This window comes from Metapseudomonas boanensis (genome assembly GCF_018704125.1).
Taxonomy (GTDB): Bacteria; Pseudomonadota; Gammaproteobacteria; order Pseudomonadales; family Pseudomonadaceae; genus Metapseudomonas; species Metapseudomonas boanensis.
The window spans coordinates 113,850-217,607 of record NZ_JAGTIS010000009.1; the positions used below are offsets into that span (position 1 = coordinate 113,850).

Consider the following 103,758-nt stretch of genomic DNA (forward strand, 5'->3'; position numbering starts at 1 on the left):
GTTGAACAGGGTCGCTGGCACGGAGTCCAGTTCGTGATCGCCATTCCAGCTTGCCAGCTGCTCGACCAGCTGCTGCTCGCGTTCGCCGGTAGCTGCCGTGCGCAGCTCATCGAGGATGGGGGCGAGCAGACGCGGGGCGTAGCCGGTGCCAGGGTCCAGCTGCAGCGCCTGGCTGTTGTTCAGGTCCCACTTCACATCGGCCTGGGCCAGCTTCTGGTTCAGGCGCTGGCCGCGGTCCGGCAGGTTGTAATAGCCGGGTATCGCGACGCCGGTGGGCGATTGCGGCTGGTAGTTGGCGGAGACGATGTAGCCGCGCTCGGGGTTCTCCTCTTGCGGGTTGGCGCTGAAGGGCAGGAAGCCGGGTTTGTCCGCCGCTGCAGAACTGCCATCGAGGATGAAGTAGGGGTTTACACCATCGGGACGCTGCGCAAGCTTGGCGGCAGCCCACCAGCCGATGTCCCCGTCGGCATTGGCCCAGATCACGTTCAGCCCGGGTGCGTGGATCTTTTCGGCAGCAGTGCGGGCCTTGTCCAGGGTGTTGGCGCGGTTGAGCTGATAGAAGGCGTCGAGGATAGGGTTCTCGGTTTCGAGGAAGGCCCACCACATGGCGATCGGCGTCTTTCCGGCGGCGGCGCCGAGGGCGTCGTTGATGATCGGACCGTGGGCAGAGCGGCGCAGGGTCAGCGTGATCGGCTCGCCATCCTTGACCCGGATGGTCTCCTCACGTTGCTCGAGGTCGACCCAGCGGCCCTGGTACCAGACTTGCTGCGGGTTGTCCGGGTTGCTCTTCTCGGCAATCAGGTCGAGGTCGTCGTTCTGGAACATCGTCAGGCTCCAGGCGAACCGCTCGTTATGCCCCAGCGATGCCGTGGGATTGAGTGCCTGGTGATGGCCGTAGAGGTTGAAACCGGGGTAGCTCAGTTGTGCTTCGTACCAGACGGCGGGCACCGCGAAGCGGATGTGCGGGTCGCCAGCCAGCAGCGGCTTGCCACTGGCGGTACGACGGCCGGAGACGGCCCAGGCGTTACTGCCTTCGAACTGTGGCAGGCCGGCTTCTACCAGGGCTTGCTGGCTGAGGCGGGCGAGGCGGCTGAGGTCGTTCCAGTCATTGGTGGCCAGCGTTTGGCCGACCACGCCCTCGGGGTGCCATTCGAGGTCGAAAGCTTTCAGGTAGTCGGCGCCCAGCTCATCGCGCACATAGGTCAGCACCGGCTCGGTGCGGAAGGCAGCGGCAAAGCTGTAGGCCATGTAACCGGCCACGGAAAGGGTGTCTTCGACGGTGAATGGGCGTTTCTCGATGCCCAGCAGGTCGAATTCCACCGGCGCCGGGCGGCTGCCCTGGAACTGGTTGATGCCGTCGAGATAGGCCAGCAGCGCCTTGGCTGCCGGGCTGTTCATGTCCATCTTGCGCGCGTAGTCGTCGGCATGGGCCCGAATGCCGAGGGTGCGGAACAGACGGTCGGTGTCGACCAGCCTGGCACCCAAGGCTTCGGCCAACTCGCCCCGGGCCAGGCGGCGCAGCATCTCCATCTGGAACAACCGGTCCTGGGCATGGACGAAGCCGAGGGCGCGGTACATGTCGGCCTCGTTGGCGGCCTGGATATGCGGGACGCCGCGCTCGTCGTAGCGCACCGTGACTGGCGCATCGAGATGGGCGAGGGTCAGTTCGCCGCTGCGCTGCGGCTTGCTGCTTTCGCTGTACCAAGCGGCGCCAGCGGCCGTGGCGGCGATGATGACACCCAGGGTGGTCAACGTACGTTTCATGAACGGTTCTCCTTGTTCTGGTGTCAGCATTGTCCTTGGCTGGCAGTGCCAGGGCATTGACCGGCGACTCGCGGGCTGGAAGTCTTTGGTCAATCCAAGGAGTGCCCATGTCCCACGACGACGCTGATGCCTGGCCCATTTCGCCTTTGACCCATTCCGCCACCCTCAGGCGCCTGCTCTACGAGGCGCTGACCGAGCTCGGCCTGGACCCGACTCGCGTCTACCAGGGCATCAACCAGCATCGGCGCCTGCGGCCTCCGCCAACGGACGGGCGTCTGTGCCATGACGAGGCGCCGTTGTTCTGGATGGCCGCTGATGCGCTGACCGGCGATCCCGACATCGGCCTGCACCTTGGCGAAGTGATGAAGCCGCGCCTGCTGGATGTGGTCGGTTATCTGTTGCTGGCCAGTCGGGATCTGGAGCAAGCGCTGGAAAGCTTCCTGCGTTTCCAGCACATTCTTTCCGGCGGCTTCGTCGCCCACCTTCAGGTGGACGGCCGGCACGCACGCCTGGTGCTCGACCTCAACTACTTCGGCTTCCCTTCGCTGCGCCAGCAAATGGAGTGCCTGGCCCTGCTGTTCACCAAGCTGCTCAAGTTCATCACGGACGATGAGTTCTGCCTCGACGGCGTGGAGTTTCGCCACCCCAGACCGCGGCGCGTCGGCGAACATTTCCGCCTGTTCGGTGTGTCGCCGAGTTTTGCCGGCGAGCACGATGCCCTGGTATTTCCTGCTGCGCTGCTCAAACGGCCATCGCGCACCGCCAATCCAACCATGCACCGCCTGCTCTGGCAGCATGCCGAAGCACAGTTGGCTGCGCTGGCGGAGAACGACCTGCTCAATCGTCTGAGTTATCTGTTGGGAGTGCGTCTGGGGCGGGCAGATTGTTCGATGGCGGCGTGCGCAACCGAGTTGGGGCTATCCGCGGGTGCCCTGCAGCGGGCCCTGGCCGACCAGGGTAGCAACCTGCGGCGGGTGCGCGAATCAGTGCAGCAGGCGCGGGCTCAGGCCCTGCTACGGGAAGGCCAAGCAATCCGCGAAGTAGCTCGCGCCTGTGGTTTCACCGAGCTGTCGCCTTTCTACCGGGCGTTCCGCCGCTGGTACGGCATGCCACCGGAAGCCTATCGGGAGCGGCTCTTGGTCAAGGTTCCGTAGTTGTCCTCCAGCTGCAGAAACAGCCGGAGGCCAGGGTTCCTGCGGCGGCGACGGGGCGGTTGGCGATCAGGGCTTCGAGGACGGGCTCGATGAAGCTGTTGGCGGAATTGCATACAGCACCTTCGCTGTAGGGGCCGAAGTAAGCCAGGTGACCGTCCTTGTCCCAGATGCCCACCGCTGGTACGGCGGGCACCTGGTCGGCCCCCGGCACCTCTTTCAGCGGCTGCAAGGCTTGCAGGGTGGGCGGCAGGTGGCCCGAGCTGCCGGGCTTCTGCACGGCATAGAACTCGACGCCTTGGGCCACGAAGCGCTCGATCAGTTCAGCCAAGTGTTGCTGGTTGCCGGCATTGCATGGGCAGGCCGGATCCCAGAAGTGCACCAGGCGGATCGGCCCCGGCCCGGCCAGGTTCACCGGAAGCTGCAGGTTCTCCCCGGAGAACACCGTCGCCTGTGGATTGAAGGGGCGGATATAGCGTGTCTCGTACCAGCGATAGGCGGCGAAGGTTGCGGCGATACAGGCGACTACGAGCAGACAGCTGAGCAGGGTCTTGGGGCTGGACGAACGCATGCGGAGTTGGCCATACAAAGGGCGTGTAGCTTGCCACGTCGCGATGCGCAGCAGAATATCGTCAGCCAATCAGGGCGCCAGGATGCCCTGTGGATATCGTTACTTAGCCGATGGAACCCCCAATGCTCGAGACCTTCCAACCCGACCTGCTGCGTTCGATGCTGCGCCCATTGGCCGCAGGGCCTGCCAACTTGCGGCAGGCCAAGGTCTACCAGGCCTACTACGGGTTGGATTTCGCCCAGAAGCATCTGGGGCTGCGGACGAGTCTCGGCTGCCTCCAGGTCGGCGGCTACTCGGTGGTCACCCAGTTGTGGTGGCCGGCAGGGGCCCACGCCAGCTTGGTGCTGCTGCACGGCTATTACGACCACATGGGCCTCTACCGCCACCTGATCGACTGGGCCTTGGGCATGGGTTTCGCAGTGCTGTCCTGCGACCTGCCCGGGCACGGTTTGTCCAGCGGCGCGCGGGCCAGCATCGGAGACTTCGCTGAGTATCAGGCCACTTTGGCGGCCCTGCTGGGCGAAGCCGAGGCGCTGCAGCTGCCGCAGCCCTGGCACCTGGCCGGACAGAGCACGGGCGGCGCTATCCTGCTCGATTACCTGCTGACCGGCTCGCCGCGCGAGGAGCTCGGCGAGACCCTGCTGTTCGCCCCCCTGGTGCGGCCACGGGCCTGGGGCTGGTCAAAGCTCAGCTATCACCTGATGCGCCCCTTCGTCGAGGGCATTCCCCGGCGTTTCAGCGTCAACTCCAGCGACCCCGAGTTCATCGACTTCGTCCATCACCGCGACCCGCTACAGCCGCAAACACTGCCTACCGCCTGGGTCGGCGCGCTGGCCCGTTGGGTCCCGCGTATCGAGGCGGCGTCCCGTTCGAGTCGGCGCCCCTTGGTGGTCCAGGGGGAAGGTGACATGACGGTGGACTGGCAGCACAACCTTGAGGTGCTGGAAGACAAGTTCGATCATCCTGATGTGCTGATGCTGCCGGGGGCCGGTCACCATCTGGTGAACGAGTCTCCTGCCTATCGCCAGCGCTACTTCCAGTTCCTCCGGGAACGGCTCGGCCGATAGCTCGGGCACTGCGGCGATTACGCGACCCCGCGCTGCTCAGTAGCCTTGCTGCACCGGCGTCAGGCTTGATGCGTCCTGGCCGACCGCCAAGCCTGCGCGGACTGCGGCCAGGGCGGCCTGATAATAGGCCTTGCCATCGGGCGACTCGGCGAAGGTGACGAATTCCTCCAGCTCCAGGTCGGACAGGTCGCGGTAAACGTAGAGCAGTGTGTTATCCAGATCGTTGCCGATCTGCTCCATCAGCCGCTGGCGCTGACCATCGATCATGCCTTGGGTCTGGTCGCCACCGAGCAGGCCGGGGAGCATCTGGCTCAGACTGTCGGCGGCGACGCCGGCGAGGGCCAGGCTGACCTCGGCCCCAGCCTCGCGGGCGGGCAAGGCCTGGGCCAGGTGGCGGACCAGCAAGCGCCGGGTGGCGCTGGCCTCGATGCGCGGCAGGCCGCCGGTATGCATGGCTAGCTGGTCGCGACGCGTGGCCAGGACCTCGGCGGCGATGATCTTGCGTCCCAGGGGTGACTGGAAGAACGTCAGGGCCGGACGTGGATCGTTCAACTGGTTGCGCAGGGCTGTCTGCGCGCGCTGGTCGATGGCTTGGGGTTGGAAGCGGCGATTGCTGTTGTCCACCAGCGCCTGGTAAACGGCCGGCGGCAGCGTCTGCTGATAGCGCTGCTGGGCCGCTGCCAGGGCATCGTTGAAATGCGCGCGTTGGTCTGCCCAACCGGCGGCCTGGTAGAGGCTGGCATGATCGTCAGCCAGGGCGGGAAGGCCAAGCAGCAGCAGGGCAACAGTGAAAAGCAGGCGCATGGAGTCTCCTTGATGGCGCAATCCACAATACCCATGGGACTCGGGCAGGATAGCCTCGGTTCGGTAGAGGGCGGGTCTATCGGACGGACGATAAGCGGCTGTCAGGCCCAGGCGGAACGAGCGGCTATTTTCAGCGGACTCGAGCCTTATTGTCGATACGACAGAACGCTCCTCGAGCTATGTCGGACAAGTCCTACGCACTGGTAGAATGGCGCCATCATGACGCCCCCCTTCGACACTTCGATCTTCACCCAAATCAGCGGTGATCTGGCCCGATGCGGCTGGTCGCACCACGCTGCTGTGTTGCCTGCCGAGTTGGTCGTCGCCCTGGCTGCCGAATGCCGCACTCGGGCAGCCGAAGGCGACCTCACCCCCGCAGCGGTTGGCCGCGCCGATGGTCAGCAGGTACGCGAAGGCATCCGTGGCGACCGGATCGACTGGCTCGACGCCGGGCAGTCCATGGCGAGCGACGCCTACCTGAGTCTGATGGACGAACTGCGGCGGGTGCTCAACCGTGAGCTGTTCCTTGGCCTGGAGGATTTCGAGTGCCATTTCGCCCTCTATCCTCCAGGCGCGTATTACCAGAAGCACCTGGACCGTTTCCGCGACGACGATCGCCGCGCGGTCTCTGTGGTGGCCTACCTCAATGCCGACTGGCACGAGGAGCACGGCGGAGCCCTGCGCCTGTACCTGGGCGAGGGTGAGTGTGATGTACCTCCGTTGGGTGGCAGCCTGGTGGTGTTCCTGTCCGCAGAACTGCCACATGAGGTGTTGCCGGCCACGCGCGATCGACTCTCGTTGACCGGCTGGTTCCGCCGACGTGGCGGCGGGCCGTTCTGATGGCGATCATTGCCCCCAGACCCGGAAGGTACTGCGCAGGTCGGTGATGTGTTATCCGGCCGAGTGGACCCTTGAGGAGTTGAGAATGCAGAAGATCCTGGTCAGTCGTTGCCTGCTCGGGCAGCGGGTGCGTTATGACGGCGGCACCCACGGCCCGTTCGGCCCGCTGGAGCGCTGGCAAGCCGAGGGGCGCATCGTGCCGCTTTGCCCCGAAGTCGCGGGCGGCTTGCCGACGCCGCGTGCGCCGGCAGAAATCCCCAGCGGCCAGGGTGCTCGTGTGCTTGAGGGCGAGCTGCCGGTCATGACCGATGACGGCCAGGATGTCACCGCCGAGTTCGTCGCTGGGGCGCGGATCGCCCTTGATCTGGTGGCCACCCACGGCATCCGCATGGCGGTGCTCAAGGCGCGGAGCCCGTCGTGCGGTAATCGTGAGAACTATGACGGCAGCTTCAGCGGGACCCGAGTGGCGGGCGAGGGCGTTACCGCAGCCGCCTTGCGCAGCGCCGGAGTCGAAGTATTCAGCGAGGAAGAGCTGGACGAGGCAGTGGCCCGCCTCGCGGAGCTGGACAAATCTTGATACCGCTGCATCGGCATCGGGGCTGAACCATGCGGGGAGAGAACGGTCTGGAATGGGGCTCATACAACATGGAGAACGTTATGAGAACTTTGCCTTACCTGGGCCTTGCGACTCTGCTGGTCGGGACTTCAGCGACTGTCCTTGCGGCCATTCCGCGAACGCCTGCACCCGAGGGGGCGCAGGTGTACTTCATCGAGACGCAAGATGGTGCGACCGTGGGCCAGACCTTCACCGTCAAGTTCGGCCTCAAAGGTATGGGCGTGGCGCCTGCTGCCGTCGATGCGCCCGCTACGGGCCACCATCACCTGCTTATCGACCTGAATGATGAACCCGCGATGGATATGCCGCTGCCGATGACCGACAACATCCGTCATTTCGGCAAGGGCCAGACGGAAACCCAGTTGACGCTGCCGCCCGGCAAGCACAGCCTGCAACTGCTGGTCGGTGACAAGAACCACGTCCCGCTGGATCCGCCGGTGATCTCCGAGAAGATCACAGTGATCGTGCAATAAAGACACTCATCACTGGCAAGCCCGGAAACGGGTTGTCGTGTGAATTCATTCGCAATGAACCGCTCGGCAGTTCTGGGCAGGCCTTCGGCTTGTTTCGCGAATGAATTCGCACCTGCAAGGCGACAAAGCAAAGAAAAAGGGAGGCCTAGGCCTCCCTTTTTCAATCACGAAGGGTGCTTAGAACAGCACGCGGCTGCGGATGGTGCCGTTGACGTGTTGCAACTTCTCCAGCGCGAGGTCGGAGTACTCGGCATCGACGTCGATCACCACGTAGCCCACTTTCTCGTCGGTCTGCAGGTACTGGCCGGAGATGTTGATGCCGTTGTCGGCGAACACCTTGTTGATCTCGCTCATCACGCCCGGCACGTTCTGGTGGATGTGCAACAGGCGATGCTTGCCCGGGTGCGACGGCAGCGCCACCTCCGGGAAGTTGACCGAGGACACCGAGGTACCGTTGTCGCTGTACTTGACCAGTTTCTCGGCCACTTCCAGCCCGATGTTGGCCTGGGCTTCGGCGGTGGAACCACCGATGTGCGGAGTCAGGATCACGCGGTCCAGGCCACGCAGCGGGCTCTCGAACTCTTCATCGTTGGACTTGGGCTCGACCGGGAACACGTCGATGGCGGCGCCGATCAGGTGTTCGTCCTTGATGGCCTCGGCCAGGGCGTCCAGCTTCACCACGGTACCGCGGGCGGCGTTGATCAGGATGCCGCCCTTCTTGATCGCGCGGATTTCCTTCTCGCCGATCATCCACTGGGTGGAAGGCAGCTCAGGCACGTGGAGCGAGACGATGTCGGACATGCCGAGCAGCTCGTGCAGGTTGCCCACCTGGGTGGCGTTGCCCAGCGGCAGCTTGGTCACGGTGTCGTAGAAGAACACCTGCATGCCCAGCGCTTCGGCCAGGACGGACAGCTGGGTACCGATGGAGCCGTAGCCAACGATGCCGAGCTTCTTGCCGCGGATCTCGAAGGAGTTGGCAGCAGACTTGATCCAGCCGCCGCGGTGGCAGGAGGCGTTCTTCTCCGGAATACCGCGCAGCAGCAGGATGGCCTCGGCCAGCACCAGTTCGGCAACGGAGCGGGTATTGGAGTACGGGGCGTTGAACACCGCGATGCCGCGTTCGCGGGCGGCAGAAAGGTTGACCTGGTTGGTGCCGATGCAGAAGCAGCCCACCGCGATGAGCTTCTTGGCGCAGTCGAACACCTCGTCGGTGAGCTGGGTGCGCGAGCGGATGCCGATGAAGTGTGCGTCGGCGATCTTTTCCTTCAGTTCTTCACCCGAGAGGGCGCCCTTCAGGTACTCGATGTTGGTGTAGCCGGCGGCCTTCAGGGTGTCCACGGCGTTCTGGTGGACGCCTTCGAGGAGAAGGAACTTGATCTTGCTCTTTTCGAGAGAGGTCTTGCTCATCTGCGTACCTATGTATCCCGGTAAAAATGACGAAGCGGGCCGTGGGGCGGCTACCCGGAAAATCGGCTGAAGCGCACGATTCGCGGGGTGCGTATGCTAGCATGAACTCCTTTTTCCTTGCTCGGTTGCGACCTGAATCGTTCTCAGGGCGACCATGAATGATTTGAGAGTTCCGCTGATGACCAACACTGCCCTGATCGAAGAGCTGAAGACCCTGGTTGAACCCGGAAAGGTCCTGACCGACGCCGAATCCCTGGATGCCTACGGCAAGGACTGGACCAAGCATTTCGCCCCAGCGCCGCTGGCTATTGCCTTCCCCAAGACCGTCGAGCAGGTGCAGGCCATCGTGCGCTGGGCCAACCAGCACAAGGTCGCGCTGGTGCCTTCGGGCGGTCGTACCGGCCTCTCCGCGGCTGCGGTTGCGGCCAATGGCGAGGTGGTCGTGGCGTTCGACTACATGAACCAGATCCTCGGCTTCAATGAGTTCGACCGCACTGTGGTCTGCCAGCCGGGCGTGGTTACCGAGCAGCTGCAGAACTTCGCCGAAGACAAGGGCCTCTACTATCCGGTGGACTTCGCCTCCGCCGGTTCCAGTCAGATTGGTGGCAACATCGGGACCAATGCCGGCGGGATCAAGGTGATCCGTTATGGCATGACCCGTAACTGGGTGGCTGGCATGAAGGTCGTCACCGGTGCTGGCGAACTGCTGGAGCTGAATCGCGACCTGATCAAGAACGCTACCGGCTATGACCTGCGCCAGCTGTACATCGGCGCTGAGGGCACGCTGGGTTTCGTGGTTGAAGCGACCATGCGTCTGGACCGTGCGCCGAAGAATCTCACCGCCATGGTGCTGGGTTCGCCCGACCTCGACTCGATCATGCCGGTGCTGCACGCCTTCCAGAGCAAGCTGGACCTGACTGCCTTCGAGTTCTTCTCCGATAAGGCCATGGCCAAGGTGCTGGCCCGTGGCGACGTGCCGGCCCCATTCGAGACCGAGTGCCCCTTCTATGCGCTGCTGGAGTTCGAGGCTGCTTCCGAGGAGATCGCCAACGATGCCCTGGCTACTTTCGAGCACTGCGTGGAGCAGGGCTGGGTGCTGGACGGCGTGATGAGCCAGAGCGAGCAGCAGCTGCAGAACCTGTGGAAGCTGCGCGAGTACATCTCCGAGACCATCTCGCACTGGACGCCATACAAGAACGACATCTCGGTGACCGTTTCCAAGGTCCCGGCCTTCCTGCATGACATCGACGCCATCGTCGAAGCCAACTACCCGGACTTCGAAGTGGTCTGGTTCGGCCACATCGGCGACGGCAACCTGCACCTGAACATCCTCAAGCCGGACAATCTCACCAAGGACGAGTTCTTCGCCAAGTGCGCGACCGTCAACCAGTGGGTATTCGAGACCGTGCAGAAGTACAACGGCTCGATCTCCGCCGAGCATGGTGTGGGCATGACCAAGCGCGACTACCTCGGCTACAGCCGCTCGGAGGCCGAGATCGCGGTGATGAAGGCGATCAAGGCGGTGTTCGATCCCAACGGCATCATGAACCCCGGCAAGATTTTCAACTGAAAGCTACTGCGCTCGGCCAGGTGTTGTTGAAAACAGGCTCGGACAGCAGGCTCGCCTGCTGAAGCCCGAAAGGGCGGCCCGAACGAACGGAGTGAGCACTGCTCATACAGCTCGTAAACGCCGCTTCCTCGCCAGCTTTACTCGCTGGCGCTCGTCCTTCGGGCCCGCTTACGGCTGTTACTTCCGATGGTCGTTTCGCCTAGCCTGGCCTTCGCTCGTCACGCTTTCAGATTTGCGTCCAACAGGAGTCGGTCAATGAGCTACCAGCATCACTACGTCGATGGCACCCCGATCCACTACTCCCTGGGCAAGGTGGTGTGCGTCGGCCGCAATTACGCGGAGCACGCCAAGGAGCTGAACAACCCGGTACCCACCGAGCCGCTGCTGTTCATCAAACCGGGCTCCTGCGTGGTGCCGCTGGCCGGCGGCTTCAGCATCCCAGAAGACCGCGGTGCCGTGCACTATGAGGCGGAAATCGCCGTACTGATCGGCAAGCCGCTGTCGCGCCGCCCGGATGCCGAGGAAGTGCGCGATGCCATCTCCGGTTTCGCTCCGGCACTGGACCTGACACTGCGTGACGTCCAGGCCAAGCTGAAGGAAAAGGGCCTGCCCTGGGAAATCTCCAAGTCCTTCGATGGTGCGTGTGTGCTTGCGCCCTTCATCCCGGGAGACGCCATGGAGGATCTCGGCGACATCGGCATTCGCCTCAGCATCAATGGCCAAGTGCGCCAGGACGGCAACAGCCGCGACATGCTCAACCCCATTCTGCCGCTGATCCAGCACATGGCCGGGCATTTCAGCCTGCAGCCAGGCGATGTGATCCTGACGGGCACGCCGGTCGGTGTCGGGCCACTGGAAAAAGGCGACACGCTGGTGCTGGAGCTGGTCGGCCACACTGCCTTTGAAAGCCAGGTCATCTGAAGCAGATTCGGACCGGTGGGAAGTGCCTTCACGGAACTTTCACAAGGCTCGGGTTATCTCTTGCCGACTTATTGATCGAGTAATAGCCGATGGCCCTCACTCTCCCGCAGTTCAATCGCCGTAGTCGACTGCTTCTCGCGCTGGCGGGCGCTTTCATCGGCTGCGTCGCCCTGACGCGCTACATGCATTGGGATGACCGTGCGCTGGTCTGGCTCGGCGAACAGCAGCTGACGCCGCAGCAGAGGGCCGCCAGCATCTGGCTGCCGGGCTACAAGGCGGTGTTGCAGGGCAAGCCGCTGGCAGGCCTGGAAGAGGACGAGACCTCCGACCTGGCCTACAACCCGGTCACCGGCACTCTGTTCACCGTGACGGGCAAATCGCCAACGCTGGTGGAAATCAGCCGTGAGGGCGAGGTACTGCGGCGCATTCCACTCAAGGGCTTCTCCAACCCCGAGGGGGTGGCGGTGCTGGAGGGCGGCCATGTGGCGGTGACCGACGAGCGTCGGCGCACCCTGACCATTTTCGAGCTGGACCCGCAAACCCGTGAGCTGGCTGTCGGACAGGCACCGGATTTTGACCTGGGCTTCCCTGATTCGGGCAACAAGGGTTTCGAAGGCATTGCCTGGGACCCGGCCCAAGGTCGTCTGCTGCTGGGTAAGGAGCGTGGCCCTACGGCGATGTTCAGCCTGGGCAGCGACGGTAGTCGGGCCTTGGGCGAAGCGCTGCGCCCGCTGCCCAGTTACGGGTTGGGGATGCGCAACCTCTCGGCCCTGAGCATCGATCCGCGTACCGGCCACATCCTGGTGCTCTCCGCGCAATCCAACCTGCTGCTGGAACTGGATGAACAAGGTCAGCCTGTCAGCTTCATCAGCCTGCTGGGTGGTTTCAACGGCCTCGACAAAGGCATTCCGCGTGCGGAAGGCGTAGCCATGGATGAAAGTGGCGATATCTACGTCGTCAGCGAGCCGAACCTGTTCTACGTCTTCCGCAAGCAGCTGGTGGCGAGTGTCGATTCGCATCTTGCGCCCAATTAAGGTTGGGTTAAGGCGCCTTTAAGCCTGAATTCAGTGAGGCGCCATAGCCTGATCCCGTCTTCCAAACGAAACGGGATCAATCCTATGAAAGCTCGATACCTTGCTCTGTTGACCGCTCCGCTGTTCTCCACTGCCGTCCTGGCGTCCAGCTATACCGGGCCGGGCGCCGCCGCCCAGATTTCCACTGTAGCCGCAGCCCTGGAGGCTGCCGACGATGCGCCTGTGGTGCTGCAGGGCCAGATCGTCCGCCGCCTGAAAGGCGATATCTACGAATTCAAGGATGTCAGCGGCACCATCAAGGTCGAGATCGATGACGAGGATTGGCCGCCGCAGGCCATCGACGACAAGGCTACCGTCAAGCTGACCGGTGAAGTGGACCGCGATCTGATGGGGCGCGAGGTGGATGTCGAGTTCGTCGAACGGGTGAACTGAGCCGCGCCGTCGTTACCAGGAATGGTGGAGGAGCGAGCTTCGCTCGCGAATGACCCTGGCAGAGGGCTTCGCGAGCAGAGCTCGCTCCTACGATGGCTGTTCCGGAGAAGGATGCAGCGCCGCTGCCCCCTCGGGTGCCTTTCTCAAGCCACGCTCTCGAACCCCTGCAGCACATTGATCGCGTTGATGCCGATTTCCTCCACCGCATATCCCCCTTCCATCACGAAGAGCGTCTGCAGGCCCAGCTTGCCGATGATCTCGCCCATGCGCAGGTAATCCGGGCTGTCCAGCTTGAACTGCGAAATCGGGTCTTCCTTGAACGTATCCACGCCCAGCGACACCACCAGCGCGTCCGGGCCGTACTCGGCGATGCGCCGGCAGGCGTCGTGCAATGCCAGGCTCCAGACTGACCAGTCGCTGCCTTCGGCCAGCGGGTAGTTGGTGTTGAAGCCTTCGCCTGCGCCCAAGCCTTTTTCGTCGGCGAAACCGAGGAAGTAGGGGTACTCGAAGCGCGGGTCGCCGTGGATCGAAGTGAAGAGCACGTCGGCGCGGTCGTAGAAGATGTCCTGGGTGCCATTGCCGTGGTGGTAATCCACGTCCAGCACTGCGATTCGCTTGGCGCCGGCGTCCAGCATGGCCTGGACGGCGATGGCGGCGTTGTTCAGGTAGCAGTAGCCGCCCATGTAGTCGGCGGCGGCATGGTGGCCCGGAGGGCGGCACAGCGAGAAGACCCCGCGTACGCCCTTGCGCAGCTCGACCTGGCCGCTGAGGGCCACGTTCGCCGAGCTGGTGATGGCCTGCCAGGTACCGGCAGTGATGGGGGCGCCGGCATCGAAGGAGTAGTAGCCCAGGCGCCCGTCGATGTCGGTGGGCTCCAGCTGGCGCAGACGCCTGGTCGGCCAGGCGATGGGCAGCATGTCGTGGCTACGGCCCTTGGCCTGCCAGTCGCTCCAGGCGTGCTGCAGGAAGTTGACGAACCCTTCGCTGTGCACCCGCAGGATCGGTGACAGACCGAAGTCTTGCGGCGCCTGGATGGCGCCCAGATTCACCGCGCGGGCCCGGTCCAGCACCATGTCGGCGCGGCTGGGCTTTTCGAAGCAGGGGGTGAACTGGCCGCCGATCAGCTCATGTTTGCCGTGGTGCAGGTGGTGGTCGTCGGAATAGATCGTCAGCATCGGCATCTCCTCGGGGTGTGTAGGGACTCAATCGACTTCGGAGAACTGCACTTCAGGGGCCTTGCGCCGAAAGCCGCGGGTCTGGATCGCCAGGTAGGCGAAGCCTAGAGCAAACCAGGCGAGGCCAATGACCAGGGTCAGGCCGGCCAGGCTGGTCCAGAGCCAGGCGATCAGGCTGAAGCCGAGCAGCGGCAGCAGGCCGTAGCGCAGCAGGTCGCCGGGCTGACGCTGGCGGTCACTGAAAAGGTAGCTGCGAATCACCGCCAGGTTGACCGCCGAGAAGGCGACCAGGGCGCCGAAGCTGATCATCGAGGCAAGGGTCGTGAGGTCGGTGACGATGGCCAGCAGCGAGATGGCCGAGACGATCAGGATGGCCGTGGTCGGCGTGTGGAAGCGCTGCGACAGGCGGCCAAATACACGCTCGGGCAGGATGCCGTCGCGACCCATGCTGAACAGGATGCGTGATACCGAGGCCTGCGAGGCCAAAGCAGAGCCCGCAGCACCGGCCACGTAGATCGCGGTGAAGAAGGCCTCGAGGAACTGGCCGCCGGTCGTCAGCATTACTTCGGTGGCTGCGGCGTCGGCGTCCTTGAAGGTGCTACCCGGGAAAACCAGCTGGCTAACCATGGCCAGGATGACGAACAGCGCACCGGCGCCGACCGTGGTGATGACGATGGCTCGGGGAATGTCGCGCTTCGGGTCGCGAGCTTCCTCCGCCAGGGTGGATACCGCATCGAAGCCCAGGAACGACAGGCACAGCACCGCAGCGCCAGCCATCAGCGGCGCGAGCCCTGGCTGGCTGCCGTCGCCCAGGAAGGGCGTCATCAGGTCGATTGGCTGGCCGGCCAGGGTCTTGCCGGCCAGCGCCAGGAATACCACCACGAACACCGCCTGGGCGGCGACGATCAGGTTGCTCATGCTGGACACCGAGCTGATGCCTAGAACGTTCAATGCGGTCACCAGGCCGATGGCGCTGAGTACGAACACCCAGGCCGGTACCTCGGGGAAGGCAATGTTGAGGAACAGGCCGATCACCAGGTAATTGATCATCGGCAGGAACAGGTAATCCAGCAGCAGCGACCAGCCGGCGAGAAAACCGACGGCAGGGCCGAAGCTTTTGCTGGTATAGGAGTAGGCCGAGCCGGCAATGGGGTAGCGGCGGACCATGAAGCCATAGGACAAGGCGGTGAAGATCATTGCCAGCAGCGTCACTACGTAGGCTGCTGCAGTGCGCCCACCAGTCATCTCGGTGACTACGCCATAGGTAGTGAAGAGAGTCAGCGGCACCATGTAGACGAGGCCGAAGAACACCAGGGCGGACAGGCCGAGTACGCGGCGCAGGGCTGTACCCTGGGCGCTGTGGGTAAGGGGGGCGGGTTGGCTGAAATCAGTGCTGAGACGGGCGGATTGGGTCGCCATGGTTCTCTCTCCGAAGCTGAACTGCGCGCCATGGTTGGGCGCCTGGGTCGCGGTACGCGCGATCCCTGCGGGGTGCGGTGGTGCCGGTTCCGAGCGCATCCGGCAGTGCGCGGGCAGTCAGTAAGGGGGTGGCGTCTCGTGGGCGACGGAGGAGAAGGGCAGGAGCTGGGTGGGGCGGGGATGCGCTTGGGACATCGTTATCTCTTCTCTAGCGATTGTTCTTGTTTGAAAGGCATCGTTCGAGCGGTGCCTGCTAGTCGCTTGCGATTCGATTCTGTCAGCGCAGCCCTGGGTGCAGAACCCCGCAAAGGGTCAAAAAGGGATTAATGTGGCCAATCTTGATGGCCGGCTGTTTCTATTCACTCCAGGCTGCCGCCAATTGCCCCTCTCCCTTTTGGAGAGAGGCAGGTCGGGATCGCACGGAGTCATTTGCAGGTCAGGAAGGGGGAGGCCGTGTTGCTTATTTCTTCAGCTTGGTCCACACCTTGCTGCGCAGGGACAGGGCCTTGGGCGAGCAGAGCTTGAAGGTCTTCAGGCGGTCCAACTTGTCCTGCGGGGTGTTGATGGCCGGGTCGTCGAACAGTTCCTTCTCCATGAACTTGTCCGAGCCTTCAATGGCGTTGTTGTACTTGGCGAAGTTGGAGGCGGCGGCGATGTTCTCCGGCAGCATCATCCAGTTGATGAAGGTGTGGGCCTCTTCGACGTTCACTGCATCCTTGGGGATGACCAGGTTGTCGATGAAGACGTGGATGCCTTCCTTCGGATAGACATAGACCAGGCTGTCGCGCTGGGCGTGGGCGCGGTGGAAGGCGCCGTTCCACTGTTGGTGCATGGCTACTTCGCCTGCGGCCATGCGCTCGATCGTGCCATCGCTGTTGTACATCGCCAGCAGCGGTTTCTGCGCCAGCAGCAGGTCCTGGATCTTCTTGGCTTCCTTCGGGTCTTCGGTGCACTGGTCGATGGCCAGGTAGTGCGAAGCAGCGATGTACAGGTCCTCGATAGAGTTCAGCGCGACCACCTTGCCTTTCAGCTCGGCTGGCGGCTCGAAGAAGGGTTTCCAGCTTTCATCCAGTTTGCCGCCGGGCACCTGCTTGCTGTCGTAGCTGTAGCCGGTGGTGCCCCAGAGGTAAGGCACGCTGTAGTCGTGGCCGGGGTCGAAGCCGAGGGTCTGGAAGTTGGGTTTGAGGTTCTTCAGGTTGGGCAGCTTGCTCTTGTCCAGTTTTTGCAGCAGGCCGTCGCCGGCCATGATCTGGATGAAGCTGTCCGATGGCACCACCACGTCGTAGGCGCCACCGCCGGCCTTGAGTTTGGCCAGCAGGGTCTCGTTGCTATCGTAGGCATCCAGGGTGGCCTTGATGCCCGTGTCCTTCTCGAATTTCTTCAACAGTTCCGGCGGGTAGTAGTCGGACCAGTTGGCGAAGTGCAGGGCGCCGGCGGCCTGGGCCGTGCCGGTGAGGGCGGTGGCGAGCAGGATGGCAAGCGCAAGCGGGGTTCGGCGGGTCATGGTCAAGCTCCTTGCTGGTCTTGGTGGGTCAGCGCTTGCGCTGCCCGATGTAGTAGGACAACGCAACGAACGCGATAGAAATCACCAGGATAATGGAGGATATTGCGTTGATCTTCGGGGATATTCCCATCCTGATCGAGCTGAAAATGTACACCGGCAGCGTGGTGGCACCGGCCCCGGCAACGAAGTAGGTGATGACGAAATCATCCATCGAAATGATGAAGGCCAGCATGGCGCCGGAGAGGATGCCGGGCATCAGCAGCGGGAAGGTCACCTTCCAGAAAGCCCGCCAGGGCGAGGCATAGAGGTCGGCGGCAGCCTCGGCCAGGCGCGGGTCCATGCCCTCCAGCCGCGCACGGATCGGCAGGTAGGCAAAGGGAATGCAGAACACCACGTGGGCAATCAGGATGGTGAACAGCGACAGCTTCAGGCCGATGAAGGCAAAGAACATCAGCGTGGCCACTGCCGTGACGATCTCCGGCACCAACAGCGGCAGGCCGAGCACTCCGCTCATCAGCGTCTGTCCACGGAAGGCGTGGCCGCGCATGCCGAGGGCCGCGAGGGTGGCCAGGGTGGTTGCGATGAGGGTGGCGAACGTGGCGACGATCAGCGAGTTCTTCGCCGCACGGACGATTTCAGGGTCGTTGGCCACCACCGAATACCACTTGAGGCTGAAGCCTTCCCAAATGGTCGCCGACTGGCCGCCGTTGAAGCTCAGCACCACCAGCACGATTATCGGCACGTAAAGGAAGGCGAAGAACAGCCAGGCGGTCGGCCGGACGCCCGTGAAGCGCCAGAGCGGATTCTGCATGGTCATGGGTGTCCTCCGGCGGTGGGCTGCTTGAAGCGCAGGTTGTACAGCAGCATTGCCAGCAGGACGAAACCGAGCAGGGCGAAGGACAGCGCTGCACCCAGCGGCCAGTTGTGCGAGGCACCGAACTGCAGCTGGATCAGGTTGCCGATCATCAACGACTTACCGCCCCCCAGCAGCTCCGGGATGATGTAGTTGCCCAGCGACGGGATGAACACCAGGATCGCGCCGGCGACGATGCCCGGCATGGCCAGCGGCACGATGACCCGTTTCAGCGCCTGGAAGCGGTTGGCGCCAAGGTCGAAGGCAGCTTCTACCAGGCGCCAGTCGAGCTTTTCCAGGCTGGTGTAGATCGGCAGTACCATGAACGGCAAGAAGGTGTAGAGCAGGCCGATGACTACGGCCACGTCGGTATAGAGCAGGCCCAGCGCGCCGTCGGATAGCCCGAATACGCCCAGGCCGCTGTCGATCAGGCCGCCGTTGCGCAACAGCAGGATCCAGGCATAGACGCGTACCAACAGGTTGGTCCAGAACGGCACCGTGACCAGGAACAGCAGCAGGTTGCGCCGGCGCTCGCTCTGCAATGCCAGGTAAAGGGCGGTGGGGAAGCCGATCAGCAGGCAGCCGACGGTGGTCAGCACCGAGAGCCAGAACGAGCGCTGGAAGATCTGCAGGTAGTCGGTGTTGAACACCAGGCTGTCGTCCAGGTCCCGCTCGTAGAGGAAGTTGACGTAGGCCTCCAGGGAATACTGGTCCCACTTCACGCCGCCGTAGTCACCGGGGGCGAGCACCGAAACCAGGAACATGATGCCTAGCGGCACTACCAGGAAAACCAGCAAGGCCAGCATCGCCGGGCTGGTCAACAACAGGCGCCGGTGCAGCTGGCGGACTGCGGCCTGTTCGCGCAGCGTGCTCATTCGGGCAATACCCGAATGGCTTCGCTGGGCACTCGCACCCGCACTTGTTCGCCAGCGGCATAAACGGTCAGTGCACCGTTGCGGTTCTGGTGGCGCACGCGAAAGCCGCTCTGCCCGGCCACTTTGAGGTGATAGACCGTGTCGGTGCCAACGTAGACAACGTTCTCCACCTCGCCCTGCAGGTTGCCCTGCTCGTCGAGGCTGGTGCGTTCGGGACGGATGGCCAGGGTCACGGTGCCGCGCGTCGGGCTGAAGGCGCTGAGCAATTGCCCGTCAGCCAGCATCACGCCGCGCTCCAGGGCCTCACCTTCGAGAAAATTGGTCTCGCCGATGAAGTCGGCCACCGTTCGGTTGAGTGGCGCTTCGTAGATTTCCGTCGGGGTGCCCACCTGGAGAATGCGGCCTTTGCTCATGACTGCAATGCGGTCGGACATGGTCAGGGCTTCTTCCTGGTCGTGGGTGACGAATATGAAGGTGATGCCGGTCTCGTGCTGCAAGCGCTTGAGCTCGATCTGCATCTCCTTGCGCAGCTTCTGGTCCAGCGCCGAGAGGGACTCGTCGAGCAGCAGCACCTTGGGCTGGTTCGCCAGGGCACGGGCCAGGGCGATACGCTGCTGCTGGCCGCCGGAAAGCTGGTCGGCGCGGCGCCGGCCGACGTCCGGCAGCTTCACTAAGTCCAGCATGCGCTGCACGGTCTGGTCGATCTTGCTGCGCGAAAGGCCGCGCATCTCCAGGCCGAAGGCGATGTTCTGGGCCACGGTCATGTGCGGGAACAGCGCATAGCTCTGGAACACGGTGTTGACCGGTCGGCGGAAGGGCGGCAGGCCTTGCATGGGCTCGTCGTAGAGGCGGATTTCACCTGAGCTCGGTTGCTCGAAGCCGGCGATCAATCGCAGAAGGGTGGTCTTGCCGCAGCCGGAAGGGCCGAGGAGGGTGAAGAACTCGTTGGCGCGGATATCCAGAGAAACATCGTCGAGGGCGCGCACGCCCTGGCCAGGATCACCGAACTCCATGTATACACGGTCGATGCTGATCGCGCTGGTCATGCTGATCACAAGCTCTGAGGTTTGTTCTTATTGGGCTCTTTGAATGGTGATGAAGCGGCCCTTGTTTCGTCCGATTCTGTCAGCAGGTTAGATGGCAAAAAACGATAGTTCAGGTCAAAAGGGGATAAATTCGGCCAAGTTGCGAACTTTGATGGCGGCGCAATAGAGGCCGTTCTCCGGGGCAGGTCCTGTATTGTGGGGGGTGAACTCATTCGCTAAGGGCGAAGCCGCCGCTTGGGCTACCGCAGGCCAGACCTGTGGCCTGCAAAGCGATTGAAATCGCCCCACAGTCTTGTCCCCTCCCTCAGAAGAGCGCTTGGCTACCGGCGATAAAGACTTGGCGACTGGCCGCTCCAGCGCTGGAAGGCATGACGGAAGCTGGCCGTCTCGCTATAGCCGAGCTGCTCGGCAATCAGGTAGATCGGTAGGTCGGTCTGGATCAGCAGCTGGCGCGCCTTGTCATAGCGCACCTCATCCAGCAGGCGCTGGAAGCTGGTGTTCAGCCGCTGCAGGTGGCGTCGCAGGGTCCGCTCGGAGCGGTGCATCTGCCGCGCCACGCTATCCAGGTCGCAGGCGTCGCGGAGGTTGCCGGCCAGGTGTTGGCGAATCTGCTCAAGTACGTCATGCCGGCTGTTCAGCTGGGCGTCCAGTTTCAGGCATTGCTGCAGGCCGTAATGGCTGGTGACCGGGTCGGCAAGGGGCAACGGCTGCGCCAACAGGGCCGCATCGAAGCAGAGAGCGGTGTGCGAGGCGCAGAACTCGACCGGACAGCCAAGCTTCTCTGCATAGCTCGCGGCATGCAGTGGTGGGCGATACGACAGGCAAACCCGCCGTGGCTGGACCACCTTGCCGAGCAGGTCCTGCAGCACGGTGAGCAGCGAAGTCAGGCACAGTTCGCTGTTGAACACAGTCAGCTCTGGGGCGTAGCGGTACCCGCTGGCGACCAGGCGTGCTTCATCGCCTTCCGCTTCCAGGCTGAGCTTGAAATAGGTGCCGAGCAATGCGGAGTGGTCAAGTGCGAGGTTCAGGGCATCGCGCAGGGTGCGGCTGGCGAGCATGGTGTAGCCCAGCATGCCGTAAGCGGAAACATGCATGCGCAGACCCAGGAACAGACCGAGCGCCGGGTCGCGGGTGCAGGCCAGGGCATTGGCAAACACCCGCAGCTCCTGGGCGTGGCTAATCAGCTTGTCCGGGGTGTCGAGGTCGCAGCTTGCCACTCCGCTGCCTTCCAGGAGTCGCGGTGGAGAGATGCCACTATTGGCGAGGGTGTCGATTGCCAGTGCGATGGTGTGCAGGGTGGTCAGTGCCCGCTCTTCCGGTAGCAATGAAACAACCATCGATCGTCCCCTTTGATAACGCATTTCTCACGCTGTACTGATGCAGGGCGTTAAGCTTTGGTTCAGGTATAGCCGCAGCGCAGTCTGTATCCTCGTCGCGCTCTGAATAGCCGAGTCTCAAGCTGATGCGCTCATTTCTGACCCCCAGGCAGCTGGCCGCTGCGTTCTCTCTTCTCATCCTCGGGCTGCTGGTCACCGCCGCCCAGCAGTTCCGCCTGTTCGAGCGAGGCTGGTTCGTGCTGCAAGAGTGGCGCCATGCTGCCGAGTGGCGGGACCGCTCGATCTGGCTGCCGGATTACCGCGTGGCAATCGAGGCGCGCCCGATCGAGGGACTCGACGACGTTTCCGCTCTAACCTACGATCCCGATCGCCACAGCCTGTTCACCGTGACCAACCAGCATTCTGAGCTCATCGAACTATCGCTCGATGGCCATATCATTCGCCGCATCACGCTGGTTGGCTTCGGCGATCCGGAGGCTATCGAATACATCAGCCCCGGCATGTACGTGATCACCGACGAGCGTCTGCAGCGCCTGATCAAGGTGAAGCTGGACGAGAACACCCGCTCCATCGATGCCAGCCAGGCGCAGCAGCTTTCCCTGGGGATTGGTCTTTCCGGCAACAAGGGCTTCGAGGGTCTGGCCTACGACACCGCCGGGCAGCGCCTGTTCGTGGCCAAGGAGCGCGATCCGATGCGCATCTATGAGATTCACGGCTTCCCCCACACCAACCCGGAAAAGCCCATTGCCGTGCATGTGGTGGATGATCCCAAGCGCGATGCGCGGCTTTTCCTCCGCGACCTGTCCAGCCTGCAATATGACGATCGCAGTGGGCATTTGTTGGCGCTTTCTGACGAATCGCGGCTGGTGCTGGAGCTGAACGCTGAAGGCCGGCCGATCAGTAGCCTGTCGCTGTTGCGTGGCATGCAGGGCTTGCGCAAGTCCGTGCCGCAGGCGGAAGGGGTTGCCATGGACAACGACGGCAACCTCTACCTGGTCAGCGAGCCGAACCTGTTCTACGTGTTCCGTAAACAGACAGACTAACTTTCGTCGGTCAGAGTGGCGCCCGGCGCACTGCTGATCACCGATTGGATGCCTTGGCTGGCACTGGCTTCGCTGGTGTACTGCTGACTCTGGCCGATCACCTGGCCGTTGGTGGCCTTGAGCACGAAGTAGTGTTTGCCATTGCTTGCTGCCTTGGTTTCGAAGGCGCCTTCGCGGAGTGCGTTCTTGCGCACCGACTCGATGCCGTTGAGGGCGGAGTCCTTGGCCTTGTACAGCTCGCTGGTGAGGACGATTTCGCCGTTTCCGGCCCTCAGGTTGAAGTGAAACTGGCCATCGCTGGCTTTTTTCAGGTGGAATTTTCCGGCCATCGGGCACCTCCAGATTGTGTGGCAGGTAAACGGCGCGAAGAGGCGCCGTAGCCTGTAAATCTAGACGGTTTCCGGAAAGCCGGAATCAGCGCGTGAGGGTCTTCACGCCGTCCTTGGTGCCGAGCAGCAGCAGGTCGGCCGAACGCACGGCGAACAGGCCGTTGGTGACCACGCCGACAATGTTGTTGATCTGCTCTTCCAGTTGGCTGGGGCTATCGATGCGCAGGTTGTACACATCGAGGATGATGTTGCCGTTGTCGGTCAGCAGGCCTTCGCGGTAGACCGGGTCGCCGCCCAGCTTCACCAGTTGACGGGCCACATGGCTGCGGGCCATCGGGATTACCTCGACAGGCAGCGGGAAGCTGCCGAGCAGCGGTACCAGCTTGCTCTCGTCGGCGATGCAGATGAAGGTCTTGGCCACGGCCGCGACGATCTTCTCGCGGGTCAGCGCAGCGCCGCCGCCCTTGATCAGCTCCAGGCGCTCGTTGCTTTCGTCGGCGCCGTCCACGTAGAACTCCAGATCGCTCACGCTGTTCAGGTCATACACCGGGATGCCGTGGCCTTTCAGGCGCTGGGCGGTCGCTTCGGAGCTGGCCACCGCGCCGTCGAATTCCATCTTGTGCTTGGCCAGCAGGTCGATGAAGAAGTTCGCGGTGGAGCCGGTGCCAACGCCGATGACGCTCTTCTCATCGAGCTTGGGGCGGATATGGTCGATGGCGGCCTGGGCAACGGCTTGCTTGAGCTGGTCCTGGGTCATTCTGGGGTCCAAGTGAAAAGGGGGGAATCGAGGGGGCGCATTATAGCTGCTAAACCCCGCATTCCATGTGGTCGGCCGACGAATCCCTGCGGTAGACTCGCCCATCCCCGTAGTGCCCGCCCAGTGAAGCCACGATGCTTGAAGAATACGTCAAGAAGATCCTCACCTCGCGCGTCTACGACGTTGCGGTGGAAACCCCGTTGCAGACGGCCCGCCAGCTGACCGAGCGTCTGGGTAACCAGATCCTGCTCAAGCGGGAGGACCTGCAGCCGGTCTATTCCTTCAAGATTCGCGGCGCCTACAACAAGCTCGCCCAGCTTTCCAAGGAAGAGCTGGCGCGCGGCGTGGTCACCGCTTCCGCCGGTAATCATGCCCAGGGCGTCGCCCTGGCGGCCAAGGAACTGGGCATCAAGGCGACTATCGTGATGCCGCGCACCACGCCGGAATTGAAAGTCCAGGGCGTGCGCGCCCGTGGCGGCAAGGTCGTGCTGCACGGCGACGCCTTCCCTGAGGCCCTGGCCTATTCCCTGAAACTGGTGGACGAGAAGGGTTACGTCTACATCCACCCGTACGATGATCCCGAAGTAATCGCCGGCCAGGGCACGGTCGCCATGGAAATCCTGCGCCAACACCCGGGGCGCCTGGACGCCATTTTCGTGCCGGTAGGCGGTGGCGGCCTGGTCGCCGGGATCGCCGCCTATGTGAAGTACCTGCGTCCGGAAACCAAGGTGATCGGCGTCGAGCCGGACGATTCCAACTGTCTGCAGGCCGCCATGGCCGCTGGCGAGCGCGTGGTACTTGGCCAGGTCGGTCTGTTCGCCGACGGCGTGGCGGTGGCGCAAATCGGTCAGCATACCTTCGACGTCTGCAAGCAGCATGTCGATGAGGTGATCACCGTCAGTACCGACGAAATCTGCGCAGCCATCAAGGATATCTACGACGATACCCGCTCGATCACCGAACCTGCCGGCGCTCTCGCCGTGGCGGGCATCAAGAAGTACGTCGAGCGCGACGGTGTGCGCGGCCAGACCCTGGTGGCCATCGACTCGGGCGCCAACATCAATTTCGACCGCTTGCGCCACGTGGCCGAGCGCGCCGAGTTAGGCGAGAAACGCGAAGCCATCATCGCCGTCACCATTCCGGAGCGGCCGGGCAGCTTCAAGGCGTTCTGCGAGGCTATCGGCAAGCGCCAGATCACCGAATTCAATTATCGTTATCACACCGACAAAGAAGCGCATATCTTCGTCGGCGTGCAGACCCACCCGGAAAACGACCCGCGCGCAGCATTGGTAGAAAACCTGCGCGGCCAGGGCTTCCCGGTGCTGGACCTGACCGATAACGAACTGGCCAAGCTACACATCCGCCACATGGTCGGCGGCCACACCACGCGGATCAGTGACGAGTTGGTGTTCCGTTTCGAGTTCCCCGAGCGGCCCGGGGCGTTGTTCAACTTCCTCAACAAGCTCGGCGGGCGCTGGAACATCACCCTGTTCCACTACCGCAATCACGGAGCTGCCGACGGCCGTGTGGTGGCGGGCCTGCAAGTGCCAACGGAAGAGCGCCATCTGGTGCATGCGGCGCTGGACGAGATCGGCTATCCCTATTGGGACGAAAGCGACAACCCGGCCTATAAGCTGTTCCTCGGCTGAAAGGCGGGTTCAGCAACCGCTCTCCAGGCTGCCGGTCAAACGGTTTGCCGCCAGGTGCTAGGCTTGCGGCATGCCGACAGCGGCGCATACAAGGATGCAATCGATGGATAACTACCTGCTGCTGAAGATCATCCACGGCGCTTCTACCCTGGCCTTTTTTACCGGTCTCGGAGGCTTTGCCTGGTATGGCTGGCGCGCCTGGCGTGGAGGAAGCGCCGAGCAGCTCGGCAGCAGCCTGCGGCGAATTCTGCTGCTGGGCGTACCCCTGCTGATTCTCAGCGCCGTGGCCCTGCCCGTGAGCGGTTGGTGGCTGGTCGACCTGGTCGGTTGGCCCCTGGGCCAGATGTGGTTGCTGGGTAGCGCCGTGCTTTACCTGTTCGGCTGCATTGCCTGGCTGTTGTTGTTCGGGCGCCTGTCGCGTCTGCGGGAGCAGGCGCTGGCCGAAGGTGGGCCGGCTTCTGCGCAGGCCCGGCGTAGCCTGAAGTTCAGTGCGGCCTATGCCACGGTGGGTCTCGTGCTGTTTGGCGCAGTGCTGGCGTTGATGATTGCCAAACCGCTATGAGGCGCCTGCTCCCACGCCAATGAAATGACCCTTTATCTGCTCCTCAAGACCCTGCACACCCTGCTTGCCGCCGTACTCTTCGGCGCGGCTCTGGCTGGCGTCTGCCTCGCCTGGCGAGCATCGCATAGCCGTGAACCGCAGGTGGTCGAGGTGCTGTTCAGCAATCTGGTCCGTCTGGACGTGTGGTTGATCGCCCCGGCTGCCTTGCTGCTGCCGCTGGGCGGCCTGGTCTTGGCAAAGGTCGCCGGCTGGCCCCTGGACCAGCGCTGGCTGTTATGGAGTGTCGGCCTGTACGTGCTGGCTGGGCTGTGTTGGCTGCCCTTGCTTTGGCTGCAGGTGCGCATCCGCAACCAGGCACGCCGGGCCTTGCACGAAGGGGCACTGCTGGCGCCAGAGACCGTCGGTCAGCTGGCGCTGAGGCTGAAACTCTCGGGCCTGGCGCTGGTCATCCTGCTCGCCATCTTCGCCCTGATGGTGGTGAAACCGCTCTGACTCAGCGCAGCGAGATCACTGGCCAGCCGCGTTTCTCGGCTTCGGCGCGCAGCTTGGTGTCGGGGTCGACAGCGACCGGGCGAGCGACACATTCCAGCAGCGGCAGATCATTCAGCGAGTCGCTGTAGAAACTGCTGCCATCCAGCGTCAGACCGTTCTCGCTGAGCCAGCGATTAAGCCGGGTCACCTTGCCTTCGCGGAAGCAGGGGACGTCGGTGGAACGGCCGGTATAGCGGCCATCCTGCATCTCGCATTCGGTGGCGAGCAGGTCATCGACCCCAAGGCGCTCGGCGATCGGGCCGGTGATGAAGCGGTTGGTGGCGGTGATGATCACCAGCTTGTCGCCTGCGGCGCGGTGCTCGGCGAGCAAGTCTTCGCCCTTGGTCAGGAGAATCGGCTCGATACGGTCGCGCATGAACTCCTGGTGCCATTGCTGGAGCTGCTCCATCTCGCAGCGGCCAAGGATTTCCTGGCAGAAATCCTGGTAGGCCTGGACGTCCAGCGTGCCTGCCAGGTAGTCCTGGTAGAAGGCATCGTTGCGTGCCCGATAGACGGAACTGTCGACAATGCCGCGCTCGCACAAGTAGTCGCCCCAGGCATGGTCGCTGTCGCCGGCCAGCAGGGTATTATCCAGATCGAAGAGAGCCAAACGCACGTCGCACACCTTGCATCAAAACTTCGGAAGGCCGCCAGAATAACGGCTTTTGCCGGGTCTGCCCATTGTGCGAGATGCCCGCATTGCCGCATTTATGGCCTTTATGGAACAATGCCAAAACATGCGTTTGCGAGGTTGTGTGCCGTGATCGACTCCGATGGTTTCCGCCCGAATGTCGGCATCATTCTCGCCAATGATGTCGGGCAGGTGCTTTGGGCCCGGCGTATCAATCAGGACGCCTGGCAGTTTCCGCAAGGTGGCATCAATCTGCGGGAGACGCCGGAAGAAGCGTTATTCCGTGAATTGAATGAAGAAGTCGGTCTCGAAGAGCAGGACGTGAAGATTCTTGCCTGCACTCGGGGCTGGTTGCGCTATCGTCTGCCGCAGCGTCTGGTGCGTACGAACAGCCAGCCGTTGTGCATCGGCCAGAAACAGAAGTGGTTCCTGCTGCGTTTGCAGTCGGATGAGAACAAGGTACGGATGGACCTGACCGGCAAGCCTGAATTCGACGGGTGGCGCTGGGTCAGCTATTGGTACCCGCTGGGCCAGGTGGTGACTTTCAAACGCGAAGTCTACCGTCGGGCCCTAAAGGAACTAGCCCCGCGCCTGTTGGCGCAAGACTGACTCGGAGAAAGGCTCCCTAGCCATGCTCAACACCCTGCGCAAGATCGTCCAGGAAGTGAACGCCGCCAAGGATCTGAAGGCGGCGTTGGCGATCATCGTGCAGCGGGTCAAGGAGGCCATGGGCAGCCAGGTCTGCTCGGTCTACCTGCTGGACCCCGAGTCCAATCGCTTCGTGCTGATGGCCACCGAAGGCCTGAACAAACGCTCCATCGGCAAAGTCAGCATGGCGCCCAACGAAGGCCTGGTGGGCCTCGTGGGCACCCGCGAGGAACCGCTCAACCTCGAACACGCCGCTGATCACCCGCGGTACCGCTACTTTGCCGAGACTGGCGAGGAGCGTTTCGCATCATTCCTCGGCGCGCCGATCATCCACCACCGGCGGGTGATGGGCGTTCTGGTGGTGCAGCAAAAGGAGCGCCGCCAGTTCGATGAGGGTGAGGAGGCTTTCCTCGTCACCATGAGCGCCCAGCTTGCCGGCGTTATCGCCCATGCCGAGGCCACCGGCTCGATCCGGGGTCTGGGACGCCAGGGCAAGGGTACCCAGGAGGCCAAGTTCGTCGGCGTACCGGGAGCGCCAGGGGCGGCCGTTGGCACCGCAGTCGTGGTGCTGCCTCCCGCGGATCTCGATGTGGTGCCGGACCGCACGGTGGATGACATCGAGGCCGAGGTCGAGCGCTTCAAGCAGGCGCTGGAATCCGTCCGCGCGGATATGCGCCGGCTGTCGAGCAAGCTCGAGACCCAACTCCGCCCAGAAGAGCGGGCCCTGTTCGACGTTTACCTGATGATGCTCGACGATGCGTCGATCGGCATGGAGGTCAAACGGGTCATCCGCACCGGCCAGTGGGCCCAGGGGGCCCTGCGCCAGATCGTGTTGGAGCACGTCACCCGCTTCGAGCTGATGGATGATGCCTACCTGCGCGAGCGCGCCTCCGACGTCAAGGACTTGGGGCGCCGTCTGCTCGCCTACCTGCAGGAAGAGCGCAAGCAGAACCTGGTCTACCAGGAAAACACCATCCTCGTGAGCGAGGAGCTGTCCCCAGCCATGCTCGGCGAGGTGCCGGAGGGCAAGCTGGTCGGCCTGGTCTCGGTATTGGGTTCCGGCAACTCGCACGTGGCCATCCTGGCTCGCGCCATGGGCATCCCCACGGTGATGGGCGTGGTCGACCTGCCGTACTCCAAGGTCGACGGCATCGAGTTGATCGTCGATGGCTACCACGGCGAAGTTTTCACCAACCCGTCGGCCGAGCTGCGCAAGCAGTACCGTGAAGTGGTCGAGGAGGAGCGCCAGCTGGTCAAGGGCCTCGACGCCCTGCGCAGCCTGCCTTGCGAGACGCTCGACGGCCACCGCATGCCGCTGTGGGTCAATACTGGCCTGCTGGCCGACGTGACCCGTGCCCAGGAACGTGGCGCCGAGGGTGTTGGCCTGTACCGCACCGAAGTGCCGTTCATGATCAACGAGCGCTTCCCCAGCGAAAAGGAGCAACTCGCCATTTACCGCGAGCAGCTCGCGGCGTTCCACCCGCTGCCCGTGACCATGCGTACCCTGGACATTGGCGGCGACAAGGAGCTGTCCTATTTCCCTATCAAGGAAAGCAACCCGTTCCTTGGTTGGCGTGGTATCCGCGTCACCCTCGACCACCCGGAAATCTTCCTGGTGCAGGTTCGCGCCATGCTCAAGGCCAGCGAAGGCCTGGACAACCTGCGCATCCTGCTGCCGATGATCTCCGGCACCCATGAACTGGAAGAAGCACTGCACCTGATCCACCGCGCCTGGGGTGAAGTGCGTGACGAAGGTGTGGATATCCCCATGCCGCCAGTTGGCGTGATGATCGAGATTCCCGCTGCCGTCTACCAGACCAAGGAGTTGGTGCGCCAGGTCGACTTCCTCTCGGTAGGCTCCAACGACCTGACCCAATACCTGCTGGCGGTCGATCGCAACAACCCGCGCGTGGCCGACCTCTACGACTACCTGCATCCCGCGGTGCTGCAGGCGCTCAGGAAAGTGGTCGATGATGCCCACGCCGAAGGCAAGCCTGTCAGCATCTGCGGCGAGATGGCCGGTGACCCGGCAGCGGCCGTGCTGCTGCTGGCAATGGGTTTCGACAGCCTGTCGATGAACGCCACCAACCTGCCCAAGGTGAAGTGGCTGTTGCGGCAGGTCACCCTCAGCAAGGCCAAGGAACTACTCGAGCAACTGATGCGCATCGACAATCCCCAGGTCATCCACAGCTCGCTGCACCTGGCCCTGCGCAACCTCGGCCTGGGCCGCGTGATCAATCCGGCGGCAACCATCCAGGCCTGAACTCAGGCCTGGCGGTATCCTTGCTCGCTAAAACTCCACTCGCACCTCGCCCAGCCTGGCGCCGTAAGGTCCGTAGCTGCGTTCGACCAGTTCCCGGCGACCATCGGCCCGGATGATCAAGGCCGAGCTCGCGCGGGTGCCGTAGGTGCGCGTGGCGATGAAGACGCTGGACAGCATGCGCTCGGTGTTCAGTCCGACACCCGTCTCCGGCAGGATGTGGTCCGGCGCCTGCTCCGGGTCGTGCAGCAGATTGAGCAGGCTCTCGGTGGATTCCGGGGCCAGGCACTCGGCCAGCGCTGCCTTGCCGCGCTCGACCTTGGGCCAGGGCGTATCCAGGTCGGCGTTCGACACACCGTAGATCCCCGCAGACAGCGGTCGCGGACCGCCACTGCGCGGATTGAGGAACCACAGCTCCTCGACCGTGCCGACCACCAGGTTGAAGCCCGAGTAGTCATTGGCGCGGCGAGCAGCATCGGCGAGAAATTCACCGGGGCTGAGGTTGCCACGCAGGAACTGCACGCACAGTTCGCCGCGTGTGCGCCCGACTGGTGGCTGGCGCGGATCACGGATATTGGTCAGGGCTGCGAAGCGCCCGTCGGGGCCGACCCCTAGCCAGGTTCCACCCGCTTCAAGGTCTCGCCCCGCCAGGACGCCGGGCACGTCTTCCCAGCGCCCGAGTGGCAAGGCGGGGCGGGCATAGAATTCATCTCGATTGGCTGCGAGCACGAGCGGGACGTCGTGTCCGGGGCGCCATGCGAATACGACCAAGCACATGGTGTCATCTCCCTTTTCTTATGTTGCGGAGTCTAGCAGGCGCCGGGCGGACATCCATCAAGCGAATTGGAGTGGCGGACGTGCTTCCGTTACCATGCCGCTTTGTTTTTGGGGGTGTCGATGGAATTCCTGCTGTATATCGTGCTCGGCGCTTGCGCCGGCGTACTGGCCGGGCTGTTCGGCGTCGGTGGTGGCATGATCATCGTGCCGGTGCTGGTGTTCAGCTTCACGGCGCAGGGATTCGATCCCAGTGTGCTGACCCACCTGGCGGTAGGCACATCGCTGGCGACCATCATCTTCACCTCTGTCAACTCGGTGCTGGAGCACAATCGCAAAGGCGCGGTGCGCTGGCCTGTTTTCGCCTGGATGGCGCTGGGCATCCTGCTGGGGGCTGGTCTCGGCTCGCTGACCGCTGCTTCGATCCAGGGGCCGATGTTGCAGAAGATCATCGGCGTCTTCGCCATCCTGGTGGCCCTGCAGATGGGCCTCGACCTGAAACCCAAGGCCAGTCGCGATGTCCCAGGTAAACCGGGCCTGACCCTGGCGGGTGGGGTAATCGGTTGGGCGTCGGCGATCTTCGGCATCGGCGGTGGTTCGCTGACAGTGCCCTTCCTGACCTGGCGCAGCGTGCCCATCCAGCAAGCGGTGGCGACCTCCGCAGCCTGCGGATTGCCGATCGCCCTGGCCGGAGCCCTGTCGTTCATGGTCGTCGGCTGGCATGACGCGCACCTGCCGCAATGGAGCCTGGGCTTCGTCTACCTTCCGGCGCTGGTGGGCATTGCCCTGACCAGCATGTTCTTCGCCCGTTTCGGTGCGCGCCTCGCGCACAAACTGTCGCCGCGTTTGTTGAAGCGACTGTTCGCCCTGCTGCTGCTGACAGTCGGGCTGAACTTTCTGATCTAAGGAGCTGTGATGCTGGCTTATCCCCAGATCGACCCCGTGGCCATTGCACTTGGCCCGCTGAAAATCCACTGGTATGGCCTGATGTACCTGATTGGCATTGGCGGCGCTTGGTGGCTGGCATCCCGGCGCCTGAAGGCGTTCGACCCGACCTGGAGCAAGGAGAAACTCTCCGACCTGGTGTTCTGGGTAGCGCTCGGCGTCATCGCCGGCGGCCGACTGGGCTATGTGCTGTTCTATGACCTGTCCGCCTATATCGCCAACCCGCTGCTGATCTTCGAGGTCTGGAAGGGCGGCATGTCCTTCCACGGCGGCTTGATCGGTGTGATGCTGGCGACCCTCTGGTTCGGCCAGCGCAACGGCAAGAGCTTCTTCCAGCTGATGGACTTCATCGCACCGCTGGTGCCGATCGGCCTGGGCGCCGGGCGTATCGGCAACTTCATCAACGCCGAGCTATGGGGCAAGGCCACCGACCTGCCTTGGGCGATGATCTTCCCCACTGACCCTGCGCAACTGCCCCGGCATCCGTCGCAGCTCTATCAGTTTGCCCTGGAAGGCGTGGCGCTCTTCGCGATCCTGTGGTTCTACTCGCGCAAGCCGCGCCCAACGATGGCCGTCTCCGGCATGTTCGCCCTGTGCTACGGCATCTTCCGCTTCGTCGTCGAGTTCGTCCGCGTCCCGGACGCCCAGCTCGGCTACCTCGCCTTCAACTGGCTGACCATGGGCCAGGTCCTCTGCCTGCCGATGATCGTCGGTGGCATCGCATTGATCGTCTGGGCCTATCGCCGCCGGGCCGCCCAAGGAGTTGCCTGATGAAACAGTACCTCGACCTGATGCGCCGCGTGCGCGAGACCGGCACCTTCAAGAGCGACCGCACCGGCACCGGTACCTACAGCGTGTTCGGCCACCAGATGCGCTTCGACCTGGCGGAAGGTTTTCCGCTGGTCACTACCAAGAAGTGCCACCTGAAGTCGATCATCCACGAGCTGCTGTGGTTCCTGCAGGGCGACACCAACATCAAGTACCTGAAGGACAACGGCGTCTCTATCTGGGACGAGTGGGCGGACGAAGAGGGCAACCTCGGCCCTGTCTATGGTTACCAGTGGCGCTCCTGGCCGACACCGGACGGCGAGTCCATCGACCAGATCACCAAGCTGATCGAAATGATCAAGAAGAACCCGGATTCACGTCGTCTGATCGTTTCCGCCTGGAACCCCGCCCTGGTGGACCAGATGGCCCTGCCACCGTGCCACGCCCTGTTCCAGTTCTACGTGGCTGACGGCAAGCTGAGCTGCCAGCTCTACCAGCGCTCGGCGGACATTTTCCTCGGCGTGCCCTTCAACATCGCCAGCTACGCCCTGCTAACGCTGATGGTGGCCCAGGTCTGCGACCTGCAGCCGGGCGAGTTCATCTGGACTGGCGGCGACTGCCACCTCTACGCCAACCACATCGAGCAGACCGATCTGCAGCTCACCCGGGAGCCTCTGCCGCTGCCGACCATGAAGCTCAACCCGGAGGTGAAGGACCTGTTCGCCTTCAAGTTCGAGGATTTCGAGCTGGTGGGCTACCAGTCCCACCCGCACATCAAGGCCCCGGTCGCCGTCTGACCTGCTGTGCCGGGGCCTCACGCCCCGGCCACTCGCTGACAGGAGTCACCATGAAAGCCCCCCTCGTGGCCCTGTTCGCGGGTCTTGTCGGCCTCTCGCCATTCTTCGCCACCGCCGAGCCCGCCCAGGGCAGCTTCGTCGCCAGCCAGCGCTGCGAGGCCTTCCAGTCCATCCGCAAACAGAGCAATCCGGACGACCTCGCTGTCCAGCCGGGCCAGCGCTACGACGTGGTGGAGGTGAACAAGCGCGAGTACGACTGGCTGCGCATCCGCATGCCGGGCAGCGCTACACCGCTGCGCTGGGTGTCCGCCAGTTGCGGGACGGTCGAAGGGCTGGCGTTCAACACTGGAAAGGACGCTCAGCGTGCGGGTGGCGGCGACATCTGCAGCCGGCCGGACCAGCACGACGGCTATGTGCTGGCGGCCACCTGGCAGCCGGGCTTCTGCGAGCACTCGTCCTACAAGGGTAGCAAGCCCGAATGCGAGGGCTTGGAGTCCGGCGAGTTGCAGATCTCCCACCTGACCCTGCACGGCCTCTGGCCCAATCGCCAGTCCTGCGGCAAGCGCTACGGTCATTGCGACGGCCCCGAACTGAAACTCAGCGCCGATACCCTGGCCTACGTCCGCCCCTGGATGCCGAACTTCCAGTACGGCACCCGCTTCGGTCGCTACCAGTGGAACAAGCACGGGGTCTGCCAGACGCAGATGGACGACGATGCCTACTTCCGCCGCGCGGTGGACCTGGTGCGGCAACTGGATGAGTCGAAGGCCGGGCAATACATCGTCGCCAATATCGGCGGCGCCATCTCCCGGCGCGCCTTATACCAGAAGGTGGAAGACGAGTTCGGCAGTGCTTCGGCCGCCAACAACTTCCTGCTCATCTGCAGTGGCAAGTACCTCCAGGAAATCCGTGTTTCCCTGCCCCGCGAACTGAAACCAGCGGACAGCCTGGTGGGCGTCGTGGACGGCCAGTTCGCCGCCAGCCGCTCGCAGGATCGCAGCGAGTGCAGTGCCGATCGCATCCTGATCGAAGCGGGCGGCCGCTGATCCTGAGGAGCTGAGCTGCTCCGGAACACCCCGTCGCAGCTCGGCTTGTGCAGGTCTTCGGCTAGCTCAGGGTGACGGCCAATTCGTCGAGATCGACGACCGCACGGCTGAGGTAGAACTCGGCGCCTCCATGAGTGCGATCGCCGCCTTGCTGGAGTTGGGCACGAACGAAGCGGTAGTTGGTCCTGGCCTTGCCCAGCACATCGGCGTGATCCGGGTGGTCAGCAAGCAACTGGTCGAAACGCTGCTCGATGTCGGCATCCAGGCGCGAGGCCTGCGCTTCGGGCAGGGCGAAGTCCAGCTTGTTCGGCAGGGGGTAGGCGCGGAGTTGATAGTCCAGCAGCAGGCTGGCCAGCGCCTGGCTCTGGGCATTGAACGGCGCTCCCGGGTCACCGGCCGGGTCCTGTTTCATGCCTGCGGAGAGCGTTTGGGCGGCTTGTTCCAGTCTCCGTTCCTGCTCCAACAACTGGCCGACCAGTTCCGGGGAGCGGGGTGCCTGATCGTGTGGCAGGCCGTCGAGCGTCTTGAACAGCCTTTCCATGGTCTGCACCGGACTCTGCAGCGCTTCAGGATTGCCGAGCTGGACGACGAGCCGGCTCAGGGTGTTGAGGTGGTAGAAGGTGGCGCTCAGGGCGCAGCGGGCGGATTCGCGCTCTTGAGGATTGAAATAGACCATGGCGCTGGCGCAGAGCAGCCGGCTATGGCTACTCAGCTCGCCCAGACTCCGGGCGTCCTGCTCATTACCCCAGGTCAGCGGGCTCAGCAGGCAGAGCAGCAACAACAACTTGCGCATCATCCATCTCTCCCTGTTCTTGTTTTTGTGTCGGGCGTGCTGGGGGCGGGGGCAACTGGCCCCTTGCTGGCGCCCTGCATTCAGAGGGTCTGCCCTGTTGGAGCGGCGCGCCAATCCTGCGGGAGCCGAGGGCTTTCGGTAAGCCCTCGCAGCGGGCGCTTCGTCAGGGCATCAGGCCCGTGGCCAGCACCGCCACCTGCCCCTGGCGCTCGGCCTGTTCCAGATCCGCGCCGGCGTTCAGCGACGACCACTCCGGGTGAGCCCGGGCCTTGGCCAGTACGGGTGGCAGCTTGCCTTCCCGCCACTGCTTTTCTTCCGGGGTATCGATGCGAACCGCCTCGAATGCCGCATGGCCACGGGCGTCCAGTGCTGCCAGTAATTGCCGCTGGCGTAGGGCGAGCAGGCGCAGGATGGCATCGTCCACGGTGAGTTCCCGCTGCCCCTTGAGCTTGCCCAGCAAGCGTTCGCCGTAATGGCCGAAGGTCTGCCAGGCGCCACCAGCGATGGCGCCGAGGGCCGCTGCGGCGCCGAGGGTGACCCCGCCCACCAGCAGGTCGACGCCGGCGCCGGCTGCCGCGCCCGCGGCCATGCCGCCGCCCAGGCGTATCCCCAGTTGTTTCAGGGTCTCCGGGTTGAACAAGTCATCGCCCCAGCGGCCATTCAGCAGAGGCAGGTCGCTGGCGGCGGCATCCTCCTGGCTGAAGGCGTAGAGGCGCAGCAGGGCTTCCACGCAGCGCTGTTCACGTTCCCGCACCTGCTGGCGCAGGGTGCCCGTTGCGGCCTGCAGAGCGGCTTCCTGGGCCGGTACGCTGCGGCGACAGGCGGCCACATCCAGCAGGAGTTCGGCGATCAGCCGGCTGCCGGTGTCCAGACGCAGGCGCCGCTGGGCCTGATGGTCCTCCGCCAGTCGCTGTAATTGCGGCCGGGCACGTTCCAGCAGCAGGGCCAGGCTGTCGTAGAGGCGCTGCTCGCCGTCCAGTGGCGGTGCCACGCTGTCGAAGCGCACCAGGGCGTGCAGGCCGAGACGGGCCAGGGCTTCGCGCCAGTCCGCTTCGCGATGGCCTTCGCTGGCGACGAAGTTCAGCACCGGCAAGAGCGGACGGCCGCACATCGCCAGCACCGCCAGCTCGTCCCGGTACTTGGCCAGCACCGGCTCGCGGGCATCGATCACATAGAGTCCGGCGTCTGACACCAGCAGCTGGCGCAGCACTTTGGCTTCCTGTTCGAAACGCTGGCGCGCTTCGCTACCGTCGAGGAAGCGGGCCAGACGGGCCGGGCCGTCCAGGCGTTCACCGGGGCGGTCCAGACGCTCCAGATGGTCGAGCAGGGCGATGGCGTCTTCCAGGCCGGGCGTGTCGTAAAGCTCCAGCAGCGGCTGGCCCTCCACCGAGAGCCGCGCGCCCTCCACATGGCGGGTGGTGCTGGGGCGGTGGGAGACCTCGCCAAAGTCTCGATCCCGCAGCAGGGTACGCAGCAGGGAGGTCTTGCCCACATTGGTGTGGCCTACCACGGCCAGCTTCAGCGGCTTAGTCATGGCCGGTCTCCAGCCAGTTCATGGGGGCACCCTGGGCGTGGGGTAGGTCCAGCCGTGCCAAGGCCTGATGCCAATCGTCCAGGCGCTGGCTGTCCAGGGCTTCGCCGGGCGGGGCGGGCAGCAGCCAGACACGGGTTTGGGCTGCGCTGCGGGCCAGTTCGCCGATCAGCGCGAGGGTGCCGCGGTCCGGCGAGCGGCGTGGGTCGCAGGCCACCGCCAGGCGGGCCGGCGGAAAGCGGCCGAGCTGATCCAGCAGGCGCAGGCGCTGTTCGCGGCTGTCCAGCACCCCAGCGTCGCCCACGCCCTTGGGCAGGGCCGGGGGCCAGGGGCGGCGGTCGTCCAGTTCGATAGCCACCAGCAGGGCGCCCTGACCCTCGTCGGTGAGGCTGCCGCCCTGGGACTGCACCAACTCGACGGGGGCGGCATCGCAGACCCCGAGGCGCTCGCTGGTCGGCTGCAGGCGTTCCCGCAGCAGGCTGTAGCCGGGCAGGCCGAGGTCCAGGCCAAGGCGCGACTGCCCTTGCAGCCAGCGCCAGAGGCAGAGCAGACCCAGCAGCAGGCGTGGTAGCAGGCCATAGGTAAAGGTGACCCCCAGCAGCCAGCCGGACCAGGCCTGGCGCGCGCCTTCTTCTGCCAGCACGCTGCTGCTGGTGCGGATGGTCTCGGCATCCGGCAGGCTGAAGCCGAGCAGGGCGGGCAGGGCGCCCAGGGCCTGGGTCAGGAAGACGAAGGCGTCGCTGCCAAGAATGGTGGTTTCCCAGACGAAGCCGTAGCGGCGGGTGGCGAGCAGCAGGAGCAGGACCACAAGGGCGCTGCCCAGGGCCAGCAGCCAGGCGCCGTGGACTATTACGCCCAGGCCCCAGCGGGTCAGCCCCCGCCGTTGCAGCATCAGCAGCAGCGCGGGCGCCAGGTGCGCGGCCTGGGCGTCACGGGCGAGCTTGCCGCTGAGCCAGAGCCACAAGCGCCCGACCACACTAGCGCTGCCGCCAAGGCTGAACGACAGGGCCCAGCCCAGCAGCGTCAGCAGGTGCAGGCCGAGCAGGCTGCCCAGGGCCCAGAACAGATTGACCGGGCGCTGGCCGTCGCCGAGGGCGGCAAAGGCCAGGCCGGCACCGCTGACCAGTGCCAGCAACACCAGCAGCAGGCCGGCGAGCCGCGCGCCCTGGCGCCAGTGCTGCAGGGCCTGGACCTGGCCGTCGCGCTGGGCCAGCCAGAGGGCGCGAGCCTGGATGCGTTGCGCCAGGTCGCCACCGGCGGCGTTGGCGCGGCGGTTGGCTTCGGTGTCTTCCAGGGGGCCTGCGTGTTCTTCGCGCAGGCGGATGGCCTCGGTCAGCCAAAGCCGGTCGAGGCGGGAAAGGGGAGTGGTGGGGGCAGGATTGGTTTCGCTCACGAAGGGCCTCTTGGCCAAGGGTGAGCCCAGAGGATAACCGCTGCGGCGAGGCCCATCGATACAAGAAGGCCGGCGCATTGCGCCGGCCTTCTTGTCAGTGGCTGTGGGAGCTGGCCGCCACCTTGACCCGTGGCGCTGCGGCCTCGTGGTGGTCGTCCTCGTCGGTGACCTTCACTTCCTTGCCGTCGCAGTCATACAGCTTGCCGTCGCGGAAATAGTCGCCCTCGTGCAGGGCGGCGATGTCCTGGTAGCGCAGGGTGCGCTCGTTGGCGGCGACGAACACCGACTGCTGGTCCGAGTTACCGGCCTTCAAGTGGTTGAAGATGAGGTTCAGCAGGATGGCCATGATGGCGGCCGAGCTGATGCCGGAGTGGAAGATGGTTTCGAACCAGGCGGGGAAGTGGTGGTAGAAGGTCGGAGCCGCGATCGGGATCATGCCGAAGCCGATGGAGGTAGCGACGATGATCAGGTTCATGTTGTTGCGGTAGTCCACCTGCGCCAGGGTACGGATACCCGAGGCGGCCACGGTGCCGAACAGCACGATACCGGCGCCACCCAGCACAGAAGTGGGGACGGCGGCGATCAGGCGGCCCATCACCGGCAGCAGGCCGAGGGTCACCAGGATCAGGCCAGCGGTGGCCACCACGTAGCGGCTCTTCACGCCGGTCACGGCGACCAGGCCGACGTTCTGGGCGAACGCGCTCTGGGTAAAGGAACCGAACAGCGGGGCCAGGGAGCTGGAGATCATGTCAGCGCGCAGGCCGTTGCCCAGGCGCTTGGAGTCGACCTTGGTGCCGATGATTTCACCCACCGCGAGGATGTCTGCCGAGGTTTCCACCAGGGTGACGATGATCACGATCAGCATCGACAGGATTGCCGCGATATGGAATTCCGGCATGCCGAAGTGCAGCGGCGTGGGCAGGGCCACCAGCGGGCCTTCCAGCACCTTGGAGAAATCGGCCATGCCGGAGAACACCGCGACCAGGGTGCCGATCACCATCGCCAGCAGTATCGACAGGCGCGAGATGCTGGCGCTGCCCAGCTTGCTCAGCAGCAGCACGGTGCCCAGAGTGAAGGCGGCCAGGCCGATGTTGGACACGCTGCCGAATTCCGGCGACTGGCTGTTACCGCCCATCGCCCAGCGCGCGGCTACCGGCATCAGGGTGAGGCCGATGGTGGTGATGACGATGCCGGTCACGAGCGGTGGGAAGAACTTGGTGATCCGCGAGAACACCGGGGTGATCAGCAGGCCGATCAGCGAGGCCGCGATCACCGCGCCCAGTACGGCGGGAATACCGCCAGCGCCGTCGCTGCCAATGATGGCGATCATGGTCGCCACGCCGGCGAAGGAGACGCCCTGAACCAGCGGCAGTTGGCAGCCGAAGAACGGCAGGCCGATGGTCTGCAGCAGGGTTGCCAGGCCGCCGGCGAACAACGAGGCAGCGATCAGCAGGCCGATGTCCGCCGGCGACAGCCCGGCGGCCTGGCCGATGATCAGAGGGACCGCGACGATGCCGCCGTACATGGTCAGGACATGCTGCAAACCGTAAGCGAGGTTTGCGCCAATGCCGAGGTTTTCGTCTTCCGGGCGTTGCGTTGGTGATGGATGTGCGGATGGAGCGGTCATGATGGGCTCTCGCTTTTGTTTTTGTTCGGCGACTGTAGACAATTAATCGGAGTATTGGCTAGTGGTTTGTATACATTTTTATTCGCGCGTTAATTCGCCGAATTCCATTAATTCACCGCCAGATGCGTGGATTTTCCTGGAACAGGTATCTGATCTATTGGTCAGAAAGCGCTAAGTAGACGAATGGCAGCGCAAAAAGCGCCTGGACCTTCCCTGGGTGTAGCCTGTGCGTCACCGACCGGCTGGCCCGGCGCCGGACGGTCAGGTCCAGCGGGCCGCGCCCCATCGTCCGTTGGCTTTCTCTCCTTTGCGGCAGCCGGTATCCTCGCCGCCATGAACAAGACCCTCCCTCTCTGCCTCATCGCCGCCCTTGCGCAGAACCGCGTAATCGGCCGCGACAACCAACTGCCCTGGCACCTGCCGGCGGACCTCAAACATTTCAAGGCGATGACCCTCGGCAAGCCGATCATCATGGGGCGCAAGACCTGGGACTCCCTGGGTCGCCCGTTGCCGGGCCGGCTCAACCTGGTGGTCAGCCGCCAGCCGGGCCTGATGCTGGAGGGCGCTGAAGTCTTCCCCAATCTCGCGTCCGCCGTCGAACGTGCTGAAGCCTGGGCGCGTGAGGAAGACGTCGAGGAAGTGATGTTGATCGGCGGCGCCCAGCTCTATACCCAAGGCCTGCCCCAGGCCGACCGGCTCTATCTGACCCGTGTGGAACTGGCGCCGGAGGGGGATGCCTGGTTCCCCGAAGTGCCCGAGCAGGACTGGCGCCTCGCCTCCAGCATCGAGCATGAAGCCACGACCGAGACGCCGGCCTATGCCTTCGAGGTGTGGGAGCGGCGCTGAGCTTCTGCACCGTCTGCTCTTGTTGTGGGGGCGAATTCATTCGCTATGCAGGCCGAAGGCCTGCCTGATGAACACAAGGGACTGCTGCTCAGTCCTTAGCGAATGAATTCGCCCCCACAGGAAAGCTTGTCCCTGCGCTGTATCAGACTTGCAACTCCATCAGCTCCGCCCGCACCTGACACCCCTCGATCACCAGCATTCCCACCGATACCGGCAGCTTGAAGCGCCTTGGCCCTGCACTGCCGGGGTTAATGTGCAGCAGGCCGTTGCGTTCGGCTATCAGTGGTTTGTGGGAATGGCCAGTGACCACCACCTTGATCCCACGTGCAGCCAAATCGGCGGGAATGTCGGCCTGGTCGTGCACCAGGTAGATTTGCACTTCGTCCAGGTGAAGGACCTCCACTTCGCTGACCGCTTCGGCCCAGTCGTCCCTGTCATTGTTGCCGCGCACCGCGGTCAAAGGCGCCAGGTCGCGCAAGGTGTCGAGGATCTCAGGCTTGCCGATGTCGCCGGCATGGAGGATGTGATCGCAGCCCCGCAACGCGGCCAGGGCCTCGGGGCGGAGCAGGCTGTGGGTGTCGGCGATCAGGCCGATGCGAAGGGACGCCATGGGATGGGCCTCATCAGTGGATGAGGCCCATTCTGCCACTCAGCGAGGCTGCGCCGGGGTTTCCGGCAGGAACCAGTTCAGCAGCAGGGCGCAGAGACCGCCTGTCGCCACGCCGGACTCCAGCACGTTGCGCAGGGCCGCCGGCATGTGGGCGAGGAATTCCGGCACCTGGGACACACCCAGGCCCAGCGCCAGCGACACGGCGATGATCAGCAGCGCGCGGCGATCCAGGGTGGTACCGGCGAGAATGTTGATGCCCGAGGCGGCCACGGCACCGAACATCACCATGGCCGCGCCGCCCAGCACCGGCTCGGGAATGGCCTGGAGCACGCCGGCTACCGCCGGGAACAGGCCCAGCAGCACCAGCATCAGGGCGATCCACAGGCCGATATGGCGGCTGGCGATGCCGGTCAGCTGAATCACGCCGTTGTTCTGCGCGAACACCGAGCTGGGGAAGGTGTTGAAGATGCCCGCCAGCAGCGAGTTGGCGCCATTCACCAGCACCCCACCCTTGATCCGTTGCATCCACAGCGGGCCTTCCACCGGCTGGCGCGAGACCTTACTGGTGGCGGTGACGTCGCCGATGGCTTCCAGTGAGGTGACCAGATAGATCACCAGCATCGGCACGAACAGCGACCAGGAAAAGCCGAACCCGAAGTGCAGCGGCACCGGGACTTGGAGCAACGGCGCTTCATGCATGCCGCTGAAGTCCAGGCGGCCGAGGGAACCGGCCAGCACATAACCGACCACCAGGGCGATGACGATGGCACAGCTGCGCATCCACACCAGTGGGATGCGATTGAGCAGCAGGATCACCGCCAGCACGGTGCCGGACAGCAGTAGATTCTCGCCGTTGGCGAAGGTGCCGTTGCCCATGGCGGCAAAGCCGCCACCCATGCTGATCAGGCCGACCTTGATCAGGGTGAGGCCGATCATCAGCACCACGATGCCGGTTACCAGTGGAGTGATCAGGCGTTTGACGAACGGCAGGATGCGCGAGATGCCCATCTCGATGAAGGCGCCAGCCATCACCACGCCGAAGATCGCGGCCATGACGCCTTCGACCGGCGCGCCCTGCTTGACCATCAGCGCACCGCCGGCAATCAGCGGGCCGACGAAGTTGAAGCTGGTGCCCTGGACGATCAGCAAGCCGGCGCCGAACGGGCCGAAGCGGCGGCACTGGACGTAGGTGGCGATACCCGAAACCACCAGCGACATGGAAACGATCAGGTTGGTGTCGCGCGCCGAGACCCCGAGCGCCTGGCAGATCAGCAGGCCCGGCGTGACGATCGGGACGATGATCGCCAGCAGATGCTGCAGCGCGGCCAGCAAGGCGGCCAGTGGGCGGGGGCGGTCTTCCAGGCCGTACAGCAGCTCGTTGCTGGCCTCGAGGACGGGGGGCTTTTCCAGTGAACTCATGGCGATAGTCCGCAAAAAAAAGCAGCGATTCTATCTGAATGGTCAGGTTCGGCGGGTATGGATCTGGGGCCAGGGGACTCAGTACCAGGCTCAGCGCCCACCTACGGGCGCGTTGCGGTCCTTTCGCGAATGATTTGCCTCGCACACAAAAAAGCCCGGCGCGGCGCCGGGCTTTTCAGGGCAGCGGTGATCAGTCGCCGAGCATCGCCTTGTTGCGCACCGCGCCCTTGTCGGCGCTGGTCGCCAGCAGGGCGTAGGCCTTGAGGGCGGTGGACACCTTGCGCGCGCGCGGTGCGGCGGGCTTCCAGCCTTTCTTGTCCTGCGCGTGGCGGCGGTGCGCTAGCTCTTCATCGCTGACCAGCAACTGGATGGTGCGGTTGTGGATGTCGATATGGATCTTGTCGCCGTCTTCCACCAGCCCGATGGCGCCGCCCGCGGCGGCTTCCGGCGAGGCATGGCCAATGGACAGGCCTGACGTACCACCGGAGAAACGGCCGTCGGTGAGCAGGGCGCACTGCTTGCCCAGGCCCTTGGACTTCAGGTAGCTGGTGGGGTAGAGCATTTCCTGCATGCCCGGGCCACCTTTCGGGCCTTCGTAGCGAATGATCACCACGTCGCCGGCCTTCACTTCATCGGCGAGGATGCCCTTCACCGCGGCGTCCTGGCTTTCGAAGATCTTTGCCGTGCCTTCGAAGACGTGGATCGACTCGTCCACGCCCGCAGTCTTCACCACACAACCGTCGAGGGCGATGTTGCCGTAGAGCACGGCCAGGCCGCCCTCCTGGGAGTAGGCGTGCTCGACGCTGCGGATGCAGCCTTCAGCGCGGTCGGCGTCCAGGGTCGCCCAGCGGGTGCTCTGGCTGAATGCGGTCTGGGTCGGGATGCCTGCCGGGCCAGCCTTGAAGAAGGTATGCACGGCTTCGTCATTGGTCTGGGTGATATCCCACTGGGCAATGGCGTCGGCCATGCTCGGGCTGTGCACGGTCGGAACGTCGGTGTGCAGCAGGCCGCCCCGGGCCAGCTCGCCGAGGATGCTGAAGATGCCGCCGGCGCGGTGCACGTCTTCCATGTGGTACTTCTGGATGTTCGGCGCCACCTTGCACAGCTGCGGCACCTTGCGCGACAGGCGATCGATGTCGCGCAGGTCGAAGTCGATCTCCGCCTCCTGGGCGGCGGCCAGCAGGTGCAGGATGGTGTTGGTCGAGCCGCCCATGGCGATGTCCAGGGTCATGGCGTTCTCGAACGCCTTGAAGCTGGCAACGTTGCGCGGCAGCACGCTGTCGTCGCCTTCGCCGTAGTAGCGCTGGCAGAGCTCCACGGCCAGGCGGCCGGCGCGCAGGAACAGCTGCTCGCGGTCGCTGTGGGTGGCCAGGGTGGAGCCGTTGCCCGGCAGTGCCAGGCCGAGGGCCTCAGTCAGGCAGTTCATCGAGTTGGCGGTGAACATGCCGGAGCAGGAACCGCAGGTGGGGCAGGCGCTGCGCTCGTACTCGGCGACCTTCTCGTCGGAGCAGGAGTCGTCGGCAGCGGCGACCATGGCGTCCACCAGGTCGAGGCCGTGGTTGGCCAGCTTGGTCTTGCCGGCTTCCATCGGACCGCCGGAGACGAACACGACCGGGATGTTCAGGCGCAGGGCGGCCATCAGCATGCCGGGGGTGATCTTGTCGCAGTTGGAGATGCAGACGATGGCGTCGGCGCAGTGGGCGTTGACCATGTACTCGACGGAGTCGGCAATGATCTCCCGGCTCGGCAGCGAATAGAGCATGCCGTCATGGCCCATGGCGATGCCGTCGTCGACGGCGATGGTGTTGAATTCCTTGGCCACGCCACCGGCTTTCTCGATCTCGCGGGCGACCAGCTGACCCAGGTCCTTCAGGTGCACGTGGCCGGGCACGAACTGGGTGAAGGAGTTGGCGATGGCGATGATCGGCTTCTTGAAGTCTTCGTCCTTCATCCCGGTGGCGCGCCACAGGGCGCGGGCGCCGGCCATGTTGCGGCCGTGGGTGGAGGTTTTCGAGCGATAGTCGGGCATGGGGATTCCTGCGGCTGAATACGGTTGCGAGTCCTGCACGACCCGCTGGTTTGAGTCATGTGCGTGTCGAGCCGGATGCACTTGCAGACACGAGGATGGTCGCGTCTGCAGCGTGGCGGGGATGGCGGGGTCTCCGCGTCCCCAGCAATGGGCTCGTTCGGCCTGCCGAAGGGTAGCTGGCGAGGGATGCCCGATTCTAACCCCGCCCGCTTTGCACTGGAAAGGCGCCAGTGCCAGCCGGTCAGAGACCGGCCAGGGCGCGTAGCTTGGCCAGTTCGCCGGCGGGCAGGGCGATGCCTTCCACTTCGGCGCGGGCGCGTTGGCGATAGCGGCGATCACCCGGCTGGCGGTCCTGGCCGGCTTCGGCCATGCGGGCGATCAAGGTTTCGCAGCGTTCGGCAAAGGAGCGGCTGGCGCCGCGGTCGGGATCGATGAGGATAAGCAGCTGCCCCGTCCAGGGCGTTTGCGCACCAGGGTGCCCGGACCAGTCGAACTCGAAGGAGAAGTTGCCACCGGTCAAAGCTGCGGCGAGCAGCTCCACCATCATCGACAGGGCCGAGCCCTTGTAGCCGCCGAATGGCAGCAGCGCGCCGCCGTCGAGAATTGCCTTCGGGTCGCGGGTCGGCTGGCCCTGGGCATCCACACCAAAACCTTCCGGCAGCTGCTTGCCCTCACGAGCGGCGATCTGCACGTCGCCGTTGGCAATGGCGCTGGTGGCCAGGTCGAACACCAGCGGGTCGCCCTGGCCGCGCGGTGCGGCGAAGGCGATGGGGTTGGTGCCGAACAGGGCGCTATGGCCGCCGTGGGGGACCACACTGGTCATGCTGTTGACGAAGCTCAGTGCCACCAGGCCTTCACGGGCGAAGGGCTCGACATCCGGCCAGAGCGCGGCGAAGTGGTGCGAGTTGCGAATGGCCAGCAGGGCGATGCCGGACTCGCGCACCTTGGCGAGCAGCAGTTCGCGGGCGGCTGCCAGGGCCGGCTGAGCGAAGCCGCCGCCGGCGTCGACACGGACGAAGGACGGTGCGACGTCCTCCACCTTGGGTTCGGCTCGGCCATTCACCCACCCGCTGCCCAATGAGGACAGATAGCCGGGGATGCGGAACACGCCGTGGCTGTCGGAGCCGTCGCGCTGCGCGGCGGCGCAGTTGTCGGCCAGGGTGGCGGCGACCTGCGCGGATGTCCCGTGGCGTTCGAAGATGCTGGCGAGCAAGTCGCGCAGCTCGTTGAAGGACAGGTGGATCGGGTCGCTATGGCTGGCCTGCATCGTCTTGTTCTCGTTAGGTGGGGTGGTTCCGCATCATAAAGTTTGCAAGTTATCTGTCAAATGTTGACTTGATGACAGAAAACAATCATTTTTTCTCCGCAACCGGAGGTCCCCATGAATCGATCCCTCAAGCAACGCCTCGAAGACGGCCAGTCCGCCAGGACGGCCTCTTCACGGGCGATTGCCAACTACATGCTGGCCAACTTGCAGGAGTTGCCGTTCGAGACCTCCGCGGCAATCGCCGAGAAGCTTGGCCTCAGCGAGTCGACGGTCGGGCGCTTTTGCCGTGCCCTCGGTTACGCCCATTTCAAGGCCATGAAGGCGGACCTGAAGGGCGACCTGGGCGATAGTCCTTGGCTGATCGGCGACCGGCTGAAGGAGTTTCGTCAGCAGGCAGTGGCGGGGGATGAAGCGCTTTCCACCAGCCTGGAGCGCGAGATGGCGGCACTGATGCGTGTCTATGAACACACCCGCACACCGCAGTGGCGCGCCGTGTGCGAGCGCCTGGCGACAGTGCCGCGCGTGTACGCCGCGGGTTTCCAGACCGAGCGCGGCATCTCCGTATCGTTCGTCCACCTGCTGCAATACCTGCGCGATGGCGTGCACCTGGTCGATGGTTCGTCCGGTTACTACGGCGACGTGCTGCTGAGTGCGCCCGGGCAAGCGGCGCTGGTGGTCTTCGAGGCCCGGCGCTACTCCCAGCACGCCCTGATCCTCTGCCGCCGTGCGCGCGAGGCGGGCATTCCGGTGACCCTGGTCACTGACGACTACTGCGATTGGGCGGAACAGAACGCGGATGAAGTGTTCCGTGTGCCGACCGATCTGAACCTGTTCTGGGAATCCACGGGGCCGATGCTGTCGCTGGTCAACCTGCTGCTCAACGACGTCTTCAAGTGCCTCGGGCCTGATGTCGAGCAGCGATTGGAGTCCGTCGCTGCCCTGCACAACGAGTTTGTTGGCTACACCTCCTCACCCGCTCTTGCAGATAGAACAAACCCAAAAAAGAGGGAGCACAGATGAAACGACTCACCCGTTTGGCAATGGCCACCTTGGCACTTTGCGGCGCAGTGGCGACGGCGCAGGCCGAAACCGTACGCATCGCGACAGAAGGCGCCTACCCGCCCTTCAACTACGTGGATTCGAATAACCAGCTGCACGGCTTCGACGTCGACATCGCCAACGCCCTGTGCGCGAAGATGAAGGTCGAGTGCGAGCTGGTCGCCCAGGACTGGGACGGCATCATTCCCGCTTTGCTGGCGAAGAAATACGACGCCGTGGTCGCCTCGATGGTGATAACCGAGGAGCGCCAGAAGAAGGTGGCCTTCACCGACCGTTACTACCGCACCAAGCTGGCGGTGGCCGTGGCCAAGGGTGCGACCGTGCAGGACACTCGCCCCGAGAGCTTCAAGGGCCTGGTGGTCGGCGCCCAGTCGTCCACAACCCAGGGCATGTACGCCGAGGACGTGTTCGGCGCGGCGGGCGCGGAGGTCAAGCTGTACCCCTCGCAGGACGAGGCCAATGCCGACCTGAACAACGGCCGCCTGGACGCGCTGGTGCACGACAAATTCCCGCTGCTCGACTGGCTGGCGAAGGACGGCAAGGATTGCTGCAAGCTGCTCGGTGACATCCAGGAGACCGACGACGACGTGGCCATCGCCGTACGTCAGGACGACAACGCCCTGCGCGAGCGCCTGAACAAAGCCCTGGCCGAGATCATCGCCGACGGCACCTACAAGCAGATCGCCAGCCGTTACTTCCCCTTCGACATCTATTGATCGTCCGCTGCGTGCCCGGCTCCGGCCGGGCACCTCGATGCGAGGCCTGAACCATGTTCGAGCAGTTGGCTCTTCTCTCCCTCGGCGAGGGCGGCTGGGGCATGGCCCTGCTGGCCGGCGCCCTGGTCACGATTTCACTGGCGCTCGCCTGCCTGCCCCTCGGTTTGTCGCTGGGGCTGGGTGTCGCCCTCGGGGCGCGCTCGCAGCGGCGCTTCGTCCGCAGTCTCGCTTCAGCATTCGCCACGGTGTTCCGTGGGCTGCCGGAGCTGCTCACGCTCCTGATCGTCTACTACGGCTGCCAGATTGGCGCGCAGAAGCTGCTGGCGCACTTCGGCCACCAGACCGAGGTGACCATCAACGCCTTCTTCGCTGCGATGATCGCTTTCAGCCTGGTGTTCGCCGCCTTCTCCAGCCAAGTCTGGCTGGCCGCCTTCAAGGTGGTCGGCAAGGGCCAGTACGAGGCGGCCAAGGTCCTCGGGTTGTCGCGGCGCGCCACTTTCTTCAAGGTGATTCTGCCGCAGTTGCTGCGGGTTGCCCTGCCGGGCCTGTCGAATAACTGGCTGAGCCTGCTCAAGGACACTTCGCTGGTTTCCACCATCTCCCTGGTGGATGTGATGCGCCAGACCAACCTGGCGGTCAGCGCCACCAAGGAACCGATGCTCTTCTACATCTGCGCCTGCTTGATCTACCTGTTCTTCTCCTCGCTGTCCGGGCGGGTCTTCAGCTATGCCGAGAAGCGCTATAGCCTCGGTCACAGGAGCCAGCGTGCATGAGCGAATTCCTGCATTTCTTCGTCGACCCTGAACTGTTTGAGCGCTACGGCCTACGTCTCTTCGACGGCCTGTTGGTGACCGCCAAGCTGGTAGCGATCTCCTTCAGCCTGGGAATGGTCCTGGGCTTGTTGCTGGCGCTGGCGCGCACCTCCGGCAACCGTGTGCTGCGCGGTTTCAGCAGCGGTTATATCTACCTGTTCCGTGGCTCGCCGTTGCTGGCGCAATTGTTCCTGCTCTATTACGGCGTGGGCTCGTTCCGCGAGTTCTGGCAGGACGTGGGCCTCTGGTGGTTCTTCCGCGACGCCTGGTACTGCGCGCTGCTGGCCTTCACCCTGAACACCGCCGCCTACCAGGCGGAGATCTTCCGCGGCAGCCTGCTGGCGATCGCCCCCGGCCAGTACGAGGCAGCCTCGGCGCTTGGGCTCAGTCGCACCACGACCTTCTTCAAGGTGGTGTTGCCGCAATCGATGCTGGTCGCCATCGGGCCGCTGGGCAACGAGCTGATCCTGATGATCAAGGCCAGCGCCATCGCCTCGCTGGTCACCATCCACGACCTGATGGGCGTGGCCAAGGCCGGCTTCTCGCGCACATTCGACTTCCAGATCTACCTCTGGGCGGCGGTGCTTTACCTGGCGGTCGTCGAGCTGCTGCGACGTGCCCTGGTGTTCGCCGAAGCGCGCCTGGGTCGGCACCTGAACTAGGCACTTTCCAATCTCAGCTCCACCAAGAGAGCTCACCGAAGGACTTTCCATGGACTGCGACATCATCGTCCTCGGCGCCGGCATCGTCGGCGTTTCCACTGCCCTCCACCTGCAGGCGCGCGGTCGCGACGTCTGCCTGGTCGACCGCGCCGAGCCCGGTTCGGGTACCAGCCACGGCAACGCCGGCCTGATCGAGCGTTCCAGTGTGATGCCCTATGCCTTTCCGCGCAGCTTCGCGGCGCTGCTGCGCTATGGCCTGAACCGCCAGCCTGACGTGCGCTACAGCCCGTCCTTCCTGCCCAGGATCGCCCCCTGGCTGGCATCCTATTGGCACCACTCCTCGGCACGCCTGCTGGAGCAGGCCGCGCAGGCCATGCTGCCGCTGGTGGAACGTTGCGTCGACGAGCATGACCACCTGGTTGAAGAGGCTGGGCTCGGTCACCTGATCCGCGCGCGTGGTTGGATGGATGTCTACCGCAGCCCCCAAGCCCTGGCCCAGGCCGGGGACGAGGCACGGGCGCTGGATCGCTTCGGCTTGCGTTACGAAGTGCTCGGTGCCGCGGAGTTGCACAAGCGCGAGCCGCATCTGGGGAATGTCGTGGCCGGCGGCATCCACTGGCACGACCCCAAGACTGTCCTCGATCCGGGCGCATTGGTGCGCGGCTACTCCGACCTGTTCGTGCGCCGCGGCGGTCGTCTGCTCAAGGGCAACGCCTCGACCCTGCGTCAGCAGGTCGGGGGTTGGTGCGTAACGGCCGAGGGACGCGAGATCCAGGGCCGCGAGGCGGTCGTGGCGCTGGGCCCGCAGTCGGCCACGGTGTTCCGTGAGCTGGGCTACCGGATTCCGCTGGCGATCAAGCGCGGCTACCACATGCATTACGCGGCCCAGTCGGGCGCGGTGCTGGAGCATTCGGTCTGCGACAGCCTGGGCGGCTACGTGCTGGCGCCCATGGCGCGTGGTATTCGCCTGACCACTGGCATCGAGTTTGCCGCTCCTGAAGCGCCGGGCAACGAAATCCAGCTGCGCCGTGCCGAACGCCTGGCCCGCGAACTGTTCCCCCTTGGCGAGCGCTTGGATGCCGAGCCCTGGCTTGGCCGCCGCCCCTGCCTGCCGGACATGCGCCCGGTGATCGGCCCGGCGCCCGGCCACCCTGGCTTGTGGTTCAACTTCGGCCACGCCCATCACGGCCTGACCCTGGGACCGGTCAGCGGTCGCTTGCTGGCGGAGATGATCACCGGCGCCAAGACCTTCACCAATCCGGCGCCCTTTGGCGCGCAACGCTTCGCCTAGGAGCCCGATCCTGATCTGAACGCTCCGCCACCGCGCTCTGCGCGGTGGCTTCAGCGCCGGCGCCTTGCCGGCCTACAACTGCCGATACCTGACAAAGAGGACAAGAAAATGTTATCGAGCATGAAAACCGCCAGTACCCCGCAACCCCATCTGGCCAGCGTGGCGAAGCCAGCTGCCGTAGTGATCGAGGGGCTGCAGAAAAGCTATGGCGACTTCCAGGTGCTCAAGGGCATCGACCTGGTCGTGCGACAGGGGGAGCGCATTGTGCTGTGCGGGCCGTCCGGCTCCGGCAAGTCCACCTTGATCCGCTGTATCAACCGCCTGGAAAGTGCCAGTGGCGGCCGCATCGTCGTCAACGGCTGCGACCTGATGAATGAGTCGTCGCGCAGTAGCGAGGTGTTGCGTGACGTCGGCATGGTGTTCCAGCACTTCAACCTGTTCCCGCACATGAGCGTGCTGGATAACTGCATTCTTGCACCCATGTCCGTTCGCGGCCTGTCCCGCGCCCAGGCCGAGGAGAGAGCCCGCGAATTCCTGCGCAAGGTCGGCATCGAAAGCCAGGCGCACAAGTACCCCAGCCAGCTCTCCGGCGGTCAGCAGCAACGCGTTGCGATTGCCCGGGCGCTGTGCATGGAGCCGAAGATCATGCTGTTCGACGAGCCCACCTCCGCGCTGGACCCGGAAATGGTCGGCGAGGTGCTGGATGTGATGGTGAAGCTGGCCGGCAGCGGCATGACCATGCTCTGCGTGACCCACGAGATGGGCTTTGCCCGGCAGGTGGCCGAGCGGGTGTTGTTTCTGGAAGGCGGCAGCATCGTCGAAGACAGCCCGCCGGAATCCTTCTTCAATGCGCCGAAAAGCGAGCGGGCCAGGGCCTTCCTTGCGCAGATCCTGCATTGATCGGTGGATACGCGCGCAATAGAGTCAAACCCCGTAGGAACGAACTCAATCGCCAAGCAGGCCGAAGGCCTGCCGTGGGTTGGTGCGGGTCACGCTGGTCTGAGCCTGCGAAGCCCAACGCTGGATCTAGCCGGGATCGTTGGGCTTCGCTTCGCTCAACACAACCTACGAGCGCTTGGCGGTCAGCTGTTTGGTAGCAGGCGGCAGGTCAGGCTCTTGATGTAGCGGGTCTCGGCAATGGCCGGGTGCACCGGGTGGTCGGGGCCCTGGCCGCCGCGTTCCAGCAGTTGCATGTTGCGGTCCAGGTGGCGGGCGCTGGAGAGCAGGATATTCTGCAGGTCGTCTTCCGGCAGGTGCATCGAGCAGGAGGCGCTGACCAGGATGCCATCCTTGTTCAGCAGGCGCATGGCTTGCTCGTTCAGGCGGCGGTAGGCGGCTTCCCCGTTCTTCAGGTCCTTCTTGCGCTTGATGAACGCGGGCGGGTCGGCGATGACCACGTCGAAACGTTCTTCAGCTGCTTTCAACTCCTTGAGGGCTTCGAACACGTCGCCTTCGACGCACGCGACCTGCTCGGACAGGCCGTTCAGCGCAGCGTTGCGCTCGACGCCATCAAGGGCGAAGCCTGAGGCATCCACACACATCACCTCGGTTGCACCGAAGGCTGCGGCTTGCACGCCCCAGCCGCCGATGTAGCTGAACAGGTCGAGTACGCGCTTGCCCTTCACGTAGGGCGCCAGGCGTGCACGGTTCATGCGGTGGTCGTAGAACCAGCCGGTCTTCTGGCCTTCCAGCACCGGGGCTTCGAACTTCACGCCATTCTCTTCCAGCGCGACCCACTCCGGCACCACGCCGAAGGCGGTGTCGACGTAGCGCTCCAGGCCCTCGGCATCGCGGGCGCTGGAGTCGTTCTTCCAGAGCACGCCGCGCGGCGTGAGGACCTGCACCAGGGCTTCGAGGACGGCGTCCTTGTTGCGCTCCATGGCGGCGGAGGCGAGTTGCACCACGAGGATGTCACCGAAGCGGTCCACCACAAGGCCCGGCAGCAGGTCGGAGTCGCCGTAGACCAGACGGTAGAAGGGCTTGTCGAACAGGCGCTCGCGCAGGCTGAGGGCGACGTTGATGCGATGCACCAGCAGCGACTTGTCGAGCGTGTGCTTGACGTCGCGGGACATCAGGCGGGCGCAGATCAGGTTGTTCGGGCTGATCGCGACGATGCCCAGCGGCTTGCCGCCAGCGGCTTCGAGCACGGCCTGGTCACCTGGAGCGAAGGCGTTCAGCGGTGTGGCGACCACGTCGACTTCGTTGCTGTAGACCCACAGGTGGCCGGCGCGCAGGCGTCGATCGGCATTGGCTTTGAGGCGCAGGCTGGGCAGGGACATGTGTCGCTCTCCGGAAAAAAGGCCGGGATTATACCTCAGCAGGCCCCTGCACCGGAGCCCGCCCGGCGGCCTTGGAGGAGGCGTTCGGGGCTGGAAAATTCCGTGGTTACCCGCGCCATGGCCGCGGGCAACCAGTTAGACTGTGGCCTCGGTCATCCTTTCGCACATCCCAATGGCTCAAGAACTTTCCGCGGAACAGATTCTTCAGGTCCTGCAAGGCATCAGCGTGCCGCCGCAACCGCAGATCATGGTCGACTTGCAGATGGAGCAGGTCATGCCCCATCCCGACCTGAAGACCATCGCTCGCTTGATCGGCCAGGACCCGGGCCTGTCCGGCGCGTTGCTGAAGATCGTCAACTCGCCGTTCTTCGGCCTGACCAACCGCATCGCCTCGATCCAGCAGGCGGTCAACCTGCTCGGCTGCAACACCGTGGTCAACCTGATCAACGCGCAGTCGATCAAGGGCGAGATGAGCGACGAAACCATCGTCACCCTGAACCGCTTCTGGGACACCGCACAGGACGTGGCCATGACCAGCCTGACCCTGGCCAAGCGTATCGGCTACCAGTCGCCGGACGAGGCCTACGCATTGGGCCTATTCCACAACTGTGGCATCCCGCTGATGCTCAAGCGCTTCCCCGACTACATGATGGTGCTGGAAGAGGCCTACGCATGCGCCGGCCCTGAGCGCCGCGTGGTCGACACCGAAAATCGTCTGCTGAACACCAATCACGCGGTGGTGGGCTATTTCACCGCGCGTTCCTGGCGCCTGCCCGAGCACCTTTGCGAGGCTATCGCCAACCATCACAATGCGCTGTCGATCTTCAACGACGACACGGGCAGTGAGGCACAGTTGAAGACGCTGCTGGCGATCCTGAAGATGGCGGAGCATGTCTGCGCGTCGCACCTGGTGCTGGGCAACCAGGCCGAAGATTACGAATGGCAGAGCATCAGCACCCTGGTGCTGGACTACGTCGGCCTTTCCGAGTACGACTTCGAGAACCTCAAGGAAAGTATCCGCGAATTGGGCGTGAGCTGAACTGGACCGGCCCCGCTGCAGCTGATGTAGGAGCGAGGGGGACGCCGAGTTCTTGCTCGCGAAGAGGCTCGGCGCGAAGCGGTTCGTGAGCCAGCTTGCTCCTACAAGGTCATCCACGTATGCCTCTACTGAACCCCGAGATTCCTGATGCCTGAATTGCCCGAAGTCGAGACGACCCGCCGCGGTATCGCACCCTTCCTGGAAGGGCAGCGCGTCAGCCGCGTGATCATCCGCGAGCGTCGCCTGCGCTGGCCGATCCCCGAGGACCTGGATGTGCGCCTCTCCGGCCAGCTCATCCTGCATGTCGAGCGGCGTGCCAAGTACCTTCTGCTGGAAGCCGAGGTGGGCACCCTGATCAGCCACCTGGGCATGTCCGGGAGCCTCAGGCTGGTGGAGGCCGGGCTGCCGGCGGCCAAGCACGAGCATGTGGATATCGAACTGGAGTCGGGCCTGGCGTTGCGCTACACCGATCCACGCCGCTTCGGCGCGCTGCTCTGGAGCGACGATCCGCTCAATCACGAGCTGCTCCGCCATCTGGGGCCGGAACCTTTGACTGGCCTGTTCGACGGTGAGCGCCTGTATCAGCTGTCGCGTGGGCGCAGCATGGCGGTCAAGCCGTTCATCATGGATAACGCCGTAGTGGTCGGGGTAGGCAACATCTACGCTAGCGAGGCATTGTTCGCTGCAGGCATCGACCCGCGCCGCGAGGCTGGTTCGATTTCCCGTGCGCGTTATCTGAAGCTCGCCGACGAGATCAAACGCATCCTCGCCCAAGCCATCGAATGTGGTGGCACCACCCTGCGCGACTTCGTCGGCGGTGACGGCAAGCCTGGGTACTTCCAGCAGGAGCTGTTCGTCTACGGCCGTGGTGGCGAGTTCTGCAAGCAGTGCGGTTCGACCCTGCGCGAAGTGCGTCTGGGCCAGCGTGCCAGCGTCTATTGCCCTCGCTGCCAGCGCTGATTCCTGACCAGGCCTCTAGTCTGGAGGCCTGCGATATCCAATAACAACAAGCAAGCAGATCTGAAATGAATGGGAACTACCTGCCGCGCAATCGCTTCGCCGAAGCGGTTGGCCATGGCGTGCTAAGGCTCATGGGCTGGCGGATCGAGGGACAGCTGCCGGCCCTCGACAAATTCGTGGTGATCGGCGCCCACCACACCTCCAACTGGGATTTTGTGATTTTCCTCGCCGTTAAGTTCGTCCTGCGCCTGAATGCGCGCTGGTTCGGCAAGCACACCATTTTCCGCTGGCCCTTCGCCCATCTGCTGCAGAGTTGGGGCGGCGTGCCGATTCGGCGTCACCTCAAGCTGAACATGGTGGAGCAGGCCATCGATGGATTCAGGCAGCACCCGCAGTTCATGCTGGTGATTTCTCCGGAAGGCACCCGCAAGCGCGTGGAGCGCTGGAAGATGGGGTTCTACCACATCGCCCGCGGTGCCGGAGTGCCCATAATCCCGGCAGCGCTGGACTACGCCAACCGGCGGGTGGTGATCGGCGAGCCGTTCTGGCCCAGCGGCGACGAACAGGAGGACTTGCGGCGGCTGCTGGCGTTCTATCGCCCCTACGTGCCGAAGAAACCCGGCTACGCTTTTCATGGTGATTGACGGCCTTCACGCTGTTCGTCATCCCGGCGCTGATATAGTTCTGTCCATACCCAATTGCTGAAGGATCGCCCGCATGAACCTGTTTCGCACTTCCGCTGCTGTCCTGGCGCTGACCACTGGCCTGCTGGCGCTGCCGGCTCACGCGGAAGTGGTGCAGGAAAACGTCAGCGGCGACCCGATGTATACCGCCAACGCGCCCGCGGGTTACCGCATGGTCGGCGACATCCTGATCGCCCGTCCCATGCTGCTCGCTGCGACCGTCATTGGCACCGGCCTGTTCATCATCAGCCTGCCGTTCTCCGCGCTGGGCGGGAATGTGGGTGAGGCTGCACAGGAACTGGTGGTGGTGCCGGCCAAGGAAACCTTCGTCCGTTGTCTGGGCTGCGCAGTCAGCGGCTACAGGGCAGACTGACCCCGGACTCGGGTCCATGACGACGGCCCCCGGCCCCATCGGGGCGGGGGCCGTCGGCGTTTCGGTGCGTCATCCTCCTTGCCGTACCGGCCTTGCGTGGAGTAATAGCAAGGGCTCGGTTTCGTGAGGGACATTTCACCGGTGAAGGACTATCCGCGCATCATCTTGCTGGTGCTGGCCTCTGTCGCCATGGCCAGCAGCTTCTGGTTCAGCTCCGGCTGGCTGCAGCTCTGCGCCGGCCTGGCGCTGTTCCTGTTCGGCATGCAGTGCCTGGAGGAGGGGCTGCGGCAACTGGCAGGCAGCAAGCTCGAGCGGTTGCTTGCCCGCAGCACGGCCACGCCGTTCAAGGGCCTGATGTTTGGCATCTGCGGCACGCTGTTGCTGCAGTCCAGCACGCTGGTATCGCTGCTGACCATTGCCTTCATCAGCACCGGGCTGATCCAGCTTGCCGGGGGCATCGCCATCCTCTTCGGCGCCAACCTCGGCGCCACCAGCGGCATCTGGCTGCTGGCCCTGGCCGGGCAGAATCTCAGTCTCAGTCCCTTGGCATTGCCTCTGCTGGTGTTCGGCGTAATGGGTGGCTTCGTGGGTGAGAAAAGCAAGGCTGCCGGGCGCATCGTGCTGGGAATAGCCTTCATCTTCCTCGGTATCGACCAGATCAAGGATGGCTTCTCCAGTTTCGGCGAAGGCTTGGACATGACCGCGTACCAGGCGGATGGGCTGCTCGGTAACCTGTTGTTCGCGCTGGTCGGCCTGCTGGTGACCGTGGTGCTGCAATCCAGCCATGCGGCCCTGATGCTGACCCTTGCAGCGCTGGCCGGCGGACAGTTGGAACTGGGCCAGGCCCTGGCCATTGCCATCGGTTCGAACATCGGCAGCAGTGTCACCACGGCCTTCGTCGGTTCGCTCGGTGGCAACCGCAGCGGCCAGCGCCTGGCCCTGGCTCATGTGTTATTCAACGTGGTGACCTGCAGCCTGGCCTTTGCTCTGCTTTCACCGCTGGCCTGGCTGGTTGGCTACCTGGCTGCACTGACGCGGCTGGCCGGCAACGAACTGATCCAGCTGGCCATGTTCCACAGTCTGATCAATGCCATGGGCGTGGTGCTGTTCTGGCCCCTGCAGGAGCGCCTTGCGCTTTGGCTGGTGCGCTGGCTGCCAGAGCGCGAAGAGCCCCGGGTGCTGATCACCGAGTTGGCCGTGGGCACAGAAGAGCCCGAACGCACGCGCGCGCGTTACCTGAACGAGCGGGCGCTGGATTCGGTGGACGCCGCGGCCAGCGCAGTGGTCCGCGAGCTGCAGCACCTTAGCCGGCTGAGCGTGGAGGTGATCTGCCACGCCTTGTACCTGCCCGTGGACCAGTTGACGCATGCTCATCCTGACGAGCACCTGCTTCAGGCAAGGCCCGAGCGCCATCACCTGGATGCTGAATCCCTCTATCAACGCCACATCAAGGGCGTCTACGGCGACCTGCTGAGCTTCATGGGGCGTCTCGACCTGCCGATGGATGAGGCCCACCAGCAGTTCTGGGTCGGCTGCCAGGTCGCAGCCCTGCAGTTGGTAGATGCGGTAAAGGATGCCAAGCACCTGCAGAAGAATCTTGGGCGCTATCTGGACGCGGAGCCTTCGGCTGCCCGCGATGCCTATGTGGATCTGCGTCGCAACTTGCTGGCATTGCTCCACGAACTGCGGGAACTGGCGCGCACTGAGCTGCCTGAGGAGCTGTGGCAGTCACGCCTGGCCGCCCTGGACGAGAAGGCCGCGCACTTCGATGGCGGGTTCCGTACCCGGCTGTTCGCCGCCGTGCGTCGCCAGGAACTGGATGGCTTCCAGACCAGCTCATTGATGAACGACCTGGGCTATGCCAGTCGGATCTTCCAGAGCCTGCGCAATGTGCTGATGCTGAGCGAGGGGCAGGAACTGTTCCGCGAGCTGCGCAGGGTCGGCCAGGATGAGGAGTCGTTGATCGTGTTGTAGGGGCGCGCGACGGCCCGCCCTGCGGACGTGAGATCACTCCGCCGTTATGGGCGTCATGAGCACCTCGGAAAGGCCCAGGCCGCGCGGGTCGCTGGCGGCCTCGAGGGTGCGCTTGGCCTTGTTCCAGAACAACACCTGCTGGTTGCCATAGTTGCGTTCCAGCGGCTTGAGGCTGTAGCCGCGGGCTCGCAGTTCGGCGCTTTCGCTGGCGCTGAAGGCACCGGGCTCATGCTCGATCTGGTCGGGCAGGTACTGGTGGTGATAGCGCGCTACGGCAGGCCAGCGGGCTACCGGCTGGCCACTCAGGTATTCCAGGACCGATAGCAGCACCATGCTGGGAATTCGGCTGCCGCCGGGGGTGCCGAACGCGGCGAATTCCTGCTCGCTCTCGATGAACGTGGGGCTCATGCTCGAAAGCGGGCGCTTTCCGGCGGCGATGGCATTGGCCTGACTGCCGGCCAGCCCGTAGGCATTGGCACCGCCTGGGTCTGCGGCGAAGTCGTCCATCTCGTCATTCAGCAGCACGCCGGTTTCGGGCACCGTGAAAGCCGCACCGAAGGGCAGGTTGATCGATAGGGTGGCGGCCACGGCGTTGCCGTCCTTGTCGATCACCGTGAAGTGGGTGGTGTGATCGCCCTCGCTCCAGGGCGGGGAGGGCGGCAGGCTGCTGCTCGGGGTGGCGCGGCGGGAGTCGATGCCCGCTGCCAGGGCTTTCAGGTATCCGGCGTCGAGCAGCTTGTTCGTGGGGATGCGGACAAAGTCCGGGTCGCCAAGCAAGCCCCGGTCGCGGTAGGCGCGGCGCAGCACTTCAACAACGTAATGGGTGCGCTGAATGCGGTCGGCTTTCTGCCAGGGCAGTTGTTGCAGCATTGCCAGGCTCTGCGCCAAGGCAATGCCGCCTGCCGAGGGTGGCGGTGCGCTGATCAGTTCGCGGCCTTCGGCAAGGCTGAAACGGATCGGCTGTCGCTCTACCGTCCGGTAGTCGGCGAGGTCGGTCAGGGTCCAGATTCCGCCGGCGGCGCGCACACTTTGCACCATCTTCTCGGCGGTGTGTCCGGCATAGAAGCCGGCCTTGCCATAGCGGGCGATGTGCTCAAGGGTGTCGGCCAGGTCCGGTTGGCGCAGCAGGCTGAATTCTTCCGGGATCTCGCCGCGGTGGTCGAGGAACAGGCGAGCGCTTTCCGGGTCATCGCGCAGGGCTGCGAGACGCCAACTGGCGCGCTCACGGTAGATGCGATCGACGGAGATGCCGTCACGCGCCAGGCGGATGGCCGGGGTCAGGCTGTCATTGAGGGGCAGGCGCCCGTAGTGTCCGGCCAGGTCCACCAGCGCGGCGGGCAGGCCGGGGATGGCTGCTGCCAGTGGCCCGTCGAGGGAGAGGCCGTCCTGGATCCTGCCATCACGCTTGTAGAGCTTGGCATGGGCGGCGCGCGGTGCACGTTCGCGCGCATCGAGAAAGCGATAGACGGTTTTGGCACCGGCCTGGCGCAGGAGGAAGAAGCCGCCACCGCCCAGGCCTGACCCATAGGGCTCGGCTACGGCCAGCGCCGCGCTGATGGCAACCGCAGCGTCGAAGGCGTTGCCGCCCTGGTTCAGCGTCTCCATGCCGGCCACTGTGGCGGCGGGATTGGGCGTGGCGACCGCAGCGCGGCCCGGCTCGGCAGCCTGGAGCGCGCCCGCGAGGAGGAGGAGCGTAACGAGCAGCGCGCTACGCCAGTTCAAGCCGCGTTCCAGGCGGCCCATGGGCTCAGGCCTTTCCGGTGAGCTTCAGGTATTTCTCCATCAGCTCGTCCTTGCTTTCGACATGGGTTTCGTCCAGCGGGATGCAATCCACCGGGCAGACCTGCTGGCATTGCGGCTCGTCGTAATGGCCGACGCACTCCGTGCACAGGTTGGGATCGATCACGTAGATCTCTTCGCCTTGGGAGATCGCGCCGTTCGGGCACTCGGGTTCGCAGACGTCGCAGTTGATGCAGTCGTCGGTGATTTTCAGGGACATCGGGACAACTCCTGCCGTCGCAAGGCAGCGGCGGCCATGAACAGAAATTAGCGGAATTGTGCCGGATTGCCGTGATCGGCGCATCTGTTGCGCGCGCCGACCAGGGCAGACGGTCCGTCAGCGCTTGAAGCGTTCGGCCAGGGCTTGCGCCACGGCAGGGTGGACGAACTTGCTGATATCGCCGCCCAGGGCGGCTATCTCACGCACCAGGGTGGAGGAAATGTAGGAATACTTTTCCGACGGCGTGAGGAACATGCTCTCCACGTCCGGCGCCAGTTGGCGGTTCATGTTGGCCAGCTGGAACTCGTACTCGAAGTCGGACACTGCGCGTAGACCGCGCAGGAAGACATTCGCGTTCTGCTCCTTGACGAAATGCGCCAGCAGGCTGGAAAAGCCCACTACTTCGACGTTCGGCAAGTGCTTGGTGACCTCGCGGGCCAGTTCCACACGCTGTTCCAGGCTGAACAGCGGATTCTTCTTGGGGCTGGCGGCTACCGCGATGATCACGGTATCGAACAGGCGCGATGCGCGCTCGATCAGGTCGCCATGGCCCTTGGTGATAGGGTCGAAGGTGCCCGGGTACAACACTCGGTTCATCGCGACGTCCTGGCAGGGGTCCGTAAGGGACTCGGATGTTAGCGCAGCAGGCCCCTGCGGCCAAGATTAGGCCGCATACGGGGACATGTGGCAGGTGCTATCAGGCTTTGCCGAGCCTCTCGGCAAGGGCGCTGGCGAGCTTGGCGGTTAGTCCATAGACCGACAGCTGCGGGTTGGCGCCGATACTGGTTGGAAATAGCGAGCCATCATGGACCGACAGGTTGGCCAGCTGGTGGTGGCGGCCCAGGCTGTCGGTGACGGCCAGTCTGGGGTCTTCACCCATGGCGCAACCGCCCATTACGTGGGCGCTGCCCAGGCGGGTGCGGTACAGCCTCAGGGGCAGGCTGTCGATCAAGCTGCGGGCGTCGGCAAGGGTCTTCACGTAGTCGGCGTCACTGTGCAGCGGCAGCACCGCACGGGCCCCGGCGGCGAACTGGATTTCCGCCATCACATGGAAGGCCCGGCGGATGCCGTCCCAGGTGTAGTCGGTCATCCGGTAGTCGAGCACGGGGCTGCCGTCGCCACGCAGTTCCACCGTGCCTTCGGCGCTATCCGGGTGGAAGCCATCACGCATCAGCGCCAGCATCACGTTGGTGTGGGGTAGCTGCTCCATGCGCAGGGCATTGTCGACGCCGAAGCGGCCGAGCAGGGTGGCAGTGAGGGAGGGCTGCAGCGGCGGCACCTCCAGCTTGTAGGACATGCGCCCGGTGGTGCCGTCGTCCCACTGGAAATGGTCGGAGTAGATCGATTGCGGCGCGCCGTAGAACGGGTTGATCAGCCGGTCGAACTGCGCGGCGGAGAAGTTCACCACATGCAGGAAGGTGCGCTTGCCGGTGCGGCCATGCGGGTTGGGCGCATCCGAGCGTAGCAGCAAGCCGGGTGTGTTGATGCCGCCGCCAGCCAGTACATAGTGGCGTGCCTTGACGGTGATCCTGCGACCGGTCGGGGCGACGCAACGGTCGTCCAGGGCCAGGCATTCGATACCGGAAACCTGATCACCGTCGATCAGCAGCCGCTCGGCGCGGGCCAGGTAGAGCAGCTCTCCGCCCTTCTCGAGAGTGGCGGGAATGGTGGTGACCAGCATCGATTGTTTGGCGTTGGTCGGGCAGCCCACCCCGCAGTAGCCGAGATTCCAGCAGCCGCGCACGTTTCGCGGGATGACTTTCCAGTGGTAGCCGAGCTTCTCGCAGCCAGCACGGATCACGTCGTTGTTGGCGTTCGGCGGTAGCGACCAGGGGGCGACGCCCAGTCGCTGTTCCATCTTCTCGAACCAGGGGGTCATGTGGGCCACGCCCAGCCCTTTGACTCCGTGCTCCTTGGCCCAGTGCTCCAGGGTCGGCTCCGGGGTGCGAAAGCTGGAGGTCCAGTTGACCAGGGTGGTGCCACCGACGGCACGGCCCTGCAGTACGGTGATCGCGCCGTCCTTGGTCATGCGGCCGATGCCTTCCTGATACAGGGCCGGGTACGCCTCGGCTTCCTGCATCTTGAAGTCGGTACTGGTCTTGAGTGGGCCCTCTTCGATCAGCAGCACCTTGAAACCGGCCGCACTGAGGATTTCCGCGGTGGTGCCGCCGCCCGCACCGCTGCCGACGATGGCGACGTCGGCCTCCAGGGTCAGGTCCTGCTCCAGGCGCGAGCCATTGTGGGTTTTCCAGCCGCGGGCCAGGCCTTCGGTGAACAGATCGGGTACGGGCATGTCGGGTCTCAGGTCTTATTGTTTTGGGCAGGGCTCAAACAGCCGGCGGGCCGGGATAGCCGCAATGGGCCCAGGATTCCGGGCGGCTGTACCAGGCCATCATCACCAGCTGCAGCAGCGAGGCGTGGCCCATTTGCAACAAACCGATGGAGCTGTTTTGCCAGCGGTCGAGAAACTGGCGGACATCCTTGGCGCTGGCCTTCTCCCAGTTGCCCCAGACCCCGGTCAGCGGCCCGCGGGTCAGTGGCAGCGCCAGAACATCGAAGAGTTGCACGGTGAGCTTGAGCATCTCCGGCGAGAGCCGGTGCAGCGAATAGTCCAGACTCTGCAGGCTACCTTCGAGGGCCTGGGGCATCTGCGCAGGCGTCACAGCGCCTTCCAGCATCACCGGTATCAGCGCGCGCAGGAATGGCAGGTCAGAGTCTCTGAGCACTGCAAAGCCACTTGCTGGCATGCTCGCCGAGCAGCCGGTGAGGCTGGCCGTGGCGCCTGCCGTGGCGAGGAAGGCCGAGCCGAACAGGCCGACCTTGAGCAGGTTGCGTCGGGACAGGCCCGTTGATTCGAAGGTGGTTTCGCGCATTCTTCTTATGTGCCTGCGAGGGTCCGCCTCAGCGGACGAAGAGTTTGTAGACCAGCTTCTGGACGGCCTTGCCGTAGGGTGGGTAGATCATCTTCGCGGCATTGAAGCGCTGTTTGATGAACACGCCCTTGGCCTTGCTGAAGGTGAGGAAGCCTTCATGGCCGTGATAGTGGCCCATGCCGGAGGGGCCGACTCCGCCGAAGGGCATGTCGTCCTGGGCTACGTGCAGCAGGGTGTCGTTCAGGCACACGCCGCCAGAGTGGGTCTCGTTCAGTACGCGTTGCTGTTCGCGCTTGTTGTAGCCGAAGTAGTAAAGCGCCAGCGGTCGCGGACGGTCGTTGATGTAGGTGAAGGCATCGTCGATGTTCGAGTAGGGCACCACCGGCAGCAGCGGGCCGAAGATCTCTTCCTGCATCAGTTTCATGTCATCCGTGGCGTTCAGCACCAGGGTGTGCGGCAGCCGGCGGCCCTGTGCTTCGGGGAACAGCGGGACCAGATGTGCGCCCTTGGCCTCCGCATCGGCCAGATAGCCCTTGAGGCGGCCAAGTTGGCGTTCGTTGATGATGGCGGTGTAGTCAGGATTGTCGGCCAGCTTCGGGAAGAAGGCCTGGACCGCCAGGCGATAGGCTTCGACGAATTCCTGGGCGCGCGCCTCGGGTACCAGCACATAGTCCGGCGCCACGCAGGTTTGCCCTGCGTTCAGGGTTTTGCCGAAGGCGATGCGCTCGGCGGCATGGGCCAGTGGCACGTCGTGGGAAACGATGGCCGGCGATTTGCCGCCCAGTTCCAGGGTCACCGGCGTCAGATTTTCCGCCGCCGCGCGCATCACGTGCTTGCCGATGCTGGTGGCGCCGGTGAACAGCAGATGGTCGAAGGGCTGCCGGGAGAAGGCCGCGCCCACGTCCGCCTCGCCGAGGACAACCGCTACCAGGTCTTCGGGAAAGATCTGCGCCAGCAGGCCCTTGAGCAGCTGCGAGGTGGCCGGGGTGGATTCACTCATCTTGATCATCACCCGGTTGCCCGCTGCCAGCGCCCCCACCAGCGGGCCAATGGCAAGGTACAGCGGGTAGTTCCACGGCACGATCACGCCGACGACGCCCAGCGGCTGATACACAACCTTGGCGGAGGCCGGCTGGAACGCTATGCCGACACCGCGCCGCGACGGCTTCATCCATTGGCGGATGCGTTGGGTCGCGTATTGGATACCGTGCAGGCTCGGCATGATCTCGGCGATTCGGGTTTCATCCGCCGAACGGTTGCTGAAATCTTCGGAGATCGCCGCGATCAGTGCTTCCTGCTGGCTGAGCAGCAGTTCTCGGAGCGACTTCAGCCACTGGATGCGCTGCTCGGCACTGGGCATGGGGTTGGCGCGGAAGGCCTCGCGCTGGCGCTGGAAAAGGCTCTCCAGCTGGCTGATCTGCTGCTGGCTTTGTTGCAGGTAGGCGATGTCGGCGACCATGCTTCGGCTCCTATGCGGGCCCTGATATTTTGGTGTCGCTGGTTGTTTAGAGCAATTGCTCTAGCCTGTCAAATAGCATGCCTGCCGTAGTGCCCGGCCGCAGCCCAACGAAAGCTGGGCAGGTGCTTGTGAGGGAACACCGGGTGTTTCCTTGCAGCCTCGCGGTGTACCTTTGGCGCTCGCCATGCCCCACCGATTGCAGGATGAATTGCCAGATGGCCCTACGACCCAAGACCCGCGACCGTATCGTCCAGGAGAGCCTGACGCTGTTCAACGTCCAGGGCGAGCGCAACGTGACCACCAACCATATTGCCGCGCATCTGGGCATGTCGCCGGGCAATCTCTATTACCACTTCCGCAACAAGCAGGAGATCATCGCCGAGCTGTTTGCCCTTTATGAGGCCCAGGTCGACGGCTTCCTGCGCCTGCCAGAAGGCCGGGAGGTGACGGTGGAGGACAAGACCTTCTATCTGGAGGCCTTGCTCGCGGCCATGTGGCAGTACCGATTCCTGCATCGCGACCTGGAGCATTTGCTGGAGTCCGATCCCGAGCTGGCCGCGCGCTACCGGCTCTTCGCTCAACGCTGCCTGGACCATGCCCAGATCATTTACCGGGGTTTCGTGCATGCCGGAATCCTGCTGATGAACGACGCTCAGGTCGAAGCCCTGAGCCTCAATAGCTGGATCATCGTCACTTCCTGGGTACGCTTTCTCTGCACCACTCGCACTGAGTCGGCCGATCTCAGCGAGGACATGCTGCGCCGAGGTATCTACCAGGTGCTGGCGCTGGAGGGTGGTTATCTCGCGCCCGAGGTGCAGCCGGCGGTGCGGGCGCTGTACGAGAGGCTGTACGTGCCGTTGGAGCTGGTAATCCCGGATTGATCCAACCAACCTTGGCTGCGGGCCGTGGCATCGCTGCGATGGCTATAGCGTTGTGACCAACCCCACCATGCCTGGAGCGGTACCTCCAACCCTGCCTGGAAATCGCAGGTGGTTTTTCACAGGGCGAAACCCGGCATATAGCAGCTCTTGGTTGCAATCAGCCTCGTAGCTTCGATTGGCCTCTCAGCCAGGTGGGAATCCGCCGTTCCAGGTAGTAGGCCGGAGTCTTCGGCGTTCCCTCGATGAACCCCACGTGGCCGCCATTTGGGTGCAGCTCCATCTGGGTGCTGGCGGACAGCTCATGGGCCTCCGGCAGACTGTGGCGGAAGACGAAAGGGTCGTCGGCGGCCTGGATCAACAGGGTGGGGATGCGAATGCCGCCAAGGTAGTAGCGGCTGGAGGCCCGGCGGTAGTAGTCCTGAGCATCGGCGAAGCCATGCAGGGGGGCGGTGATGCGGCCGTCGAAGTCCCAGAAAGTGCGCAGCCCGTCGAGGGGGCCGAGTTGTTCCAGGGTAGAAAGATGGTCCGATTGTCCGTGGTAGGCGAAGTGGTGCTGCTTGCTCTTCACGTAGGCCACCATCTCACGCATGAAATGCGCCTGGTAGACCCGCGAGAACCCCAGGCCGATGCGGTCGGCACACTGATCGAGGCGATAGGGCACTGAGACCGCCACGGCAGCTTGCAATGGGCAATCGTCAGCTGTTTCGCCGAGATACTTGAGCAGCACGTTGCCCCCCAGCGAGAAACCAACGGCATAGAGCGGCGCCAGTGGGCGACTGGCACGCAGGTGCGCGACCGTGGCTGCGAGATCCTCGCTGGCCCCGGAGTGGTAGCTGCGAGGTAGCAGGTTGGGTTCACCCGAGCAGCCGCGCCAGTTGATTGCAATGCTGGCCCAGCCTTGGGCGGCCAACTTCTGCTGGAGACCGAGTACATACAACGAACTGGAAGAGCCGGTGAGCCCATGCAACACCAGCACCAGCGGTGTGCTGGCTTCATGGGGGCCATGCCAGTCGAGGTCAAGGAAGTCGCCATCCTCCAGCCACAGTCGCTCGCGCTGCCGCTCAAGCTGCGGCGGGGTGCGGCAGAACGGCGACCAGAGTGTCTGCAGGTGCGGCCCAGGCAACCACCAGGCGGGCAGGAATGCTGCCCGGCTGGCATCTGGGTTGAATTGGAATGAGGTCATCGGACTTACCCAACTGTCAGGTTGGTCTGCCCGCACTCAAGTCTGGCGTTGCCAGAGGGCGTAGTACACCTGGCCAGTTTTCTTCTCGCGGTGCAGGCGCCAATTGCCCGGTAGGCCGAGTGTCGAAGGCGGGGTCTCGCTTTCGGTATAGACCCAGGATTGGGGGGCCAGCCAGCCCCGACTTTCCAACAGGTCGCAGACAGGCGACAGCAGGCCTTTATGGAAGGGCGGGTCGAGGAAAACCAGGTCGTAGGTCGTGGGCGACTGGGTGTCGAGGTAACGCAGGGCATCGCTCTGCAGCAGTTGCCCGCGCTGGCAGCGCAGCACGTCGAGGGTGCTGCGCAGGGCGGCGACCGAGTCGGGGTTGAGGTCCAGCGCCAGTGCTTCTGCGGCACCGCGCGAGAGCGCTTCCAGGTAAAGGGCGCCGCTGCCGGCGAAGGGGTCCAGCACACGGGCGCCCTCGATATAGGGCGCCAGCCAGTTGAACAGGGTTTCGCGCACTCGATCCGGTGTTGGGCGCAGGCCCGGACCATCGGGGAACGCGAAGCGGCGCGAGCGCCATTCGCCGCCGATGATGCGCAGCTGGCCCTGGCCGCCGTGAGAGGGTTTGGCAGGTCTGGCGGTTGGCTTGCGCATCAGTGCTCCGGTACGCCGCTGGGCAGCGCGGCGGGTTTGTCGGTGGGAGGCGGGAGCTCCTTCTGGGCGACGGTCGGGCCGGCGGTGACGATGACGAAGTCATCCGCGCTGAGGTGCTTGGCCATCGCGGCCTTGACCTCGGCGACATTGAGCGCCTGGACTTGCCGCATGAAGTCTTCCAGGTAGGTCAGCGGCAGGTTGTAGAAACCGATGGCGCCTAGCTGCCCGACGATGTCGGCGTTGCTCGCGGTGGATAGCGGGAAGCTGCCGGCCACCTCACGCTTGGCATCGTCCAGCTCCTTCTGGGTTGGCCCCTCGGCCAGGTACTGGCGGACAATGTCCTGCACCAGCTTGAGCGTGCCCTGGCTCAGTTCGGCGCGGGTCTGCAGGCCGATCATGAAGGGGCCGCGCACCTGCATGGCGGTGAAACCCGAGCTGACGCCGTAGGTAAGACCGCGCTTCTCGCGCACTTCCTCCATAAGGCGGGTGCCGAAGCCGCCGCCGCCGAGGATCTGATTGCCCAGGTAGAGGGCTGCGTAGTCCGGTTCGTTCCGGTCGACGCCGAGCTGGGCGAGCATCAGGTGGGTTTGCTTGGAGGGGAACTCGATATGGGTCAGGCCGGCCTTGGGCGCATCTGGTTGTACCAGTTTGGGCAGTGCCGGGCCTTTGGGCAGGGCCTGGGAGACCTGGTTGGCAATGGCCTCGGCATCTGCGCGGGAGAGGTCTCCGACCAGGGCGATCACCACGTTACCGGCCGTGTAGGCCTTTTGGTGGAAAGCCTTCAGCTGAGCGGGGGTAATGCCGGGGATGGACTGCTCGTTACCATCGCTGGGGTGGGCATAAGGGTGTTGGCCGTAGAGCTTATCGAACAGTTCCAGACCAGCGAGCTTGCCGGGGTTCTGCTTCTGGTACTCAAAACCGGCCAGGACCTGGTTCTTGATCCGTGCAAGCGCGTCTTCCGGGAAGGTGGGAGCACCCACAACCTGGGTGAACAGGTCGAGCGCCGGCTGGCGCTGCTCGCCAGCGGTCAGGCTGCGGAGGCTGGCGACGGCCATGTCGCGGTAGGCACCGTTGCCGAATTCGGCGCCCAGGCCTTCGAACCCCTCGGCGATAGCAGTGACGTCCTTGCCGGCGACGCCTTCGTTGAGCATGGCATTGGTCAGCATGGCCAGGCCGGGTGCACCGGCATCCTGGCTGCTGCCAGCGGCGAAGGTCAGGCGCAGATCGAACATGGGCAGCTCGGGGGCGGCTACGAACAGCACCTTGGCACCCTCTGGCGTCTGCCAGCTCTGGATCTCCAGGGCGCGGCGACCGGGTGCCTTGCCGTCGAGTTCAGCGAGGGACTTCAAACCCTCGACCTGGGTCTGGGCAGCACTTTCAGTGGTGGCTGGGGCCGGGCGGCTGGCGATGAATCCCAGCACGCCGAGCAGGGCGATCAGGGCGATGCCGAGCAGGCCGTAACGCAGGCCGTTGCGCTCACTCATTGGGGGCTTCCTCGGGCAGGATGTGGGCGACGCTTAGGCGGTCGCGGGTAAAGAAGGTCTTGGCGGCGGCCTGGATGTCGGCCGGGGTTACGGCCTCCAGGGCTTTGAGGTCCTGGTCCATCAGCTTCCAGGACAAGCCGACCGTTTCCAGTTGGCCGATAGTGGTGGCCTGGCTGGTGATGGAATCACGCTCGTAGACCAGGCCCGCAATCGCCTGGGCACGAACCCGCTTGAGCTCTTCGACGCTTGGCGGCGTTTTCTGCAAATCTTCCAGCTGGCGCCAGATGCCGGCTTCGGTCTGCGCGAGGGTTTTGCCCTTCTGCACGTTCGGCGTAGCGCTGATGACGAACAGGCTGTCGCCGCGAGGGAAGGCGTCGAACCAGGCGGAAGCGCCGCTGACCAGCTCTTCCCCCCGCTCCAGACGGCTCGGCAGGCGTGCGCTGTAGCCGCCGTCGAGCAGGGTGGCGATCAGGCGCAAGGCGTGGACCTGGCGGGGGTCCTTGGCGGTGGACAGGCCAGGCACGTTGAAGCCCATCATCAGGCTCGGCAGCTGGGTGCGCACGTGCAGGTTCAGGCGGCGCTCGCCGGGTGCACCCAGTTCCAGCGGCTGCTTGGCTACCGGGACAGTGCGCTTGGGAATCGAGCCGAAGTAGCGCTCGGCCAGGGCCTTGACCTCGTCCAGAGTCACGTCGCCGACCACCACCAGGGTGGCGTTATTCGGTGCATACCAGGATTCGTACCAGTGGCGCAGCTCCTCCACCTTCATGCGGTTGAGGTCGGCCATCCAGCCAATGGTGGGGATGTGGTAGCCGCTGGCCGGATAGGCCATGGCCTTGAAGCGCTCGAAAGCCTTGGCCGTCGGCTTGTCGTCGGTGCGCAGGCGACGCTCTTCCTTGATTACCTCGATTTCGCGCTTGAACTCCTCTGGCGGCAACTTGAGGCTGGCCAGGCGGTCCGCCTCCAGCTCGAAGGCCACCCCCAGGCGATCGCGGGCGAGGACTTGGTAATAGGCGGTGTAGTCGTCACTGGTGAAGGCGTTTTCCTCGGCGCCTAGTTCGCGCAGGATACGCGAGGCTTCGCCGGGTCCGAGCTTGCGGCTGCCCTTGAACATCATGTGTTCGAGTGCGTGGGAAAGACCGGTCTGGCCCGGGGTTTCGTAGCTGGAACCGACCTTGTACCAGAGCTGGGAGACCACCACCGGCGCGCGGTGGTCTTCGCGCACAACGACCTTCAGGCCATTGTCCAGGGTGAACTCGTGAGTGGGCTGGTTGTCTGCTGCCAGTGCCGCAAGCGGCAGGCTGAGCACGCAATACAGCAAGCCGGCGGCTTGGCGGGCGATCGCTTTCATCGATGTATTTGACCTGTCGGACGGCCCCGGCGGTCGTACCGCCTGCGGGCGAAGAGGTGCTAGGATACCCCATCCTTTTCCGGGGCGGCGAAGCGGGCCGGGCAAGAGCCGGCGTGGCCGCCCCCATGAGATGTAATCGACCCATGTTTGGTTCCAACGACGACAAGAAAGCTCCAGCGCCTGCCGGGGAAAAGAAATCCTTGTTCGGCTGGCTGCGCAAGAAGCCTCAGGACACTGCTCCCGCCGCTCCGGCTGAGCCGGTCGCGCCTGCCGCAACCGAGGTTCCTGCCACCGTTGTGCCTGAGGTTGCTCCCACTGTGGAGCAGGCCCCAGCAGCGGCCAGTCCAATTGCGCCTGATTTGCCCGCAGTGGCAGCGCCTGCACCACGGGTGGAGGCGCCCGTGGCCGTCGAGCCTGCTGCACCTGCACCTGCACCTGCACCTGCACCTGCACCTGCCGCGGCAGTGGTCTCGGAGCCAGCTCCGGCAATTGAATCCATGCCGGCGCCAAAGCCGGTGGTTGATGTCACACCGGTTGTTGTAGCTGAAGTCCCACAGGTTGTTTCGGCGGAATCCGAGCCTGCCAAGGTCGGATTCTTCGCCCGCCTCAAGCAAGGTCTGTCAAAGACCAGCGCCAGCATCGGCGAAGGCATGGCCAGCCTGTTCCTTGGACGCAAGGCCATCGACGATGACCTGCTGGATGAAATCGAGACCCGCCTGCTAACTGCGGACGTCGGCGTTGAGGCCACCAGCGTCATCATCCAGAGCCTGACCCAGAAGGTCGCACGCAAGCAGCTGGCCGACAGCGATGCGCTGTTCAAGGCCCTCCAGGAAGAACTGGCGGTTTTGCTGCGTCCGGTGGAGCAACCGCTGCGCATCGACGCAGGGCGCACGCCCTACGTGATCCTGGTGGTCGGCGTGAACGGGGTTGGCAAAACCACCACCATCGGCAAGTTGGCCAAGAAGCTGCAGCTTGAAGGCAAGAAGGTGATGCTGGCTGCCGGTGACACCTTCCGTGCCGCCGCTGTCGAGCAGCTGCAGATCTGGGGCGAACGCAACAACATTTCCGTCATCGCCCAACACACCGGTGCGGACTCCGCCTCGGTGATCTTCGATGCCGTGCAGGCAGCCAAGTCCCGTGGCGTTGACGTGTTGATCGCCGATACCGCCGGACGCCTGCATACCAAGGACAACCTGATGGAAGAGCTGAAGAAGGTCCGTCGGGTTATTGGCAAACTGGACGAAAGCGCGCCCCACGAAGTGCTGCTGGTGCTGGACGCCGGCACCGGACAGAACGCCATCAACCAGGCCAAGCAATTCCACCAGGCCGTCAACCTGTCGGGCCTGGCCCTGACCAAACTGGACGGCACCGCCAAGGGCGGGGTGATCTTCGCCCTGGCCAAGCAGTTCGGCTTGCCGATCCGCTACATCGGCGTCGGCGAGGGGATCGACGATCTGCGCACCTTCGAGGCCGACGCCTTCGTCAAAGCCCTGTTCGCTGAGCGGGAGTCTGCATGATTCGATTCGAGCAGGTAGGCAAGCGTTACTCCAATGGCCACGTCGGCCTGCACGAACTGAGTTTCCGCGTGCGCCGGGGCGAATTCCTTTTCGTCACCGGCCACTCCGGCGCAGGCAAGAGCACCTTGCTGCGCCTGCTGCTGGCCATGGAGCGACCGACTACCGGCAAGCTGCTGCTGGCCGGGCAGGACCTGTCGCAGATCACCAACGCACAGATCCCGTTCCTGCGTCGGCAGATCGGTGTGGTGTTCCAGAATCACCAGTTGCTGTTCGATCGCAGCGTATTCGATAACGTGGCCCTGCCGATGCAGATCCTCGGCCTGTCCAAGCCGGAGATCGCCAAGCGCGTTAGCGTCGCCCTGGAGCGAGTCGCCCTCGCGGACAAGGCCGAGCTGTATCCGGCCGACCTCTCCACCGGCCAGCAACAGCGTGTCGGCATCGCCCGGGCTGTGGTGCACCGCCCAGCCTTGCTCCTGGCGGATGAGCCCACCGGTAACCTCGACCCTCGCTTGGCGGCCGAGATCATGGGCGTTTTCGAGGACATCAATCGTTTGGGGACCACAGTGCTGATCGCCAGTCACGACCTGGCGCTGATCGCGCGCATGCGCCATCGCCTGCTCACCCTGCAGCGTGGCCGCCTGATCGGCGATGGGGAGGCTGTCTGATGAGCGCTTCCCGCATGCCGCCACCCAAGCCTGCCGAACGTGTTGGCGCAGCTCCCCGAAACACCGAGTCTCCGGAACAGGTCGACGACGGCCCGGATTTCCGCACTCTGCTGCATGCCTGGCTGGAATCCCATCGCGCCAGCCTGCTGGACAGCCTGCGGCGCCTGGGCCGTCAGCCCATTGGCAGCTTCTTCACCAGCCTGGTGATGGCGATCGCGCTCAGTCTGCCGATGGGGCTGTCGCTGCTGCTGAGCAACGTCGAGCGTCTCGGTGGTTCCTGGCAGCGTGCAGCGCAGATCTCGCTGTTCATGCATATGGACGCCAGCGAGGCCCAGGGCCAGAAGCTGCGTGACGAGATCGCGCTTATGCCGGACGTCGCTGAAGCCGAATGGATCAGTCGTGAACAGGCCCTGGCCGAATTGCAGCAGCAGTCGGGCCTGGGCGAGGCGCTCAAGGAGTTGCCGCAGAATCCATTGCCCGGCGTGGTCCTGGTTACTCCAAAAGAAGTCGACAAGGCCGCCTTGGAAGCGCTGCGCCTGCGCCTGGCTGAGCTGCAAGGAGTCCAGCAGGCTCAGCTCGACCTGGTCTGGGTCGAACGCCTTTCGGCCATTCTCAAGTTGGGGGAGCGTTTCGTCTTCGGCCTGACCGTACTGCTCGTGCTGGCCTTGTTGCTGGTCATTGGCAATACCATTCGTCTGCATATTGAGAACCGCCGCACCGAGATCGAGGTGATCAAGTTGGTGGGCGGCACCGACAGTTACGTGCGGCGTCCCTTCCTCTATATGGGCGCGCTGTACGGCGTTGGTGCAGGCCTGTTGGCCTGGCTGGTGCTGGCGTTCGGCCTGGACTGGCTGAACGATGCCGTGGTGCGCCTGGCAGGGCTCTACGGCAGTGATTTCGCCCTGGCAGGTGTGCCGGTAGCTGATGGCTTGTCCCTGCTGCTGGGCGCCGTCCTGCTCGGTTACATCGGTGCGTGGCTGGCCGTGGCGCGCCATCTGAGCGAACTGGCCCCGCGCTGAAGCTGGTCAGTTCGACAGGATTTTCCCAGGGTGTAACGAAACTTTTACGCCCCCTTGCAGTCACATAGGCCAGTGCTACACTGCGCGAGCTTTAGTGAATCGGAGGATTCGCATGACCACTTCCCTGCAACCTGTCTATGCCCTGGCCCCCGGTGCGAACCTGGAGGCATACGTGCATGCGGTCAACGGCATCCCGCTGCTGACTGTCGAGCAGGAGCGCGATCTGGCTGAACGCCTCTTCTATGAACAGGATCTGGAAGCGGCACGGCAAATGGTGCTGGCGCACCTGCGCTTCGTCGTGCACATCGCCAAGAGTTACTCCGGCTACGGTCTGGCCCAGGCCGACCTGATCCAGGAAGGCAACGTCGGCCTGATGAAGGCCGTCAAGCGCTTCAACCCGGAAATGGGTGTGCGCCTGGTGTCTTTCGCGGTGCATTGGATCAAGGCCGAAATCCACGAGTTCATCCTGCGCAACTGGCGGATCGTCAAGGTCGCGACCACCAAGGCGCAGCGCAAGCTGTTCTTCAACCTGCGTAGCCAGAAGAAGCGCTTGACCTGGCTGAACAATGATGAGGTCCATGCCGTAGCCGACACCCTCGGTGTGGAGCCCCATGAAGTTCGCGAGATGGAAAGCCGGTTGACCGGACAGGACATGGCCTTCGATCCAGCGTCGGATGCCGATGACGATGCTGCTTTCCAGGCGCCTGCGCACTATCTGGAAGACCATCGTTACGATCCGGCTCGCCAGTTGGAGGAGGCTGACTGGAGCGACAACTCCACGGCAAGCCTGCACGAGGCGCTGGAAGGTCTGGACGATCGCAGTCGCGACATACTCTACCAACGCTGGCTGGCTGAGGAGAAAGCGACCCTGCATGACCTGGCCGCCAAGTACAACGTTTCCGCTGAGCGTATCCGCCAACTGGAGAAAAACGCCATGAACAAGCTCAAGGGCTTTATCGAGGCGTAAGCGTGAAACCTGAAGAAGCCGCACCGCAAGGTGCGGCTTTTTTCATTCCGGAGAACAACCAGTCATGCCCATGCCGACTCTGCGTTCGAGCCATCTGCTGCTGTTCGTTGGAGTCGCGGTGTTGTTCTTTTCCCTGGCGATGTGGATGAACCAGGCGGCGCGTGAAGCCGAGCCTCTCCCTTGGCTGGTGGACTGGAAAGCTAAGGTCATCGAGCCGCTGTCTGATGAACGCCTGACCTTGGGCGAACTGGCCGGCCTGGCGCCGGGCGAGCTCTGGCTCCAGCCGATATCCGAAGGACCGCGCCTCGCCTACCGGGCAGAGATCGACCAAGGGGATGACGCTTGGCGTCTGGAAGCCCAACTGAAACTCAGTGAGTCCGAACTTGAGAGTCTGGCGAAGGCGTTTGGGGAGGAGGTATCCACCGAGCAACCATTGAGCGCCCAGCTGCTCGAGCAGATGGGCGCACACCAGATCGCATCACTGAATCTGGTGCCGATGGGTGAGGTGCAGGTTGATCGCCTGATCGCCAGTGTTGGTCCGCCACGCTTGCGCCTGCGCACCGCCGAGGGCGAGGCGTGGGTCTATCCGCAGCAAGGGATTAGCGTGCATGTCGTGGACGGCAAGGCGCAATTGCTGCTCCTGATGCCTCGCGAAGCGCTCAAGCGCTGAAGTCGAGGCCCAAGGGCGGGGCGGGCGTTCTCAGAGCTGCTGGAGGTATCCGCTGCCCCCCAATTGCGCCATTTGCCGGCGAATCCAGCCTCCGCGTCGTGCCACGTAGCCACTAGGGCGTGAGGCGCTCCACACACGAGGGTTGGGCAAGACGGCTGCCAACTGGCTGGCCTGCTGGCGCGACAGGCGCGCCGCGCTTGTGCCGAAGTGGTGATGGGCTGCGGCCTCGGCACCGAACACGCCATTACCCCATTCCACACTGTTCAGGTACACCTCGAGGATGCGCTGCTTCGGCCAGAACAGCTCGATCAGCCCAGTGAACCAGACTTCAAGCCCCTTGCGCAGCCAGTTGCGCCCTGACCAGAGGAACAGGTTCTTCGCCACCTGCTGGCTGAGGGTGCTGGCACCGCGCAGGTTCCCGCCGCGCTCGTTGTGGACCAATGCCGCGCGGATAGCTGGAAGGTCAAAGCCCCAGTGCTCTGCGAACTTCTGATCTTCGCCGGCGATCACCGCCACCTTGAGGTCATCTGATATCTCTTCCCAAGGGTGCCAGTCGCGCTTGAGGTCGATTGGCTTGCCGTCGATCCAGGACTCGATCTTGCGTTCGACCATCAGCATTGAGCCCGGCGGTGGTACCCAGCGAAACAGCAGGACGAGCACGACCGAGCCGGCGGCGAACCAGAGCAGCAGTTGGAACAGGCGACGGCGGATGGTCTGGAACATGCTCGGCTTGGCCCGGAGAAAATTGCGCGCCATTATAGCGGCCGCCCGTCCTCCAAGGAGTGAGTCATGGCTCGCCTGTTTTTGCTGTTGTCGGCTTTTGCCGGTTTCACCGGCGTGGCGCTTGGCGCGTTCGCTGCCCATGGCCTGAGGAGTCGGCTGACGCCTGAGTACCTTACGGTGTTCCAGACAGGCGTGCACTACCAGCTGATTCACGCCCTGGCGCTGTTCGGCGTGGCGTTGCTTGCACTGCATGCACCCGGCCGTCTGGTCAGTCTGGCCGGGGGGGGCTTTGCTCTCGGCATCCTGCTGTTCTCCGGCAGCCTTTACCTGCTCACCCTCAGCGGCATTGGCAAGCTGGGCATCATCACACCCTTCGGTGGCCTGGCATTCCTCGCCGGCTGGCTGTGCCTGGGCCTGGCTGCCTGGCGACTGGTGGCGCGTTGATAAGCCGCTGATCTTTGCTCACCACGTTTTCAGTCCCTTGCATAGTTGACCCTGGCGTCAAATTGCGGGACGAATGGCGTCCTTTTGCCTTGGTACGGCGAATGGATCGGGCTAGAATGCCGTCCCCTTTTCCAGTTGTGACTGCCTCGTCATGCGCATTCAGTTGAACGGCGAATCCTTCGAGTTGCCCGATGGCCAGACTGTGGCAGAGCTGATTGCTCGCCTGGATCTGACCGGCCGACGTATTGCGGTCGAGGTCAACGAGGACATCGTGCCGCGCAGCCAGCACGACACGCTGGCGCTGCGCGAAGGCGACCACGTCGAAGTCGTGCACGCCATTGGCGGCGGCTAGTCGGCCGTGTCTTGCGGCCTACCTGGCCCCTCGCGCCTTCTGCTTCAGCCTTCCCGTGCTTCGGTTTTCCCACTGCCCGCTAGGAGTTCACCATGAGCCACACGCCGATCGACAAGCCCTTTACCCTTGCGGGCCGCACCTATCAGTCGCGTCTGCTGGTGGGCACCGGGAAATACAAGGACCTCGACGAAACCCGTCGCGCAATCGAGGCCTCTGGTGCGGAGATCGTCACCGTTGCTGTCCGTCGCACCAACATAGGCCAGAACCCGGGCGAGCCGAACCTGCTCGACGTGATCTCGCCGGACCGCTTCACCATCCTGCCGAACACCGCCGGCTGCTATAACGCCGAGGAAGCTGTGCGCACCTGCCGGCTGGCCCGCGAGCTGCTGGACGGCCACAAGCTGGTCAAGCTGGAAGTCCTGGCTGACCAGAAGACCCTGTTCCCCAACGTCATCGAGACCATCAAGGCCGCCGAGGAGTTGGTCAAGGACGGTTTCGACGTGATGGTGTACACCAGCGATGACCCAGTGATCGCCCGTCAGCTGGCGGAGATCGGCTGCATCGCCGTGATGCCGCTGGCCGGCCTGATCGGCTCGGGCCTGGGCATCTGCAACCCGTACAACCTGCGCATCATCCTCGAAGAGGCCACGGTGCCGGTTCTGGTGGATGCCGGTGTGGGCACTGCTTCGGACGCCACCATCGCCATGGAGCTGGGCTGCGAGGCTGTGCTGATGAACACCGCCATCGCCCATGCGCAGGCCCCGGTGATGATGGCCGAGGCGATGAAGCACGCGATCGTTGCCGGCCGCCTCGCCTACCTGGCCGGCCGTATGCCGCGCAAGCTCTACGCCAGCGCCTCGTCGCCGCTGGATGGACTGATTCGCTGAGTCTGACTGATAGGTTTGCAAGCATGATTGAAGAGCAGGGTTCGCCGGCAGTTGCCGGCGAAGCGCGTCACCATCGCACCATCAAGAGTTTCGTGATGCGTGCCGGGCGCATGACTGAGGGCCAGCAACGCGGGCTCGACCAGGGCTGGCCGAAGTACGGCCTGGACCTGGCCGACGGCCTGCAGGACTTCGATGCCGTGTTTGGCCGCAATGCTCCGCGGACGTTCGAGATCGGCTTCGGCATGGGGCATGCGACCCTGGAAATGGCCGCTGCAGCGCCGGAACAGGACTTCATCGGCATCGAGGTGCATCGTCCCGGAGTCGGTGCCCTGCTCAACGGCGCCATGACCCAGCACCTGACCAATATTCGCGTCTACAGCTGCGATGCCCTGGAAGTGCTGCGTGACTGTGTGGCCGATGCCAGCCTGGACCGTGTCCTGCTGTTCTTCCCTGATCCGTGGCACAAGTCACGCCATCACAAGCGGCGCATCGTCCAGCCGGCGTTCGCCGAACTGGTGCGCCAGAAGCTCAAGGTCGGCGGCGTGCTGCACATGGCCACCGATTGGGAGCACTACGCCGAGCACATGCTGGAGGTGATGAACGTCGCCCCTGGCTTCCGCAACCTGGCCGAAGACGGCCGTTATGTTCCGCGGCCGGATGAGCGCCCGGTGACCAAGTTCGAGCGCCGTGGCGAGCGCCTCGGTCATGGCGTGTGGGACCTGAAGTTCCAGCGTATCGATTGATCCCGCGCGTGGCTTTGGCCGCGCCGGGCTAGACCTATCAGACCGGGCCCACCCGGCACCTCACCTGATCCGACCATAACAACGTCTGGCCAATGGGCCGGCGATATAAGAATGAGCGCGACGCGTCGACAAGGGCGTCGTGAGGAGAAGGCTGTGTTGAGAACCTCTGCATTTCTGCTGCTGGCTGCCTGCGCCTTTCAGGCTCAGGCCAAGGTCGATGCCGTCCAGGGTGCGCGCCTGGGGCAGGACCTGACGCCTCTGGGGGGCGAGCGTGCGGGTAACGCCGCCGGCACCATCCCTGCCTGGGACGGCGGCCTTGCCAGCCCACCTGCTGGCTATACGCCAGGCATGCATCACCCCGACCCCTACGCTGGCGACAGCCTGCGCTTCGTCGTCGATCGCCAGAACCTGAGCCAGTATGCCGACCAGCTGCCGCCGGGCCTGCAGGCCCTTGTCGAGCGTCACCCGGACTATCGCCTGCGTGTGTACCCGACCCACCGCAGCGCCGCAGCACCGCAGCGCATCTATGACGCCACCCGCCTCAACGCCGAGGATGGTGAGCTGATCGCTGGTGGTAATGGTGTGCAGGGCGTGGCTGCAGGGATTCCCTTCCCGATTCCGGCCAACGGCCTGGAGGCCATCTGGAACCACATCCTTCGCTACCGCGGTGAGCAAGTGCATTTCGTCACCAATCAGGCGGCGGTGTTGGCCAACGGCAGCTACAACCTGCTCAAGCTGGAGCGCGACATCTATTTCGTCTACGGACGCGAAGGCATGACGCCTGGCGAGCTGGAAAACACTCTGTTCTTCTACAAGTACCAGGTTGCAGCCCCCGCCCGTTTGTCCGGTTCGGCCCTGGTGGTGCAGGAAACGCTCGATCAGGTGCTGTCGATCCGCAAGGCGTGGCGCTTCAACCGTGGCGAGCGGCGCGTGCGGCGCCTGCCGATGCTGGCCTATGACACCTTGCAGCCAGACACCAATGGCCTGGCAACAGCCGACGTGGTGGACTCCTACAACGGCGCCCCGGATCGCTATGAGTGGCAGCTGATCGGCAAGCAGGAAATGCTTGTGCCGTACAACAGCTATGCGGTGCATCAGAAGGGGATTCCCTATAAGCAGATCCTCAAGGCCAGCTTCGTCAACCCTGATTTGTTGCGCTATGAGCTGCACCGGGTGTGGGTAGTCGAGGCAACCTTGCGCAAGGGCTTCAGCCATCCTTATGCCAAGCGCCGCTTCTACCTGGACGAGGACAGCTGGCAGATCCTGAGTGTCGACCTGTACGACAAAAGCGGCCAGTTGATCGGATTGCAGGAAAGTCACCCGATCAGCTACTACGATGTCCCCATGTTCGGCAGTACGCTGGAAACGCTGTACGACTTCGTAGGAAGTCGTTACTTTGCCGATGGTTTGGACAACAACGAACCGATGTATGATTTCTCAGCCTCGCTCAGCCCACGGGATTTCACCCCGCAGGCACTGCGGCGCGAAGGCAACTGAATTCCGGCCTGCCTGGCCATCCCAACCGCCCTTCGGGGCGGTTTTTTATGGTTCTTCGCAGAATCTGGGGGGAAGAGCGAGTTGACAGTCAGGGAAGCGGGTAAATTGGCAGTCGCCAAACGAACCAACCCCCACCCCCTGCTGTCGCCGTGCACCCTATTGATCTTGCCCCTTTCTGGCCAGGCTACGAGGTCGTCGCCTGTCGCCAATCCACTCACGACACCCTGCTGATCAGTCTTGAACCCCAAACCGAGCGCTTCCCGATTTGCGGCCGCTGTGCCAAACCCAACCTGTTGACCCACGAGCAGCAGCACATCCGCCAGGTGCGGGATCGTGACCTGCAGGATCAGCGCGTCCTGCTACAACTGCCGGTGCGTCGCGTCGACTGCCTGTACTGCGGACGCGTATCCGAGCGGATCGACTGTCTGGCGCCGGCTTCCCGCCTTCCCCGGAACGCAGCCTGCAACACCTCCTTGGCGGACTTGTCGGGCGGAGTGAATCGAAGGCGCGCGAAACCTTGTAGGAGCCAGCTTGCTGGCGAATGGCGCATGTTCGCCCGCAAGCTGGCTCCTACAGAGAGAGTACCGGCTATCCGGCGGTCAACTCGCCTCTCCCCCAGATTCCGCGATGACCCTTTTTTATTGGGCGCCGTATTGACGCAGGCCCCTGGCCGGCCTGGCGAATGAATTGGCTATGTCTGCGTTAGCTGTTACCAGCAATCAATGGCCGGGCTGAGAGCCGTGTAGGAGCGAGCTTGCTCGCGAAAGGGTCCGGTTCGCGAGCAAGAACTTGGCATCCCCCCGCTCCTACGAGGAGTGCCGCCACCTGCAACACTCAACGCAGACAGGGTCAATGATTTCGCTCTCCGAGGAAGGCGCAGGGTGCGTGCCGGGTTCAGTTGATCACCTGAGCGCCGGCTACGGTGTCCTCCGGCAGCGCCGATGGTGCCGGACTGATTTGCAGGTACTTGATGCTCTCTCTGGGAATCAGCAACAGATCGCCGTCCACTTCGAGGCGCAGGTAGGGCGATTCCAGCTGCCTGTGCAGGCTCTGGGCAAGTTGCAGCGGATCGTTGCTCTGCTGCGGGAAGCGCAGTGCCAGGCGCTGGCCGTCCTGGAAGTGCAGATAGAGGTGCTTGATCGGCTTCATGGGGCGTCCTCCCTAGGTCGGCGGCCTGTGGCCGCCGGGAAGAGCCGTTGGCCTCAGCTGCGATCGGCGACGATGCCGATCAGAAAGAAGACTAGTAGCAGGACGGGAGCCAGGGTGTAGTTGCTGAAGTAGGCTAATCCCTTGGCCAGCCAGGGCGTGAGGTAGATCATCGCCAGACCGTAGCCTACCGCGCAGAGCAGCACGAACAGCAAGGTGCGGAAAAGGAAGTTGAGACCGCCGATGCGTTGCTGGACCCAGGCATTGATGCCGGGCCCGAACAGCACCAGGAGGGTGGCCATGATGGCCAGGGCGATGTCGTGGAGGTGGCCGCGGCTCCAGCGCGACACGGTGGCGATCAGGTCCAGTAACACGTCCATCCGGGGTCCTTAGCAGGCGTGGTCAGAATCGATGGGGCAGACCATTCCAGAACAGGCTTGCGGCCGTCAAGGCAGGAAATGCTGCAGCAGGTCATTGAGGAACAGCTGGCCTTCGGCCGTCGCTACCAGGCGTTGCGGATCAGCCAGCATCAGGTTTCGGGCTTCGGCTTCGCTGCGTGCCGCAGCCAGGAGCGAAAGTGGCAGGCCAGTACGCTGAGTGAACAGTGTTGAGGGCACGCCGTCCGTGAGGCGCAGCACATTCATGAGGAACTCGAAGGGCAGCTCGTCGCTGGTGAGGGCGCGTTCCCCTGCTTGGAAGTGCTTGCTGCTGTCCAGGTAGTCCTTCGGCAGGCGGGTCTTCCAGGTGCGGATGATGCGGCCTTCCGGGCTGCTCAGCTTGGCGTGGGCGCCGGCGCCGATGCCGAGAAAGTCGCCAAAGGTCCAGTAGTTGAGGTTGTGCCGAGCGCGCAGTCCGCCGCGTGCGTAGGCGGACACTTCGTACTGGGCATAGCCGTTCTCGGCCAGCAGGGACTGCCCGGCCTCCTGAATGTCCCAAAGGATGTCGTCCTCCGGAAGTTCGGGCGGCTGGTTCCAGAAGACAGTGTTCGGCTCCATGGTCAGCTGGTACCAGGAGAGATGTGTGGGTCCCTGGTCCATCGCCGTGCGCAAGTCCTCGAGGGCGTCGTCGAGCGACTGGTCCGGCAGGCCGTGCATCAGGTCCAGGTTGAAATTGTCGAAGCCGGCCTTGCGCGCCATGTCGGCCGCACGGATGGCCTCGTCGCCGTTGTGGATGCGCCCCAGGGCCTTGAGCTTGGCTTCCTGGAAGCTCTGCACGCCGATCGACAGGCGGTTGATGCCCAGCTGGCGGTAGGCGGCGAACTTGGCCTGCTCGAAGGTTCCGGGGTTGGCCTCAAGGGTGATCTCGATGTCGCGGGCGAAGTGGACGCGCTCTTCCATACCATCCAGCAAACGGCCGATGGTGTTGGCGCTGAACAGGCTGGGGGTGCCGCCACCGAAGAAGATCGACGTCAGTTCGCGGCCGTGGACATGCTCCAGGTCGTGGTCGAGGTCGGCGAGCAGGGCATCGATATAGGCTTCTTCAGGCAGCTCGGAACCTGCTGCGTGGGAGTTGAAGTCACAGTAGGGGCACTTGCGCACGCACCACGGGATGTGAATGTAGGCCGCCAGCGGAGGCAGCTGGAAGCCTGAAGCGTTGCTTGCCGCTTCAGTCTTCTGGCTTGCTGTTTTCATAGCCCCAACCGCTGCTTGAGCAGGGCCATGGCGCGTGCACGATGGCTGAGCAGGTTTTTCTCGGCCGGACTCAGTTCGGCGCTCGAGCAGTCACGTTCGGGGACCCAGAACAGCGGGTCGTAACCGAATCCGTGCTCGCCGCGAGCTGCGTGAAGGATGCGTCCGCGCCAGATGCCTTCGCAGAGTATCGGCAGCGGGTCTTCGGCATGGCGCAGCAGCGCGAGACTGCAGATGAACTGTGCGCCACGCTCGGCGTCGGGGACGCCCTGCAGCACGTCAAGCAGCTTGGCATTGTTGGCGGCGTCGCCCTGGCCATCGGCGTAGCGCGCCGAGTAGATGCCAGGCGCTCCACCCAAGGCGTCCACGGCGAGGCCCGAGTCGTCCGCCAGTGCAGGCAGGCCGGACAGTCGCGCTGCATTGCGCGCCTTGAGGATGGCGTTCTCGACGAAGCTGAGGCCCGTCTCTTCTGGCTCGACGTCGGTGAACTCAGCAATGGAGCGCACACGCACGCTCTCGCCGAGCATGGCCTGGAGTTCCTTGAGTTTGCCGGCGTTGTGGCTGGCCAGCACCAGTTCGTTGAAGTGCATCATTCGTCGGGGAAGAATTCCTGGTCGAAGCTGAAGCTGTGCTGTGGCTCGTCGCCCCGCTGGACGTTGAGAGTGAAGTTCAGCATTTCACGCTCATCGAACGGGAACTGGGCGAGGTAATAGATGGCCTCGCCTTCGGTCACTTGTTTGAACTGCAGCTGGGTAATCTGGCCGAGCAGGTTCTTCACCTGGCCGCTGACCTGGGCAGTACTGGCTTTGCCGGCCTTGAGAACGGCGACGTTGACCACGCCCTGGCTTTTGCTGCGGACCAGGCCGACCGTGGCGGCGATGTCCGGCTGCAGGAAGCTTGAGTTGAACGCGTTGTAGTGCACTTCGAGATCGCCAAAGCTTTGCTTGCGCTCGGCGGCGGCCGGCAGGGCCAGGCAAATGGCGATGAGGAACAGGGCTAGACGACGCATGGTGAGCCTCCTTGATGCGGGCGGGCGGTTCACACCGCTACGCGGTGATCCGGCAGGCCGGGTCCGCTGACGCGATAGATACCGATCTCACCCAACAGATTAGGCCAAACCCGGCTCGGCAGGTTGTGCCGGTGAGCATGGTCGACTGCCAGGCGATCGAGGACCTTGACCTGCAATTCGCGGCAGAGCGCCTCGAAGTCCTTGAAGGTGCAGAAGTGGATGTTCGGCGTGTTGTACCAGGTGTAGGGCAGGAACTCGGAAACCGGCATCTGGCCGTAACGTGCCAGATACCAGCGGCAGCGCCAGTGGCCGAAGTTGGGGAAGGTGATGATGCATTCGCGGCCTACGCGGAGCATTTCCTTGAGGATGCGGTCCGGATAGTGGACGGCTTGCAGGGCCTGTGTCATCACCACCACGTCGAAGCTGTTGCTGGCAAAGTTTCCGAGGCCCTTGTCGAGGTCCTGTTCGATGACGTTCACGCCTTTTTCGATGCACCGGGCGATATTTTCCGGGTCGATCTCCAGGCCATAGCCGCTGACCTGCTTGTGGTCGCGCAGCCAGGCGAGCAGTTCGCCGTTGCCGCAGCCAAGGTCGAGCACCCGGCTGCCAGCGGGAATCCAGTCCTGGATGATGTCTAGGTCGGCACGCATGGGTTACACCGCAATCCTGTTCATGTAGCTGCTGAAGGCCTGCAGATAGCGCGGGATAGGCATGAGGAAGGCATCGTGGCCTTGCGGCGCGTCGATCTCCAGGTAGCAGACGTTCTTGCGCGCCGCCATCAGGGCGTCGACGATCTCCCGGGAACGCGCTGGGGAGAAGCGCCAGTCGGTGGTGAACGACATGACGCAGAAGTCGGCCTTGGCCACCTCCAGGGTGCGCGCCAGATCGCCATCGTAGGCCGCGGCGGGATCGAAGTAGTCCAGGGCCTTGGTCATCAGCAGGTAGGTGTTGGCGTCGAAACGTCCGGAGAATTCCTCGCCTTGGTAGCGCAGGTAGCTTTCCACCTGGAATTCCACGCTGTGGAAGTCGTAGTTGAGCTTCTCGCTCTTCAGGCCGCGGCCGAATTTCTCACCCATGGCGTCATCCGAGAGGTAGGTGATGTGGCCGACCATGCGCGCCAGCATCAGGCCGCGCTTGGGAATCACGCCGTGTTCCTGGAAGTGCCCGCCATGGAACTCCGGGTCGGTAAGAATGGCCTGGCGCGCGACTTCGTTGAAGGCGATGTTCTGCGCCGACAGCTTGGGTGCCGAGGCGATTGCCAGGCAGTGGCGCACGCGCTCCGGATAACTGATGGTCCACTGCATCGCCTGCATGCCGCCGAGGCTGCCGCCGACCACCGCCGCCCATTGGCTGATACCGAGCGTATCGGCCAGCCGTGCCTGACTGTTCACCCAGTCTTCGACTGTCATGACCGGGAAATCCGCGCCGAAGGGAGTGCCAGTAGCCGGGTTGATGCTGGACGGGCCGGTTGAGCCGTTGCAGCCGCCAAGGTTGTTCAGGCTGACGACGAAGAACTTGCGGGTATCGATGGCCTTGCCCGGCCCAATGCAACTGTCCCACCAGCCTGGCTTGCGGTCGTCCATGCTGTGGTAACCGGCGGCGTGGTGGTGCCCGGACAGGGCATGGCAGATCAGCACCGCATTGCTGCGGGTTTTGTTGAGTTCGCCGTAGGTCTCGTAGACCAGCTCGTAGTTGGCCAGGCTGCGGCCACAGGCCAGCGACAGCGGTTCGCTGAACGACTGCGCGCGGGGACTGACCAGGCCGACGGAATCTTCGGGAATGGCGGTGGGCATCGCGACCCTGCTCTCAATCTGGGAAGGGCGCCAGTCTAAAGAGCGCCGACCCCCGCGGCAAGCGCGGGGGAGAGCGGCTAAGGCGTTGAAACTTCAGGCTCTGGTGGGCGTCAGGCGGACTCGCCCCCACCCAGTCGACGGTGCGCCAGTGGCAGGTTGATGACCTTCGCCTGGCGCTGGAACGGCGAGGGACGACGAAGGGCGCGCAACATGTCGTTGGCTTCGGCCAACTGCTCCTCCAGTTCTTCGGCGTAGCGCGCCATGTCCAGGCCGCGCCGGCGGTTCAGCTGGGTTTCCTGGGCCAGTGCCTTGAGCCGCAGCATGTGGGTCTCCAGCAGTTGCTTCTGTTCGAGGGTGCGCTGCATCAGCGGCATCAGCGCGTCATTCGCCCACTGGGCGACCTCCAGGCGCAACCGGTGATGCATGCCCACCACTTCTTGCCCAAGCGTGTCGAAGAAGCGCTGGCTGAGCTGCCGCTGCTCGGTCATCAGCGTCATGGGATGAAGCCGGAACTGATCAGCCTTTTCACGCAGCTGCTCGAGCTCGCGCAAATAGCGTTGGACATTGAACTGCGGCGCTTCGACGGGATGCAACGGGTTCTCATCGTTGTGCCGGACATAGATGGCCGAGACCATCTTGTTGGCTATATCCGCTTCCTGCTCCAAGCTGCGCAGATCGAGCTCCACCGCGCGGAAGAAGTGCACGATGCCCTGGTTGATGCCCAACGTGGTCCAGCAGCCATGCAGCTCCTGGCGAAGCCTTGCCAGATGCCCCTCCAGGCGATCACTGGGTACCGCAGCCCGGAGCATGTCACCCTGGTGCTTGAGCAAACGCTGGTTGGCCTTCAGGCCAAGCAGCCGGCGATGGTGCTGGGCGTGATCCTCCTTGGTTCGGGCAGTGAGTTCGAAGAGCAGCTGGCCATTGTCCTGCTGGTGGCTGTCGAGCAGGCCTTGCTGATCGCGGACTTTTTCCAGCCTCAGGTTGAGAATGTGCTGACTGTTCTGCAGCAACGCGATCACCTGATTCACGATTTTTTCTTCGATCAGATGCTCCTTCTGCGTGATGACGCGCTCGCAGAGGAGTTCTTCCAGGGCGGTGATCTGGCTGCGTGCCAGCAGTTCACGGTCGTCGCGCACCTTCGCCAGCAGAGCCTGCTTGGCCGAAAGGGGCAGGACGTCCTCGCGGCGGATGCCGAGCTGGCGGGCTGTGGCCTCCTGCACCCGGCGAATGGAATTGCGCATGAACACCTCGCCGGCCAGGTCATCCCAGAGCACATCGATCTTGTTCAGCACCGCATACAGATGAGGTTGGGCGTCGTCGTCCAGCTGGCGGATGTGCTGTTGCCAGACTTCCAGGTCGCTGGCCGTTACGCCGCTGTCGGCCGACAGGAGGAAGATGATCGCCTGGGCGTTGGGCAACATCGACAAGGTCAGCTCAGGCTCGCTACCGAGTGCATTGAGGCCAGGCGTGTCGAGGATGCGCAGGCCTTTGCGTAACAGTGGGTGGTCGAAGTTGACCAGGGCATGGCGCCAGGCCGGCACCAGCACTTCACCCGGATTGCCGGTGGCCTCGAGCATGTCCGGGTGGAAGCCGAGCTGGATCGCTTGTTCCACCGGCATTGGCTTGGTCCGCGCGATCTGCGTGAACGCCTGGGCCATGCCGGCTGCGTCGCTTGGGTCCAGCGGGATGTTCACCCAATGTCGCGGGGAACGCTTGAACTGGGCCATGCTTGCCGAGGTGGTACGCGATTCGATGGGCAGCAGGCGCAGATAGGAACGTTCCGAGCGTGGGTCATAGAACAGTTCGGTGGGGCACATCGTGGTGCGCCCGGCCTGGGAGGGCAGCATGCGCTGGCCGAACCCGGAGAAGAACAGGCTATTGATCAGTTCAGTCTTGCCGCGGGAAAACTCGCCGACGAACGCCAGGGTGATGTGATCGGTCTGTAGCAGGCGCAGGGCGCGCTCGAGCTTGGTGGACAAGCTATCGGAATCGAGTCGGTTGTGCTCAAGCCAGCCCTGATAGCGGGTGATCTCGCGCAGGAGCTCACGCTTCCAGGCAACGTATGCATCGATCTGCTGGCTGAGTCGTTCCATGCTCATTCAGGCACTCCTCGCGATAGCGCATCCTGCGCGCGAAAAAGGAAAGACCTTATAACCCTTCACCGATAGCGCTGGCGGGTCGCACTTTCCCTTCCTGGGCTCTTCCCGGGCCTATATCAGGGCACAGTGCCAGCTGGTAATGCAGTCGATTATCTCCTGCGCGGACCGCTCGTCAATCACTGGGCGACGGGCACCCGCCTTAAGGTCGGTCAGGACTGCCGAGCGGTCAGGCCCGGCAGGTCGGGGAGCTTCTGCGGACGCATGATGCGCACACGCTTCTGCCGGTTGAGTTCGCCGCTTTCCAGTTGGATCTGGCTCTTGGCGACGCCGAAGGCAGCGGCCAGGAACGCCATCAGGTGGGCGTTGGCCTTGCCTTCCACGGGCGGTGCGGTGAGGCGGATTTTCAGGCGGTCACCGTGCAGCCCGGCGAACTCGTCACGACTCGCCTTGGGCTGCAGGTGGCAGTTGAGGATCAGATCCTCGCCTGCCCAGCGGAACCAGCTCATGAGGATCAGAGGAAGGGGCTGAGGATCTGCGGCATGCCGGTCATGGCGGCGAGGTTGCCGATCACCAGCATGTCCAGCAGCTTCAGTGCGATAAAGGCGAAGATCGGCGAAATATCCAGGCCGCCCAGGTTGGGCAGAAAGCGCCGGAAGGGCATCAGCATCGGCTCGCAGATCTGGTTCACCAGTTGGGCGCCAGGGTTGTAGCTGCCTGGAGCGACCCACGACAGGATCACGCTGACGATCAGGGCGAAGAAGAACACCTTGAGGAACAACGAGGTGATACCAATGATCGACCAGATCAGCAGTTGCAGCAGATAACCGCCGACTCCGTAGCCCATCAGGGTGAGGGTGATGATCATCAGCAGCAGCTGTACCAGGATCGCCAGGACCAGGGAGGCCAGGTCGAGCCCGCCCAAGCCAGGAATGATCTTGCGCAGCGGGTTGAGCAGCGGCTTGGTGGCGCGGACCACGAACTGGCTCAGTGGGTTGTAGAAGTCGGCGCGCACCAGTTGCAGGATGAAACGCAGCAGGACGATCAGCAGGTAGAGGCTGCCCAGGGTCTGGATCACGTAGATGGCAGCGGTATTGAGTCCGGTCATCGAAAGCTCCTTATTGGCCCAGTTGTTCGGCCAGCTCGGCCGAGCGTCGGTCGGCAGCAGTCAGCGCCTGTTGCACCAGGGCCTCGAGGCCGCCGGCCTGGAAGGTCTTGATCGCGGCTTCGGTGGTTCCGTTAGGCGAGGTCACCCGTCGGCGCAGTTCTGCGGCGTCCACATCACTGGCCACGGCCATGCGCGCGGCACCAAGGGCGGTCTGCAGGGTCAGCTGTTCGGCAGTGGCGCGCGGCAGGCCGAGCTTTTCTCCGGCGGCGGTCATGGCCTCCATCAGCAGGAAGAAGTAAGCCGGGCCGCTGCCAGAAACCGCGGTGACAGCGTCAATCAGCTTTTCCTCATCCAGCCACAGGGCGATGCCGACGGCCGACAGTAGCTGCTCGGCCTGCTGGCGCTGTGCGGCAGTGACTTCAGCATTGGCGAACAGACCGCTGACGCCCTCGCGCAGCAGCGCCGGGGTGTTGGGCATGCAGCGCACGATGGGGCGAGCGCCCAGCCAGGCGGCAAGGCTGGCGCAGGTGATGCCGGCGGCGATGGACACCACCAGCTGGCCTTCACGCAGGCTTGGCGCCAAGGCCTGGCAGACGCTCTTCATGACCTGCGGTTTGGTCGCCAGGACGACGACATCCGCGCCCAGCACGGCTTCGGCGTTGTTTTCGAACATCTGGATGCCATGTTCGGCAGCGATCTTCGCGCGTTGCTCGGCGCCCGGGTCGCTGGCGCGGATGTCGTCGGCGGCGACACCCTGGGCGCGCAGGCCGCCGATCAGGCTGGCGGCCATGTTGCCGGCGCCGATGAATGCGATTCGGGGAGTGCTCATAAATCCTTCCTTATCATTGCGGGGGCTGCCCGTAGTCACGGGCGCCGAACAGGGCCGTGCCGATGCGCACCCAGGTGGCGCCTTCGGCGATGGCCGCTTCGAGATCATGGCTCATGCCCATGGACAGGGTGTCCAGGGCCGGGTCGAGGGATTGCAGCAACTGGCGCAACTGCGCAAAGGCGGCATGCTGCGCTGCTAGATCGTCAGTCGGTTCGGGAATGGCCATCAGGCCGCGCAGCTGCAAGTTGGGCAGATTGCCGACCGCGGCGGCCAGGGCCGGGAGTTCCTCGGGGGCGCAACCGGACTTGCTGGCCTCGCCGCTGACGTTCACCTGCAGGCAGACGTTCAGTGGCGGCAGGCCGGTCGGACGCTGGGCGGACAGCCGCTCGGCGATCTTCAGGCGGTCGACCGAATGCACCCAGTGGAAATGCTCGGCGATGAGTTTGGTCTTGTTCGACTGGATGGGGCCGATGAAGTGCCAGCTCAGCGGCAGGTCGGCGAGTTCGATCTGCTTGGTGAGAGCCTCTTGCAGGTAGTTTTCACCGAAGTCGGTCACCCCGCTGGCATAGGCCTCGCGGATGGCGTCGGCGGGTTTGGTCTTGCTGACGGCCAATAGGCCGATGCTCGCGAAATCTCGCCCAGAGGCTTGCGCTGCCTCACGGATGCGCGCGCGAACCTTTGCAATATTCTCTGCTATCGTGGACATTACCTGCGCTCTGCGGCCCGGCCTGAATAGGGTCTGCGGCATTCTATCAGGCCGTTGAAAAATGGTGCGAGCCACGGCCAGGCAAGGCGAGACTAGCCGAAATAAATGCAGTTTGGGTGCCATGGACGGGCCCTGGATTGAACTCTGCGTGGGCCTGGCGTACCGCTTTTCGACGGACTGCCTATCGCTTGCTTGGAATTGGGGACTTCCATGGACATTACTGAGCTGCTTGCCTTCAGCGCCAAGCAGGGCGCTTCGGACCTGCACCTCTCCGCTGGCCTGCCGCCGATGATCCGCGTGGATGGCGACGTGCGTCGAATCAACCTGCCCGCCCTCGATCACAAGCAGGTGCACGCGCTGATCTACGACATCATGAATGACAAGCAGCGCAAGGATTACGAAGAGTTCCTCGAGACCGACTTCTCCTTCGAAGTGCCGGGCGTTGCCCGCTTCCGGGTCAACGCCTTCAACCAGAACCGTGGTTCGGGCGCGGTGTTCCGGACCATTCCGTCCAAGGTCCTGACCATGGAAGACCTGGGGATGGGCGAGATCTTCAAGAAGGTTTCCGATGTGCCGCGCGGCCTGGTGCTGGTCACCGGGCCCACGGGTTCGGGCAAGTCGACCACCCTGGCGGCCATGCTCGACTACCTCAACAGCACCAAGTATCACCACATCCTCACCGTCGAGGACCCGATCGAATTCGTTCACGAGTCGAAGAAATGCCTGATCAACCAGCGCGAGGTCCATCGCGACACCCTCGGCTTCAACGAGGCACTGCGCTCGGCACTGCGTGAAGACCCGGACATCATCCTGGTGGGCGAGATGCGGGACCTGGAAACCATCCGCCTGGCCCTGACCGCGGCCGAAACCGGTCACCTGGTATTCGGCACCCTGCACACCACCTCCGCGGCGAAGACCATCGACCGGGTGGTCGACGTGTTCCCGGCGGAAGAAAAGTCCATGGTTCGCTCCATGTTGTCCGAATCCCTGCAGGCGGTGATCTCCCAGACCCTGCTGAAGAAGATCGGCGGCGGCCGTGTGGCGGCCCACGAAATCATGATCGGCACGCCGGCCATCCGTAACCTGATCCGCGAGGACAAGGTCGCGCAGATGTATTCGGCGATCCAGACCGGTGGCTCCCTCGGCATGCAAACCCTCGACATGTGCCTCAAGGGCCTGGTGGCCAAGGGGCTGGTCAGCCGTGAAAGCGCCCGGGAAAAGGCCAAGAGTCCGGAAAGTCTCTAACCCGTGACCTGCTCTGAGTCCAGCCGCGAACCAACAGCGAGAACACCATGGAATTCGAGAAACTGCTGCGCCTGATGGTTGAAAAAGGGGGATCGGACCTCTTCATCACGGCAGGTGTGCCGCCTTCTATGAAGGTCAACGGCAAGATCCTGCCAGTGACCAAGAATTCCATGTCGCCGGAGATGACGCGGGAAACCGTCCTGGCGGTGATGAACGAGCAACAGCGTCGTGAGTTCGCACAGAACCACGAGTGCAACTTCGCCATCAGCGCCCGAGGCATTGGCCGTTTCCGCGTCAGCGCCTTCTATCAGCGCAATCTGGTCGGCATGGTGCTGCGCCGGATCGAGACGAACATTCCCACCATCGATGACCTGAAGCTGCCGGAGGTCCTCAAGCAACTGGCAATGACCAAACGCGGCCTGGTGCTGTTCGTCGGCGCTACCGGCACCGGCAAGTCCACGTCTCTGGCGGCGATGATCGGCCATCGCAACAAGAACAGCAGCGGCCACATCATCTCCATCGAAGACCCGATCGAGTTCATCCACCAGCATCAGAGCTGCATCGTCACCCAGCGCGAAGTGGGAATCGATACCGAATCGTTCGAGGTGGCCCTGAAGAACACACTGCGCCAGGCGCCAGACGTGATCCTCATCGGCGAAGTGCGAACCCGCGAGACGATGGACCATGCCATCGCCTTCGCCGAAACCGGCCACCTGTGCCTGGCCACCCTGCATGCCAACAACGCCAACCAGGCGCTCGACCGGATCATCAACTTCTTCCCTGCCGACCGTCAGCAGCAGGTCTGGATGGACCTGTCGCTGAACCTCAAGGCCATCGTCGCCCAGCAGCTGATTGCGACGCCGGATGGCAAGGGCCGCCGCGCGGTGATCGAAGTGCTGATCAACACCCCGCTGGTCGCGGACCTGATCCGCAAAGGCGAGGTCCACGAACTCAAGCCATTGATGAAGCGATCCACCGAGCAGGGCATGCAGACGTTCGATCAGGCGCTCTACAATCTCTACTCGCAGGGCGAGATCACCTACGAGGACGCGCTGGTCCACGCCGACTCGGCGAACGACCTGCGCCTGATGATCAAGCTGGGTTCGGAGACCGATGGCGAGCACCTGACCCACATGAGCGATGGCCTGTCGTTGCAGACCAGTGAAGAGGATCCCGGTCGCCGGTTCCGCTGACGCGATTGCACCCAACCCGTAGGTTGGCGCTGAGCGCAGCGAAGCCCAACGATCCTGTGCTCGGACTGTTAGTCCGGTCGGAGTTCCGCTTCGCGGGCTCAACCCAACGGTTCCGACTACTTGATAATTTCCGGGCTTCGCTGCACTTGGGCCTGCGCGGCCTGCACCAACCTCGGAAACCACGATCCCCAATCACACGCCTGCAGGAGGCAGCATGGATTTACGTCAGGACACCCACAGCAAGGTCATCGGCTATCTGTTGTGGATTTTCGGATTCCTCGGCTCCCACCGTTTCTACTACGGCAGACCCGTGACCGGGACCATCTGGTTTTTCACCCTGGGCCTGTTATTCATCGGCTGGATCATTGACCTGTTCCTGATCCCGTCCATGGACCGCGAGGCATCATTACGCTTCACCCCAGGCCGGTACGACTACAACGTCGCCTGGATACTGCTGACCTTCCTCGGCGTCTTCGGGGTGCACCGCATGTACCAGGGCAAGTGGGTTACCGGCATCCTCTACCTGCTGACCGGCGGCTTCTTCCTCATTGGCGTGCTCTATGACTTCTGGACGCTGAATACGCAGGTGTCGGAACTCAACGCGCGTTGAGTCATTTCGTGGAACCTGATTCGCAGGATGGTCGGGCGGCTCCGCCGCCCGACATGACTCGATCCATATCTTGTCCCCGCCTCTCGTGCCCGCGATGCGCTTGGTGGCGCTCATCTCGGTGATGAAGGGCTGGTAGTCGTAACCATCCCAGCGCTGCAGCAGGTACCAGATCTGGAACAGCGGCAGGTTGCCGTACAAGGGGTGTGCGATATCGGTATCGTCAAGGCCGAAATGGTCCTGGATGTGGAAATGCACTTCGGCGCGGAAGCGGTCGCCCTGCACCTCCAGCGATTGCAGGGTGACCGCGCTGGCGGCGCAATGCGCTTTGGCTCATCAGCGCGCCAGTTGCTGCTCTTGTTGAGAACGCACCTCCTCCAACCACTTGCGTCTAGATTCTTCTTCCCACTCCTGTTCTCGGCCTTCCATCCGTGCTTTCCATCGTTCTCGGCTCTGTTCCCTGCTCCACTCCATGGCTCGCTCCCTCGCCCTCTCCATATCCCAGCGCCGCTTCAATTCGCCGCCTTCCTCGGTTTGGGAGTAGATACTGCGCCTGTCACGGCCAATGTAAAAAATGAGCCCCCCATCTCTTGAGCGCGAAACCTCAAGAGGGATATCACTTTTTACGATGCAGTTGGCTTGGCCCGGCGGCAGGTCATCGAAGCAGCGCAGGTCGGAGTCCTGGTCGATGCCCCTGTCCACCCGGTAAACGCCATCCCAGGCCCAGAACAAGACCACAAAAGAGCCATCCGCTTCGGGCTCAGGGATACCGTACCCATTCTTGAGCCATGCCTTGTTTTGCTCCCACCAGTCGATCCGCCCGCGATCCGTCAACGGGAAGTGTCGGACCAGCACGTTGCTATAACTACCGTCGCGGTGGACTGCATCAATCTGGACCGGTTGGGATAGCCGCCAGGCCCCGTAGAGCACAGCAGCGGCCAGTGGAAACCCCAACGCGCCCCCAAACGCAAGTTTCTTGATCATGACTCGCTCCTCATGCCCTCGATGTGCTTGGTGGCGCTCATTTCGGTGATGAAGGGCCGGTAGTCGTACCCCTCCCAGCGCTGCAGCAGGTACCAGATCTGGAACAGCGGCAGGTTGCCGTACAAGGGGTGTGCGATATCGGTATCGTCGAGGCCGAAATGGTCCTGGATGCGGTAATGCACTTCGGCGCTGAAGCGATCTCCCTGTATGTCCAGCGATTGCAGGGTGATCGCGGTGGCGGCGGTATCGTGCACGGCTATGCCCAGGCCATCGACCCGGTTCAGCCAGTTGTCGAACTTGGGCAGGTACGAACCTAGTACTGCCTTGGTAAGCAACTTCCCCTTGGCTGCCGGGTAATAGCCATGCTCCCAATCGATGTTCTTTGCGAGCGCCTTGCCGATCTCCTCCATTGAACTCTCCATCGACTCATGCTCAGCCAACGCCCTATCGAGCAGCGAATGGCAAAAGGGCCGGCCCGTGTTGGCTTGCATATGGTCGATCATCAGGTCCATGAGGGCGCGGTACGGCCCGACCCAGGCATAGGGTTTGGAGAGCGTATGGAATTGCTCGAACAGCACCCGTGCATCGGCTTGCCGCTGCTCTGCCGGCCCCAGCTTGTCGGGCTTCAACGCGTCGACCCAGCGCCACATCCTGGATTGCGCGAACGTGTCGGTGAGGTTGCGCCAACGCAGGGTGCGCGCCCAGGGGTAACGGTCTTTCAGTTCGGCCTCACTGAGGTCGCCATGGCGCATGTCCGGCGCGGCGTAGTCGTCCATGGGGCGCTGCGTGAGGAAAATCCGCGTTGGCAGCCGCAAGCGTTCCAGCGCTTCCGGGGTGGACGCTGGCGACGGAGTGGGCGGCACGGGTGCGACATGCGCTGGGGACGGTGGTGCACTTGGAGCGGGCGAGGGGCGGGCGAGGGCGCGGCCTGCTGTACGGCGGGCTGGACGACCTTCCGCGCCGCTGGGCCCGAAGGTGGCGCACCGGCGCCGAGCCATTCGCCCAGCGGTGCGATCAGGCGGTTGCTGCCGGGCGGACAGCCGCAGATGATCGACATGCCATTCACCGCCACCGGCAATCCGTGAAACTTGGCCCGTACATCCCCCTCGGCGATTTTGCCGACCTTGCCGCATTTCGGGCAGGGGGTGGTGACGTCGCCCAGCCGCAGGACACTGCGTCCGGCAGTGGTCGCCTCCGGCAGACTGCCGATGCAGACCGCGCCGGTCGTGGTCTTGTCGCCGTGGACGCCCTGGCCTCTGCCGTGAATATTCGCGCGATAGGCCATCACGCTGACTCCATGTCAGCCAGGAAATCGTCCGCCATCGGCACGCCATCCCGTTGCGCGATCAGCGCACAGCCCTGCAGCGTGTCGATGATTTCATCGCCGTTGCTCAGGCGGCTGCCCACCAGCGCGACGCTGCTCTCGCCTGACCGCCCCTCCTGCCCCGCCCCGGTGATGATCTTCGCCTGGTTGCCGTCCGGGTAGTCGACGACATCGCCGGTTTGAGCCACGCGGACGACTTGCCCGTTTGTGAGGGTGATCGCCAGTGGCGAGGTCGCCTAGCGGATGATGCCGCCATGACGCGTCTGGCTGCCTTCCGTCGCAAACCGGTAAATGGCCGTGACCGGATGGCGTCTGGCATACGCTTCGTGCTCCTGGACCATCGCCAGCGCCTCGTTGCTGAAACTGGCCAGTTGCTCGTCGGTAAAGGGGGATTGACTCAGAGTCGCCAGCACTTCCGGCGTGAGTGTGTTGGTAAACCTGGCGTTGGTGGTGATAACCCTATCGTTGCTTGGCATGCGCAAGTTCCTTGTGCGAGTAAAGCGCGGAACCTAGCACGCCACTTGCAGCCCGCCGCCCAGCCGCTCACGCATCGGAAGTTTCCCGCGTTGATTTCGGACTTCGCCATTCATGCCGCTTGCACAGGCGAACTCTGCGAGGCGGCCAAGCACCACGCCTTCATCGAGGCCGATGGTGGGGAAGAAGGCAGAGTGCAGGCGAAAGGACTTGAGTGGGCTTTCCGTTCTGCTGCTCCCCATGACCTATTGCAGGAGGGGCAGAATCACCAGCGCCGGCAGTCCACGGAAAGTAATCGGCACGCCAACGGGCCGTAGCCATGCAGGACGGGTGTTCGCCCCTTCGTCGCCACTTCTGGCGTGCCTCGCCTGCCCGACCTATGTTCCAACGATGGGCGAGCTTCGTTCGCCCGATATTCGGTCGCGCAAGGAGGTGACGCCATGAACAGTGCCAATGATGCCCGCCCGGCTGTACTGGACCTGATCGGCAATACCCCGCTGGTGCGAACCACGCGCTTCGATACCGGCCCCTGCACCCTGTTCCTCAAGCTCGAATCGCAGAACCCGGGCGGCTCCATCAAAGACCGCATCGGCGTTGCCATGATCAATACCGCCGAGCGCGACGGCCGCTTGCGCCCCGGTGGCACCATAGTCGAGGCCACTGCCGGCAACACAGGCTTGGGCTTGGCGCTGGTGGGCCGGGCCAAGGGCTATCGGGTGGTGCTGGTGGTGCCGGACAAGATGTCCACCGAGAAGGTGCTGCACCTGAAGGCCATGGGCGCCGAAGTGCACATCACCCGCTCGGACGTCGGCAAGGGGCACCCCGAGTACTACCAGGACCTAGCCCGGCATCTGGCCTCGGAGATTCCCGACGCCTTCTTTGCCGACCAATTCAACAACCCGGCCAACCCGCTGGCCCACGAATGCACCACCGGTCCGGAGATCTGGCAGCAGACCGGCCAGAACGTCGACGCCATTGTGGTCGGCGTCGGCTCGGCCGGTACCCTCACCGGACTGACCCGCTATTTCCGCCGGGTCCAACCGGACCTGGAAATGGTCCTGGCTGACCCGGTCGGCTCGATCGTTGCCGAGTACAGCCGCAGCGGCGTGCTCGGGACCCCCGGCTCCTGGGCGGTAGAGGGCATAGGCGAGGATTTCATCCCCGCTATTGCCGACCTGTCCAGCGTACGCAGCGCCTACTCGATCAGTGACGAGGAGAGCTTCGGCCATGCGCGGGAATTGCTGCGCGCCGAGGGCATCCTTGGCGGATCCTCGACCGGGACCTTGTTGGCCGCGGCGCTGCGTTACTGCCGCGAACAGAAGACGCCGAAACGGGTGGTCAGCTTCGTGTGCGACACCGGCACCCGCTACCTGTCGAAGATCTACAACGACCAATGGATGACCGACCAGGGCTTGCTGGCGCGCAAACGCTATGGCGATCTGCGCGACATCATCGCGCGGCGTTTCGAAGAGGGACGGGTGGTCAGTGTCGGGCCGGACGACACCCTGCTTACTGCGTTCCAGCGCATGCGCCTGGCTGATGTCTCGCAGTTGCCGGTGTTGTCCGGCGAGCACCTGGTTGGCGTGATTGACGAGTCCGACCTGCTGCTCAGCGTACATGCCGATGCTTCACGCTTCCGCTCGACCGTCAGCAGCGCCATGACTGCCAAGCTCGAGACCCTGGAGCCGGGCGCCAGCCTGGCCGAGCTGGAGGCGGTCCTCGACCGCGGGCTGGTGGCGATCATCGCCGACGCTTCGGATTTCCATGGCCTGATCACCCGCTCCGACCTGCTCAACCACCTGCGGAGGACCCTTGCATGACCCAGCATGACAGCCATGCCGATCAGCCGGCCCGGGCCTTCGCCACACGGGTCATCCACGCCGGGCAGGTGCCCGACCCCTCCACCGGCGCCATCATGCCGCCGATTTACGCCAACTCCACCTATGCCCAGCAGAGTCCGGGGGTGCACAAGGGGCTCGACTACGGGCGTTCGCACAATCCCACGCGCTGGGCCCTGGAGCGTTGCGTTGCAGATCTGGAAGGAGGCGCCCAGGCCTTTGCTTTCGCCTCTGGGCTGGCCGCCATTTCCACGGTGCTGGAGCTGCTCGACAGCGGATCGCACATCGTCTCCAGCAATGACTTGTATGGCGGGACCTTCCGCCTGTTCGAACGTGTGCGTCGCCGCAGCGCGGGCCATCGCTTCAGCTTTGTCGACTTCAGCGATATCGCCGCAATTGGGGCGGCGATCCAGGACGACACCTGCATGCTCTGGGTAGAGACACCAAGCAACCCGCTGCTGCGCCTGGCTGACCTCAGCGCCATCGTGGCGCTCTGCCGGGGCCGGGGCATCATCCTGGTGGCAGACAACACCTTCGCCAGTCCCTGGATCCAGCGTCCGTTGGATCTGGGCTTCGATGTCGTCGTGCACTCCTCCACCAAGTATCTCAACGGCCACTCCGACGTGATCGGCGGCATCGCCATCGTCTCTGGTGACAGCCGTTGCGAACTTCTGCGCGAACGCCTGGGCTTTCTGCAGAACGCGGTGGGCGCCATCGCCGGCCCCTTCGACGCCTTCCTCACCTTGCGCGGCGTGAAGACCCTGGCCCTGCGCATGGAGCGCCACTGCAGCAACGCCCTGGAACTTGCCCGCTGGCTGGAGCACCAACCGCAAGTGGCGCGCGTCTACTACCCTGGCCTGGAGTCGCACCCGCAGCACGTACTGGCGCGGCGGCAGATGCAGGGTTTCGGCGGGATGATCTCGCTGGACCTGCGCAGCGACCTCGCCGGGACCAGGCGTTTCCTGGAGGCGGTGCGCATCTTCACCCTGGCGGAAAGCCTGGGCGGCGTGGAAAGCCTGATCGAGCACCCGGCGATCATGACCCACGCCAGCATCCCGGCCGAGATACGCGCCGAGATCGGCATCGGCGACTCGCTGGTGCGGTTGTCGGTAGGGGTGGAGGACGTGGAGGACTTGCGCGCGGACCTGGCGCAGGCGCTGGCGCAGGTCTGAAACCAGTGGCTGGGCGACAGGCCCCATCCATCTCTATGTCTGCCTCAAGGCTTGGGGCAGGCTGCATTTCCTGTAGGAGTGAGCTTGCTTGCGAGGGAGTCTGCAGACCGCCTTTCCCCAGCAAGCTGGCCCCTATGGCACGTGTGCGGCATGCCCCAGCGGGAGGTCCGTTGACCCAGGGTGACGACTGGTCACAAGGTGCACCCTACCCGGCGTGCCATGATCCGTAGGGTGCATCCCAAACAACTCGCCCCCATCGACGACGAGCGCCGATGGGGGCGAGGCTATTGCCGGACGTTGCTTACTGCAGCCACTCTTTGACACGCTCGGGGTTCTTCCGGATCCAGTCCCTGGCGGCCGCTTCCGGCTTGGCGCCTTCGCGGATGGCCAGCATCACCGAACCGACTTCTTCACCATTCCAGGAGAACTTCTTCAGGAAGGCAGTCGCATCGGCAGCTTTGGTTTCCAGGCTCGGGTTGACCACGGTGTCGACGTGCTCGTCATCGCCATAGACCTTTTTCGGGTCTTCCAGGAAGCGCAGCTTCCACTTGGCGAACATCCAGTGCGGAATCCAGCCAGTCACCACGATAGGCTTCTGGGCTTTCTCGGCGCGGGTCAGGGCGGTGGCCATGGCCGGGCCTGAACTTGGCATCAGCTTGATGTCGAGGTTGTATTGCTTGATCGCGTCTTCGGTACGGCGCATGACGCCCGCACCGGCGTCGATACCAGTGATCTTGCCGTCGAAGTCCTTGCTGTAGGTGTTCAGGTCTTCGATGGATTTGGCCTGGACGTAGTCCGGCACGATCAGGCCGATCTTGGCGCCTTTGTAGTTGGAGCCCAGCACGACCACTTTGTCTTTCAGCTTGGCGTAGTACTCGCCGTGAGTGGCCGGCAGCCAGGCGGAGAGGGTGGCGTCCAAGTCGCCACGGGCCACGCCCTGCCACATGATCGCTGGTTCCACAGGCTTGAGTTCGACGCCGTAACCGAGTTTCTCCTTGAGGATCTCGCCCGCTACATAGGTGGCGGCGACGCTGTCGTCCCAGCCGTTGACGTAGCCGATCTTCAGGGTCGGTTTGTCCGCGGCGCTGGCCATGCCCATGCCGAGGGCAAGGGTGGCGACGCCGAGGGTTTTCAGACAAAGGGATTTCAACTTGCGCATACGTATTGCTCCATCAGGTGGGATTGGCAGCCAACTACGTGGTCGCTCGTCCGTTCTCAGGCGGAGTTCGCGACGTTGCCCGACACGGCCTGGGGGCAGGCCGTGGCAAGCGAATAGCAAGGAATCAGGGCCCCGCTGGCGAGGCCCTTGGGGGGTGTTACAGGCCGATGTGTTTCTTCACGGCGGCAGCGCCGTCCTGGCCGTCGAAGGTGGTGACGCCGGCGAGCCATTTGTCCAGCGCGGCCGGGTTGGCCTTGATCCAGCTCTTGGCGACGGTAACCGGGTCTTCCTTCTCTAGCACCTTCTCCATCAGCTGGCTCTCGATCTCGACGGTGAACTGCAGGTTGTTCAGCAGCTTGCCGACGTTGGCGCAGCGGGCCTCGTAGTCCGGCGGAACCACCGTGTAGACCTTGGCGGCGCCGTAGTCCGGACCGAACACGTCATCACCGCCGGCGAGGTAAGTGATGTCGAACTGGGTGTTCATCGGGTGTGGAGCCCAGCCGAGGAACACGACCGGCTCCTTCTTCTTCACTGCGCGCTGCACCTGAACCAGCATGCCTGCCTCGCTCGACTCGACCATCCGGAAGCCGCCCAGGTCGAACTGGTTGCCTTTGATCATCTTGTCAATCAGCAGGTTGCCGTCGTTACCCGGTTCGATGCCGTAGATCTTGGCGCCGAGCTGGTCCTTGAACTTGGCGATGTCCTGGAAGCTCTTCAGGCCCGCTTCCGCTGCGTAGGTCGGCACGGCCAGGGTGTACTTGGCACCTTCCAGGTTCGGAGTCGACAGCACCTTCACGCCGTTGTCCTTGGTGAAGGGCTCGATCACCGCGTCCATGGAGGGTGCCCAGTAGCCGAGGAACACGTCGATCTGCTTGTTCTTCACGCCGGTGAAAGCGATCGGTACCGAAGCCATGATCTTGCGCGGGGTGTAGCCGAGACCTTCGGTGAGCACCATGGCGACACCGGTGGTGGCGGCAATGTCGGCCCAGCCGATTTCCGCGAAGCGAACCTGTTTGCAGCTTTCCGGCTCCTGGGCCCAGGCGCCTTGGGCAATCGCGCAGGCGAGCAGGCCGACTGCAGCGACTTTCTTCATCATTTTCATTAGCAACTCCCTGACATTGAAAGGTGAAGCGTTCTTAGTGCGCTTGCTGCCGCTGAAAACGGGCGCTCAACCAACCGAACGGGCTGCTCCGGGTCGCGGTTTGGCGAGTACCGAAGCTTTCGGTGATGCGGTCGAGGATGATCGCCAGCAGTACTACGGCCATGCCGCTCTCGAAGCCCAGGCCGATGTCCAGGCGCTGGATACTGGCGAGCACGTCGTTCCCCAGGCCGCCGGCACCGACCATCGAAGCGATGATCACCATGGACAGCGCCATCATGATGGTCTGGTTCACCCCGGCCATGATCGATGGCATGGCATTGGGCAGCTGCACCTTGTATAGCAGCTGCCAGCTGGTGCAGCCGAAGGATTGGCCGGCTTCGACGATTTCCTTGTTCACCTGTCGGATCCCGAGGCTGGTCAGGCGCACCGCTGGGGGCATGGCGAAGATCACCGTGGCGATGATGCCGGGCACACGGCCGAGGCCGAAGAGCATGGCCGCCGGGATCAGATAGACGAAGGCGGGCATGGTCTGCATGAAGTCCAGTATCGGACGGATCACGACGGCCACGCGCTCGCTCTTGGCGGCCCAGATACCCAGCGGTATGCCGAGGAGCAGGCTGATCAAGGTTGAAGAGAAGGTCAGGCCAAGGGTGACCACGGTCTGTTCCCAGAAGCCGGTGAGTACGATCAGCACCAGAGAAGCAGCGGTGAAGAGGGCGAATTTGACGCCGATGCGCCAGAGACCGAGGCCGACGAATACCGCGATCAGCACCCAGGCCGGCGGCCACATCAGGAAACGCTCGATCACCTCCGAGAAACCGCTGACGACTGCCCCGATGTTCTCGAAGGCGACGCTGTAGTTTTCCAGCAGGTGCTGGACAACGTCGTTTACCCAGCTACCCAGATCCAGTTTTTCGCTCATCGTCATTCTCCCCGCAGGCGGCTCAGCAGGCGGCCCTTGCTGATGGCGCCGCAGTAGCGGCCACTCTGGTCGACCACTGGGATCGGCCCCTCATTGATCACCAGGCGCTGGATCACGCTATCCAGCGGCAGATCTTCCGGTACCGGATCGATGTGCTTGAGCAAGCTGTGCTCCAGATCCAGGGTGCGCCCGCCTTCGACCAGAAGGGCGATCTTCTCGAGGCTGATGGAGCCACGGAAGTTGTTCTTCTCGTCAACGATGAAGGCGTAGTGCTTGTCCATTGCCTGCAGCTTCTGGCACACGGTCTGTGCATCGGGCGCCCTGCCGTTGTGCACGAACAGCGGCACGCTGTCGGATTTGAGTTGGCCGGCAGTGAGGTAACGGCTGGTGTCCACGGTGTTGAAGAAGTTGCGAACGTAGTCGTTGGCCGGGTTCTCGATGATTTCCTGCGGTGTGCCGACCTGGATCAGCTTGCCGCCTTCCATGATGCCGATGCGCGAACCGATGCGCATGGCCTCTTCAATGTCGTGGGACACGAAGATGATGGTGCGGCTGTGCTTTTTCTGCAGGTCGAGCAGGACATCCTGCATCTCGCGACGCTTGAGGGGGTCGAGGGCGGAGAAGGCCTCGTCCATGATGATCATTGAGGGGTCGACCGCCAGGGCGCGGGCAAGGCCAACGCGCTGTTGCATACCGCCCGACAGCTCATGGGGATACTTGTGGGCGAAGCTGGCCAGACCGACCTGCTCCAGTACCTCCATGGCGCGCCGTTCGCGCTCCTTGCGGCTCTTGCCCGCCACTTCGAGGCCAAATGCGGCATTGTCCAGGACCGTGCGCGAAGGCATCAGAGCAAAGGACTGGAAAACCATGCTCATGTCACGCCGACGCAGGTCGATCAGCTGCGACTTGGGTAGCTTGGCGACGTTCTGGCCGTCAATGAAGACGTCACCGGCGGTGGGCTCGATGAGCCGATTGATCAATCGGATCAGCGTGGATTTGCCAGAGCCCGAAAGGCCCATCAGCACAAAGATCTCGCCTTCGTTGACGCTGAACGACACGTCACTGACGCCAATCACGGCGCCCTTCTCGGCGAGGATCTTCTCCTTGCTCCAGCCCTGCTTGAGTAAATCGATTGCTTCTTGTGGTTGTTGCCCGAAAACCTTGTAGAGGTTTTGAACCACGATCTTTCCAGACTGCATGGGATAGTTCCCCTTCAGTAGACATCCAGATCAGCTACACGAAACCAGGGCAGACGCTCAAGGACGCCCAGCCTGGTGATGCCGACTGCCTTGCCTGTGTGGATAACAATGTTCGAGAACCGAAAGCCCTCTGGCAGTGTTACGAAACCCATTCCTTGGGACGTTCAACACCTCGACCGGAGGTGCGCGTACTTCCGAAATTTCTTGTTATGCGTGCCTCCAGATGGGAGGAGGCTGCCGCTTGTGTTCTTCGGTCCGGAGCGGAGGGCTCACGGTCTGCCGGTCCACGGGGTCCGGCAGCGACGAAATCGGGTGACTCAACGATAAAGCCTTGAGGTCTTGGCAATTGTCGGTTTGCGACCTTCATATGTTGCGTGACGACATGCCGTTGGCTAATCGCTGAATACGCCGTGTCACGGCGCTTTGGCGCGCATTAGTGTCGTTGGCACAGCACTGCCGTCACGCGCGGTCACGCCGTCCAGCCAGCCGGCGAGTGTGTCGGGATTGGCTTTAAGCCAAGCCTTGGCTTCGCGCCGGCGATTGGTGCTTTGATTAAGTATGGCCCCCATCAGGTGGTTCTCCATGGCCAGACTGAATTTAAGGTTCTTCAGCAGTCTTCCGAGGTTCGGGCACTCATTGGTAAGGCTCTTGCGCACATTGGTATAGACGGTCGCGCCGCCGAAATCGGGGCCGAACCAGTCATCGCCACCCGCCAGGTAGTGCATCTGCAATTGGTTGTTCATCGGGTGCGGTTCCCAGCCCAGGAACACGGCCCATTGCTTGAGGTGCTCGGCGCGTTTGACCTGCGACAGCATGCCGTTTTCGCTGGACTCCACGAGTTTGAACCCACTCAGGCCGAAGGCGTTGCCGGCAATCATCTTATGGATCAGCTTGTTGCCGTCGTTGCCAGGTTCGATGCCGTAGATTCGCCCGCCGAGCTGTTCCTTGAAGCGCGCCAGGTCCTCGAAGCGCTTGAGTCCGCCGTCGAACGCCGCCTGGTTCACTGCCAAGGTGTACTTGGCGCCGGTGAGGTTGGCGCCCAGGCTCTCCACGCTGCCGTTCTGCAGGTAGGGCCGGATGTCGTTTTCCATGCTCGGCATCCAGTTGCCGAGGAACACGTCGATCTTGGCTTCGCTCAGCGCCTTGTAGGTGTCCGGTACCGACAGACGCTTGACCTTGGTGACGTAGCCTAGCTCGCTCAGGACATGGCGGGTCATGGCTGTCGTGACGGTGATGTCGCTCCAGCCGACATCGGCGAAGCGCACGGTGGAGCAGCTTTCGGGGTCGGCTGCGTAAGCAGCCTGCGCGCTGCACAGCGCGGTGGCGAGTAGCGCGGTGATGATTCGAGACATGTGGAGTCCCCGGCAGAGATTATTGTTATGTCCGGTCTCGCGCGGCTGTCGGACTGCTGCAGGCCCCCGCCCTCCGGGCGCCGGAATGATGCGTGCTAGACGCTTCGCCTGGCTACCGGCCCGGTCGCAGACAGAACGTATCTGTCGCTGGCGATACAAGGCAAAAGGTGGAATCGCTGCGAGGCGTGATGGCGCTTCTTGTGGGGCGAATTCATTCGCTAAACAGGCCGGAGGCCTGCCCTTTGGGCATCACCGGGGGCCGCTTCGTAGCCCTTGGCGAATGAATTCGCCCCCACATGGTTCAGTCCGCCAAATCCCCGAGTCACGACGTATTTGGATACGGGCAAGTCGGTGTGGGGAGTCCCTCGATCGGTGAAATGCCGATCATGTCGCCAAGATTGATCCCTACCGGAGTTGTCCCGTGGCTATCAGCGTTTTCGACCTGTTCAAGATCGGTATCGGCCCCTCCAGCTCGCATACCGTGGGCCCGATGCGGGCGGGCGCCCTGTTCGCCAGCGCCCTGCGCGAGCGCGGCCTGCTGGCGCGGGTGAGCCGCGTCGAGG

The 103,758-nt window shown here is 63.8% G+C and carries 106 protein-coding genes and 2 pseudogenes (1 of these 108 cut by a window edge); 49 read left to right on the forward strand and 59 right to left on the reverse strand.

From position 1 onward, the window contains the following. A protein-coding gene (locus J7302_RS16910) for a penicillin acylase family protein (protein ID WP_215377305.1) crosses the window boundary here: on the reverse strand, positions 1-1,764 show its 5' portion. The gene continues 618 nt to the left of window position 1, outside the view; the window shows 1,764 of its 2,382 coding nt (coding positions 1-1,764); its start codon is at positions 1,762-1,764; its stop codon lies beyond the left edge, outside the window. 107 nt (positions 1,765-1,871) lie between these two features. Here J7302_RS16910 and J7302_RS16915 point away from each other — a divergent pair, with 107 nt between their 5' ends. After that, complete coding sequence (locus J7302_RS16915) at positions 1,872-2,918, forward strand: AraC family transcriptional regulator (protein WP_215377308.1); 1,047 nt, start codon at positions 1,872-1,874, stop codon at positions 2,916-2,918. Here J7302_RS16915 and J7302_RS16920 read toward each other — a convergent pair. Beyond that, complete coding sequence (locus tag J7302_RS16920; RefSeq protein WP_215377310.1) at positions 2,905-3,486, reverse strand: DUF6436 domain-containing protein; 582 nt, start codon at positions 3,484-3,486, stop codon at positions 2,905-2,907. The genes J7302_RS16915 and J7302_RS16920 overlap by 14 nt on opposite strands. A 122-nt stretch (positions 3,487-3,608) precedes the next feature. On the opposite strand from J7302_RS16920, the gene J7302_RS16925 reads away from it, so the two are divergent. Beyond that, positions 3,609-4,553, forward strand: coding sequence for an alpha/beta hydrolase (locus J7302_RS16925; protein ID WP_215377312.1), 945 nt, complete (start codon positions 3,609-3,611; stop codon positions 4,551-4,553). Positions 4,554-4,589: 36 nt separating this feature from the next. Here J7302_RS16925 and J7302_RS16930 read toward each other — a convergent pair whose 3' ends face one another. Next, a complete protein-coding gene (locus J7302_RS16930; RefSeq protein WP_215377314.1) occupies positions 4,590-5,357 on the reverse strand; it encodes a DUF2059 domain-containing protein in 768 nt (255 codons plus the stop codon). A gap of 219 nt (positions 5,358-5,576) precedes the next feature. On the opposite strand from J7302_RS16930, the gene J7302_RS16935 reads away from it, so the two are divergent. The 3 genes from J7302_RS16935 (at position 5,577) to J7302_RS16945 (ending at position 7,286) form a co-directional block, all read left to right on the forward strand. After that, positions 5,577-6,197: a 2OG-Fe(II) oxygenase gene (locus J7302_RS16935; protein WP_215377316.1), complete on the forward strand. Its 621-nt coding sequence runs from the start codon at positions 5,577-5,579 to the stop codon at positions 6,195-6,197. 85 nt (positions 6,198-6,282) lie between these two features. Beyond that, positions 6,283-6,774 (forward strand): DUF523 domain-containing protein, encoded by a 492-nt coding sequence (locus J7302_RS16940; protein ID WP_215377318.1) that lies wholly within the window; start codon positions 6,283-6,285, stop codon positions 6,772-6,774. An 80-nt stretch (positions 6,775-6,854) separates the two neighbouring features. Then, positions 6,855-7,286, forward strand: coding sequence for a DUF4399 domain-containing protein (locus J7302_RS16945; RefSeq protein WP_215377320.1), 432 nt, complete (start codon positions 6,855-6,857; stop codon positions 7,284-7,286). Between the two features lie 177 nt (positions 7,287-7,463). On the opposite strand, the gene serA is transcribed toward J7302_RS16945, so the two are convergent. Then, positions 7,464-8,693 carry a phosphoglycerate dehydrogenase gene (gene serA, locus J7302_RS16950; RefSeq protein WP_215377323.1) on the reverse strand — a complete coding sequence of 410 codons (1,230 nt, stop codon included), beginning with the start codon at positions 8,691-8,693 and terminating at the stop codon, positions 7,464-7,466. 178 nt (positions 8,694-8,871) lie between these two features. On the opposite strand from serA, the gene J7302_RS16955 reads away from it, so the two are divergent. The 4 genes from J7302_RS16955 (at position 8,872) to J7302_RS16970 (ending at position 12,650) form a co-directional block, all read left to right on the forward strand. Beyond that, positions 8,872-10,263 (forward strand): FAD-binding oxidoreductase, encoded by a 1,392-nt coding sequence (locus J7302_RS16955; protein ID WP_215377325.1) that lies wholly within the window; start codon positions 8,872-8,874, stop codon positions 10,261-10,263. 255 nt (positions 10,264-10,518) lie between these two features. Further along, a complete protein-coding gene (locus J7302_RS16960; protein ID WP_215377327.1) occupies positions 10,519-11,184 on the forward strand; it encodes a fumarylacetoacetate hydrolase family protein in 666 nt (221 codons plus the stop codon). An 89-nt stretch (positions 11,185-11,273) separates the two neighbouring features. Continuing rightward, positions 11,274-12,218, forward strand: a complete 945-nt coding sequence (locus J7302_RS16965; RefSeq protein ID WP_215377329.1) for an SdiA-regulated domain-containing protein — start codon at positions 11,274-11,276, stop codon at positions 12,216-12,218. A gap of 84 nt (positions 12,219-12,302) precedes the next feature. Beyond that, complete coding sequence (locus J7302_RS16970; RefSeq protein ID WP_215377331.1) at positions 12,303-12,650, forward strand: NirD/YgiW/YdeI family stress tolerance protein; 348 nt, start codon at positions 12,303-12,305, stop codon at positions 12,648-12,650. A gap of 143 nt (positions 12,651-12,793) precedes the next feature. Here J7302_RS16970 and J7302_RS16975 read toward each other — a convergent pair whose 3' ends face one another. The 7 genes from J7302_RS16975 to J7302_RS17005 all read right to left on the reverse strand — a co-directional run bounded on the left by J7302_RS16975 (position 12,794) and on the right by J7302_RS17005 (position 20,859). Further along, a complete protein-coding gene (locus J7302_RS16975; RefSeq protein ID WP_215377333.1) occupies positions 12,794-13,825 on the reverse strand; it encodes a histone deacetylase family protein in 1,032 nt (343 codons plus the stop codon). Positions 13,826-13,852: 27 nt separating this feature from the next. Continuing rightward, a complete protein-coding gene (locus J7302_RS16980) occupies positions 13,853-15,244 on the reverse strand; it encodes an APC family permease (protein WP_215377336.1) in 1,392 nt (463 codons plus the stop codon). A 460-nt stretch (positions 15,245-15,704) separates the two neighbouring features. Further along, complete coding sequence (locus J7302_RS16985) at positions 15,705-16,748, reverse strand: ABC transporter substrate-binding protein (RefSeq protein ID WP_215377338.1); 1,044 nt, start codon at positions 16,746-16,748, stop codon at positions 15,705-15,707. A gap of 28 nt (positions 16,749-16,776) precedes the next feature. Beyond that, positions 16,777-17,565 carry an ABC transporter permease gene (locus J7302_RS16990; RefSeq protein WP_215377340.1) on the reverse strand — a complete coding sequence of 263 codons (789 nt, stop codon included), beginning with the start codon at positions 17,563-17,565 and terminating at the stop codon, positions 16,777-16,779. Next, positions 17,562-18,476: an ABC transporter permease gene (locus tag J7302_RS16995; RefSeq protein WP_215377343.1), complete on the reverse strand. Its 915-nt coding sequence runs from the start codon at positions 18,474-18,476 to the stop codon at positions 17,562-17,564. The genes J7302_RS16990 and J7302_RS16995 overlap by 4 nt, the downstream gene beginning before the upstream one ends. Then, the gene (locus J7302_RS17000; protein ID WP_215377345.1) at positions 18,473-19,522 is read right to left on the reverse strand and encodes an ABC transporter ATP-binding protein; all 1,050 of its coding nucleotides are present in this window, start codon (positions 19,520-19,522) and stop codon (positions 18,473-18,475) included. Before J7302_RS17000 ends, J7302_RS16995 begins: the two co-directional genes overlap by 4 nt. A gap of 320 nt (positions 19,523-19,842) precedes the next feature. Continuing rightward, positions 19,843-20,859, reverse strand: coding sequence for an AraC family transcriptional regulator (locus J7302_RS17005; RefSeq protein WP_215377347.1), 1,017 nt, complete (start codon positions 20,857-20,859; stop codon positions 19,843-19,845). Between the two features lie 125 nt (positions 20,860-20,984). On the opposite strand from J7302_RS17005, the gene J7302_RS17010 reads away from it, so the two are divergent. Then, positions 20,985-21,902: an SdiA-regulated domain-containing protein gene (locus tag J7302_RS17010; RefSeq protein WP_215377349.1), complete on the forward strand. Its 918-nt coding sequence runs from the start codon at positions 20,985-20,987 to the stop codon at positions 21,900-21,902. Here J7302_RS17010 and J7302_RS17015 read toward each other — a convergent pair. Beyond that, on the reverse strand, positions 21,899-22,231 hold the full coding sequence (locus J7302_RS17015) for a YegP family protein (protein WP_215377352.1): 333 nt from the start codon (positions 22,229-22,231) through the stop codon (positions 21,899-21,901). The genes J7302_RS17010 and J7302_RS17015 overlap by 4 nt on opposite strands. 85 nt (positions 22,232-22,316) lie before the next feature. Further along, complete coding sequence (rpiA, locus tag J7302_RS17020; RefSeq protein WP_215377354.1) at positions 22,317-22,988, reverse strand: ribose-5-phosphate isomerase RpiA; 672 nt, start codon at positions 22,986-22,988, stop codon at positions 22,317-22,319. A gap of 134 nt (positions 22,989-23,122) precedes the next feature. Between rpiA and ilvA the strand changes: the two genes are divergently transcribed. The 3 genes from ilvA (at position 23,123) to J7302_RS17035 (ending at position 25,691) form a co-directional block, all read left to right on the forward strand. Continuing rightward, positions 23,123-24,637 carry a threonine ammonia-lyase, biosynthetic gene (ilvA, locus tag J7302_RS17025; RefSeq protein WP_215377356.1) on the forward strand — a complete coding sequence of 505 codons (1,515 nt, stop codon included), beginning with the start codon at positions 23,123-23,125 and terminating at the stop codon, positions 24,635-24,637. Between the two features lie 103 nt (positions 24,638-24,740). Then, positions 24,741-25,199, forward strand: a complete 459-nt coding sequence (locus J7302_RS17030; protein ID WP_215377358.1) for a DUF2269 domain-containing protein — start codon at positions 24,741-24,743, stop codon at positions 25,197-25,199. A gap of 24 nt (positions 25,200-25,223) precedes the next feature. Continuing rightward, positions 25,224-25,691 (forward strand): DUF2269 family protein, encoded by a 468-nt coding sequence (locus J7302_RS17035; protein ID WP_215377360.1) that lies wholly within the window; start codon positions 25,224-25,226, stop codon positions 25,689-25,691. 1 nt (position 25,692) lies between these two features. Here J7302_RS17035 and J7302_RS17040 read toward each other — a convergent pair whose 3' ends face one another. Then, complete coding sequence (locus tag J7302_RS17040) at positions 25,693-26,346, reverse strand: histidinol-phosphatase (RefSeq protein ID WP_215377362.1); 654 nt, start codon at positions 26,344-26,346, stop codon at positions 25,693-25,695. A gap of 144 nt (positions 26,347-26,490) precedes the next feature. Between J7302_RS17040 and J7302_RS17045 the strand changes: the two genes are divergently transcribed. Then, positions 26,491-26,970 (forward strand): RNA pyrophosphohydrolase, encoded by a 480-nt coding sequence (locus tag J7302_RS17045; protein ID WP_215377365.1) that lies wholly within the window; start codon positions 26,491-26,493, stop codon positions 26,968-26,970. Positions 26,971-26,992: 22 nt separating this feature from the next. Next, positions 26,993-29,272 (forward strand): phosphoenolpyruvate--protein phosphotransferase, encoded by a 2,280-nt coding sequence (gene ptsP, locus J7302_RS17050; RefSeq protein ID WP_215377367.1) that lies wholly within the window; start codon positions 26,993-26,995, stop codon positions 29,270-29,272. Between the two features lie 27 nt (positions 29,273-29,299). Here ptsP and J7302_RS17055 read toward each other — a convergent pair whose 3' ends face one another. Further along, positions 29,300-30,046: an NRDE family protein gene (locus J7302_RS17055; RefSeq protein WP_215377369.1), complete on the reverse strand. Its 747-nt coding sequence runs from the start codon at positions 30,044-30,046 to the stop codon at positions 29,300-29,302. A gap of 120 nt (positions 30,047-30,166) precedes the next feature. On the opposite strand from J7302_RS17055, the gene J7302_RS17060 reads away from it, so the two are divergent. Genes J7302_RS17060 through J7302_RS17075 form a run of 4 tightly spaced genes read left to right on the forward strand, consistent with a single transcriptional unit; the run spans position 30,167 to position 33,599 of the window. Then, positions 30,167-30,949, forward strand: coding sequence for a sulfite exporter TauE/SafE family protein (locus tag J7302_RS17060; protein WP_215377372.1), 783 nt, complete (start codon positions 30,167-30,169; stop codon positions 30,947-30,949). Between the two features lie 9 nt (positions 30,950-30,958). Next, positions 30,959-31,759, forward strand: a complete 801-nt coding sequence (lgt, locus tag J7302_RS17065) for a prolipoprotein diacylglyceryl transferase (protein WP_215377374.1) — start codon at positions 30,959-30,961, stop codon at positions 31,757-31,759. Continuing rightward, entirely contained in the window at positions 31,759-32,553 is a 795-nt protein-coding gene (locus tag J7302_RS17070) for a thymidylate synthase (RefSeq protein ID WP_215377376.1), read from the forward strand. The genes lgt and J7302_RS17070 overlap by 1 nt, the downstream gene beginning before the upstream one ends. Positions 32,554-32,603: 50 nt before the next feature. Further along, on the forward strand, positions 32,604-33,599 hold the full coding sequence (locus tag J7302_RS17075; RefSeq protein WP_215377378.1) for a ribonuclease T2 family protein: 996 nt from the start codon (positions 32,604-32,606) through the stop codon (positions 33,597-33,599). A gap of 61 nt (positions 33,600-33,660) precedes the next feature. Here J7302_RS17075 and J7302_RS17080 read toward each other — a convergent pair whose 3' ends face one another. The 4 genes from J7302_RS17080 to J7302_RS17095 form a co-directional block, all read right to left on the reverse strand. Further along, positions 33,661-34,395, reverse strand: coding sequence for a hypothetical protein (locus tag J7302_RS17080; RefSeq protein WP_215377381.1), 735 nt, complete (start codon positions 34,393-34,395; stop codon positions 33,661-33,663). Between the two features lie 160 nt (positions 34,396-34,555). After that, complete coding sequence (locus J7302_RS17085) at positions 34,556-35,926, reverse strand: GTPase/DUF3482 domain-containing protein (protein WP_215377384.1); 1,371 nt, start codon at positions 35,924-35,926, stop codon at positions 34,556-34,558. Further along, positions 35,919-37,316 carry a DUF2868 domain-containing protein gene (locus J7302_RS17090; RefSeq protein WP_349814455.1) on the reverse strand — a complete coding sequence of 466 codons (1,398 nt, stop codon included), beginning with the start codon at positions 37,314-37,316 and terminating at the stop codon, positions 35,919-35,921. Before J7302_RS17090 ends, J7302_RS17085 begins: the two co-directional genes overlap by 8 nt. Positions 37,317-37,410: 94 nt before the next feature. Continuing rightward, complete coding sequence (locus J7302_RS17095; protein WP_215377388.1) at positions 37,411-38,943, reverse strand: nucleobase:cation symporter-2 family protein; 1,533 nt, start codon at positions 38,941-38,943, stop codon at positions 37,411-37,413. Between the two features lie 333 nt (positions 38,944-39,276). Between J7302_RS17095 and J7302_RS17100 the strand changes: the two genes are divergently transcribed. Beyond that, positions 39,277-39,789, forward strand: a complete 513-nt coding sequence (locus tag J7302_RS17100) for a dihydrofolate reductase (protein WP_215377390.1) — start codon at positions 39,277-39,279, stop codon at positions 39,787-39,789. Between the two features lie 142 nt (positions 39,790-39,931). Here J7302_RS17100 and J7302_RS17105 read toward each other — a convergent pair whose 3' ends face one another. The 4 genes from J7302_RS17105 to J7302_RS17120 form a co-directional block, all read right to left on the reverse strand. Further along, positions 39,932-40,399 (reverse strand): metallophosphoesterase family protein, encoded by a 468-nt coding sequence (locus J7302_RS17105; RefSeq protein ID WP_215377392.1) that lies wholly within the window; start codon positions 40,397-40,399, stop codon positions 39,932-39,934. A gap of 39 nt (positions 40,400-40,438) precedes the next feature. Next, positions 40,439-41,818 carry a nucleobase:cation symporter-2 family protein gene (locus J7302_RS17110; RefSeq protein ID WP_215377394.1) on the reverse strand — a complete coding sequence of 460 codons (1,380 nt, stop codon included), beginning with the start codon at positions 41,816-41,818 and terminating at the stop codon, positions 40,439-40,441. A gap of 190 nt (positions 41,819-42,008) precedes the next feature. Beyond that, positions 42,009-43,847: a dihydroxy-acid dehydratase gene (ilvD, locus tag J7302_RS17115; RefSeq protein WP_215377397.1), complete on the reverse strand. Its 1,839-nt coding sequence runs from the start codon at positions 43,845-43,847 to the stop codon at positions 42,009-42,011. A gap of 241 nt (positions 43,848-44,088) precedes the next feature. Then, a complete protein-coding gene (locus tag J7302_RS17120) occupies positions 44,089-45,114 on the reverse strand; it encodes an Ldh family oxidoreductase (protein WP_215377399.1) in 1,026 nt (341 codons plus the stop codon). A 114-nt stretch (positions 45,115-45,228) separates the two neighbouring features. On the opposite strand from J7302_RS17120, the gene J7302_RS17125 reads away from it, so the two are divergent. The 6 genes from J7302_RS17125 to J7302_RS17150 all read left to right on the forward strand — a co-directional run bounded on the left by J7302_RS17125 (position 45,229) and on the right by J7302_RS17150 (position 50,554). Beyond that, positions 45,229-46,134, forward strand: coding sequence for a MurR/RpiR family transcriptional regulator (locus J7302_RS17125; RefSeq protein WP_215377401.1), 906 nt, complete (start codon positions 45,229-45,231; stop codon positions 46,132-46,134). Next, positions 46,131-46,889 carry an ABC transporter substrate-binding protein gene (locus J7302_RS17130; RefSeq protein WP_394359098.1) on the forward strand — a complete coding sequence of 253 codons (759 nt, stop codon included), beginning with the start codon at positions 46,131-46,133 and terminating at the stop codon, positions 46,887-46,889. The genes J7302_RS17125 and J7302_RS17130 overlap by 4 nt, the downstream gene beginning before the upstream one ends. 53 nt (positions 46,890-46,942) lie before the next feature. After that, the gene (locus J7302_RS17135) at positions 46,943-47,662 is read left to right on the forward strand and encodes an ABC transporter permease (protein WP_215377403.1); all 720 of its coding nucleotides are present in this window, start codon (positions 46,943-46,945) and stop codon (positions 47,660-47,662) included. Continuing rightward, on the forward strand, positions 47,659-48,363 hold the full coding sequence (locus tag J7302_RS17140; RefSeq protein ID WP_215377405.1) for an ABC transporter permease: 705 nt from the start codon (positions 47,659-47,661) through the stop codon (positions 48,361-48,363). The genes J7302_RS17135 and J7302_RS17140 overlap by 4 nt, the downstream gene beginning before the upstream one ends. Before the next feature lie 49 nt (positions 48,364-48,412). Continuing rightward, positions 48,413-49,654, forward strand: a complete 1,242-nt coding sequence (locus J7302_RS17145; protein WP_215377407.1) for an FAD-dependent oxidoreductase — start codon at positions 48,413-48,415, stop codon at positions 49,652-49,654. Between the two features lie 120 nt (positions 49,655-49,774). Further along, positions 49,775-50,554 carry an amino acid ABC transporter ATP-binding protein gene (locus J7302_RS17150; protein WP_215377409.1) on the forward strand — a complete coding sequence of 260 codons (780 nt, stop codon included), beginning with the start codon at positions 49,775-49,777 and terminating at the stop codon, positions 50,552-50,554. A gap of 182 nt (positions 50,555-50,736) precedes the next feature. On the opposite strand, the gene J7302_RS17155 is transcribed toward J7302_RS17150, so the two are convergent. After that, positions 50,737-51,933: a class I SAM-dependent rRNA methyltransferase gene (locus tag J7302_RS17155; RefSeq protein ID WP_215377412.1), complete on the reverse strand. Its 1,197-nt coding sequence runs from the start codon at positions 51,931-51,933 to the stop codon at positions 50,737-50,739. A gap of 172 nt (positions 51,934-52,105) precedes the next feature. On the opposite strand from J7302_RS17155, the gene J7302_RS17160 reads away from it, so the two are divergent. The 5 genes from J7302_RS17160 (at position 52,106) to J7302_RS17180 (ending at position 56,962) form a co-directional block, all read left to right on the forward strand. Continuing rightward, positions 52,106-52,972: an HDOD domain-containing protein gene (locus J7302_RS17160; protein WP_251702117.1), complete on the forward strand. Its 867-nt coding sequence runs from the start codon at positions 52,106-52,108 to the stop codon at positions 52,970-52,972. Between the two features lie 147 nt (positions 52,973-53,119). Then, the gene (mutM, locus tag J7302_RS17165; RefSeq protein ID WP_215377414.1) at positions 53,120-53,932 is read left to right on the forward strand and encodes a bifunctional DNA-formamidopyrimidine glycosylase/DNA-(apurinic or apyrimidinic site) lyase; all 813 of its coding nucleotides are present in this window, start codon (positions 53,120-53,122) and stop codon (positions 53,930-53,932) included. A gap of 65 nt (positions 53,933-53,997) precedes the next feature. Next, positions 53,998-54,576 (forward strand): lysophospholipid acyltransferase family protein, encoded by a 579-nt coding sequence (locus tag J7302_RS17170; RefSeq protein WP_215377417.1) that lies wholly within the window; start codon positions 53,998-54,000, stop codon positions 54,574-54,576. 73 nt (positions 54,577-54,649) lie between these two features. Then, positions 54,650-54,988 (forward strand): multidrug transporter, encoded by a 339-nt coding sequence (locus J7302_RS17175; RefSeq protein ID WP_215377419.1) that lies wholly within the window; start codon positions 54,650-54,652, stop codon positions 54,986-54,988. Between the two features lie 189 nt (positions 54,989-55,177). Further along, the gene (locus J7302_RS17180) at positions 55,178-56,962 is read left to right on the forward strand and encodes a Na/Pi cotransporter family protein (protein WP_215377542.1); all 1,785 of its coding nucleotides are present in this window, start codon (positions 55,178-55,180) and stop codon (positions 56,960-56,962) included. A 33-nt stretch (positions 56,963-56,995) separates the two neighbouring features. Here J7302_RS17180 and ggt read toward each other — a convergent pair whose 3' ends face one another. From ggt to J7302_RS17210, 6 genes are all read right to left on the reverse strand, one after another. Next, positions 56,996-58,705 carry a gamma-glutamyltransferase gene (ggt, locus tag J7302_RS17185; RefSeq protein WP_215377421.1) on the reverse strand — a complete coding sequence of 570 codons (1,710 nt, stop codon included), beginning with the start codon at positions 58,703-58,705 and terminating at the stop codon, positions 56,996-56,998. A 4-nt stretch (positions 58,706-58,709) separates the two neighbouring features. After that, entirely contained in the window at positions 58,710-58,961 is a 252-nt protein-coding gene (locus J7302_RS17190) for a YfhL family 4Fe-4S dicluster ferredoxin (RefSeq protein ID WP_215377423.1), read from the reverse strand. 117 nt (positions 58,962-59,078) lie between these two features. Further along, a complete protein-coding gene (coaD, locus tag J7302_RS17195; protein ID WP_215377425.1) occupies positions 59,079-59,558 on the reverse strand; it encodes a pantetheine-phosphate adenylyltransferase in 480 nt (159 codons plus the stop codon). A gap of 100 nt (positions 59,559-59,658) precedes the next feature. After that, positions 59,659-61,254, reverse strand: a complete 1,596-nt coding sequence (locus tag J7302_RS17200; RefSeq protein WP_215377427.1) for a GMC family oxidoreductase — start codon at positions 61,252-61,254, stop codon at positions 59,659-59,661. 34 nt (positions 61,255-61,288) lie between these two features. After that, positions 61,289-61,834 (reverse strand): twin-arginine translocation pathway signal protein, encoded by a 546-nt coding sequence (locus J7302_RS17205; protein WP_215377430.1) that lies wholly within the window; start codon positions 61,832-61,834, stop codon positions 61,289-61,291. A gap of 28 nt (positions 61,835-61,862) precedes the next feature. Further along, positions 61,863-63,293 carry a coniferyl aldehyde dehydrogenase gene (locus J7302_RS17210; RefSeq protein WP_215377432.1) on the reverse strand — a complete coding sequence of 477 codons (1,431 nt, stop codon included), beginning with the start codon at positions 63,291-63,293 and terminating at the stop codon, positions 61,863-61,865. Between the two features lie 215 nt (positions 63,294-63,508). Here J7302_RS17210 and J7302_RS17215 point away from each other — a divergent pair, with 215 nt between their 5' ends. After that, a complete protein-coding gene (locus J7302_RS17215; protein ID WP_215377434.1) occupies positions 63,509-64,174 on the forward strand; it encodes a TetR/AcrR family transcriptional regulator in 666 nt (221 codons plus the stop codon). 157 nt (positions 64,175-64,331) lie between these two features. Here J7302_RS17215 and J7302_RS17220 read toward each other — a convergent pair whose 3' ends face one another. Genes J7302_RS17220 through J7302_RS17235 form a run of 4 tightly spaced genes read right to left on the reverse strand, consistent with a single transcriptional unit; the run spans position 64,332 to position 68,825 of the window. Continuing rightward, positions 64,332-65,357, reverse strand: coding sequence for a hydrolase (locus J7302_RS17220; protein WP_215377436.1), 1,026 nt, complete (start codon positions 65,355-65,357; stop codon positions 64,332-64,334). Positions 65,358-65,393: 36 nt separating this feature from the next. Then, complete coding sequence (gene rsmD / locus J7302_RS17225) at positions 65,394-65,993, reverse strand: 16S rRNA (guanine(966)-N(2))-methyltransferase RsmD (RefSeq protein ID WP_215377438.1); 600 nt, start codon at positions 65,991-65,993, stop codon at positions 65,394-65,396. Next, a complete protein-coding gene (locus J7302_RS17230; RefSeq protein ID WP_215377440.1) occupies positions 65,993-67,477 on the reverse strand; it encodes a M16 family metallopeptidase in 1,485 nt (494 codons plus the stop codon). The genes rsmD and J7302_RS17230 overlap by 1 nt, the downstream gene beginning before the upstream one ends. After that, on the reverse strand, positions 67,470-68,825 hold the full coding sequence (locus tag J7302_RS17235) for a M16 family metallopeptidase (protein WP_215377442.1): 1,356 nt from the start codon (positions 68,823-68,825) through the stop codon (positions 67,470-67,472). Before J7302_RS17235 ends, J7302_RS17230 begins: the two co-directional genes overlap by 8 nt. Before the next feature lie 143 nt (positions 68,826-68,968). Between J7302_RS17235 and ftsY the strand changes: the two genes are divergently transcribed. The 5 genes from ftsY to J7302_RS17260 all read left to right on the forward strand — a co-directional run bounded on the left by ftsY (position 68,969) and on the right by J7302_RS17260 (position 73,663). Next, positions 68,969-70,342, forward strand: a complete 1,374-nt coding sequence (gene ftsY, locus J7302_RS17240) for a signal recognition particle-docking protein FtsY (protein WP_215377444.1) — start codon at positions 68,969-68,971, stop codon at positions 70,340-70,342. Further along, positions 70,339-71,007 (forward strand): cell division ATP-binding protein FtsE, encoded by a 669-nt coding sequence (ftsE, locus tag J7302_RS17245; RefSeq protein WP_215377446.1) that lies wholly within the window; start codon positions 70,339-70,341, stop codon positions 71,005-71,007. Before ftsY ends, ftsE begins: the two co-directional genes overlap by 4 nt. Beyond that, complete coding sequence (gene ftsX, locus J7302_RS17250; RefSeq protein ID WP_215377448.1) at positions 71,007-72,026, forward strand: permease-like cell division protein FtsX; 1,020 nt, start codon at positions 71,007-71,009, stop codon at positions 72,024-72,026. Before ftsE ends, ftsX begins: the two co-directional genes overlap by 1 nt. A gap of 112 nt (positions 72,027-72,138) precedes the next feature. Beyond that, a complete protein-coding gene (gene rpoH / locus J7302_RS17255; protein ID WP_215377450.1) occupies positions 72,139-72,993 on the forward strand; it encodes an RNA polymerase sigma factor RpoH in 855 nt (284 codons plus the stop codon). A 64-nt stretch (positions 72,994-73,057) separates the two neighbouring features. After that, positions 73,058-73,663 (forward strand): hypothetical protein, encoded by a 606-nt coding sequence (locus tag J7302_RS17260; protein WP_215377452.1) that lies wholly within the window; start codon positions 73,058-73,060, stop codon positions 73,661-73,663. 30 nt (positions 73,664-73,693) lie between these two features. Here the strand turns inward: J7302_RS17260 and mtgA are convergent, their stop codons facing one another. Next, complete coding sequence (gene mtgA / locus J7302_RS17265; protein ID WP_215377544.1) at positions 73,694-74,386, reverse strand: monofunctional biosynthetic peptidoglycan transglycosylase; 693 nt, start codon at positions 74,384-74,386, stop codon at positions 73,694-73,696. A gap of 66 nt (positions 74,387-74,452) precedes the next feature. Here mtgA and J7302_RS17270 point away from each other — a divergent pair, with 66 nt between their 5' ends. From J7302_RS17270 to J7302_RS27145, 6 genes and pseudogenes are all read left to right on the forward strand, one after another. Next, complete coding sequence (locus J7302_RS17270) at positions 74,453-74,830, forward strand: DUF423 domain-containing protein (protein WP_215377454.1); 378 nt, start codon at positions 74,453-74,455, stop codon at positions 74,828-74,830. Positions 74,831-74,981: 151 nt separating this feature from the next. Continuing rightward, positions 74,982-75,182 carry a sulfur carrier protein ThiS gene (thiS, locus tag J7302_RS17275; protein WP_215377456.1) on the forward strand — a complete coding sequence of 67 codons (201 nt, stop codon included), beginning with the start codon at positions 74,982-74,984 and terminating at the stop codon, positions 75,180-75,182. Between the two features lie 92 nt (positions 75,183-75,274). Continuing rightward, entirely contained in the window at positions 75,275-76,069 is a 795-nt protein-coding gene (locus J7302_RS17280) for a thiazole synthase (protein ID WP_215377458.1), read from the forward strand. 23 nt (positions 76,070-76,092) lie between these two features. Continuing rightward, complete coding sequence (gene trmB / locus J7302_RS17285) at positions 76,093-76,812, forward strand: tRNA (guanosine(46)-N7)-methyltransferase TrmB (protein WP_215377461.1); 720 nt, start codon at positions 76,093-76,095, stop codon at positions 76,810-76,812. Positions 76,813-76,965: 153 nt separating this feature from the next. Next, a complete protein-coding gene (locus tag J7302_RS17290) occupies positions 76,966-78,309 on the forward strand; it encodes a DUF1329 domain-containing protein (protein ID WP_349814457.1) in 1,344 nt (447 codons plus the stop codon). A gap of 149 nt (positions 78,310-78,458) precedes the next feature. Then, positions 78,459-78,755 (forward strand): annotated as a pseudogene (locus J7302_RS27145) (transposase family protein); the annotation flags it as partial. Positions 78,756-79,203: 448 nt separating this feature from the next. Here the strand turns inward: J7302_RS27145 and J7302_RS17295 are convergent. From J7302_RS17295 to J7302_RS17350, 12 genes are all read right to left on the reverse strand, one after another. Next, positions 79,204-79,458: a hypothetical protein gene (locus tag J7302_RS17295; RefSeq protein ID WP_215377466.1), complete on the reverse strand. Its 255-nt coding sequence runs from the start codon at positions 79,456-79,458 to the stop codon at positions 79,204-79,206. Positions 79,459-79,511: 53 nt separating this feature from the next. Next, complete coding sequence (locus tag J7302_RS17300; RefSeq protein ID WP_215377468.1) at positions 79,512-79,835, reverse strand: DUF3392 domain-containing protein; 324 nt, start codon at positions 79,833-79,835, stop codon at positions 79,512-79,514. Between the two features lie 66 nt (positions 79,836-79,901). Further along, complete coding sequence (hemW, locus tag J7302_RS17305; protein WP_215377470.1) at positions 79,902-81,086, reverse strand: radical SAM family heme chaperone HemW; 1,185 nt, start codon at positions 81,084-81,086, stop codon at positions 79,902-79,904. Further along, on the reverse strand, positions 81,083-81,676 hold the full coding sequence (gene rdgB / locus J7302_RS17310; protein ID WP_215377472.1) for an RdgB/HAM1 family non-canonical purine NTP pyrophosphatase: 594 nt from the start codon (positions 81,674-81,676) through the stop codon (positions 81,083-81,085). Before rdgB ends, hemW begins: the two co-directional genes overlap by 4 nt. Continuing rightward, positions 81,673-82,092: a DUF4426 domain-containing protein gene (locus J7302_RS17315; protein ID WP_215377475.1), complete on the reverse strand. Its 420-nt coding sequence runs from the start codon at positions 82,090-82,092 to the stop codon at positions 81,673-81,675. Before J7302_RS17315 ends, rdgB begins: the two co-directional genes overlap by 4 nt. Before the next feature lie 29 nt (positions 82,093-82,121). Beyond that, entirely contained in the window at positions 82,122-82,742 is a 621-nt protein-coding gene (gene metW / locus J7302_RS17320; RefSeq protein WP_215377477.1) for a methionine biosynthesis protein MetW, read from the reverse strand. Between the two features lie 3 nt (positions 82,743-82,745). After that, positions 82,746-83,885, reverse strand: coding sequence for a homoserine O-succinyltransferase MetX (metX, locus tag J7302_RS17325; RefSeq protein WP_215377480.1), 1,140 nt, complete (start codon positions 83,883-83,885; stop codon positions 82,746-82,748). Positions 83,886-83,995: 110 nt separating this feature from the next. Next, positions 83,996-85,984, reverse strand: a complete 1,989-nt coding sequence (locus J7302_RS17330) for a dynamin family protein (RefSeq protein WP_215377483.1) — start codon at positions 85,982-85,984, stop codon at positions 83,996-83,998. 209 nt (positions 85,985-86,193) lie between these two features. Beyond that, entirely contained in the window at positions 86,194-86,490 is a 297-nt protein-coding gene (locus tag J7302_RS17335) for a DUF167 domain-containing protein (protein WP_215377485.1), read from the reverse strand. Positions 86,491-86,495: 5 nt separating this feature from the next. Next, positions 86,496-87,089, reverse strand: a complete 594-nt coding sequence (locus J7302_RS17340; RefSeq protein WP_215377487.1) for a YggT family protein — start codon at positions 87,087-87,089, stop codon at positions 86,496-86,498. 10 nt (positions 87,090-87,099) lie between these two features. After that, positions 87,100-87,918 (reverse strand): pyrroline-5-carboxylate reductase, encoded by an 819-nt coding sequence (proC, locus tag J7302_RS17345; RefSeq protein WP_215377489.1) that lies wholly within the window; start codon positions 87,916-87,918, stop codon positions 87,100-87,102. Positions 87,919-87,931: 13 nt separating this feature from the next. Next, on the reverse strand, positions 87,932-88,624 hold the full coding sequence (locus J7302_RS17350) for a YggS family pyridoxal phosphate-dependent enzyme (RefSeq protein WP_215377491.1): 693 nt from the start codon (positions 88,622-88,624) through the stop codon (positions 87,932-87,934). A gap of 210 nt (positions 88,625-88,834) precedes the next feature. Here J7302_RS17350 and pilT point away from each other — a divergent pair, with 210 nt between their 5' ends. The 3 genes from pilT (at position 88,835) to J7302_RS17365 (ending at position 91,672) form a co-directional block, all read left to right on the forward strand. Beyond that, on the forward strand, positions 88,835-89,869 hold the full coding sequence (gene pilT, locus J7302_RS17355; RefSeq protein WP_215377493.1) for a type IV pilus twitching motility protein PilT: 1,035 nt from the start codon (positions 88,835-88,837) through the stop codon (positions 89,867-89,869). Between the two features lie 47 nt (positions 89,870-89,916). Further along, complete coding sequence (locus J7302_RS17360; RefSeq protein ID WP_215377495.1) at positions 89,917-91,062, forward strand: PilT/PilU family type 4a pilus ATPase; 1,146 nt, start codon at positions 89,917-89,919, stop codon at positions 91,060-91,062. A 214-nt stretch (positions 91,063-91,276) separates the two neighbouring features. Continuing rightward, positions 91,277-91,672, forward strand: coding sequence for an NINE protein (locus J7302_RS17365; RefSeq protein ID WP_215377498.1), 396 nt, complete (start codon positions 91,277-91,279; stop codon positions 91,670-91,672). 99 nt (positions 91,673-91,771) lie between these two features. On the opposite strand, the pseudogene J7302_RS26985 reads toward J7302_RS17365, so the two are convergent. From J7302_RS26985 to J7302_RS17390, 7 genes and pseudogenes are all read right to left on the reverse strand, one after another. Continuing rightward, a pseudogene (locus tag J7302_RS26985) lies at positions 91,772-91,972 on the reverse strand (DUF3289 family protein); the annotation flags it as partial. Positions 91,973-92,005: 33 nt separating this feature from the next. Then, the gene (locus J7302_RS17370) at positions 92,006-92,653 is read right to left on the reverse strand and encodes a DUF943 family protein (RefSeq protein ID WP_215377500.1); all 648 of its coding nucleotides are present in this window, start codon (positions 92,651-92,653) and stop codon (positions 92,006-92,008) included. Then, entirely contained in the window at positions 92,650-93,468 is an 819-nt protein-coding gene (locus tag J7302_RS17375) for a DUF3289 family protein (protein ID WP_349814458.1), read from the reverse strand. The genes J7302_RS17370 and J7302_RS17375 overlap by 4 nt, the downstream gene beginning before the upstream one ends. Then, on the reverse strand, positions 93,372-93,938 hold the full coding sequence (locus J7302_RS26990) for a PAAR domain-containing protein (protein ID WP_349814459.1): 567 nt from the start codon (positions 93,936-93,938) through the stop codon (positions 93,372-93,374). Before J7302_RS26990 ends, J7302_RS17375 begins: the two co-directional genes overlap by 97 nt. Beyond that, positions 93,938-94,165, reverse strand: coding sequence for a hypothetical protein (locus J7302_RS26585; protein ID WP_251702118.1), 228 nt, complete (start codon positions 94,163-94,165; stop codon positions 93,938-93,940). The genes J7302_RS26990 and J7302_RS26585 overlap by 1 nt, the downstream gene beginning before the upstream one ends. A 48-nt stretch (positions 94,166-94,213) precedes the next feature. After that, the gene (locus J7302_RS26590) at positions 94,214-94,453 is read right to left on the reverse strand and encodes a hypothetical protein (RefSeq protein ID WP_251702119.1); all 240 of its coding nucleotides are present in this window, start codon (positions 94,451-94,453) and stop codon (positions 94,214-94,216) included. Positions 94,454-94,486: 33 nt separating this feature from the next. Next, positions 94,487-94,693 (reverse strand): hypothetical protein, encoded by a 207-nt coding sequence (locus tag J7302_RS17390; RefSeq protein WP_215377507.1) that lies wholly within the window; start codon positions 94,691-94,693, stop codon positions 94,487-94,489. Positions 94,694-94,891: 198 nt separating this feature from the next. Here J7302_RS17390 and J7302_RS17395 point away from each other — a divergent pair, with 198 nt between their 5' ends. After that, positions 94,892-96,271: a pyridoxal-phosphate dependent enzyme gene (locus tag J7302_RS17395; RefSeq protein ID WP_215377509.1), complete on the forward strand. Its 1,380-nt coding sequence runs from the start codon at positions 94,892-94,894 to the stop codon at positions 96,269-96,271. Continuing rightward, on the forward strand, positions 96,268-97,461 hold the full coding sequence (locus J7302_RS17400; protein WP_215377511.1) for a trans-sulfuration enzyme family protein: 1,194 nt from the start codon (positions 96,268-96,270) through the stop codon (positions 97,459-97,461). Before J7302_RS17395 ends, J7302_RS17400 begins: the two co-directional genes overlap by 4 nt. Before the next feature lie 301 nt (positions 97,462-97,762). On the opposite strand, the gene J7302_RS17405 is transcribed toward J7302_RS17400, so the two are convergent. The 5 genes from J7302_RS17405 to choX all read right to left on the reverse strand — a co-directional run bounded on the left by J7302_RS17405 (position 97,763) and on the right by choX (position 103,195). Next, entirely contained in the window at positions 97,763-98,620 is an 858-nt protein-coding gene (locus tag J7302_RS17405) for a glycine betaine ABC transporter substrate-binding protein (RefSeq protein ID WP_215377513.1), read from the reverse strand. 157 nt (positions 98,621-98,777) lie between these two features. Next, on the reverse strand, positions 98,778-99,722 hold the full coding sequence (locus J7302_RS17410; RefSeq protein ID WP_215377515.1) for a choline ABC transporter substrate-binding protein: 945 nt from the start codon (positions 99,720-99,722) through the stop codon (positions 98,778-98,780). 34 nt (positions 99,723-99,756) lie between these two features. Further along, a complete protein-coding gene (locus J7302_RS17415; protein ID WP_215377517.1) occupies positions 99,757-100,644 on the reverse strand; it encodes an ABC transporter permease in 888 nt (295 codons plus the stop codon). Between the two features lie 2 nt (positions 100,645-100,646). Then, on the reverse strand, positions 100,647-101,843 hold the full coding sequence (locus J7302_RS17420; RefSeq protein WP_215377520.1) for a quaternary amine ABC transporter ATP-binding protein: 1,197 nt from the start codon (positions 101,841-101,843) through the stop codon (positions 100,647-100,649). A 413-nt stretch (positions 101,844-102,256) separates the two neighbouring features. Next, positions 102,257-103,195: a choline ABC transporter substrate-binding protein gene (gene choX / locus J7302_RS17425; RefSeq protein WP_215377522.1), complete on the reverse strand. Its 939-nt coding sequence runs from the start codon at positions 103,193-103,195 to the stop codon at positions 102,257-102,259. Between the two features lie 421 nt (positions 103,196-103,616). Here choX and J7302_RS17430 point away from each other — a divergent pair. Then, a partial coding sequence (locus J7302_RS17430) for a serine dehydratase beta chain (RefSeq protein ID WP_285899577.1) occupies positions 103,617-103,758 on the forward strand: 142 nt, incomplete at its 3' end.

Bases quoted from the DNA above. Each gene is read 5' to 3' on its own strand.
- J7302_RS17000 (WP_215377345.1), bottom strand. From the start codon at position 19,522: ATGACCAGCGCGATCAGCATCGACCGTGTATACATGGAGTTCGGTGAT.
- J7302_RS16970 (WP_215377331.1), top strand. From the start codon at position 12,303: ATGAAAGCTCGATACCTTGCTCTGTTGACCGCTCCGCTGTTCTCCACT.
- J7302_RS16960 (WP_215377327.1), top strand. From the start codon at position 10,519: ATGAGCTACCAGCATCACTACGTCGATGGCACCCCGATCCACTACTCC.
- ftsY (WP_215377444.1), top strand. From the start codon at position 68,969: ATGTTTGGTTCCAACGACGACAAGAAAGCTCCAGCGCCTGCCGGGGAA.
- J7302_RS17015 (WP_215377352.1), bottom strand. From the start codon at position 22,231: ATGGCCGGAAAATTCCACCTGAAAAAAGCCAGCGATGGCCAGTTTCAC.
- J7302_RS17135 (WP_215377403.1), top strand. From the start codon at position 46,943: ATGTTCGAGCAGTTGGCTCTTCTCTCCCTCGGCGAGGGCGGCTGGGGC.
- J7302_RS16940 (WP_215377318.1), top strand. From the start codon at position 6,283: ATGCAGAAGATCCTGGTCAGTCGTTGCCTGCTCGGGCAGCGGGTGCGT.
- J7302_RS17130 (WP_394359098.1), top strand. From the start codon at position 46,131: ATGAAACGACTCACCCGTTTGGCAATGGCCACCTTGGCACTTTGCGGC.
- J7302_RS17390 (WP_215377507.1), bottom strand. From the start codon at position 94,693: ATGGGGAGCAGCAGAACGGAAAGCCCACTCAAGTCCTTTCGCCTGCAC.
- J7302_RS17300 (WP_215377468.1), bottom strand. From the start codon at position 79,835: ATGGACGTGTTACTGGACCTGATCGCCACCGTGTCGCGCTGGAGCCGC.
- rsmD (WP_215377438.1), bottom strand. From the start codon at position 65,993: ATGCGCAAGCCAACCGCCAGACCTGCCAAACCCTCTCACGGCGGCCAG.
- J7302_RS17280 (WP_215377458.1), top strand. From the start codon at position 75,275: ATGAGCCACACGCCGATCGACAAGCCCTTTACCCTTGCGGGCCGCACC.
- J7302_RS16980 (WP_215377336.1), bottom strand. From the start codon at position 15,244: ATGGCGACCCAATCCGCCCGTCTCAGCACTGATTTCAGCCAACCCGCC.
- ilvA (WP_215377356.1), top strand. From the start codon at position 23,123: ATGCTTGAAGAATACGTCAAGAAGATCCTCACCTCGCGCGTCTACGAC.
- J7302_RS17030 (WP_215377358.1), top strand. From the start codon at position 24,741: ATGGATAACTACCTGCTGCTGAAGATCATCCACGGCGCTTCTACCCTG.
- J7302_RS16955 (WP_215377325.1), top strand. From the start codon at position 8,872: ATGACCAACACTGCCCTGATCGAAGAGCTGAAGACCCTGGTTGAACCC.
- J7302_RS17175 (WP_215377419.1), top strand. From the start codon at position 54,650: ATGAACCTGTTTCGCACTTCCGCTGCTGTCCTGGCGCTGACCACTGGC.
- ggt (WP_215377421.1), bottom strand. From the start codon at position 58,705: ATGGGCCGCCTGGAACGCGGCTTGAACTGGCGTAGCGCGCTGCTCGTT.
- J7302_RS17270 (WP_215377454.1), top strand. From the start codon at position 74,453: ATGGCTCGCCTGTTTTTGCTGTTGTCGGCTTTTGCCGGTTTCACCGGC.
- J7302_RS17075 (WP_215377378.1), top strand. From the start codon at position 32,604: ATGAAAGCCCCCCTCGTGGCCCTGTTCGCGGGTCTTGTCGGCCTCTCG.
- J7302_RS17200 (WP_215377427.1), bottom strand. From the start codon at position 61,254: ATGCCCGTACCCGATCTGTTCACCGAAGGCCTGGCCCGCGGCTGGAAA.
- ftsX (WP_215377448.1), top strand. From the start codon at position 71,007: ATGAGCGCTTCCCGCATGCCGCCACCCAAGCCTGCCGAACGTGTTGGC.
- ilvD (WP_215377397.1), bottom strand. From the start codon at position 43,847: ATGCCCGACTATCGCTCGAAAACCTCCACCCACGGCCGCAACATGGCC.
- J7302_RS17125 (WP_215377401.1), top strand. From the start codon at position 45,229: ATGAATCGATCCCTCAAGCAACGCCTCGAAGACGGCCAGTCCGCCAGG.
- J7302_RS17095 (WP_215377388.1), bottom strand. From the start codon at position 38,943: ATGACCGCTCCATCCGCACATCCATCACCAACGCAACGCCCGGAAGAC.
- rdgB (WP_215377472.1), bottom strand. From the start codon at position 81,676: ATGATGCACTTCAACGAACTGGTGCTGGCCAGCCACAACGCCGGCAAA.
- J7302_RS17060 (WP_215377372.1), top strand. From the start codon at position 30,167: ATGGAATTCCTGCTGTATATCGTGCTCGGCGCTTGCGCCGGCGTACTG.
- J7302_RS17205 (WP_215377430.1), bottom strand. From the start codon at position 61,834: ATGCGCGAAACCACCTTCGAATCAACGGGCCTGTCCCGACGCAACCTG.
- J7302_RS16915 (WP_215377308.1), top strand. From the start codon at position 1,872: ATGTCCCACGACGACGCTGATGCCTGGCCCATTTCGCCTTTGACCCAT.
- J7302_RS16930 (WP_215377314.1), bottom strand. From the start codon at position 5,357: ATGCGCCTGCTTTTCACTGTTGCCCTGCTGCTGCTTGGCCTTCCCGCC.
- J7302_RS26590 (WP_251702119.1), bottom strand. From the start codon at position 94,453: ATGCCAAGCAACGATAGGGTTATCACCACCAACGCCAGGTTTACCAAC.
- J7302_RS17235 (WP_215377442.1), bottom strand. From the start codon at position 68,825: ATGAAAGCGATCGCCCGCCAAGCCGCCGGCTTGCTGTATTGCGTGCTC.
- J7302_RS17120 (WP_215377399.1), bottom strand. From the start codon at position 45,114: ATGCAGGCCAGCCATAGCGACCCGATCCACCTGTCCTTCAACGAGCTG.
- J7302_RS17085 (WP_215377384.1), bottom strand. From the start codon at position 35,926: ATGACTAAGCCGCTGAAGCTGGCCGTGGTAGGCCACACCAATGTGGGC.
- J7302_RS17170 (WP_215377417.1), top strand. From the start codon at position 53,998: ATGAATGGGAACTACCTGCCGCGCAATCGCTTCGCCGAAGCGGTTGGC.
- J7302_RS17210 (WP_215377432.1), bottom strand. From the start codon at position 63,293: ATGGTCGCCGACATCGCCTACCTGCAACAAAGCCAGCAGCAGATCAGC.
- J7302_RS17360 (WP_215377495.1), top strand. From the start codon at position 89,917: ATGGAATTCGAGAAACTGCTGCGCCTGATGGTTGAAAAAGGGGGATCG.
- J7302_RS17180 (WP_215377542.1), top strand. From the start codon at position 55,178: ATGGCCAGCAGCTTCTGGTTCAGCTCCGGCTGGCTGCAGCTCTGCGCC.
- J7302_RS17330 (WP_215377483.1), bottom strand. From the start codon at position 85,984: ATGAGCATGGAACGACTCAGCCAGCAGATCGATGCATACGTTGCCTGG.
- hemW (WP_215377470.1), bottom strand. From the start codon at position 81,086: ATGAAAACAGCAAGCCAGAAGACTGAAGCGGCAAGCAACGCTTCAGGC.
- lgt (WP_215377374.1), top strand. From the start codon at position 30,959: ATGCTGGCTTATCCCCAGATCGACCCCGTGGCCATTGCACTTGGCCCG.
- J7302_RS17315 (WP_215377475.1), bottom strand. From the start codon at position 82,092: ATGCGTCGTCTAGCCCTGTTCCTCATCGCCATTTGCCTGGCCCTGCCG.
- rpoH (WP_215377450.1), top strand. From the start codon at position 72,139: ATGACCACTTCCCTGCAACCTGTCTATGCCCTGGCCCCCGGTGCGAAC.
- J7302_RS16965 (WP_215377329.1), top strand. From the start codon at position 11,274: ATGGCCCTCACTCTCCCGCAGTTCAATCGCCGTAGTCGACTGCTTCTC.
- J7302_RS17230 (WP_215377440.1), bottom strand. From the start codon at position 67,477: ATGAGTGAGCGCAACGGCCTGCGTTACGGCCTGCTCGGCATCGCCCTG.
- J7302_RS17190 (WP_215377423.1), bottom strand. From the start codon at position 58,961: ATGTCCCTGAAAATCACCGACGACTGCATCAACTGCGACGTCTGCGAA.
- J7302_RS16920 (WP_215377310.1), bottom strand. From the start codon at position 3,486: ATGCGTTCGTCCAGCCCCAAGACCCTGCTCAGCTGTCTGCTCGTAGTC.
- J7302_RS17145 (WP_215377407.1), top strand. From the start codon at position 48,413: ATGGACTGCGACATCATCGTCCTCGGCGCCGGCATCGTCGGCGTTTCC.
- J7302_RS17155 (WP_215377412.1), bottom strand. From the start codon at position 51,933: ATGTCCCTGCCCAGCCTGCGCCTCAAAGCCAATGCCGATCGACGCCTG.
- J7302_RS17160 (WP_251702117.1), top strand. From the start codon at position 52,106: ATGGCTCAAGAACTTTCCGCGGAACAGATTCTTCAGGTCCTGCAAGGC.
- J7302_RS26990 (WP_349814459.1), bottom strand. From the start codon at position 93,938: ATGGCCTATCGCGCGAATATTCACGGCAGAGGCCAGGGCGTCCACGGC.
- metX (WP_215377480.1), bottom strand. From the start codon at position 83,885: ATGCCCACCGCCATTCCCGAAGATTCCGTCGGCCTGGTCAGTCCCCGC.
- J7302_RS17365 (WP_215377498.1), top strand. From the start codon at position 91,277: ATGGATTTACGTCAGGACACCCACAGCAAGGTCATCGGCTATCTGTTG.
- rpiA (WP_215377354.1), bottom strand. From the start codon at position 22,988: ATGACCCAGGACCAGCTCAAGCAAGCCGTTGCCCAGGCCGCCATCGAC.
- J7302_RS17410 (WP_215377515.1), bottom strand. From the start codon at position 99,722: ATGAAAATGATGAAGAAAGTCGCTGCAGTCGGCCTGCTCGCCTGCGCG.
- J7302_RS17005 (WP_215377347.1), bottom strand. From the start codon at position 20,859: ATGGTTGTTTCATTGCTACCGGAAGAGCGGGCACTGACCACCCTGCAC.
- J7302_RS17350 (WP_215377491.1), bottom strand. From the start codon at position 88,624: ATGTCCACGATAGCAGAGAATATTGCAAAGGTTCGCGCGCGCATCCGT.
- J7302_RS17340 (WP_215377487.1), bottom strand. From the start codon at position 87,089: ATGACCGGACTCAATACCGCTGCCATCTACGTGATCCAGACCCTGGGC.
- J7302_RS17295 (WP_215377466.1), bottom strand. From the start codon at position 79,458: ATGAAGCCGATCAAGCACCTCTATCTGCACTTCCAGGACGGCCAGCGC.
- J7302_RS17335 (WP_215377485.1), bottom strand. From the start codon at position 86,490: ATGAGCTGGTTCCGCTGGGCAGGCGAGGATCTGATCCTCAACTGCCAC.
- thiS (WP_215377456.1), top strand. From the start codon at position 74,982: ATGCGCATTCAGTTGAACGGCGAATCCTTCGAGTTGCCCGATGGCCAG.
- metW (WP_215377477.1), bottom strand. From the start codon at position 82,742: ATGCGTGCCGACCTAGACATCATCCAGGACTGGATTCCCGCTGGCAGC.
- J7302_RS17100 (WP_215377390.1), top strand. From the start codon at position 39,277: ATGAACAAGACCCTCCCTCTCTGCCTCATCGCCGCCCTTGCGCAGAAC.
- J7302_RS17415 (WP_215377517.1), bottom strand. From the start codon at position 100,644: ATGAGCGAAAAACTGGATCTGGGTAGCTGGGTAAACGACGTTGTCCAG.
- J7302_RS17395 (WP_215377509.1), top strand. From the start codon at position 94,892: ATGAACAGTGCCAATGATGCCCGCCCGGCTGTACTGGACCTGATCGGC.
- mutM (WP_215377414.1), top strand. From the start codon at position 53,120: ATGCCTGAATTGCCCGAAGTCGAGACGACCCGCCGCGGTATCGCACCC.
- pilT (WP_215377493.1), top strand. From the start codon at position 88,835: ATGGACATTACTGAGCTGCTTGCCTTCAGCGCCAAGCAGGGCGCTTCG.
- J7302_RS16925 (WP_215377312.1), top strand. From the start codon at position 3,609: ATGCTCGAGACCTTCCAACCCGACCTGCTGCGTTCGATGCTGCGCCCA.
- J7302_RS17215 (WP_215377434.1), top strand. From the start codon at position 63,509: ATGGCCCTACGACCCAAGACCCGCGACCGTATCGTCCAGGAGAGCCTG.
- J7302_RS16945 (WP_215377320.1), top strand. From the start codon at position 6,855: ATGAGAACTTTGCCTTACCTGGGCCTTGCGACTCTGCTGGTCGGGACT.
- proC (WP_215377489.1), bottom strand. From the start codon at position 87,918: ATGAGCACTCCCCGAATCGCATTCATCGGCGCCGGCAACATGGCCGCC.
- J7302_RS17110 (WP_215377394.1), bottom strand. From the start codon at position 41,818: ATGAGTTCACTGGAAAAGCCCCCCGTCCTCGAGGCCAGCAACGAGCTG.
- ptsP (WP_215377367.1), top strand. From the start codon at position 26,993: ATGCTCAACACCCTGCGCAAGATCGTCCAGGAAGTGAACGCCGCCAAG.
- J7302_RS17140 (WP_215377405.1), top strand. From the start codon at position 47,659: ATGAGCGAATTCCTGCATTTCTTCGTCGACCCTGAACTGTTTGAGCGC.
- ftsE (WP_215377446.1), top strand. From the start codon at position 70,339: ATGATTCGATTCGAGCAGGTAGGCAAGCGTTACTCCAATGGCCACGTC.
- J7302_RS17420 (WP_215377520.1), bottom strand. From the start codon at position 101,843: ATGCAGTCTGGAAAGATCGTGGTTCAAAACCTCTACAAGGTTTTCGGG.
- mtgA (WP_215377544.1), bottom strand. From the start codon at position 74,386: ATGTTCCAGACCATCCGCCGTCGCCTGTTCCAACTGCTGCTCTGGTTC.
- J7302_RS17150 (WP_215377409.1), top strand. From the start codon at position 49,775: ATGAAAACCGCCAGTACCCCGCAACCCCATCTGGCCAGCGTGGCGAAG.
- coaD (WP_215377425.1), bottom strand. From the start codon at position 59,558: ATGAACCGAGTGTTGTACCCGGGCACCTTCGACCCTATCACCAAGGGC.
- J7302_RS17080 (WP_215377381.1), bottom strand. From the start codon at position 34,395: ATGATGCGCAAGTTGTTGTTGCTGCTCTGCCTGCTGAGCCCGCTGACC.
- J7302_RS16995 (WP_215377343.1), bottom strand. From the start codon at position 18,476: ATGAGCACGCTGCGCGAACAGGCCGCAGTCCGCCAGCTGCACCGGCGC.
- choX (WP_215377522.1), bottom strand. From the start codon at position 103,195: ATGTCTCGAATCATCACCGCGCTACTCGCCACCGCGCTGTGCAGCGCG.
- J7302_RS16990 (WP_215377340.1), bottom strand. From the start codon at position 17,565: ATGACCATGCAGAATCCGCTCTGGCGCTTCACGGGCGTCCGGCCGACC.
- J7302_RS16975 (WP_215377333.1), bottom strand. From the start codon at position 13,825: ATGCTGACGATCTATTCCGACGACCACCACCTGCACCACGGCAAACAT.
- J7302_RS17260 (WP_215377452.1), top strand. From the start codon at position 73,058: ATGCCCATGCCGACTCTGCGTTCGAGCCATCTGCTGCTGTTCGTTGGA.
- J7302_RS17400 (WP_215377511.1), top strand. From the start codon at position 96,268: ATGACCCAGCATGACAGCCATGCCGATCAGCCGGCCCGGGCCTTCGCC.
- J7302_RS17055 (WP_215377369.1), bottom strand. From the start codon at position 30,046: ATGTGCTTGGTCGTATTCGCATGGCGCCCCGGACACGACGTCCCGCTC.
- J7302_RS17035 (WP_215377360.1), top strand. From the start codon at position 25,224: ATGACCCTTTATCTGCTCCTCAAGACCCTGCACACCCTGCTTGCCGCC.
- J7302_RS16935 (WP_215377316.1), top strand. From the start codon at position 5,577: ATGACGCCCCCCTTCGACACTTCGATCTTCACCCAAATCAGCGGTGAT.
- J7302_RS17370 (WP_215377500.1), bottom strand. From the start codon at position 92,653: ATGATCAAGAAACTTGCGTTTGGGGGCGCGTTGGGGTTTCCACTGGCC.
- serA (WP_215377323.1), bottom strand. From the start codon at position 8,693: ATGAGCAAGACCTCTCTCGAAAAGAGCAAGATCAAGTTCCTTCTCCTC.
- J7302_RS17105 (WP_215377392.1), bottom strand. From the start codon at position 40,399: ATGGCGTCCCTTCGCATCGGCCTGATCGCCGACACCCACAGCCTGCTC.
- J7302_RS16985 (WP_215377338.1), bottom strand. From the start codon at position 16,748: ATGACCCGCCGAACCCCGCTTGCGCTTGCCATCCTGCTCGCCACCGCC.
- trmB (WP_215377461.1), top strand. From the start codon at position 76,093: ATGATTGAAGAGCAGGGTTCGCCGGCAGTTGCCGGCGAAGCGCGTCAC.
- J7302_RS17010 (WP_215377349.1), top strand. From the start codon at position 20,985: ATGCGCTCATTTCTGACCCCCAGGCAGCTGGCCGCTGCGTTCTCTCTT.
- J7302_RS17405 (WP_215377513.1), bottom strand. From the start codon at position 98,620: ATGCGCAAGTTGAAATCCCTTTGTCTGAAAACCCTCGGCGTCGCCACC.
- J7302_RS17070 (WP_215377376.1), top strand. From the start codon at position 31,759: ATGAAACAGTACCTCGACCTGATGCGCCGCGTGCGCGAGACCGGCACC.
- J7302_RS17220 (WP_215377436.1), bottom strand. From the start codon at position 65,357: ATGACCTCATTCCAATTCAACCCAGATGCCAGCCGGGCAGCATTCCTG.